Source organism: Thermoanaerobacter sp. YS13 (assembly GCF_000806225.2).
Taxonomy (GTDB): Bacteria; Bacillota; Thermoanaerobacteria; order Thermoanaerobacterales; family Thermoanaerobacteraceae; genus Thermoanaerobacter; species Thermoanaerobacter uzonensis.
This window is the reverse complement of the sequence record NZ_JOOI01000002.1, coordinates 1-115,343: the sequence shown is the minus strand read 5'-3', so window position 1 is coordinate 115,343 and position 115,343 is coordinate 1. Positions and strand designations below refer to the sequence as shown.

The window sequence follows — 115,343 nt, the reverse complement described above, 5'->3', positions numbered from 1 at the left end:
AAAATTTTTTTACTACTTCCTCAGGTGTTAATGTTTCTGTACCCAGTTCAATTTTCATAAGCTGCATTACATTTCCTCTTCTATCCTCATTTAGGTTTTTCAAGACGAAGATGCTTTTTGAATCACTACTCCACACAGGCCAGTAATAAGTGTATAGAGTACTCGTTACGTAGTTTTGAATTTCTTCTTTAGGCATTCCTGGGGGTATACTCTTTGGCACGTTTAGTGTAATTTGCTTTTTGGTTGTTAAAGAGGAAGCATCTGCTATCCAAATGTTGCTAATACTTACCGTTACGTTTATATCTTCTATTTTTTCTTCTTTGAGCTCATTTTTTTCATAAGCGATATAGTACCCATTTGGCGATACGGAAGGCCTTTTGCCTTCGTCAATTATTTTTTCGCTGTTGTCTTTTAAATTTTTATAGATTATCTTACTATCCCTTTCGAAAACTATAGCATCAGCATTTTTTACAAAAGATCCACAGCATCCCTCGGCTAGTTTAGTAACTTTTGAATTTTTTAAATCTACAGCGTTTATGTTGCTTTCTTTTACTTCAAAGCCGTGGGTTTCTCTAGGTATAATTACTTGTTCAGTGTAAATTATTTTATTTCCATCTGGTGAAAAGGTCGCGTCGCTATAGTAGGTATCTGAATTCTTGCTTTCAATTATTTTATTTTCTTTTCCATCCTTCAAATCTTTTACATAAATTGCACTTTTACCGACAGATGTTCTCGTTACAAACACCAATTTTGTCCCATCTGGTGAGACAGCCACTTCGCTGGCGGGTTTGTCAATTACTTTTTTAAAGCCTTTGCTGTCGTATTTATAAATTCCCTCTTCATGCAAAGGTACATATATGGTCCCGTTATATTCTGCTATTTTGCCAGCATTCATTTTTCCTAAAGTTATGAAAGAAATTTGATTTATTATCTTTAATTCTTCTGCATTTACTTTTGTTATTAGGTTGTCTTGCAGGTGTTTGATGCCGAAAGAAAAAACCATTAAAAGTATTGCTGCAGCTGCTACGATTACTACACCTCTCTTTTTCCATCTGTTTCTTTTAAATCTTTTTTTAAGAGATTCTTTAAGCTGATAATTTACAGGAATTAAGTCTTTTAATTTATTGAGGTTTTCTTCTATTCTTTTTTCGTCCATTTTCATCCCTCCAAACATTTTGCTACAAGATTTTTTAATTTTTGAATAATCCTATAAGCCTTCATTTTGACTGCTTCCTCAGTTTTTTCAATTGTTTGAGATATTTCCTTATGAGTCATGCCGGCAAAATATTTCAGGTTTATAATTTCTATTTCTTCTTTTGGCAAGGCGTAAATTGACTTTTTAAGACAATTTAATTCTACTTCCTTTTCAAATTTGTCCTCAAATACATCGGTATAAGAATATTCCATGATGAGTTCTTCTGATACCAGGTTTTTCCTTGTTCTGTAATAGTCTGTTACAGTATTTCGAGCTATAGAAAAAATCCATGCCTTTGGGTTTGATTTTACTGTATTATACTTTTCGAAGGCTTTTTGAAAAATTTCACTTACAATGTCATCTGCATCCCATTTGTTGCCGACTTTAAAGTATACGTACTGGTACACATCGTCAAAGTTTTTCTCATAAAATTCAATAAAACTTTCTGGCACAAATTTGGCCTCCCTTCTCGCCCCTTATTAGTACCTTTCACTTTTATAGACGAAAATCTTAACAAAAGGTAACAATACCCTTGCATTTATTTTAGTTTTATAATAAAATAATGTACAAATCAATGAAAAATGCGATGAAGCGGAGCAGTAGGCATTGTAAGCTTTAAGAGAGCCGTTGGTGGGTGTAAAACGGTAGCCTAAGATGCCGAAACTCGCCAGGGAGCAGGCATACTAAATTGTAGTAGGTATGCACGGTTACCGCCGTTACAGGTTTGAGAGGGCGCTTTTGCGCCAAAAAGAGTGGTACCACGGAAGAGTAGCTCTTTCGTCTCTTATGAGATGAAGGGCTTTTTTTAATAAAATTAAAATTAAGTTAGAGGTGAAATATATGGCGTATTCTGTTGAAGTCGATAGAAAGTGGCAAAGAAAATGGGAAGAAACAAAGTTATACAAGTTTAATCCTGAAAATGTGGACAAAAAACTTTACTGTTTAGAGATGTTTTCTTATCCATCAGGTGCTAAACTTCACGTAGGGCACTGGTACAATTATGGTCCTACAGATTCATGGGCAAGACTTAAAAGGATGCAGGGATATGAAGTTTTTCATCCAATGGGGTTTGATGCTTTTGGTCTTCCTGCAGAAAATTATGCAATAAAGACAGGAATACATCCTTATGATTCAACTATGGAAAATATAAGAACGATGGAAAAGCAGTTAAGAGAAATGGGGGCAACTTTTGATTGGGACTATGAAGTAATAACTTGCTTGCCGGACTATTATAAATGGACACAGTGGATTTTCCTTAAGCTTTTTGAGGCAGGCCTTGCCTATAGAAAGAAAGCTCCAGTGAATTGGTGCCCAAGCTGTCAAACTGTTCTTGCAAACGAGCAAGTTATAGATGGAAAATGTGAAAGGTGCGGTACTGAAGTTACAAAGAAAGATTTGACTCAGTGGTTTTTCAAGATAACTGCTTATGCAGAAGAACTCCTTGAAAAACTGGATGAACTTGATTGGCCTGAAAAGACAAAAATAATGCAGAGAAATTGGATTGGAAAGTCGGATGGAGCAGAGATAGAATTTAAAGTTGACGGCAAAGACCTGACATTTAAGGTGTTTACAACAAGGGCTGATACGTTATATGGAGCAACGTATGTAGTTATCGCTCCAGAACATGAGATTGTGGATTTAATTACTACAGATGAATATAAACAAGCTGTTGAGGAGTATAAAGAATACGCGAGAAAACAAAGTGAAATTGAAAGGTTGTCTACTGAAAAAGAAAAGACAGGAGTATTTACAGGAGCATACGCGATTCATCCTCTAACGGGAGAGAAACTCCCTATTTGGATAGCAGACTATGTCCTTGCAACATATGGAACAGGTTGTGTCATGGCTGTTCCTGCCCATGATGAAAGAGATTATGAATTTGCAACAAAATACAACCTTCCTATAAAAAGAGTGATAAAAGGAATTGGAGATGTGGACGACAGTCTACCCTTTGTTGAGTATGGAGTGCTTATAGACAGTGGAGAATTTACAGGTATAAAATCAGAAGAGGCAAGGATAAAGATTGTAGAGAAATTGCAACAAGAAGGTAGAGCTTCTTTTAAGGTTAATTACAGATTGAGAGACTGGCTTGTTTCAAGGCAGAGATACTGGGGGGCTCCAATACCTGTAATTCACTGTGAACGCTGTGGCATAGTCCCTGTCCCAGAAGAAGATTTACCAGTATTACTCCCTTATGATGTGGAATTTGCTCCAACAGGTGAGTCTCCACTTAAAAAGCATGAAGGCTTTATGAACGTTACTTGTCCAAAATGTGGAGGCAAAGCGTTAAGAGACCCCGATACCCTTGACACTTTTGTAGATTCTTCCTGGTACTTTTTGAGATATCCCGACAACAAAAACGACAAAGAGCCTTTCAATAAAGAATGGATAAATAAAATGTTGCCTGTTGACAAGTATGTAGGTGGAGCAGAGCATGCGACAATGCATCTTTTGTACGCAAGGTTTGTCACAAAAGCTTTAAGAGACTTGGGATATCTTGACTTTGATGAACCTTTTAAATCATTAGTGCATCAAGGCACAATATTGGGCCCTGATGGAAGCAGAATGAGTAAATCTAAAGGAAATGTCATTTCGCCTGACGAATACATTAAAGAATATGGTTCTGATGTATTCAGGCTTTACCTTATGTTTGGATTTGCTTATTCTGAAGGTGGGCCGTGGAATGATGATGGTATTAAGGCTATTGCTCGATTTGTCAACAGAGTGGAAAGATTCATAGAGAAGTTCGTTGAAATAAGAAATAATTCCAGTAAAACTAAAGATGAAATGGGAGAAGAAGAAAAAGAATTAAACTATATAAGACATTATACTATAAAAAGTGTCACAGAAGATGCGGACAAATTTCAGTTTAATACTGCAATAGCGAGGATAATGGAACTGGTAAATGCCCTTTATAAATATGAGGTAGATGTGGAAGTTAAAAATATCAAGTTTTATGAAGAAGTGGTGGCAGATTTAATAAAACTTTTGGCGCCATTTGCTCCTCACTTTTCTGAAGAAATGTGGGGAAAACTTGGGTATGAATATTCTGTTTTCAATCAGAAATGGCCTGAGTGGGATGAAAAAGCTCTACAAAGAGATGTTGTAGAGATAGCTGTCCAGGTAAACGGCAAGCTAAGAGGAAGGCTTGAAGTTCCTTCAAATGCTACTGACGAAGAAGTAGAAAAGCTTGCTCTTTCAGATAAAAATGTAAAAGCATATGTGGATGGAAAAGAGATAAAGAAGGTTATAGTTGTCAAAAACAGGCTTGTAAATATTGTTGTGAAATAAACTAAAGCAGGAGGTATGCTCCTGCTTCAGTTTGTTGACAAAGTCAAAAAATTTTAAAATAGGATATTTTGCATCGTCACTCCGATGTTCCAAAGCGACAAAACTAAACTCGACCTTCGGGTTCCGGCAGGGTACCGGGCACATTCGACATCCCTGTCTTAGTGCCCGCCTCCGCCATCCGTGGCTACGGCCCTGCCTCCACCCTCGGTCTTGTTAAGTTTTGTTGACGCTTTGTCACAAGTCGCACCGATTGCAAAATATCCTATTTTCGAAAGTTTGTCTACAGTCTGAAGCAGGAGGTATGCTCCTGCTTTTAAATAAATATTTTTAGTGATGGTGAGGGAGTAAATTATGATAGTAGATAGTGATGTTAAAAAGAGTATAAATGGAGTTAAAAGTGCACTACCTATTGTGTTAGGATATTTGCCAATAGGTTTTGCTTATGGACTAGTTGGCGTGAAAAGCGGTTTTACTATTTCACAAGTGATGGCATTGTCTCTTTTTGTATATGCGGGTTCAGCACAATTTATTGGTATAAGTTTGCTTAGTGCAGGAACAAGTATCGTTACATTGGTATCTACAATATTTATAGTGAATTTGAGGCACTTTTTATATAGTACATCACTATCGCAGTATATGAAACACATATCGAGGAAACATATACCAATATTATCTTTTTTTATTACTGATGAGACATATGCTGTTGCGATTACAGATTTGCAAAGTAACTCTGAATACACTGAAGGTTATTTCTACCAACTATTTTTAACCTCCTATACAGCCTGGGTATTTTCTTCATTTTTAGGTGCTGTATCAGGAAGTTTAATAGGAGGCTCTATAAACGTAGGGCTTGATTTTGCGCTTCCCGCAATGTATATTGCATTGCTACTTATGCAAATATCAGGGTATAAAAAAGTTTTTATAAGTATATTTTCGGGTTTGCTGTCTATAACTTTGATGTTTATATTACCAGGAAATACAAATGTCATTGTAGCTGCATTAATAGGTGCAGGAATGGGGGTATTGCTTGACAAATGGGTACGAAATTTATAATAAGTGTTATTGGGATGTTTTTGGTTACATATATTCCACGATTTATGCCTGTTTATGGCTTAACTAAAATAGAACTTCCTCAGGCTGTAAAGTCATTTCTTGAGTATGTGCCTGTGGCAGTTCTTTCAGCTCTTTTATTTCCAGTAATTTTTATTAAAGATGAAAAATTATATTTAGATTTATCAAATGTATATTTACTTTCAGCAATACCGACATTTATAGCTGCATATTTTACGAGGAAGCTATTTACACCTGTTGTTGTTGGTATTGTTAGCTATGTGATTTTATCATATATTATTAAGTAGATTGGTATGATTTCTGGATAATACATATTATTGTTAAAAAATTTGGTTGTATGATATAATATTTACGAAAGATGAGCTAGAGGTGTTTTTTATGAATGAGACTGAGAACATTATTAATGAGATAAAAGAGAAGTTAATTGATACTATCAACCCAAAGGCTATCATTCTTTTCGGTTCCACAGCAAAGAATGATAATGATGAAAATTCTGACATTGATTTGCTGATTATATGGGATGGAGTAGAAGATTTAAATAATGTTCAACGACGTATTAAACTAAGAGAGATAATTGGATTTGTTAATAAACCATTGGATATTTTGACATATACTAGTGATGAATTAAAGCAGGTAATAAAAGATGATAGGTCTTTTACTGCAACTATAATAAAGGAAGGAAAGATTATATATGGCGGATTCAACTGATTATAAAAAATGGCTGAAAAGAGCAGAACAAGATTATAAAATTGCTGAAACAATAAAAGAAGAAGGAATAGAAGGACTGGAAGATTCTTTTTGTTATATTTGTCATCAGTCTGCTGAAAAATTACTAAAAGCCTTTTTGTTATATAATTCTGATTTTGTACCCAAAACGCACGATTTGGTTTTTTTGTTAGGTAAATGTAAAACATATGATGCTACATTGGAAAAATTTTTTGATAAAATTAACATATTAAATGAATATGCTGTTTCTGCACGATATCCTATTGATTTTGACACTTTAAGAACTGTTGAAGAAGCTAAAGAAGCTTTTCAAATAGTGAGTAGTTTGAGGGAAGAAATATTAAGAAAATTGAAATGAAACTGCTTTTTAAAATAAGCAGTTTTTTTATTTGCATTTTTATGATATAATATACTTGCAAATGTTTGATAAACAAATAATTGTTTAGGAGTGTATTGATGTGGCATTGACACAGAGGGAAAAAGAGATATTGAGATTTATAAAGAAAAATCCAATGATTTCTCAAGAAGAATTAGCACAGCTTATGGGTATTAGCAGGTCAGCTGTTGCAGGGCACATAGCAAACCTCATGAAAAAGGGCTTTATATTAGGAAGAGGCTATGTGGTGAGGGACTTTAAAGGTATTACTGTAATTGGAGGAGCAAATATAGATATAAAAGGTAAACCCTATTCAGAGCTTAAGCAGCATACTTCAAATCCGGGACACATAAACATAGCACCTGGCGGTGTAGGAAGAAATATTGCTCACAACCTTGCACAGCTTAGCTTACCTGTTACACTTTTGAGCGTTGTGGGTAATGATGATGAAGGAAGAAGGCTTCTTGAGGAGACAAGGCAAGCAGGGGTAAATGTTGAACAGATTGTAATTTCAAATACAAGGCGTACAGGTATATATCTTGCCATTCTTAATGCAATTGGTGATATGGATGTGGCTCTTTCGGGAATGGACATTTTAGAAGAGTTAAATATACAATATCTTGAGTCCAAGATGGAAGTTATAAAAAATAGTGAGATTGTAGTTTTTGATACAAATATTCCCAGAGACAGCATTAAATATATTGTGGAGCTTTGCTACAATCACAATATTCCTGTAGTGGCAGAGCCCGTTTCCATCGACAAAGCAAAAAAATTAATAGGTGTACTTGACAAAATAGATTATGTAACTCCAAATAAAGAAGAACTTGAATCGATAACTTCAGCTAAAATAGCAAATGATGAGGATATGAAAAAAGCAGTTAAATATTTAAGACAAAAAGGTGTCAAAAATGTCATAGTAACTTTAGGAGAAAGAGGGGTATATATTTCTTCAGAAGAAGTTGAAAAATTTATAGAACCATATCAAGCCGAAATTGTTGATGCTACAGGTGCAGGAGATGCTTTGACGGCTGGCTTGGTCTATGGTATTTTTAATGGCTATCCTCTGGATGTATCGGCAAAACTTGGTCTTGCTGCGGCATCTCTTACAATATCCTCACCTTATACAGTAAATCCATTTTTAAATGAAAATCAATTAAAAAATATAGTAAAGGAGATTGTAAAATGAATAAGTTTATTGATTTGTCAAAAGAAGTTAAAGAAGCAATGGAAGAAAGGAAGCCTGTTGTTGCCCTTGAGTCCACTATAATATCTCACGGAATGCCTTATCCTGAAAATATTGAGACGGCTAAAACTTTGGAGAATATTGTAAGAGAACATGGAGCTATACCTGCTACAATTGCCATTATAAATGGAAGAATAAAAATTGGATTAAGCGAAGAAGAACTCGAATTTATGGGAACTTCAAAAGAAATATTAAAAGCTAGCAGAAGAGATTTACCCGTAGTTTTAGCAAAAGGACTTAGTGCAGCCACTACAGTTTCCGCAACAATGATTTGTGCAATTCTTGCAGGCATAAAAGTGTTTGTTACAGGAGGTATAGGAGGTGTCCACAGAGGAGCAGAACAAACATTTGATATATCAGCTGATTTACAAGAACTTGCAAATACAGACGTAGCAGTTGTATGCGCAGGTGCAAAGGCAATACTTGACCTCCCACGTACTCTTGAATACCTTGAAACCTTTGGGGTTCCTGTGGTAGGGTTTAAAACTTCAGAGTTTCCAGCTTTTTATACAAGAGAAAGCGGACTTAAAGTTGATTATAAAGTTGATGACGAAATAGAGGCTGCAAAAATTATAAAGACAAAATGGGATTTAGGCCTCAAAGGTGGGGCTTTAATTGCAAATCCTATTCCAGAAGAATATGCCTTGGATAAAGCTTATATAGATAAAGCAATAGAAGATGCTCTTTATGAGGCAGAAAAACGCAATATAAAAGGTAAAGAAATAACACCTTTTTTGTTGGATAAAATAAAAGATTTGACACAAGGTGAAAGCTTAAAAGCTAATATTGAACTTGTCAAAAATAATGCCCATGTAGGTGCGAAAATTGCCATTGAATTAAATAAATTGTATAAAGAGGCGTAATCCGCCTCTTATACCTACTTTTTGTCGTTGTCGTGTACTTCATCTATTATTTCTTCTCTCATGTTTTGTATACTTGTGAGCCTATTTTTGTTTTTCTGTTTAATCCTTTCTATTTCTTCAGGAGGAAGTTCTTCTGCGTGTAATTTTAGGTAATCTTCTGCTTCTCTATAATTTTCTATAGTATCGTGTATCATCTGTTGCAATTTCTCTACATTATCTGAGCGGTCATCCGGCTTTGGAGGTTTTGTGTATTTATCATTTTCCTTTGCCATAACATCACCCCAATTTTAAAATTTCTCATATTTATTTTGTTCATAAAGAATATTTATATGTATTGTAGAAAAGCATGTTTTTAAGTGCAGAAAATTTTAAAACATGCTTTTTGTGTTTTTTGAAATTTGAAGTACATGTAAATAACTTGTATAATTGTGTTAAGTATTTGTGCGTAAAATAAAAGTTAAATATATACTTTTTTACTTGAGGTGATGTCATGGATTTTTATTCTATCACAATCATAGTAATATTTTTTTATATATTTGTAACTGGTTTTCACGACGAAGGAAATCTTGTTGCTACTATTATATTTTCAAGGTCTATAGATGCAAAAAAAGCTTTTATTCTTGCAGCTGTTGCACAATTTTTGGGTACAGCAATAATAAGTACTAATGTCAGTCAAACAATGGCAAAGGATATTATAAAATATGAGTATTTATTTAAAAGCGGTTCCACTATTAGTTTATTGATATTATCCGGTTTAATAGGTGCCATGACATGGAACTTTATCACTTGGTATTTTGGAATACCTTCTAGTTCTTCTCACGCGTTAATTGGCGGAATGTTGGGACCTTTTGTCTTAGAATATGGTTATAACTCAATAAATGTACAAGGTATACTATTTAGAGCTATTCTTCCGTTGTTTCTGTCTCCTATAATAGGATTTGTTACGGGATATTTAGTAACGTTTTTTTTATCAGAAATATTGAAAAATCAAACACCGGAAGCGAATAACGTGCTTAAAAAACTGCAATATTTTACTCTCTTTTTTCTTAATGCAGGACAGGGGTCAAATGATGCCCAAAAAGGAATGGGTTTAATCGTTATTTTAATGATGATAAAGGGACAAACTCATAATTTTGAAGTACCTTTTAACATAAAATACATGGCAGCTTTAATGATTTCTTTAGGACTTATATTAGGAGGATTTAGGATGATCAAAAGTGTAGGAACAAGAATATACAGAATAAAGCCTTTTCATTCCTTTAATGCACAGCTTTCTTCCCTTTTAGTTGTAAGTATAGCATCAATCATTGGTGCACCAATCAGTGGGACACAGTTAATTAACTCTTCGATTTTAGGTATTGGGGCGAAAGAAAGGCCTACTGCTGTCAGATGGCAGTTTGCCAGGGGAATGATTATGGCGTGGTTCATAACAATTCCCGTTTCTTTTATAATCTCTTATTTAATTTACGGTTTGACTAAACTTTTATGAGGGAGGTGAAAAGAGTGAATGTATTTAAATGGTTATTTTCTAAAGAAATAGATTTCTATAAATTACTAGAAGAACAGTCAAAATTAACTCTTGAAGGAGTTTGCGCTCTTGAGAAATACATGACAACAGGTAATATCGAAGATGGACATGAAGTAAATAAAATAGAGAAAGAAGCTGACAGAAAAAGACAGGAGCTAATAGATGAACTTGATAAGACCTTTATTACTCCCTTTGACAGAGAAGATATTTTTCAGCTGTCAAAAGCTATTGATGACATATTAGATTATGCTGATACAACAGTTAAAGAGATGGAAATATATAATTTACAACCTACATCAGAATTGCAGGAAATTGTTACTGTTATAAAATTTAGTACTGACCTTATCCACAAATCAGTGTGCAATCTTAATAAAAATAAAAAAGAAGGTATGAAACAGGCATTAAAAGCTAAAAAATATGAAAATGAAGTGGAGAATTTATATAGAAAAAATTTAGCGAAACTGTTTGAAGAAGAAGATGTAAAATATATTTTAAAAATGAGGGAAATTTTCAGACATTTAAGCAACTGTGCAGACAAAATAGACCTTGCAGGGGATATATTAGGGCATATTTATGTAAAGATGATGTAGAAGCTGTAATTGCTTTTATAAAGGAGTCCTGCGGGTTCTTTTTATTATTTATATAGAAAAATTCCTTAAAATCTTAATAATGATTATGTGTTTTAAAGTGTATTATTTTTTGTCTTTTATGATAAAATGTATCATAAAGGGGGCGAAGAATGTGAAAAGAATTGATAAAGTTTATAACTGTTTGAAGGAATTGTGCAATAAGCAATTGGCTGAAAAAGGAGAAGTGGTTGGAGTTTCAGCTATTGAGATTGCACATGCTCTTAATATACAAAGAACAAATGCTTCCAGCGATTTAAATACCCTTTTTAGAGAAGGAAAAGTTATAAAAGTTGAAGGTAAACCAGTTTTGTATAAGGTTAAAGAACTTGATATGGTTTCTGATGAAAGCGATATGGTAGTGAAAGACGTATTTGACAGCATAATAGGAGCTAATTTAAGCCTTAAAAATGCTGTACAGCAAGCAAAAGCTGCTATAATTTACCCACCTAATGGCCTTCATACGCTTTTGCTTGGGGAAACGGGTACTGGCAAATCCATGTTTGCAGAAGTCATGTATAGTTTTGCAAAAGAAATTGGGAGAATAAAAAGAAACGCTCCTTTTGTGACTTTTAACTGTGCTGACTATGCTAATAATCCACAACTTTTAATGTCACAACTGTTTGGAGTGAAAAAAGGAGCGTATACAGGTGCCGATAAGGATAGAATGGGCTTTGTTGAGAAAGCAGATGGTGGCATACTTTTTCTTGATGAAGTCCATAGACTTCCACCAGAAGGACAAGAGATGCTTTTTTATCTGATTGATAAAGGGCTTTATAGACGACTTGGAGAATCTGAAACACAACATAAAGCGAATGTTTTAATAATATGCGCTACAACAGAGAACATTGAGTCTACTCTTCTTAGGACTTTTATAAGGCGGATACCAATGGTGATTAAATTGCCGGCTTTAGCAGATAGAACATATGAGGAAAGATTTGAACTTATTAAAAGTTTTTTTAGAGAAGAAGCAGCAATTTTTATTAACACTGATATTATGATAACTTCAAATGCTCTAAAAGCTCTTTTGCTTTATGAGTGTCCTAATAATATAGGTCAACTGAAAAGTGATATAAAACTTTCAATTGCAAAGGCTTATCTTGGATACATGATGAAAAGAGATAAAGGAGTATGCGTGCATACTGAAGATTTACCTGAGTATGTTAGAAGAGGATTGTTTAGGTATAAAGAGTCAAAAGATGAGATTGATAAATTTATGACAGGAGATATAATAAAGTTTTCATCCGATAATGCTACTCCTGTTATCCAACAGAATAATCAGATATTCAACTTTTATGAGGCGCTAGAAGAAAAAAGGAAAGCTTTGGAGCAAAAAGGACTTAACGAAAGTGATATAAAACTCATCATGAGTATTGATATAGAGACATATTTGAAAAGGTATCTCTTAAATCTGGATAAAAATAATTTGGAGGAATTGTATAAAGTAGTGGATAAAAAGATTGTCGATATGGTAAACGATTTTTTGAATTACGCTAGTAAAAGACTCAATAGACAGTTCAGTGATAAAACCTTATACGGCCTTTCTATGCATGTAGCCAGTTCTGTTGAAAGAATATTAAGTGGCAAAGACATTGTAAATCATCAGCTGGAAAATATAAAGAAGGTGTATGAAAAAGAATTTGAAGTGGCAAAGGTTTTGAGAGAAAGAGTCCAAAAAGAGTTTAACATAAAAGTACCTGATGATGAAGTGGGTTTTGTTACAATGTTTTTATGTCTTGAGGAGGAAACAAAAGAAAAAGACGAAAGGGTAGGTATTATTGTTGCAATGCATGGAGAAGCCGCTGCTACTTCCATTGCGGAGGTTTCCAATAGACTTTTAGGTGAAAATTATGTAATTGGATACAATATGCCGCTTGATCAAAAACCAGAAGTTGCGTTAAATAATTTAACTAATATTGTAAAGAGAGCTGACAAAGGAAGAGGCGTTTTACTCCTTGTCGACATGGGGTCATTAGTGTTATTTGGTGACATGATATACGAAAAGACAGGAATACCCGTCAAAACAATTGAAATGGTTTCTACTCCTATGGTTTTAGAGGCAGCAAGAAAGGCAATCCTTAACGCATCTTTAGAGGAAGTGTATGATGCAGTTGTCAATTTTAGTCCTTATGTGGGAAAAATCTATAAAGACAGCGTTAAATTTGAAGATTCTCTTAAAAAGAATGTTATCATAACTGCTTGTATAACTGGTGAAGGGACAGCAGTTAAACTTAAATCAATACTTGAAAAAAACCTTGACTTAAAAGAGAAAGATATTCATGTTATTCCAATTGAAATTGAAAATAAAAGAGAATTTAGAAGAAAACTACTCAACATCAAAGAAGAAAAAAATATTTTAGCTGTTGTAAGTGCTATAAATCCAGAGGATGATTCTATATTGTATATTTCTACCTCAGATGTGTTTGATAATGATAAATTATCTGTATTGAAAAATAAAATTGAAGCTCTTTCGCAAATTGAGGTAATTGATAACATGAAGGAGGTCATAAGAGAAAATATAAAGATAGATTCAGAAAAGTATATATCTTCTTTTAAAAGATTTTACGCAGCTTTAATAAGAGAAGGAGTAAATTTAAATGAAGATATTACAATAGGATTAATACTTCATCTTGCTTGTGTAATTGAGCGTATATTACAAGGGAAACAATTAATACACATTAAGGATACACAAGAATACATTAAGAATTATCCAAAAGAGTTTGATATTATAAAAAAAGTTATAAGGATTATCGAACAAGGATGTAGTGTAAAAATTTCAGACGAAGAATGTGTAAATATGATGAAAATAATCTATTCACTTTAATACACATATGTGTATTGAATACGTTTTTAAACGATACACATTGAAACGGGTTTGATATGATATCATCATTCAAGGCGGAAAAGCAAGAGTCCGCGGGGCAAGTGCTATTTGGCATGACTTCTGCATAAAATATAGTGCAAAAATTTAAAAAAGGAGTTGGTCTAATGGATGCATTTATTAATTTTCTTGACAGATATTTTATGCCTGTAGCAGGTAGACTTGCTGAACAAAGACACTTAAAATCGATTCGTGACGGAATAGTTGCAACAATGCCATTACTTCTCATTGGGTCATTCTTCTTAATTATAGCTTTTCCGCCTATACCTGCTCTTGAAGCCCTTGTTAAACCTTATGTCAATGATTTGTTAAAAATAGTCAATGCAACATTTGGGATAATTGCTATGGTTGCATCTTTTACAATAGCTTATTCACTGGCAGGAACATATAAAATAGATCCTGTAGCTTCTGGAGTATTGAGTTTGTCGACTTTTATGTTGTCAGTACCTTTAACACAAGATGGTAACATTCCTCTGAGTTGGATGGGAAGCCAAGGGTTGTTTGTTGCAATGATCATAGCAATTTTTACAGTAGAAGTCCAAAGGAAATTTGTAGAGAAAAATTTGATTATTCGTATGCCTGAAGGAGTTCCACCCTCTGTCGGTAGAGCTTTTGCGGCATTGATTCCTGGTGCTGTAATTATTACCTCTATTTGGATAATACACATGATACTAATTAAAACAATCCATTTAACAATACCGGAAGCTATTAATAAATTAATTGCTATACCTCTTATGAAGCTGGGTTCTACACTTCCTGCGGTAATACTTGCCATATTAGCAATTCAATTCTTGTGGAGCGTAGGTATTCATGGAGCTGCATTAGTAGGAGGAATTTTGGGACCGATATGGCTTACTTTTACTCAACAAAATTCAGCTGCTAAAATTGCTGGAGAAAAAATCTTGCCTAATATTGTATGTCAACAATTTTTTGATATATTCATTTATATAGGTGGTTCTGGAACAACTCTTGCGTTGGCTTTGCTCTTACTATTTGCAACAAAATCAGAACAATTAAAAGCAGTAGGTAAGGCTGCTATTGGACCTGGTATATTCAATATAAATGAACCTATAACATTTGGTATGCCAATAGTTATGAATCCAGTCATGATTGTGCCGTTTATATTAGCTCCTATTTCTGCAGGACTTATCACATACATAGCGATGGCGTTGAATTTAGTGGCAAGACCTTATGCTTTAATTCCTTGGACGACTCCTGTATTAATTAGTGGTTTCTTAACAACGGGAGATTGGAAAGCTATTATTTTACAGATTATAAATTTTGCTGTAGCTGGAGCAATTTATTATCCTTTCTTGAAACTATGGGACAATAAGAAATATGAAGAAGAGCAGCAATTGAAAAAAGAAGAAGAAAAATTAGCTGAGACGAAGGCATAATGATATATCCTGAGAGGCGTTGCCTCTCAGGATATATATTCCATAAAAAGGAGTGGTACAGATGAAATATCTAATTGTAAATGCTGATGATTTTGGGCTGACAAAAGGAGTTAATAAAGGAGTTGTTGAATGCTATAAAAACGGTATTTTAAGAAGTACTTCTATAATGTGTAATATGCCTTATGCTAATGAAGCTTTACAAATAAAAGAATTATGTCCAGATTTGGGTTTTGGAATACACATAACTCTAGATGCTGGTAAACCGTTGAGTAGTGCTGGAAAAGTAAATACCTTGATAGATGAAAGAGGGTATTTTAAAAGAGGCTTTCCACATTCTTTAGATGATGCTGATGTGGATCAAATCAGAACAGAAATAGAAGAGCAGATTAAAAAAGCTTTTTCTTTAGGGGTTTCTATCACTCATATGGATAGCCATCATCATGTGCAAAGTCATCCCAAGGTAATAGATGTATTTATAGAAATGGCTCACAAATATAACTTACCTGTACGATCTACTCCATTGGATAGGGAAATAATTATTAAAGCTGGTTTAAAAACAGTTGATAATTTTATTTATAATTTCTATGATGAAGGTGTTAAAAAAGAAAATTTATTGTCTATATTAGGTAGTATAGAGGAAGGTATAACAGAAATAATGAGCCATCCAGCGTATGTAGACAACGAATTAATGAATATTTCGTCTTATAATACAAAAAGAGAAATTGAAAGAACAATATTGACTGATAAAGATGTTTTACAATTTATTCTGAATAATAACATTTTATTAGTTAACTATTCGATATTAAAATAAGTTTAAACTAAAAGGAGGGTATATACAATGAGGATTCTATTAATCTGTGGTGCGGGTATGTCAACAAGTTTGTTAGTTGAAAAGATGAAAAAAGAGGGAGAAAAAAGAGGGATGAAAGACTTATACATTTTTGCAGAAGCAGCAGATAATTTAGAAAAAGTAATAGATGATTACGATGTTATATTATTAGGTCCTCAAATTAGGTATAAAGAAAAGTATGTTTCAGAACTTGCAAAAGAGAAAAACAAAGTATATAGAGTAATTCCACCAAACATATATGGGATGATAGATGGAGCCAAAACATTGGATTTAGCAATTGAGGCGCTGAAAAACAAATAAAGTTTAGGAGGCAGAAAAATGGATCTTGAACAAATTGTTTTTACTATCATATCTCATGCAGGGAATGCACGAAGCAATTCTTTTGAAGCATTAAAGCATGCGCGTGAGGGTAATTTTGAGGAGGCCGAAAAGTGGTTAAATAAAGCAAGTGAAGAGCTTTTAGAAGCTCATCACGTTCAAACGGATATGATACACAAAGAAGCGGCGGGAGAAAAACAGGAAGTTACACTTCTTTTAGTACATGCAGAAGACCATCTTATGAATGCAATTCTTGCAAAGGAATTGATAACGGAAATGATTGACTTGTATAAAGTTATTTATCAAACAAAGGGGGCAACTTTTAATGTTTAAAAAGGATTTGAAAATTGCTGTAATTGGAGGGGGTTCTAGTTATACCCCCGAACTTATCGAGGGCTTTATCAAGAGGTATAATGAACTACCAGTTAAAGACTTATATTTAGTAGATATAGAAGAAGGGAAAGAAAAACTTGAAATTGTTGGTGGCCTTGCAAAAAGGATGGTAGAAAAAGCCGGCATAGGGATAAACATTCATCTGACTCTGGACAGGCGTGAAGCCATAAAAGGTGCAGATTTTGTCGTTACTCAGTTTAGAGTAGGAGGAATAGATGCCAGAATCCGAGATGAAAAAATTCCTCTAAAGTATGATGTTATAGGTCAGGAAACAACTGGACCCGGTGGTTTTGCAAAAGCCCAGAGGACAATACCCGTTATACTGGATATATGCAGAGATATAGAAGAACTTGCGCCGAACGCATGGCTTATTAACTTTACGAATCCTTCAGGAGTTATAACAGAAACGGTTTTAAAACATACAAATGTAAAAGCTATTGGCTTATGCAATGTACCGATAGGCATGGTATATGGTGTTGCGCAACTTTTGAATGTTGATCCAACGAGAATTTATATAAATTTTGCTGGTTTGAATCATTTAGTATGGGGTACTCATGTATATTTAGATGGTATAGAAAAAACTGATAAACTAATTGATACTTATGCTACTGCAAAATCTTTAACAATGAAGAATATTCCTGAATTACCTTGGGATCCTGAATTTATAAAATCACTTGGTATGTATCCTTGTCCATATCACAGATATTATTATTTGACTGACCAAATGCTTGAGGAACAAAAAAGAGAAGTTGCCACAGTAGGTACAAGAGGAGAAGTTGTTAAAAAATTAGAGCAAGAATTATTTGAATTATATAAAGATCCAAATTTAAATATAAAACCGCCGCAATTAGAAAAAAGGGGAGGAGCTCATTATTCTGATGCTGCTTGCTCCCTGATAAGTTCAATATATAATGACAAAAAAGACATACATGTGGTCAATGTGAGAAACAATGGTACAATCGCAGATTTGCCAGATAATGTGGTGATAGAAACAAATGCAATAATAGATAGAAATGGGGCTCATCCGATAAATATTGGACATGTGCCAGCGAAAATAAGGGGTTTAATGCAAGCAGTAAAAGCCTATGAAGAACTTACTATAGAAGCAGGGGTAAAAGGGGACTATTATACAGCTTTACAGGCGTTGACAATTCATCCATTAGTACCTTCTGCGACTGTTGCTAAAAAAATTCTTGATGATATACTTGAGCAAAATAAAGAATATCTGCCACAGTATAAATAGAAATATTGCTGATTTTACAAAATAATTTTTTCCGTTAAATTACTTTTTCCTTTTTAAATAATATTTTGGATTATCTTGCGCAAGGAGGAAAATAATTATGGCTAAAGAATATAAATTTCCTGAAGGATTCTGGTGGGGGTCTGCAACGTCAGCAGTACAAATAGAGGGAGCTGCATATGAAGATGGAAAGGGAATGAATGTATGGGATTATTGGTATAAAAAAGAGCCAAATCGCTTTTTCGATAGAGTAGGTCCAGATTTGACATCTGATTTTTACCACAGATACAAAGACGATATAAAACTGATGAAAGAACTTGGACATAACTCTTTTAGATTTTCTATTTCATGGTCGCGATTGATACCTGGTGGTGTTGGTGAAGTCAATAAAAAAGCCGTAGAGTTTTATAACAATGTCATTGATGAGCTTATAAAAAATGATATAGCACCGTTTGTTACGCTATTTCACTTTGACATGCCTATAGAAATGCAAAATATAGGAGGTTTTGAAAATAGACAAGTAGTAGAATATTTTGCTGAATATGCTAAAACATGTTTTGAGTTGTTTGGAGATAGAGTCAAAAGGTGGATTACATTTAATGAACCAATAGTTCCTGTATTAGGTGGGTATTTGTATAATTTCCATTATCCAGATATAGTAGACTTCAAAAGAGCGTTACAATTTGCATATGGCACAGTATTGGCAAGTGCGAGGGCAATAGAGGAATTTAAAAAGTTACAAATAGAAGGAGCTAAAATAGGTATTGTTTTAAACTTAAGCCCTGTATATCCTAGGAGCAGCCATCCAGCGGATTTAAAAGCCGCAGAGATTGCAGATTTATTCCATAATAGAAGTTTTTTAGATCCATCTGTCAAAGGAGAATATCCTAAAGAACTTATTGAACTTTTAAAATCATACAATCATCTGCCAGAGTATTTGGATAACGACTTAGAATTAATTAAAAATAACACTGTGGAATATTTAGGAGTAAATTATTATCAACCAATTAGAGTTAAAGCTAAGGAAAATATGCCAAATCCATATGGAGTATTTACACCTAATTGGTTTTATGATGAGTATATTATGCCAGGAAGAAGAATGAATCCTTATAGAGGATGGGAGATATATGAAAGAGGAATATATGACATAATGATAAATTTAAGAGATAATTATGGCAATATAGAGTCTTTTATTTCGGAAAATGGAATGGGAGTTGAAGGAGAAGAGCGTTTTACAAAAGATGGAATTATCCAAGATGATTACAGGATAGAGTTTATAAAAGAACATTTGAAGTGGCTCCATAAAGCAATTGAAGAGGGATGCAATGTCAAAGGATATCATTTATGGACTTTTATGGACAACTGGTCTTTCTTAAATGCTTATAAAAACCGTTACGGTCTTGTATCTGTCGATCTAAAAACACAAAAAAGAACTATAAAGAAAAGTGGATATTGGTATAAAGAATTGTCCGAAAACAATGGATTTGTTGATTAATCATAACCGGCTTTTCGCCGGTTATTTTATTTTCAATTTTGTCAAAGAAAACGAATGACAAAACTGATTTTCTTTAAATTGCATAAATGCATATAGGGGTTTACAATAATTATAGAAGAATAAATGCAAGAAGGAGGTAAAATTTATGCAAAACACTAATGCTTTCATAACTGGCGGCGGAAGTGTAAAAGCGAAGTTGCAAAGGCTTGGTGGCTTCTTGGCTGGCATGGTAATACCTAACATTGGTGCTTTCATAGCATGGGGACTTATTACTGCTTTCTTTATTCCAACAGGGTGGATTCCAAATGAACATTTGGCTAAACTTGTTGGACCTATGATAACGTATCTTTTACCAATTTTAATTGGCTATACTGGTGGTAGGCTTGTATACGATATAAGAGGTGGAGTAGTTGGTGCTATTGCAACAGCAGGTATTATAATCGGTTCATCTATACCGATGTTTCTTGGTGCTATGCTGATGGGTCCTTTGGGAGGCTATGTCATTAAAAAATTTGACGAGATTGTAGAGGGGAAAATCCCAGCAGGTTTTGAAATGCTTGTCAACAATTTCTCAGCAGGCATTTTAGGTGGTTTATTAGCAATTTTAGCATTTCTTTTCATTGAACCAGTGGTAAATGGAATTTCAGTAGGATTAGGTGCAGCAGCTCAATGGGTTACAAACAAAGGCTTATTACCTTTAATAGCAATTTTTATAGAACCAGGGAAGATATTGTTTTTAAATAACGCTATTAACCATGGTATATTAGCTCCTCTTGGAGTAGCACAAGTTAAAGAACTTGGAAAGTCAATATTCTTCTTGCTAGAGACAGATCCAGGTCCAGGTTTGGGGGTTTTACTGGCATATTGGTTCTTTGGAAAAGGCGATGCAAAACAATCAGCTCCAGGTGCTATCATAATACACTTCTTTGGCGGAATACATGAAATATATTTCCCCTATGTTTTAATGAATCCATCACTACTCTTGGCAGTTATAGGCGGTGGAATGGCTGCAGATGCGACATTTGTTTTGACAAAAGCGGGCTTGGTAGCTACACCTTCACCTGGTAGTATATTTGCAGAAATAGCTATGGCACCAAAAGGCGGATTACTTCCTGTACTTGCAGGTATTACAGTTGGAGCAGTTGTATCTTTCCTTATAGCATCAGTGATTGTTAAGAGAGCTAGTGAAGAGAGTATGTCTGCCGAAAGTATGACATTTGCACGTTCAGTAGTCAGTGGACTTAAAGCGCAAAGCAAAGGACAAAAAGTTGAAGAAATAAAGCCAAATGTACAAAAAATAGAAGGTATGCCTAAAATGATTGTTTTTGCTTGCGATGCTGGTATGGGTTCGTCAGCGATGGGAGAAACTATTTTAAAGAAAAAATTAAAAGAAGCAGGATTGGATATTGTAGTTAAGCATTCTGCTGTAAATCAAATACCAAAAGAGGCCGATGTTGTATTTACACAGGAAAACCTTGCAGAAAGAGCTTCTCAAGTTGTGCCAAATGCTAAAATTGTAACGGTCAAAAACTTTTTAGACAATACAGTCTATGATGAATTTGTAAAGAACCTTAAAAAATAAAATAAAAATTTATGGTGAAGGGTATGGAAGATCTAACTGTAAGACAAAAATTTATATTAAAAACTTTGATAGAGAAAGGTCCTTCTAATATAGAGGACCTTTCCAAGCTTATGGATGTAAGTGGAAGAACTATTATGAGAGAAATAGCCTCTATAAACAATAATTTAAAAAAATATAAAGCTGTTATTATAGAGGACAATGGACAAATCATATTAAAAGGAGAGGAAGAAGCGTTAGATAAAATCCATGCTTCTTTAGGCGCCATTCCTCTCCAATGGCTTTTAACTCCAGAGCAAAGGCAAATATTGATGACAATACAATTGTTACTTTCAGAGGAACCCATAAAAGCTGCTTATTTTAGTTATCAATTTAATGTTGTAGAAGGAACTATAAGTCTCTATCTAGACAAAATAGAGGAATGGCTGAAAATGAGAAACTTATCTCTTATCAGAAGAAGAGGTTATGGGATTAAAGTAGAAGGAAGTGAATTAGATAAAAGAAATGCAATTGTGGAGCTGTTTTATAACTATAAACCCATAGAAGAACTTTTAGCTTTTGTCTATAATGATGAAAAAGACAAATATGTATACACATTTTTTAGTACAGTTTTTGACAATGAGTTAGTTCAATTAGTGAAAAGAATTGCACAACAAATTAAGAATGTTATACATGGTAACTTATCTGACTTAAATTACTTTGGGATGTTTGTACATTTACTTGTTTCTATTTACAGAACAAAAATAGACAAGCCAATACAGCTTAACGATGAATTTGTAAAAGACATTTTACTTTCTAATGAATTTATTTTCATGAAAGATGTAGAGAAAATATTGAAAGAAAATGAAGTATATTTGCCAGATACTGAATTGGCATATTTGGCTCTTCATTTAAGTCCCAAAAAATACGTCTATAAACAAAATAGATTTGAAGAACTTGGTATTTCCTTACAAGATTTATCAAAAGAGGTTGTGGAAGAAGTTTCTCGGCTTTTAAATATAAAGATAAATTATGACGAACAACTTATTGTAGGGCTGTCACAGCACTTTGAACCTGCTCTTTATAGATTGACAATGGGACTTCAGACTACCAATCCATTAGTAGAAGAAATTAAAAATTATTATGGTGATTTGTTTAAAGCAGTAAATAAAGCTTGCAAGTTAATTTTTTCTAAATATAATCTCATGATACCGGCAGAAGAGATTGGATATATCACAATGCATATTGGAGCTGCAATTGAAAGACAGCAAGCTTTATCAAAAAAATTAAGAGTTTTTATTATATGTCCAAATGGGATTGGCACGGCGAGAATATTATCAGCTAAATTAAAAACTCTTTTTAGAGAAGTTGATGCTATTGACATTGGGGCAATATGGGAGTATAAGAAAAAAGGTAATAACTATGACCTAATAATTTCTACAGTAAAGCTTGAAGATTTAAAAGATAATGTAATTGTGGTATCGCCTTTTTTGCCAGAAGAAGATATTAAAAAGGTAGAAGAGTTTATAGAGAAATATGTAGTCAAGAAAGAAAGAGAATTGACAGGGAATTTGACGACGGTGGAGAGAAGACGAAATTTTGAAATAGCAGATGAAATACTTCGAAATTTGCAATTAAAATACGTGGAAACAAAAACTATTGCAGATTTAATAAAATTCATAGCAAAGGATTTATATGATTTAATGCTTACTGAAGATGCAAAAGAAATAGAAGAGCTAATCTTTAAAAGGGAAGCCATGGGCAATGTTGTCATACCAACCACCCACATTGCTTTAATTCATACAAGAAGTGACAAAATGGTAATGCCTTTTGTCGGTGTGTATAAACTAAAAACTCCATTAAAGATGAAAAGTGCTGGTTTTTCTTATGAAGAAGTAGATACTTTTCTTGTGATGTTAGCAAGGAAAACAGAAAGCAGTGAAATATTAGAGATGTTAGGTAAAATAAGTATTTCGCTTATAGAGGATAAAGCCTTTAATGAAATATTGAGGCTTGGTGATATCAAAGATATTAGAAATAGCTTAGTTACAATACTAAATGATACACAGGAGGCTTTGGAGGATGAATAAAGAAATACTAAACGAAAATAATATTGTATTAGATGTGCCATCAGAGTCTAAAATACAAGCTATTGAAAGAGTAGGGAATTTGCTTTTTAAAAATGGCTATGTTGAAAAAGAATATATAGAAGGTATGAAGAAAAGAGAAGAAGATGTAACGACTTATATAGGTAATGGTATTGCTATTCCTCACGGTGTTTCTGAGTATGTAAAATATATAAAAAAATCTGGAATAGTTATAGCGCAATATCCTAAAGGAGTAGATTTTGGAGATGGAAATATTGCCTATATTGTCATAGGAATTGCAGGCAAGGGAGATGAACATTTAGAGATATTATCAAAAATAGCGCTTACCTGCCAGTATGAAGAAAATGTCGAGAAATTGAAGAAGGCAAGGACAAAACAGGAAATAATAGAAATACTTCAAAAAGGTGATGAATAACATGTTAAAAGCGGTTCATTTTGGAGCAGGGAATATAGGTAGAGGATTTATTGGATATTTGTTATATAAGTCTGGATATGAAATAACTTTTGTTGATATATCAAAAGAATTAGTAGAAAGCATAAATAATTATAAAAGATATAATGTGATTATTTTAAAAGATAATGTGGAAAAGGAAGAAGTAAAAGATATCAAAGCTATTCATATCGAAGATGAAGAAAATCTATCTAAAGCTATTGTAGATGCAGATATAATTACGACTTCAGTAGGAGCTAATAATCTTAAGGGCATAGGGGAAAAATTAAGAAATTATTTAAATGTAAGAAAAGCTAACATTGATAAACCTTTGAATATAATGGCATGCGAAAATGTACTGTTTGCAACAAATATACTAAAAAATAGTATATTAGAAAAGGGTGATAAAGATTTTATTGAGTACGTAAATCAAAAAATTGGTTTTCCTAATACGGCTGTGGACAGGATAGTACCGAATGTAGATATAAAGAAAGAACTGCCAATAGATGTAGCAGTGGAAGATTTTTATGAATGGGATATTGAGAAAAAAGCAATTATTGGGGATTTAAATATCAAAGGGGCGGAACTGGTTGATGACCTTGAACCTTATATAGAGAGAAAATTATTTTTATTAAATGGAGCCCATGCTACCACTGCATATTTAGGATATTTAAAAGGGTATAAATATATACATGAAGCGATTGAGGATGATTTTATAAGAAATGTGGTGTCTGGAATGCAAGAAGAAGCTTCTCTTGCGCTTTCTAAAAAGCACAATATAAAAATTGATAATTTAAGAGAATATTCAATTAAGGTAATAAAAAGGTTTAAAAACCCCTATTTAGAAGACGAAGTTGTAAGAGTAGGAAGAGAACCTACAAGGAAATTGTCTGTAAATGACCGGTTAATGATGCCTGCCAAACTTTGTTATGAAAATGGAGTTATGCCCAAATTTATACTATACGGTATAGCTGCAGGGTTTTTGTTTGATTATAAAGAGGACCCTCAAGCTTGTAAAATTCAAGATGACATTAAAAATTTCGGCTTAGAAAAAACAATAAGCAAAATTACAGGTTTAGAAGAAAATAGTGATTTATTACATGAAATTGTAAAGAAGTATAAAGAATTAAAAGAAACTTTTAAAAAAAGATGATATAGATTGGATTCTATATCGTCTTTTTTACTTTTTTCTTTTGTAATGAAAGCTATCGTTATAAATTTAAAAATGTTTACAATACTAAGTAAACGTATAAAATAAAGAGCAAATGGAAGTAAAGTTGAAAATAAACATGTAATATTGTCCTAAATCGTTATTGAAGGTCAAAAAAGTGTTTTATATAATTATATTAAGACTTGTCTGACATCTGATGTATGATGTAATTTACACAAAATTAATAATAGTTTAACTTCTATTTAACACTCCTCTGGTATACTTAAAATGTCTAGAATTTTTCCTGCAATTCTTATGGAGGTGATCATTGAAAATCTATTTGTTTTCTAAGAAAAATATGAGTAAAAGGAGGATGTAAATGTTTAGGTCAAGGTCAAGGATATTTGCAATATTTATTGCAGCAATAATGGTATTTAGTATGTTTTTCTCTGCAATACCGCAGATAGCCTTTGCTGCAACGTCAAAAACATTTGACTTTATTGAAGTCACCGATTTTCACGGTTATTTACAAAATGACGGTAAATTAAGTGATGGGACAATTTATAAGCAGCAAATAGCAGGTGTTTTGGCAAAACAAATTAAAGATATAAAAGCTCAAAATCCTGACAGAACAGTAATTTTATCGGGCGGAGATATGTTTCAAGGAACACCGCTTTCCAACGTCTTAAAAGGACGACCAGTCATTGACATGATGAAAAACCTTGGTTTTGAAGCGATGACTTTGGGAAATCATGAATATGACTGGGGCATTAATTCAGTGATTGACACGCAAAATGCTACATTGAAAGATTCAACAATTCCCGTTCTTGGAGCAAATGTGTATGATAAAACAACTGGGAAGCTTGCGAGTTATGTAAAGCCCTATGTAATGATTGAGAAAGATGGGGTTAAAATTGGTATAATTGGAATTGTAGATAACAAAGAATTTCCAAATATAATAATGCCTGCATATATACAAAATGTAGATTTTAGAGATCCTGTACCTATTGTGAATGACCTAGCTAAGCAGCTGAGGAGCCAAGGCGCGCAAATAGTTGTTGTACTGGCACATATGGGTGCATCTCAGGATAAATCAGGCAATGTAACAGGCAATCTTATAGATTTCGCAAAACAAGTTAAGGGCGTAGATGCCATATTTGGCGGACATACCCATACAATTGTTACTACCAGAATAAATGGGATACCAGTAGGTGTTGCTGGAAATTATGGGAAAGGGTTTATTGATCTAAAGATAACAGTAAATGATGACGGTACTATTACAACAGGTGACATGCAATATATTGATATTACAAGTTTGTATTCTACACAAAATCCTGTAGTAGATCCTGATGTACAAGCCATTGTTGATAAAGCTTCTAAAGATGTGGGACCTATATTTAACGAAGTTATAGGTCAAGCTGCAATAGATTTGACAAGGACTCAAAGTGCACAACCTTATGGAGATTCTCTCTTAGGTAACTGGGCAGCACAAGTGACAAAGGATGCAGTAGGAGCAGATTTTGGTTTTGCTAATAATGGTGGGCTTAGGAGAGATATTCCAAAGGGCGATATAACTGTTGGAATGATGTATCAGTTGATGCCTTTTGACAACACAATAGTTACAATGAAAATGACAGGTGCGCAAGTAAAAACTATCCTTGAACAGGCTGTTCAAGATGGAGGAAAAGGCATACAAGTTGCGGGACTTTCTTTTAAATATGACCCAACGAGACCTTCAATGCACAGAGTATTTGACATGAAAAAATCCGACGGAACACCAATAGCAATGGATAAGACTTATCTTGTTGCTACAAATAATTTCATGGGCACTGGCGGAGATGGTTTTAAAGGTTTTACAGACCCAGATGTTGTAAAAACCTATGTTGACACATATAAACTTGTAAGAGATGCATTCATAGATGCAGTTAAAGCGCAAAAAGTTGTTACTTCAAAAATAGATAATAGAATTGCACCTGGTACAAATAACAGTATATTAGTAACAGTACTTGCTACATCAGATATACATGGCAATATATTCCCATGGGACTACAACACTGCAAAACCTGCGAATAGAGGTCTTGCCAAAGTATCTACTTATGTAAAACAAATAAGAGAACAATATCCATATGTAGCATTAGTTGATAATGGAGATACAATTCAAGGAACGCCACTTTCTTACTACTATGACAAAATAGATACTAAAGCAGAGTATCCACTGGCAAAAGTAATGGGAGCAATGAAATATGATACTTGGACATTGGGCAACCATGAATACAATTATGGACTTGACGTCTTAAATAGGGTCATAAAAGACATGAGAAGTGAAGGTATCCATGTACTTTCAGCAAATACTTACAAAGATGACGGAACAAACTTTGTTGACCCTTACTATATTAAGACATTTGATACGCCACAAGGACCTGTAAAAGTGGGTATATTAGGCCTTACAACCAAAACTATACCATCATGGGAAGATAAAGACCACTATGCAGGATTACACTTTAATGACCTTGTAGAGGAAGCAAATAAGTGGGTGCCTAAGTTAAGAGCAGCAGGAGCAGAGATTGTAGTTGTTACTATGCATTCAGGCGAAGAAAAGCCGACAGATGTGATACCAGAAAACCAAGTTATTGCTGTAGCAACGAAGGTAAATGGCATTGATGCAATAGTTGCAGGACATACTCATATTAATATACCAGAACACGATTATAAAAACCCTGCAGGAAATACTGTTATAGTAACACAACCTGGCAAATGGGGTGAATATGTATCACAGATATACTTTGACATTACCAAGAATGCAGAAGGTAAATGGGTAATTGATGATAAATGGAGTACAACCATAAAAATGGACGATTCTATACAGGCAGATCCTGACATCATTAAACTGGCACAACCATATCAAGATGCAACGCTTAAATATATAGGAACAAAAATCGGTGTTGCAACAGGTGATTTCTTAGGTACTGATCAAACAATAAAAGAGACCGCTATAATGGACCTTATCAATAAAGTTCAAAAATATTATGCCAAAACTGATCTATCAATTGCTGCACCACTTAGCAGTTCAGCAAAGATATTGAAAGGTGATGTAACAATTCAGGACATCATGGGTGTATATGTATATGAAAACTACTTGTATGGAATAAAGATGACAGGAAAACAATTAAAAGACTGGATGGAATGGTCAGCAAGGTATTACAAACAAGTTTCCTCGCCAAATGATCCTATAACAAAAGATCCTACTTTAAATATACCTGATTACAATCTTGATCAACTATACGGCGCAAGTTATGTAATAGATTTAACACAACCAGCAGGGCATAGAATTAAGAATCTCAAAGTCAATGGCAAACTTGTAAAAGATGACGATGTATTCACAGTAGCAATAAACAACTATAGGTTTAACGGCGGCGGTGGATTTATGCAAGCTGCTGGAATAACAAATCCAGAAATCGTATTTGATTCCGCAAAAGCTTATGGCGACGACGGACAGGTAAGGAATTTGATGATCAGATATATTCAGGAGCATGGTACAATTACACCAACCGTTGAAAATTACTGGTATGTATCAACTACTCCTGTGGCAGAAGAAACACAATCACCAGTAACACAACCAACGCCTGCTCCAACTCCGCAACCACAACCTGCACCACAACCTGTATACAACTATGGCATTGTAACTGCATCAGCGCTTAACGTGAGGGCCGGCGCAAGCACTTCAGACAAAATTTTAGGAGTACTTCCTGCCGGAAAAGTTGTGACATTGCTCGAAGAAGTCAACGGATGGTACAAGATTGACTACAATGGCAAGACAGGATACATCTATGGCAAATACGTTGCTGCAACGCCAAATCCGTCAAATGTAACTGTTTTGAAAGCTGTAAAAGTCACTGCTAAGAGCGGATTAAATGTAAGAGTAGGGAATTCTATAAATGCAAAGAAAATAGGAGCAGTACCATATGGTACAGAACTAAAAGTAGTTGGAGAATATAATGGATGGTATCAGATACAGTATAATGGCGGATTTGGATATGTATACGCAAAATATACAAAATAGGAGCTAAAGAAGAGAAAAGCTGTGGGAAACCGCAGCTTTTCTCTTTTGCAAAAACTGTTGGAGAAAAGAAAATATGTGATAAAATATTTAGGTAAGTGGATTATATACAGGAGATTTACAGCGAAAGGATGAAATAAGTTTGAAAATAGGCGATGTAGTTTTAAAAAATAATGTATTTTTATCTCCTATGGCGGGGGTTACAGATAAGCCTTTTAGATTGATTTGCCAAGAAATGGGTTGTGGCCTTGCGTACACAGAAATGGTTAGTGCCAAAGGCCTTTATTATGGCAGTGAAAATACAAAAGTGTTGACAGATATTGATGAGGAAAAGAAGGTGGCTCTTCAAATATTTGGCTCTGACCCAGATATTATGGGAGAAATAGCAAGGAGGCTAAACGACAGTAAAGCTTTAATTCTCGATATAAACATGGGATGTCCTACCCCTAAAATAGTTAAAAATGGTGATGGAGCGGCACTTATGCTGAAACCAGAATTAGCAGAAAAAGTAATGGAATCTGTTGTAAAAGCATCAAATAAACCTGTGACAGTTAAAATAAGAAAAGGGTGGGATGATAATCACGTAAATGCAGTAGAGATAGCACAAATTGCTGAAAAGGTTGGTGTTAAAGCAGTAGCAGTACATGGAAGGACGAGAGAACAATTTTATTCTGGAAAAGCTGACTGGAGTATAATAAAAAAAGTTAAAGAAAGTGTAAAAATACCTGTTATGGGCAATGGTGATATATTTACACCAGAAGATGCAAAAAGAATGTTTGAGGAAACGGGATGCGATGCAATTTTAATAGGACGAGGGGCGCAGGGGAATCCCTGGATATTTAAAAGAACGGTACATTTTTTAAATACCGGAGAATTACTTCCTGAGCCGACAATACAAGAAAAAATAGAAGTGATTATCAGGCATTTGGAAATGATGATAGAATACAAAGGTGAACGTACAGGTATTCTTGAAATGAGAAAACATATCGCTTGGTATTTAAAGGGATTATATGGGAGTGCCAAACTCAGGGAAGCAGTATTTAAAATGGAAAAGTATAAAGAAATAAAAGAATTTTTGTTAAATATAGCGAGGATGAGTCCTGCTGAATTGCAGGACTCTTAAGAGTTATTTTAAATTGTCGGGCAGTGTTTGCCTCATAGGAATATTTTGACGGTTTAAGAGGTTTTCGACTAATTCAGGAAATTCCTCTGCTGGTATGCCAGCTCCCATTTCTGCAGGGTCATGAAAAGCATGAGCTCTTGCTCCACCACAAAGGAGTGAAAAGTTCATTTTCCTATTTAATAAAGGAGAGACTGTCATTTCAGAGCATACCCCACATGTGCCAAGCAAATCTATATTTAATCTTCCGCCTTTTTTCATCAGATATGGTCCTTCAAGAGAAAGAATTTGTGCAGGTAATCCAAAAACAAGGACTACTTGAGGCTCTGCTGGAGCTTTTGAAAGTTTAAATATAATAACTTCAGAAATACTTCCAGGTTCGAGATGGGGGATCATTTGCCTTGTTATTTTTGACGTTTCAAGGGAGTAAAATCTTCTTAAAAGAAAATCTCTTTCTCCATTTTTAATTGATTGCGGCAATTCACATAGTCCAAGGTTAGCAGCTCCTGCAGCGCACAAAAAATCTTCAGCATTCAATCTTAAGATGTCTGGTGGTTGTGGAAGTCCGGAGTAATTAGTAGAGCCTCTCACTGTTTCTACTGCTTGACAGTAAGTTAATTTTCCAATAGGTCTTGGAATAGTCTCAAAAAATTTTTCATACCTTTCACTGTGATGGGCAGGAACTAGATATATTCCAACTGGTTCATATTTCAATTTTAACTTCTTTACTATTTTTGAAGTTAAGTCTTGCCAATCATGTTTTGGTTTTATCAATTGTTCTTCTAACAGTGGACCTGCCATAATTTTCACCTCCTATTGTTTCCCATAGATGTATATTGCATTTGTAGGGCATATTTCGATGCAAGAAAGACACAATATGCATCTTTCTGGATAAATTACTGAAGATTTGTATTCTCTATTGGGGTTAGTTTCGTTTTCTCTTTTTGTCAAATTATATACGTCTTCTGGACATACTTCTACACACCGTCTACAACCAATACATTTTTTGTCATCAATCGTTATTTCAGCGCCAGGTCTAAAGAGAGAGAAGTTTGACATTTTATCACCTCAAATTTTATAAAGCTTACAGCTAAATTTTAAGCTTTTTTAACAGATAATTCAAGCGTGTAATATATCAATTTTTCTTATATTTCATATAGGTGTTTTTAGATACAACAAAATGTTGAAAAATCTTTACCTCTAAATTCCACTAAAGTTATAAGTGACAAAAGATAAAAGTGATGATATTATGAAAAAGAGGGGTATTTTTAATGTTGAGGTGGTAACGTTGTCAATTGAATATATTATAGCACTTTGCGGTATAGGATTTGCAGCTGCTTTTATTGATTCTATAGCGGGTGGGGGCGGTATAATAAGTCTTCCAGGGCTTTTAGTACTTGGAGTACCTCCGGCTTTTGCTCTTGGAACGAATAAATTTGCCGCTTCTTGTGCTTCTTTTACCAGTTCTTTGACTTTTATAAAGTATAGAGTGTATGATGGGGATTTGTTGAAATATTTGATATTTGGAACTTTGCTGGGGGCAATTCTTGGTGTTAAAACTGTGCTTCTTTTGGATAGTTCACAATTGAGGATAATTATAATTGCTTTAATGGTTTTTGTAGCAGTATATACATTGTTTATGAAAAATATAGGCAGTGAAAATAAATTTGAAGGTGTTACTAAGAAAAACTTAGCAATAGGGCTTATAATTTCCTTACTTTTAGGCTTTTATGATGGTTTTTTTGGGCCAGGAGTAGGTTCCTTTTACATATTTTTGTTCATAACTCTTTTAAAGTATGATTTTAAAATAAGTGCTGGCAATGCAAAAATACTAAATTTTGTAAGTAATATAACTTCCTTAGTTATGTTCGCATTAAATGGCAAAATTTTATATTCAATTGCGATCCCCATGGCGTTGGCAATGATACTTGGTGCGAGATTGGGAACTAAACTGGCTATAAAAAATGGAGCACGGCTTATAAAGCCTATATTGGTGTCAGTAACTTTCTTATATGCAATGAAAATGATTTTTGATGTAATAAAACATTAAACTAAGACATGCACAAATGATTTAAAGAAACCACATATATGTATCATAGGGAGATGATGCATATATGATGGGGGACAAAATAGAGAAAAAATATGGAGGAATTGATGTTATAGAATTTTATCATAAAGAGAAAATTAAAAAGAAAAAGACAATACCTAAAGAGGCTTTTTATGACAGATTTCTAAAAATTGGAGACCTTATAATGATATCAAAACCTTATGAAGAGAAATTGAAGGCAAAAAAATATAAAATCAGCCTATATGAACTTTTAAAAGACGTAGATTATGAAGAAGTATTTGGAATAAACATCCCTACCAAAAGAAAAAAAGAGAGCTATCATAACAATCTCTCTTTTGAGAATTTTACTATAGGCGATATTGTTTTGGCTACAAGTCCTGGCTTTCACATACAAGGTGCTATTAGACATGCTGCTATATTCGATAGCAGAAGATATCATGGGAGCGTTGATGATGAATGTTTACTCACTGCAGAACCAAACAAAGGAGTAATATACGAGTCTATTCGATTTTATCATGAAAACTTTGGAGAAGCATGGGGACTTTATGTGCCTAATACGACTTTACAACAAAGAATTGCAGTTGTCGATGAACTTGCAAAACATATAGGAGAGAGATATTATTGGAGTGCCCATAAAAACAATTCTAAAGTTTGGTATTGTTCATTGGTTCCATGGCGGGGGTATTATAAGATTATGGGAATCGATATTGATTATAACGATGGTTACTGGGTTTTGCCTATAGATATTTTTATGAGTGAATATACTGAAGTTTTTGAGTATTCGAGGGGATAGTTGTACTATCCCCTTAGACTGTAGACAAACTTTCGTAAAGGAGATATTTTGCAATCGGTGCGACTTGTTACAAAGCGGTAACAAAACTTAGCAAGACCGAGGGTGGAGGCAAGGCCGAAGCCATGGATGGCGGAGGCGGGCACCTTAAGGCATGGAGGCCGATTGTGCCCGGTACCCTGCCGGAGCCCGAAGGTCGAGATTTAGTTTTGTCGTTTTGGAACATCGGAGCAACGATGCAAAATATCTCCTTTGAATATTTTTTAATTTTGTCAACAAACTGAGGGGATAGTTGTACTATCCCCTATTAAATGAAGGACTCCGCTATATTGTAGTATGTCTGACGTTTTGAAAATATATGAAAATGACGAAAGCATATTGACTTTTGAAAATGTTGCATTGTATAATTGTTTTATAAACACGTGTTTATAATTGATTTTATTTGCATGTGTGATTTGAAGACAAAAGTATAAGTATGATCAGCAACATAGCTTGAGATATTGAGATTTGAGTAAAATAAATTATGTAACAATTGAAGTTTTATTTTGTTGAAATATAAGGAAATCTGTATTATAATTATAGAAACACGAATTTATAATTATCTCTTAATAAGGAGTAATGCTTATGAATAGCAAGGACATTGCAAAGATTGCGGGTGTTTCACGTAGTACAGTTTCAAGAGTAGTAAATAATTATCCTAATGTTCCGCCTGAGACCAAAGAAAAGGTCTTAAAAGTTATCAAGGAATATAATTATGTTCCTCATGCTTCAGCAAGGATGCTCAGAGGGAAAAGTTCAAAAACTATTGGTCTGGTGATAGTTGATATAAAGAAAAATAGTGATATTCATAAGGTATATGATAATGTTTACTTTGGGCCTTTTACGACGGCGGTTATAGATTTTGCGAATCAATTAGGCTATAACGTGCTTGTGATAACTGTTTACAAAGCAAGAGATTACAAAAAAGTAAGAGAAGTCTTTTATAACAAGACTATAAATGGTGCGATTTTTATTGGAGTAAAAAATGATGATCCAGATATAAAAAATCTAATTGAGGCTGGATTAAAGACTGCTGTAATTGATCAGGAAATTAGGGAAGATGAAGATGACGCTTTTAACAAAAGCATTATAGTGAACATGGATAATGTAAATGGTGCGTATGAAGCGACAAAATATCTAATCAATCTAGGTCATGCGGAAATTGCTCATATAACAGGCGATATGGAAAAACTTTCTGGATTTGCAAGATTAGAAGGATATAAAAAAGCATTGAAAGAAGCGGGAATTCCATTTAAAAGTAGTCTAGTAGTAAAAGGGGATTTTGTTGAAGAAAGCGGTTATAAAGCTGCATACAAATTATTTAAAAAAGCAAAGCCCACAGCGATTTTTGCTTCAAACGACCAGATGGCTATAGGAGCTATGCAGGCTTTAGAAGAGATGGGATATAAAGTACCTGAAGATGTTTCTATAATCGGATTTGATGATATTACAATATCTCGGTATTTAAAACCTGCTTTGACGACCATGAGTGCATCTTTATTGCAAATGGCAGAATTGGCTGTAGTCAATCTTATAAAATCCATTGAAGAAGAATTGGGTATTACAGCTAAATTTGTAGTGCCTGTAAAACTTGTAGAAAGAGAATCTTGCAAAAGACTTAATATATCTAAAGAAAAAGAGGATACAGAATATGCAATTTCAATGAGGCGTTAAAAAGCATTGATTTTTCAGCATTTTTCTTTTGGCTTTTATAAACACGTGTTAATTTAATATATAAATTTAATGATTGATACTAAAGGCTAAAAGCCTTTTAGTTTATAAATGTATGAAAGGGGTGAGAAAAAAGTAAAAAATTCATGAAAACATTTTTTATTAAAAAAATAATTTAAAAAGGAGGATTTTAAAGTGAAGAGGCTTTTAAGTCTATTATTAGTTTTAATGCTAGTAATGGGTGCACTGGCAGGCTGTGGTCAAAGCAGTAAGCAAGAGGCAAATAATAATACACCTCAACAAAATAATACACCACAACCATCGGAGGAAAAAGTATATCAAAGAAATGAGACATTATATTATGGAGGTGCTATGTGGGGACCACCTAGTAACTGGAATCCATTAGTACCTGGTAATGTAGTAGCAGGAGTAGTAGGATTGATTTATGAAACACTTTTTAATTACGACCCTGTGAAAAATGATTTAATACCTTGGTTAGCAGAAAAAGGTGAATGGACATCTGATAAATCATATAAAGTTACTTTGAGAGATGGTCTTACATGGCAGGATGGAAAACCTTTAACATCTGATGATGTAAGATTTACTTTTGAAATAGCTAAAGAAAACAGCGACATTAATTATAGCCCGATATGGAGATGGTTAGAGTCTATAGAAACTCCGGATGCTAAAACAATAGTATTTAATTTTTCTACTCCTCACTATCATGAATGGACTTTTGATTTATATCAAATACCCATTATTCCAAAACATATATGGGAAGGAAAGTCAAAAGATAAATTGTTAAAAGATCCTAATGAGAAAGCAATAGGTTCAGGTCCCTATTTGTTTGATACCTATAGTAATGATCGTATGGTATATAAGAGAAATGACAATTGGTGGGGTATAAAAGCATTAGGATTGACGCCTGCACCTAAGAGAGTAGTTTCTTTAGCAGTACCAAGTAACAATGTTGCATTAGGTATGTTAATGAAAGGAGAACTAGATTTTAGTAATTTCTTCTTACCTGGTATACCGTCTTTAAAATCTAATTATGGAATTACGACTTTCTACGATAATCCACCATATATGATTCCAGATTCAACTGTATTCTTGTTTATCAATACTACTAAAGCACCGCTAAATAATGTAGAATTAAGACGTGCTATGGCATATGCGATTAATCCTAAAGTAATAGTAGATAAAGCATACGAGAATCAGGTAATGGCTGCAAACCCATTGGGATTTTTGCCTATTAAAGCATGGGAAGAATATTATGATAACAATGTGGTTTCACATTATGGATTTAGTTATGACCCTCAGAAAGCGAAATCAATTTTGGATGCAGCAGGATTTAAATTGGGTAGTGATGGTATAAGAACAGCACCTGACGGGAAAAAGTTTAAGTTAGAAATTAGTGTTCCATATGGCTGGACAGATTGGATGGAATCAGCTAAGATTATTGCAGATCAATTAAAAGCTGTAGGACTTGATGTAGAAGCCAAATTCCCTGATTTCAATAAATATTATGAAGATTTGACAAAAGGTAATTTTGATTTAATGATTAATAGTTTTGGTAGCCAGACATCAATAAGTCCATGGACACTATATAACTGGTTGTTCGCAGAAATAAAAGATACACAGTATAATGGCAATTTTGGACGTTTTGATGCTCCTGGATTACGAGATTTAGTAGACAAATTTAATGAAACTAAGATGGGAAGCCCAGAGGCCAAACAAGTTGCTTCACAGTTAGAAGAAATTTTCTTAAAAAATATGCCTGCTATACCTATTTGGTATAATGGTTTGTGGTTCCAGGCATCTAATGCAGTATGGGAGAATTGGCCTACAGAACATGACCCATATGCTTACCCATGTGGTTGGGGTGGCAGATGGCAAACTGGTGGAACAATGACATTAATGAAAATAAAACCGAAAGCTTCGCAGTAATAAATGGGGGTATATAAATGTTAAAATATTTGATAAAGAAATTATACATTTACATTTTAACTTTCTTTTTTGCAGTTACAATTGATTGGTTAATCCCCAGGTTTATGCCTGGGGACCCTATTGGAGTATTAGTTTCACGTTTTACAGGATTGCCAGAATCCGCAAAGGTAATGTACAGTTATTTAACTAAAGCATTTGGACTTCAATTACCTTTGTGGAAACAATATATTAACTTTTGGATAGCTATATTTAAAGGAGATTTGGGAATAAGTATCTACTTATATCCAAAACCTGTTTTGTCAATTATTGCGCAATCTGTACCATATACTTTAATTGTATTATTACCGGCAATTTTATTAAGTTGGACAGTAGGAAACTATATAGGAGCAATTTCGGCGAGACATAAAAGTTTAGATTCTAGCATGTTACCTATTTTTTATATTATAACTTCCATTCCCTATATGTGGTTAGGAATTCTTTTAGCATGGGCATTAGGTATTGTATTTGGAATTTTTCCTATAGCTGGGGCCTACAGTTTTAGTATGAGACCTAATTGGTCATGGCAGTTTGTAGTAGATTTTTTAAGACACTGGATATTACCTTTCCTGTCTCTCTTTATAGTGCAAATTGGTGGTTGGGCGATAGGTATGAGAAATTTAATAATATATGAACTTGAGGCTAATTATTCAAGATATTTAGAAGCTTTAGGAGCATCAGAAGGGCTTATTAGGCGATATGCCTTTAAAAATGCTATACTTCCACAGATTACAGGTTTAGCCTTACAATTAGGTACAATCGTAGCAGGGTCTATAGCAACAGAAGTGGTATTTGCCTATCCGGGAATGGGATATATCCTATTACAAGGTATTTTAAATCAAGATTATTTTTTAGTACAAGGAGTCTTTTTGTTTATAATCATAGGGGTATTACTTGCGAATTTCTTAGTTGATATACTCTACATGATTGTTGATCCAAGAATTAGACTAGGACTTGGAGGAGAAAATGTATGAAAGAGTTTATATATTTTGCATTTAAAAATACGAAATTTAAGATAGGCTTAACAATATTACTATTTTTTCTGATATTGTCTATAATTGGACCTTATATTTCTCACTATAAAGATCCATTAGAGTATGTCAGTATGAGCAATCTTCCTCCAAGCAGAGAAAACTGGTTAGGGACAACAACCTTTGGGCAAGATGTCTTTACCCAGTTTGTATACGGACTCAGGTCGACATTTTTTATTGGGTTATTTGGAGGAGGACTTGCCACAATAATAGGGCTTTTAATTGGTTTTATAGCAGGATACAAAGGCGGATTATTAGACGACCTTTTAATGATGTTGACGAACATATTAATAGTAATACCCACATTAGCTTTACTCATAATCATAGCAGCCTATTTACCCTATAGAGGAATAGGGATACAAAGCGTGATAATAGGTTTGACAGCATGGCCATGGACAGCAAGAGCTGTACGCGCCCAAACACTTTCTTTAAGGTCGAGAGAGTTTGTGAATTTAGCTAAAATAACAGCATTGAGACCATTAAAAATAGTTTTAGAAGAAATAGCGCCAAACATGATGTCTTATGTAGTAATGGTATTCATATTGCAGTTTGCGGGAGCAATATTAGCAGCAGTAGGATTGGATTTTATAGGATTGGGACCAACAAAGGGAATTTCATTAGGTTTGATGTTGCAGTACTCAACATTATGGAATGCTATTCAATTGGGAATATGGTGGTGGTTTATTCCTCCGGGGTTGGCAATAACGATGATAGTAAGTTCGCTGTACTTTCTCAATATAGGCCTTGATGAGATATTCAATCCAAGGCTTAGGGAGGAGTGACCAATTTGGTAGAGATAAAGGGTTTAAAAATATATTATAAAACTTTGCGCGGAGACGCTAAAGCATTAGACGACGTGACTTTTACGATAAATGACAGAGAAATACTGGGGATAGCTGGTGAATCAGGATGTGGCAAGTCGACCCTGGGGAATTCCTTGATTCTTTTAAAGCCACCAATGAAATATGTCTCTGGTGAGGTTAGACTAAATGGCGAGAGATTACCGATTGACAATACTGTTGAGATGAGGAAATATCGCTATAAAAAAATTTCTCTTATACCCCAGTATGCTATGGATGCTTTAAATCCAACTCGTAAAATAGGGGGAATAATAAAGGATTTGGTTGGTCAGCATAGGGTAAAATACGAGGAGATAGAAGGAAGGCTACATGAAAGGCTTAGAATGGTTAAATTATCTAAAGATATCCTTAATATGTACCCTTTTGAGCTATCAGGTGGGATGAAACAAAGGTTAGTATTGGTAATATCAACTTTATTAAATCCAGACCTTTTAATAGCAGATGAAGTCACATCAGCCCTTGATGTATCTTCTCAGAAAGCAGTCTCACTGATGTTTAAAGAGTTTAGAGATAGGGAGATAGTAAATTCAATTATATTTATTACTCATGATATAGCAGTTTTATACCAAATAGCGGATAGGATAGTTATAATGTATGCAGGGAAAGTGGTGGAAATTGGTCCGACAGAAGAAATAATGGCGAATCCTTTGCATCCCTATACAAAAGCTCTGATTAAATCATTGCCTAATGCAGGAATACGTCATACAAAAGAAAAATTAGAGGGTATTCCTGGTCATCCTCCCAATCTTATAAATCCTCCAGCAGGATGTAGATTTAGAGATAGGTGTCCTCTTGCAGATGAAAACTGTTTAGAAGAGCCACCACTTGCAGAAATTAATAAAGGCCGATATGTGGCTTGTTGGAAGGTGAAGGATTTATGATCAAAGCAAAGGATCTTACAAAGGTTTTTAATTCAGGGTTTTTGCTTAGTAAAAACATAATAACAGCAGTAGATGAAGTAAATTTTGAAATAGGCAGGGGAGAAATTTTAGCTTTAGTAGGTGAAAGTGGCAGTGGAAAGTCTACAATAGGTAAAATGATGTTAAAATTGCTAAAACCAAGTGGTGGCCAAATTTTACTTGAGGATAAGGATATCTTTAGCATATCAAATAACAAGGAGTTTTACTCAAGAGTTCAAGGAATTTTTCAAGACCCATATTCCTCTTTTAATCCTATATTTAAAGTAAATAGAATATTTAGATTGGTGAGGCAATCTTTTAAAAAAGAAATTTCTATATCTGAATGGAATGATAGAGTAGAAGAAGTATTAAAAAAGGTTGGATTGAATGCTAGAGATGTATTAAACAAGTATATACATCAATTGAGTGGAGGACAGCTTCAAAGATTATTAATAGCAAGAGCGTTACTGATGGATGTAGAGGTATTAGTAGCAGATGAAATTACCAGTATGTTAGATGCTTCAACCCGAGTAGATGTATTAGAGGCTTTGCTGAGCTTGAAGGAGATAGGCGCTTCTATACTCTTTATTACTCACGACCTTTCACAGGCTTATTATATAAGTGATAAGATAGTAGTTTTGTACAAGGGCTCTGTTGTAGAGTCGGGGTCTATAGAAAAAGTGTTTTCCAATCCAATGCATCCTTATACTAGAATGCTTTTAGATTCTATACCGCAATTAGATAGAAAATGGGAAGAGGACAGGATAAGCGTTGAGGATTTTGATAAGTCCCGCGCAGCCTGGAAAGAAGGGCTGTGTAAGTATATAGATAGATGCTCATTGGCAGATGTAAATTGTATGAGGCCTAAACTTAAGTTAGTGGAAGAAGACCATTATGTAGCTTGTGTAAAAATATAAAAAGGTGATTTTTATGGAGAAGAGAATTTCACTGAATGGAACTTGGCATTTTAGAGAGGCAAATGCTAGCGAGTGGTATGAAGGAGAAGTTCCAGGATGTGTTCAGCTGGATTTAATGAAATTAGGGGAACTAAATGACCCTTATTACAGAATGAATGAAATAGAATTTCACAAGCTTGAAGACAAGGAATGGGTTTACAAAAAAGAATTTACATTAAGCACAGAGTATTTAAATGAATATGACGCAGTGAAGTTGGTATTTGAAGGAGTGGATACTTTTGCAGATGTATACTTAAACGACGTGTATCTCGGTAAAACGCAAAACATGTTCATACCTTATGAATTTGACATAAACGGCGTAATAAGAGAAGGGATAAATATTTTAGAGGTTTATTTCAAATCTATAACAAAAACTGTAAAGTTGATGGAAAAGGTGAGTCCTGTCAAACTGGAATGGTCGGGGGACAGTGGAAGGCCTTATGTGAGGAAAGCCCAGTATTTATTTGGATGGGACTGGGGACCAAGAATTGTACAGGTTGGTCTTTGGAGAGGTGTATATATAAGATTAGTAAAAAACGCAGAAATTAAGAATCCATACTTTTATACGGAAAAAATTGAAAATGATAAGGCTTATGTTGTAGTAAGCGCAGATATTGAAAGATATGTACGTGGTGATTTTGAGGCGGAAGTAGAGCTTATTGAAAAAGATATATCTGTTATCAAAACAAGAACTAAAGTTGAAAAGGACAGAATAGACCTGAGGATAAAAGTAGACAATCCTAAATTATGGTATCCCAATGGTTTAGGGGACCAGCATCTTTATGAAATAAAAATAAGGCTTTTCTCAGATGAAGAAATAATAGATGAAAAAAGTTTTAGAAGCGGAATAAGAACGATTAGATTGATAAGGGAAAAAGATGAAGAAGGGGAAAGCTTCATTTTTGAAATAAACGGTGTAAGAGTCTTTGCAAAAGGAGCCAACTGGATACCAGCTGATAATTTATTGCCAAGGCTTAGCAAAGAAGGTTATTACGAATATATAAGACTTGCAAAAGAGGCAAATATGAACATGCTGAGAATATGGGGAGGAGGGATATACGAAGATAAGGCATTTTACGAAGCATGCGATGAGATGGGCATAATGGTATGGCAGGACTTCATGTATGCCTGTGCGGAGTACCCTGACCAATTTGAATGGTTTCAAAAATTAGCAGAAGAAGAAGCAGAGAAAGTCATATTAAGTCTTAGAAATCATCCTTCCATTGTATTGTGGTGTGGGAATAATGAAAATAATTGGGGATTTCATTCATGGTGGAATAAGGGAGACCCAAAATATCTGGGCAATTACATTTATAAAGAAATATTACCTAAAGTGTGTGTAAAATTGGATCTGTCAAGGCCTTATTGGGTATCGAGTCCTTATGGAGGAGAAGACCCAAATAGTGAAACTGAAGGAGATAGGCATCAGTGGAGTGTATGGAGTGGCTGGGTAGACTATGAAGAGTATAGGAAAGACAATGGAAGGTTTATAAGTGAATTTGGTTTTCAGGCAATGCCTGACTGGAAGACGGTTTTATCTTATACGGCGCCAGAAGATAGAAAGATATTAAGCCCAGTCATGATTTCTCACAATAAAATGGTTGAGGGAATGGAAAGACTGATAAGATTTATGGTAGGGCGATTGGGATTTCCGAAGGACCTTAAGAGCTTTGTCTATTTGAGTCAATTCAATCAAGCAGAGGCTATAAAGACAGGAGTTGAGCATTGGAGGTCCAGGAAGTTTAAAACAGCAGGTACTCTTTACTGGCAGCTTAATGACTGTTGGCCTGTAGCAAGTTGGTCTGCAGTAGATTATTACAAGAGAAAAAAGGCTTTGTACTATTATTCAAAAAGATTTTATGCAGAAATTCTACCTTATGTAGAAGAGGAAGTTAATGGTGTAACAGTTTATGGAATAAGTGATTTGCCATACGATAAAGAAGTAGAAGTTGTCGTAAAAGTTTTCAAATTAAATGGCGAAGAACTTGCAGAAAAAAAGCTAAAAGCTAGATTAATAGCAAATGATGTTACAAAAATAGCCCATTACAGTTTTGAAGATTTGAATATTGGATATAGAGTAAAAGAAATGCCTATAGCGATCCCAGGGTGTACGCTGCCGGTGGAGAAGAACGGGGAGTTATTGAATAGCGTTGTGTATGTAGAAATAATCACTGATGATACGGTTTATGAGAATTATAAAGTATTTGGCAAATTCAGAGATCTGGATTTAGCAAAGCCAAAAATCGATTATGAAGTAAGGGAGAATAAAATAATTTTAAGAACAGATGTTCCTGCTTTTGGAGTATTTATAGAAACGGAGGATGATATGGAGTTGTCAGATAATTGTTTAAATATGATGCCAGATAAAAAATATGAGGTAAGTTATTCAGGTAAGTTAAAAGAGATTAAAATTTTTGACATTACTCAGTTAATAGCAAATATATAAAAATTGTACCAAAAATCATTAAAGAATAGGAGTGATAGAATTGGTAAAATTTCCAAAAGATTTTACTTGGGGAGTAGCTACGTCATCATACCAAATAGAAGGAGCAGTAAATGAAGATGGAAGAACTCCTTCTATATGGGATACATTTTCCAAGACAGAAGGGAAAACATATCAAGGCCATACAGGAGATGTAGCTTGTGATCACTACCACAGATATAAAGAAGACGTAGAGATAATGAAAGAAATAGGAGTTAAAGCCTATAGATTTTCCATAGCATGGCCAAGAATTTTCCCTGAAGAAGGAAAGTATAATCCAAAAGGGATGGATTTTTACAAGCGACTGGTAGATGAGCTTTTAAAAAGAGATATAATGCCGGTAGCGACAATTTATCATTGGGATTTGCCTCAATGGGCGTATGAAAAGAACGGAGGATGGCTAAATAGAGAGAGTGTGAAATGGTATGTAGAATATGCATCAAAGCTTTTTGAGAAATTAGGGGATGTGATACCTTTATGGATAACCCATAACGAGCCTTGGTGTTCATCAATATTAAGCTATGGGATAGGGGAGCATGCGCCAGGCCATAAGGATTGGAGAGAGGCCTTGATAGCAGCTCATCATATATCGCTTTCTCACGGAGAGGCCGTAAAAGTATTTAGGGACATGAATCTGAAAGGGGCGCAAATAGGTATAACGTTAAATCTGACACCTGCATATCCTGCAAGTGAAAAAGAAGAAGACAAATTAGCAGCCCAATATGCTGACGGATTTGCTAACAGATGGTTTTTAGATCCAATATTCAAAGGAAATTATCCAGAGGATATGATGGAATTATATAGTAAAATAATTGGAGAATTTGACTTTATAAAAGAAGGAGATTTAGAGACTATAAGTGTTCCGATAGATTTTCTTGGAGTCAATTATTATACAAGAAGTATTGTAAAATACAACGAAGATTCCATGCTAAAGGCAGAGAATGTACCGGGTCTAGGTAAGAGGACGGAGATGGGATGGGAGATAAGCCCAGAGCCTTTGTATGACCTTTTAAAAAGGATAGATAGAGAATATACAAAACTGCCTATGTATATCACAGAGAATGGAGCAGCATTTAAAGATGAAGTAACAGAGGATGGACGAGTGCATGATTATGAAAGAATAGAATACATAAAAGAACATCTGAAGGCAATAGCAAGATTTATAGAAGAGGGCGGCAATTTGAAAGGATACTTTGTATGGTCTTTGTTAGATAATTTTGAATGGGCACATGGATATTCAAAGAGATTTGGAATAGTTTATGTGGATTATGAGACGCAAAAGAGAATACTAAAAGATAGTGCATGGTGGTATAAAGAGGTAATAAAAAGAGAGAGGATTGAGTAGCAATACTTTAATCTAAGTTATAGTAACTAGTTACTATAACTTAGATATAGACTGTAGACAAACTATTTTAAGGTCTCTGTTTTTTATGCGCAAGGTGCATTGCGGAAGTATCTTAGTGTGTCTTTGCGAAGTTTTGGAAAAGCAGCTTCCCATGAGCAGTCTTAAAAGATATACTAAATTGAAAGATTTATCTTAAACTCAAAAAAAGAATCGCTTGTAATGAAAGGAAGAAAGCGATTTTGGAAGTTGTTCAAAACGTGCAAATAGATACGACTTAGCTACGTGAACCTGCACCAAAGCATAAAAGCAGTAGGCCTGTTTGTAATATAATGGTTGGTCAACAAACTGAATCTAAGTTGTAGTATTTTTTAAATAAAAATATTGCGATAATTTCAAAGAAATTATTTTAATAAATACAAAATTAATAATTTTTAAACTGATAAAATTTAATTACCTTTGCTTTTCATGGGTTTTCCTCCATTTCGCTATTGGATTTAGCTTTCTATATAAAATTCGACAAAAGTGGAGGAATTCCTTTAAAAATATATAGCAGAATCCCTTAATTTGTCAGGATTTTGGGATTCTGCAAAAACCTAAAAAATCCAAAAATAAAAAGGGGTGATTATTTAATGAGAACCAGTAAAAAAATTATGGGGGTTTTATTAGTTATAGTAATGGTGTTGAGTGTGTTTAGTGTTAGTCCTCAAAATGGGTATGCAAGCACAATAGCTGTAGGAGTTGGAAGCTATACTGATGTTCTTCCAGCTGGACAAGTTGGTCCACAATCGACAGTTTATAAAACACCTAATTTAACAGGTGGTATACCAACAAATAGCTGGGAAAGTTCGATTCTTTGGACACAATATTCAGAGCCTATGTATTCACATCCTTTATCAGTTAAATTTTCAGCAAATGGATTAGAATTAGGTACCCCGATGAAAAGTGGAGAGGGAGCAGGCGGATATACTAGGAGATTTGTTTTGTGGCAGCATAGAGTTGACATGACAATAAAAAATTCCAATTATAGTAGTTACACAGATGCACGCGCGGATAAGATTACTGATTGGTCATTTGACGGTGTTTTGACAAGCGGGTCAGCAAATGCTTTAAAAGCAACCATAACAAAAGGTAGCCCCTATATCTATTTTGATTTTCCAACAGGAAACCCTCAAATAGTATTTCCTACTGTTCCTACGGTCTTCTATGGTAACAGTAGTAGTCAGTATTTAGGTATAACAATAAATGGAGTAAGCTATGGATTATTTGCACCGGCAGGAGCAACGTGGAGTGGTATTGGTACAACAACTCTGACGTGCAATTTGCCAAGTGGTAAGACATATTTTTCAATTGCGGTTCTACCCGACAATACAACTTCTACATTAAGTTATTTTAAGGACAGAGCTTATGCATTTATTACAAACACTCAAGTATCCTGGTCATATGTTCCAAATACAAGCGAAGTTACAACAACATTCACAATTACAACAACAGCAAAAGAAGGTTCGAATTTAGATACAATAATTTGCCTCTATCCTCATCAGTGGCGAAATAATTCATTATCATATTTGCCATATACCTATAATACCGTTAGAGGGCTAATGAAGACAATATCAGGAACAAGCTTCACAACCAAATACAAATATTACGGTATATTACCTACTATGCCGCTAAATGGTTCTGATTCAACTACCCTGAATTACTTACTAAATAGTGAGTCAATTACTATTTCGTCATCAGACACTTATTGGAATGGAAAAGAACAGAATAGAGTTTCCTCTATTGTCCAGCTTGCCAAGATGAATAACAGTACAACAGTTTTGAATAATGCTATCTCTACATTGAAAAACAATCTACAAGATTGGTTTACTTATAGTGGCACATCAGATTCCAGATATTTCTATTATAATTACACGTGGGGAACATTGATTGGTTATCCACCAAGCTATGGCACAAATGATCAAATAAATGATCATCACTTCCATTATGGATATTTCATAAATGCAGCAGCACAAATAGCTTTAGTGGATAAAAATTGGGCAGCTCAGAGTCAATGGGGTGGTATGGTAAACCTGCTTATAAAAGATATTGCAAATTGGGAAAGAACAGATACCAGATTTCCATTCTTAAGATATTTTGATCCATATGAGGGACATTCATGGGCAAGTGGTCATGCGAACTTTGTAGATGGAAATAATCAAGAATCGTTTTCTGAAGCAATGAATTCATGGCAGGCAATAATTTTATGGGGAACAGTAACTGGTCAAACAGCAATCCGCGATTTGGGAATATACCTGTATACAACTGAAGCAGAAGCTATGTATAATTATGTGTTTGATCTATATAATGATGTGATAGATCATAGTGGAGTATATAATTGGCACTATGCATCACTCATCTGGGGTGGAAAATATTGCGCAGAAATTTGGTGGGATGCAGGCTCAACAGCTAACTTTGCAGCGCAAAGCAGGGGTATTGAGCTTTTGCCGATGACTGGTGGATCTTTTTACCTTGCAAAGGACAAAAATTATGTTCAAAGCTACTACAATGAAATGTTAACACAAGCTGGAACAACAGAACCACCATGTTGGCAGGATATATGGTATATGTATTTGGCACTTTCTAATCCTTCTTTAGCGTTGAGCAAATGGAATAGTTCAATAGCGAATGAAACAGGCCAATCAAAAGCATTTACCTATGTATGGTTGAATGCATTAAATACCTTAGGAGTTCCTGACATGACAGTAACAGCAAATACTCCATTATATCAGGTATTTAATAGAAATGGGACAAAGACATATGTCGTATATAATTCATCTGATAGCTCAATCACAGTTAATTTTTCAGATGGAGCTGCTGTGACTGTTGCGCCAAATACTTTGGCAGTAAGCAACGGCGGCAACAATTTAACTAATCTTGCTTTAAATAAACCAGCAACTGCCTCCTCTATTGAGAATTCAAATTATTTAGCATCATATGCATTTGATGGTAATCAGTCTACGCGATGGTCCTCTGCATTTTCAGATCCCCAATGGATTGCAGTCGACTTAGGTACAGTATATACAGTATCACGTGTAAAACTTTACTGGGAAGCAGCATATGCAAAATCATTCCAGATTCAAGTATCAACAGACAATACTAATTGGACGACAGTATATTCAACTACAAGTGGTACTGGTGGCGTCAATGATATAACGTTTACGCCGGTAAACACACGATATGTAAGAATGTATGGTACTGAGCGTGGTACTCCATATGGCTATTCATTATGGGAATTTGAAGTATATGGAACAACAGGTGGTAGTACCGTTTATTTGCCTCAAACAACATGGTTTTTATTTAATCAAACAACAAGTGGCGTAACACCTGGTGGCGAGAACTTGCAAACAACTAATAGTTATGTTACAGGATGGCAACCTACGGCAACTATCACTACAACGCCAAAGCATTGGTATTCATCAGTTATAAATGGGACATATAAAGCAGGAACATGGCAGTTTATGTTGTGGACAAATAGTCCTGGTTCTTCATCGCAGGTTAAAGTGGAAATGTATCGTGTTAATGATGATGGAAGCAATTCAACACTTATTGGTTCACAAACAATTGATATTAATACAACAGGCACAGGCAATCACCAGACTGTTTTTAACATTACATCAAATGTAGACATTATATTTAATAATCAAAGAATTCGAATTTCAATTGTAAAAGTGGATGGAGTTGATACTACGATGGCTTATAATACAAATGATTTTCCAACAAGATTAATAACTCCATGAAGATTTTTAAAAAGTACATTTTATTTAAGTTGTAAAAAAGATTTTATAGCATTAGTCATAATATTTAGAATAGTTTAACATATAATATTTACCTAAATTAAAAAAGAATTTTAGATTTAAGCATAAAAAAATAATAGGAGAAGAAGAGATGATTATAATTTAATTCTTCTCCTTATTTATCTCTTCTTTAATGAAACTAGTCCCATTATTATAAGTGAGATGATAACTATGCTTCCACCAGGTGATAAATTTAAATAGAAAGAGATAAATATCCCCGAAAATACAGAGATAAATGAAAAGAGTATTGCATAAAACACTGTCTGTTTAAAGCTTTTGGCGATTCTTAAACTTGCGGCAGCCGGTATTACCATTAGGGCTGAGACTAAAAGCGCACCTACAATTCTCATGGCGAGAGCAACCGTTAAAGCTACTAGTATTGTAAAGAAGAAATTGATATAGCTTACGGGTATCCCTGAAATTTTTGCGGCTTCTTCATCGAAGGTGATGTACAATAACTCTTTGTACAGCAGCATAATTGATGCCACTACAACGATACCGAGAGTTGAAATCAAAAGGACGTCAGTGTTTGTTACAGACACAATACTTCCAAACAGATAATTCATTATGTTGGCTGCACCACCACGGGATAAACTCAAAAGAATTATGGCAATTGCCATTCCTGCAGACATTACTATGGCTATTGATATTTCTGAATACCTGAAATATGTTTTCCTCAGTCTTTCTATTCCAAAAGATGCTAAAAGTACTACAATTATGGAACCTAATGTAGGATTTATTCCAAGTAAAATACCTGCTGCCACTCCTGCTAAAGCAACGTGAGAAAGAGTGTCTCCTATTTGTGAAAGCCGTCTGAGGACAAGAAAGCTACCTGTTAAAGGTGCAATTATTGAAATAATGCTTCCGGCTATAAATGCTCTTCTCATAAATTCATAGGAAAAAATATCAATCATTTTTAACACTCCCATTGTGATGATGTTTTGCTATTTTTACTGGATATCCATATACTTCAGCTAATTCTCCTGCTGTAAGGTCGACGGCTTCACATTTTTCGTTGATTTTACCTTCACTCATGCATATTATCCTTGACACCCTGTTGGTAATTGCCCAAACGTCATGGGTTACCATTACTATAGTTATACCTTTTTCTTTGTTCAGCTTTTCTAGGATAGCGTACAAAGCCTTTTCAGACTTTGTATCAATTCCTGTTGTAGGCTCATCCAAAAAAAGTATTTCTGGTTTTGCAACTAAAGAGCGAGCTATGAAGACCCTTTGTAGTTGTCCTCCCGATAGTCTTCCTATTAAACTGTGCTTATAATCGAGCATGTCTACAATTCTTAAAGCTTCATATACTTCTTCCCAATCTTTTTTAGAAAGTCTTTTAAATATTCCTTTCTTTGCGTATAATCCCATTGATACTACTTCTTCTACACTGGCAGGAAAAGAGGCATTGAAGGAATAAGACTTTTGGGGTACATAACTTATAAAAGACCTATTTTTTATTTTTTCCAAATTTACTCCATCGTATAAAACTTCACCTGTAGTAGGTGTAAGGTTTCCCACCATTATATTGATTAAAGTGCTCTTCCCAGAACCATTTGGTCCAATGATTGCGACAAATTCACTTTTGTTTATTTTTAGTGAAACATTTGTAAGTACTTGTTTAGTATCATAAGCAAAATTTACGTTTTTAACTTCAATTTGTTTCATTTTTATCTACTCCAATGCTTTTTTTAGTTTTCCTAAATTATCTTTCATTAAAGAAAGAAAATCAGCTTTTCTATCAATGTCTTCTTGGGATAATGTACCTATTGTATTAAGTTTTAAAAGTGTAGCACCACTTTCCTGAGCAATTGCTTCCATTGGTTTTGCTGCTGAGAGACTTTCTGCAAATACATATTTTATGCTTTCTTTTTTGATTAAATCTACCAGTTCACTCATTCTAGCAGGGCTTGGTTCTGCTTCATCACTCATACCTACTAAAGATTCTTGATTTAGCTCATAATCGCGAGCAACATAAGCAAAAGCACTGTGGAAAACTACAAAAGTTTTAAGCCTTGCTTTTGATAATTCATCTGAATATTGCTTATCAAGGTTTTCTAATTGTGCTTTTAAATTTTGATAATTTTTTTCAAAGTAATCTTTGTTTGAGGGGTCAATCTTTTGTAGAGCCTCATTTATGTTTTTGATTATGATTAAGGCTTCTTTTGGAGAAAGCCATGGATGGGGATTTATTGTATTACCTTTTTTAATAGGTTCTATTCCTTTTGATACTTCATAAAATTGTGTATTTGGGGCAGAGGCTTTTACTTTATTGATCCATGGTTCCTCCATTGTCATTCCTAAGTACAAAATGGCATTTGCTTTTGTTATTTTAGCCATTTCTTTTGCACTAGGTTCCCAGCCATGAGGGCTTACATTAAAAGGAATTATATTTTTTACTACCACTTTGTCTCCAGCGATTTTAGAAGTTAAATCATAAATCGGATAAAAAGAAGCGTATACTAATGGTTTTGATGCTTCTGAAGTTTTTGAGCTACAAGCTGTTAAATTTAATACTAATACAATAATTAAAAAAGTGGTGATTGCTACTTTTTTCATGTATTCCTTAACCTCCCGATATTGATTATTCATTTAATGCTCTTTTTAAATTTTCAAGATTTTGTTTCACTAGTGAAATATAATCTTCTTTTTTCTTTACATCTTCTTTTGTAAGGCCTTCAATTGTATTAAGATTTAAGATTTGTATTCCTGTTTCTTTTGCTATAGTCTGTATAGGCTTTGGAGAAGTCAAGGGTTCTGTGAAAATGTATTTTATCTTTTCACTTTTTATAAGATTTATAATTTCTGTCATTCGAGCAGGGCTTACCTCTGCTTCTTCATCTGAACCTACTAATGCTTCTTGCTTTAAGCCATAGTCTCTTGCTAAATAATCAAAAGCACTGTGGTATACAATAAAGGTTTTGTGCTTTGTCTGTGAAAGAGTCTCAGTGTACTCTTTATCAAGAGTCTCTAATATAGTTTTTAAAGTTTGATAATTTTTTTCAAAATAATCTTTATCATTAGGGAAACTTTTTTGCAAAGCCTCATTTATGTTTTTAGCCATTGTCAAGGCTTCTTTTGGCGAAAGCCATATGTGAGGATTTGTTTGATTACCTTCAACAATTGGGGTTACGCCTTTTGATACTTCATAAAATGTTACATTTGGAGCATTGGTTTTTATTTTGTCAATCCAGGAGTCCATTCCCAAACCTAAGTAAAGGATAGTTTTTGCCTTTGTCATCTCAGCCACGTCTTTTGTGGTAGGCTCCCAATCGTGGGGTTCGACTCCTGGCGGTATTATAGTTCTTACTGTTATTTTTTCACCACCAATTTTTGATGCAAGGTCATAAATTGGATAAAAAGATGCGTACACTACTGGTTTTGAAGATTCTACTGTTTTTGTGCCACAAGAGGTTATACCTAAAATTAAAGCCATGATAAGCAGTATAGCGATTAAAGTTTTTTTCATAAATATTACCTCCTATAGTTAGTTTTTATTGTTTCTGCAATTTCTGCAATAACCAACGATTTCTATTTTGTGGTCTACAACTTCAAAATCTTTTATCTGGTTTATCCAAAGTTCGAGAGGGCATATGTCTAGTTCAAAGATTTTGCCGCATTTCAAACATCTCATGGTATGATTGTGTATTTCTTTTCGCATTACATACATAATATTATTGCCAATTGTCGTTTCATTTAAAATATTTATATCTTTCAAAAGGCTTAAAGTGCGATAAACTGTGTCAATGCTTACTTGAGGGAATACTTCTTTTACTCTTTCATAGACTTCTCTCACAGAGAGATATCCCTGTTGATTTAACATGATATCTAGTATTAACTCCCTTTGAGGAGTTAATTTGTAATTGTGTTCTTTTAATTTTTTCATTGCCTCTTGCTTATGCATTTTAATCACAACCCTTTATTAAATAAGAAATCTTTCTTAATTAAGATGATATTACAATTTAGCAAAAAAGTCAATAGGAACTTTGCATAAATTTTAATTAAATGTTAACTTTTACATATACTATTGAAATTCTAGAAAATGTTTTCTATAATAAAAAATAGGGTAAGAATTTTATTTGAAAAAGGTGATAAGATGGAATATGCAAAAATATTAGAAGACATAAGGAATAACATTGAAAAAGTGATAGTAGGGAAAAGAGAAGTTATCGATTTAATGCTTACAGCCTTAATCTCTTCAGGGCATATTCTTTTAGAGGATGTGCCAGGTGTTGGTAAAACTACAATTGCCAAAGCATTAGCTAAATCTATTAGTTGTGAGTTTAAGAGGGTTCAATTTACTCCCGATTTACTTCCTAGCGATTTGACAGGAATAAATGTGTACAATCAAAAACTCAATGAATTTGAGTTTAAAAAAGGTCCTTTATTTACCAATATTTTATTAGCTGATGAGATAAATAGGGCCACACCCAGGACTCAATCCAGCCTTCTTGAATGTATGGAAGAAAGACAGGTAACTGTAGATGGTGTGACTTATCCTTTAGACAAACCCTTTTTTGTTATTGCTACGCAAAATCCTATAGAAAGTTACGGCACTTTTCCTCTTCCCGAGGCTCAAATAGATAGGTTTTTGATGAAAATAAAAATGGGATATCCTAAAAGAGAAGAAGAGCAGAGAATAATAGACCTTTTTGATAAAGGTAGTCCTTTAGAGAATATTCAACCAGTCTGCAGCAAAGAGGATATAATAAAAATGCAAAAAGAGTATACCAATGTGTATGTGGAAAAAGATGTTGCCAATTATATTTTAGATATAATTGAAAGGACAAGAGAAGATGGGGAGATAGAATTGGGAGCAAGCCCAAGAGCTACATTAGCTCTTTATAAATCTTCTCAAGCTTATGCTTATATAAAAGGAAGAGATTTTGTAACACCAGACGATGTAAGGTACATTGCACCATTTGTGCTTTCTCACAGAATTATTTTGAAAGGGGTAGGTAAACTTAAGAATTTAAATGCGGAAGATGTAGTGAAAAGAATCTTAGAAGAAGTTCCAATCCCTCTTGAAAAATAAAAATTAGGTGGTTTTGAAAATGAATGCTTTGTGGTTTATTTTTGTTGTAGCTTTTGTATTAGTCATGCAAGCTAATCTTTATAAAAAATACATTTTTAAGGATTTGAAAATAGAAAGGAAGTTTGAAAATCCAGCTATTTTCCCTGGGGAAAAAACAACGCTTAGGATTACACTTGTAAATAAAAAAATTTTCCCTATTACTTATTTGAAGTTACAGCAAAAGATTCCTGTGGAGCTTCAAATGGTAAAATCATCCATGGTGGAAAATAATGATAAAGTTAAGTATTTTCATACTACAGTGCTTTCTATGATGCCTTTTCAGAGAATTACAAGGAAATTTGAAATTGTAGGTATAAAAAGAGGAGTGTACAATCTTTTTGACCCTATTAAAGTTTTTTCTACCGATTTATTTGGCAGTGAGGAATATGAAAGTGAAATATTGGCTCATGCGAGACTGGTGGTTTATCCTGATCTCATAGATTTGAATAGTTCTTTTGTTGTGGCTGATTCTCTTCAAGGAGACGTATTTGTAAGAAGATGGATAATAGAAGACCCTATTATTATAAGTGGAATCAGAGATTATACTCCTTCTGACAATTATAAAGACATAAATTGGAAAGCTACTGCCAAAAATCAGACATTAAAAGTGAATAAATATGATTATACAGCAGATAAAAAAATAATAATATTGTTTAACATTGATTTTCACAGGTATCTGTTTAAGACTATTGACATACAAGAGTTTGAAAAGGCAGTGGAAGTAGCAGCTTCTTTATCAGTGGATTTATTAAAAAAAGGCATTCCTGTTGGATTTTCTACAAATGCTATCTGCCTTTTTGAGGGGGATTACAGCATTATAGAACCTTCTGCAGGAGAATCTCAGATTTCAAAACTTCTTGAGGTTTTTGCGGGTTTGTCTTTTTTTAAGAGATATGACCTGGAAGAAATTTTAAGGCTTATGACAAATCATTTGTCATGGGGCACAGATTTAGTGGTTGTAACGCCTTTTGTAGATGATAAAGTTGTAAATGCTCTTTCTGACATAGGAAATACAAAAATTTCAATTGTTTCAATAAAGCCTAATAAAATTGGTCCTTTACCGTCAAATATTAAGTTATTCTTTTATAATGAAGAGGGGAAGCAACTTGAAACTGTGGGATAGAGAAAAGTTTGTGAGGACGTTTTTGACAGTTTTAGACGGCATGATGGTATTTTTAATTTACACCCTATTAAATGGGCTTTTTATTAGAGAAAAAGGTATTTCCTTTGGAATAATCCTTTTGGCTTCTTTAATAAGCGGGGTTTTTAACAATGCAGAAATTGAGATGAACGAAAAATCTTATAAACAATTGAATTTAACTATAGGTGTTGTAATTAGCGTTTTATTGAGTACAATAATTAGTGAAAATTATTATCAACTTGTGGCCCTATTCATTGTGTTTTTGTATATTTGGTCAAGAGGAGTAAAAAACAGAGGGGTCTTCGTTAATTATATGTTAAATGTAGAACAATTTTATAAGCAGTTAATAGGACTATTTGTCATAAATATTGCGAACTATTTTATGCCTCCTGAAGATATATTGATAATTCCCAAATATAGCATTATTTATATTCTTTTGAGCATTTTTGTGCTTTTGGAAGTTAAAAATCTCAGATTCTCCGATAATAGGTCAAATAAAAGAGTTTCGACTTTTGAGTGGGTAGCAGTAAGCCTTATAATTTTAACTGTGATTTTACTTTCTTCTCCTGCTGTGAGAGAATTTATCTATCATTATTTGTATGAAGGCATTGTGAAAATTTTTGTTTATGGCGCTTCTTATTTAGCTTATGGTTTGTTTTTAATGTTGTCAAAGCTTTTTAGCTTATTGCCAATAGATAAAGAATTTTTTAAAAAGGCGATGGATAAGGCCTTAAGACAATATAACAATAAGGAAAATATTTTTGAGGAGCAGATTCCTCAGGATTATGCTTGGCTTGCCCACTTGATAAATGGAATAGCTACTTTATTAGCTGTTGTTATAATAATTGCTTTGATAGTGTATATAATAAAAGCAATAACAAGACTACAAAAAGAAAAGCATGAAAGAGATTTTACAGAAGAAAAAGAGATTGATATAAAAATTGGGGATTTGCAAATATATAAAAGATTAAAAGGGATAAGGCAGAAAATAGCTGAAAATGTTCGAGAGCGAGTAAAAATTTATAGGGATTCGAGGGAAAGGGTAAGGTATTATTATAAAAGATTTTTAAAACGCTTATACGAAAACAAAATTCTTGTAAAAGGTAACAATTCTAGTGAAGATGTTTATAAAAAAGTGGTGAAAGTTTTTCCTTTTGTGCATTCTGCAATGAGGGAAATTACAGCTCTTTACGAAAAAGTAAGATATGGAAATTATTATCCTCAATATGAGGAAGTAAAGGAATTTGAAATAAAATTAAGAGAAATTACAAAAAATTTGAAACAACTTTAGATTTACTTTAGACTGCAGACAAACTTTCGAAAATAGGATATTTTGCAATCGGTGCGACTTGTGACAAAGCAGCAACAAAATTTAGCAAGATCGAGGGTGGAAGCAGGGCCGAAGCCTAAAAATTTTTGACTTTATCAACAAGCTGAGATTTACTTTGCTCAAATAAATCGTATATAATAGTACTATGGAAGGTGTTTAGAAAAATAGTGAGAGGGGAATGACAGTGAAAAATCCGCTAATTATTACATTGATTGTTTTGGCTGTAATAGCTGTATTAGTATTTGGAACAATTTATGGAACTTACAACCAGTTAGTGGCTTTAGATGAAAATGTGAACAGCAAATGGAGTCAGATTGATAATCAGCTTCAAAGAAGGGCTGATTTAATTCCTAATTTAGTAGAAACTGTTAAAGGATACGCAACCCATGAAAAAGAGATTTTTGATAGTGTAAATAAAGCGAGAGAAAAACTTTTAAGTGCTAACACTGTTGCCGATAAAGCAGCTTTTAATGAAGAGTTAAATACAGCTTTGGGAAGGCTTCTTGCTATTGCAGAAAATTATCCTAATTTAAAAGCTGATGCAAATTTCAGGCAGTTAAGCGACGAACTAGCAGGAACTGAAAACAGAATAGCTGTAGCGAGAATGGATTATAACAATGCTGTTCAAGCTTATAACACTAAGATAAGGTCTTTTCCAACCTCTATCATTGCTAATATGTTTGGCTTTAAAGAGAGAGAATATTTTAAAGCAGATGAAGCAGCAAAAACTGTGCCTAAAGTAGATTTTTCTAAATAAGCATTCTTGCAATAAATTAGAATAACCTTATGCTGTAATTATAAAGGTTTCTTATAAACTCTTCGAACAGATTCGACTTGAACTTATCTTTGTGATAAATAATGCTAAACTTCCTTTCAAATCTTATATTTTCAATGTCAACTTTTACGAGTCTACCGCCTCTTATCTCCTTTTTTACGGCCAGCCTGGATATGACCGAAACGCCTATATTGGCTTCGACAGCCTTTTTTATGGCCTCCGTATTGTTAAGAACGTATTTTATTTTGTACCTCACATTATTTCTCGCCATGGTCTCCTCAAAGACCTCCCTTGTTCCACTTCCCTTTTCTCGCATGATTATATCCTCATTTTCAATCTCTGCGGGGCTGATGCTTTTTTTCTCTGCCCATCTGTGGTTTTTTGAACATACAAGATATAGCTCATCATCTATATAGGGTGTTACAACAATGTCCCTTGAATGGACCGGACCTTCGACAATGCCAAGGTCTATAGAATTGTCAAATATCATCTTTTCTATCTCTGCCGTGTTGCCAATCGTAAAGTAGACGTCGATACTGAACTTTTGCCTGAACTCGCCGATTATCTCCGGTAGCAGGTAAATTCCCACCGTTGTACTGGTTCCCACTCTCAGCCTTCCCATCCTCATGTTCCTCACATCATCAAGAGTACTCTCTGCTTCCTTGACAAGATTGAGTATACGCTTTCCGTAGCTATACAGGATTTCCCCAGGATAGGTAAGACTGAGATTCCTACCTATCCTGTCAAAGAGTCTGACTTGTAGCTCTCCTTCCATCTGCGATATGGCCTGGCTGATAGCAGGTTGGGACATATAAAGTTTTTTTGCGGCAGCAGACATGCTCTTTAACTCGCAAACGGTTACGAAAATCTCTATATCCCTGAGGGTCACAACGACCACCTCATATAACCATAAAATTATCATTTTCATAATATCATAATACTTTACTAATGAAAAGATAAAAAACTTGGCATTCTTAAACTTTCTCAAGTCTTGTGGATTGTTCACCTTGTATAAATTATTATTATCATTGATATAACTATTTATTATTAGACTAAAATTTTTATGGGTGTTATACTTATATCAAAGTTAATTATTTAACGTTAATTATTTAACATAAAAATTTAAAAAGAAAATTCTGAACATTCTGTTTGGACTTGAGGGTACTGTTCCAGTTATTCAATCTGCCTTTTATATTTGTTGAGTTCTAAGATTGATGTTTTTTGTCAATCTTTTTGTATCTGAATTATAAAGAATATCAAATGAATGGTATTGAGGAGGAAGAAGATGAGTTATTGTGTAAACATTAAAAGGATGAATGAAATCTTAAAAGAATTGCAAAAAGAGTATAAGGTATATGCTCCTGTGCGCTTTGAAAAGCGTGGTCGTTATTCAGACACTGATTTGATTCGATATGCAGAAATTAACTCAATTGAGGATGTAGTCTACGATGAGAAATCAGATTTTTCACCAAAAGAAGTGATTTATCCGATTACCCAGGCGCTATTCTACTTTACCGAATATGAATATATGGAAAGCAAGGCAGATGACAAAAAGATTCTGATATTTGCACGCCCCTGTGATATAAATGGCTTTAGACGACTTGATACTATCTTTCTCAAAAACGGAGGAACAGAAGATATTTACTACAAGCGTTTACGGGAAAAAGTAAAGTTTATTTTAATGGAATGCAAAGAAGGAGGTTGGGATAGTTGTTTCTGCGTCTCAATGGGCTCCAATAAAACCGACGACTACAGTTTAGCAGTTAGGTTTGGCGATGATAAGATATTGGTAGAAATAAAAGATGATGAATTTACCAATTTATTTGCCGATGAAAGAGAAGTAGAATTTACCCCTGAATTCGTTACCTCTAACCCGACAAAAGTTAACATCCCTGAAATTGATAGCCATGAATTATTAGAAAAAATTTACGATCTCGATATGTGGAAAAGTTATAATTCAAGATGTATAAGCTGTGGAGCCTGTACCGCTGTGTGCATAACCTGCAGCTGTTTTAACACATTAGACGTAATATACACAGAAAACGGAAAAGTTGGTGAGAGGAGAAGGGTTCAGGCCAGCTGTATGCACGAAGATTTCACGACAATGGCAGGTGGACTGAGTTTCAGGAAAACCGCGGGAGAGCGGATGAGATTCAGAACTCTGCATAAAATTTATGACTATAAACTTCGTTTCAAAGACGAGCACATGTGTGTAGGATGCGGGCGGTGTGATGAAAGATGTCCTGAACTAATATCTTTTCCGGCTACCATTAATCGCCTGTATGATGAAGTGGAAAAACTCAAAAAAGCGGAGACAACAAATAAAGATATAAGGTAAACAGCATCAATTGAGGAGGTAAAGTAAATGAGTAAAAATATAATGCTTCCAGTTCCCCATAAAATAATCGATATTATACACGAAACAGAAAATGAATATACTTTCAGAATAGAAACCAATGCAAAGGTAAAACATGGACAATTCTTTCAGGTGTCTTTACCTAAAATCGGAGAAGGCCCTATATCGGTAAGTTCGATGGGAGATAATTGGGTAGAACTCACCATACGGAAGGTAGGAAAACTTACCAATGAAATATTTAATTTAAAACCCGGTGATAAGATATTTATGCGAGGCCCTTATGGTAATTCATTCCCTGTAGATGATTTTAAGGGTAAGGATCTAGTTGTCATCGCCGGTGGAACTGGGGTTTCTCCTGTTAGAAGCCTTTTAAAGTATTTTTATGAACATCCAGATGAAATACACTCTCTGTATTTCATTGCGGGATTTAAGGACGAAAAGAGTATACTGTTCAAAGAGGATTTAAATAATTTTAGAAGCAGGTTTAACACAATTTATACTCTTGATAAAGATAAGATAGAAGGCTTTGAGGTCGGCCTTGTTACAGAACACATTAAGAAAATACCATTTGACAGCTTTGAAAATTACAATGTAGTAATTGTAGGTCCTCCTGTTATGATGCACTTTGCCGCTTTAGAATGTTTAAAGAACGGTGTAGCCGAAGATAAAATCTGGTTATCTTTTGAAAGAAAAATGTCTTGTGGCGTCGGCAAGTGTGGCCATTGCAAGATAAATGAGACATATGTTTGTCTGGAAGGGCCTGTCTTTAATTATACTAAAGCAAAAAATCTGTTGGATTAATCGGAGGGATAATTATATGAGTTACGATATAGATGTAAAAAAGGTTCGAAGAAATTGTTATCGTCAGTCAAAAGTGCGTGGGGAGTTTATGCTCCAGATACGCGTTCCCGGCGGTGTTATAGATGCCAAATATCTGTCATTTTTTCAGCATATTGCGGAAACTTGGGGAAACGGAGAATTTCACCTGGGAGTCAGACAGACAATTTCAATACCAGGAATCAAATATGAATATATAGATGAGGTTAACAAATATATAAGACCATATATCGAAGAAATTGAAGTAAATTTATGCGGAGTTGATATGGCAGTTGATGACAACGGGTATCCGACCATAGGGGCTCGTAATATAATGGCTTGCATAGGTAATCGTCATTGCATATATGCTAACATTGATACAACCGACCTGGCCAGAAAAATAGAAAAGATTATATTCCCCAGCGATTATCATATAAAATTAAATATATCAGGATGTCCTAACGACTGTGCTAAAGCTCACGTTAGTGATATCGGTATAATTGGTATTACAAAGCCGGAATACGATTATGAGCGCTGTATAGGGTGTAAAAAGTGTGTAGAAGCGTGTGCTCATCATGCAACGCGTGTTTTATCTGTAGAAAAAGGAAAAATCGTGAAAGATACCTGCTGCTGCGTCGGCTGTGGTGAATGCGTCCTAGTGTGTCCAACCGGTGCTTGGACCAGGAACCCTAAAAAATTCTACAGAGTATTGATCGGCGGCAGAACAGGAAAGCAAACACCTCGTATGGGAAAAATCTTTTTAAATTGGGTTACAGAAGATGTGGTTTTAGGTGTACTTAAAAACTGGGAGACATTTTCTGCTTATGTTATGAACAACAAACCTGAATACATCCATGGTGGACACCTTATTGACAGAGTGGGATATAACAAATTTAAAGAAATGATATTAAAAGATGTCAAACTTAACCCAGAAGCTATGGTGGCTGAAAGGGTATTATGGACAGAAACCGAATACAGGTCTAATTTTAATGTAAAACCTGTAACCTAACGTTAAATTGGCATGGAATAGTGAAGGAATCGAGACGTATATAAGGTGCAGGTTATTGCAAAAATGGTGTTGGAGATGTCCATGTTATGGCCGAGCAGCCAAGCGTATAGTGCCCTTAGGCAATTTACAAGGAAATATAAAGGCAGGTGAATAAGATTGATAAAAGAAATTGTAGATTCTCATGTACATGTTTCATTACTTCCTTTCGAAGGATGGGAGAGCATGGCACTAGCCGGAGTAAAGAAAATTATTGGCTGCTCCCTATTTTTTGGTGCAAAACATGCAGAAACACTCTTTGATCATTTCCATCAAATGTTAACTCTTTCTGTAAGCAATGCTACTAAAAAAGATATTAAGCTTTACATAGCCATTGGCTTCACCCTATGGGAATACCGGATGACTGAAGAAGTTTTTGGTATTTAAACGCTCAGCAATATGATTTATTACTAAGTCATAGTATTTAAAAACCAACCTACTTAGTGGTAAATCCATAATAAAGGAGAGAAGAGCATGCTAGTCAACAATGGCCAAGATGAATTTCTTGATTTAACAATCCTCACCTACCTCAAAAAACTTGGACCGGAATATGCGAAGCTTCTGGCGATGCGCTTAGGTTTATCTTTGGAAGAAAGCAGAAAGCGACTTCAAAGTTTGGAGGAGAGAGGACTAATCCAGCGAGTGGAAAGAAGAATAGTTAAATATTACCATAGACGACGAAAAAGTGTTAAGCATCGCAATCACACATATTATGAGCTCACCAGGGAAGGGGAACTTTTTTTAAGGCAGGCGAGGAAGAAAATTGATATTAATTTTGACATCGAATACCCTAACAGGTAGAAGGGTCATATAGGGAGGAGGATTTTAAAGTGAAATATGTTGATGTAGAAAAGATTAAAAAAGACTTTCCAATATTAAATGTTAAACCTCATGGTAAAAAGCTTATTTACCTTGACAATGCTGCTACAACTCAAAAGCCAATTAGCGTTATAAAAGCCATGGATAAATATTATGAAGAATTAAACGCAAATGTATACAGAAGCCCCCACTATTTAAGTGTTCTTTCTACACAGGCTTATGAAGAGGCAAGAGAAAGAGTAAAAAAATTTATTAATGCTAAAAGTGTGGAATCTATAGTTTTTACAAGAAATACTACAGAATCCATAAACTTTATAGCATACACGTGGGGAATGAAATATATAAACGAAGGGGACGAAATAATACTGACAATAGCTGAGCATCACAGCAATATGCTTCCTTGGCAAATGGTAGCAGAGGCCAAAAAGGCGAAACTTAAATATGTCTATCTTGATGATGATTTTAGGCTTTCTATGAAAGACTTTAAAGAAAAAATGTCTGACAAAGTAAAATTAGTTGCTGTGCAGCATATGTCAAATGTTTTGGGCATAATAAATCCTGTAGAGGAGATTACGCATATTGCCCACAAATACGGGGCAAAAGTATTGGTAGATGGATCGCAAAGCGTACCTCATATGCCGGTTGACGTACAGAAAATAGATTGTGACTTTTTTGCTTTTTCAGGGCATAAAATGTTAGGACCTATGGGAATTGGCGTACTTTATATAAAAGAAGACTTGCTTTCTGATACGCCTCCTTTTTTAAGAGGAGGAGAAATGATAGACGAAGTTTTCGAGGACTGTGCAACTTTTGCTCCTCCACCTCTTAAATTTGAAGCAGGAACACCTAACGTAAAAGGAGCTTGTGTGCTTGTTTCTGCTATAGATTATATAGAAAAGATTGGCCTTGAAAATATATATAAACACGAAAGGGAGCTTTTGGAGTATGGTCTTCAGAAAATGAAAGAGTTAGACTTTGTAAAATTGTATGGCCCCAACGATGCGAAGGAAAGAGGAGGAATAATTTCCTTCAATGTAGAAGGTGTCCATCCTCATGATGTTGCTACAATACTAGACGAAGAAGGAATTGCTGTAAGAAGTGGGCATCACTGCTGTCTGCCCTTAATGAGATACTTAGGCGTTCCTGCAACTGTAAGAGCAAGCTTTTATCTCTACAACGATTTTGAGGATATTGATGCCCTTGTTGAAGGACTTAAAAAAGTTAGGAAGTGGTTTAAATGAGCGATTTAAATCAGCTTTATTCTGAGGTTATAATGGAACATTACGAAAATTCTCCCCATCAAAAAGAACTGAAAGATGCTACTCACAAAGAAAGAGGTTACAATCCTCTTTGCGGCGACAATATTACTCTTTATTTAAAAATGAATGGTGACATTATAGAAGATGCTTCTTTCACGGGCCATGGGTGTGCCATAAGCCAAGCCTCAACCTCTATGATGATAGACCTTATAAAAGGGAAAGACAAAAAAGAAGCTTTAAGGCTTGTGCAACAATTTATAGACATGATGCACAAAAAAGATGTAAATCTTGATGAATTAGGTGATGCTCAAGTACTGCAGGGAGTATCTGACTTTCCTGCCCGCGTAAAATGTGCTTTACTTGCGTGGAAAACGCTTCAGGAAATTTTGTAAAAAAGAGATAAAAGTTTGATAATGTTCTTTTGACATGAATGCGAATATTTTTAAAATATGCCTCTTCCTATTTGAAGTCTAACGATTCTCAGGATAATAGTATAACTTTTTTTAAAAAGCCAGCATATTTTAAAAATTTGTGTTGATACTTATTATTATCTATGCTAATATACTAGACATGAACAGTAATACATTAAAATAGTTTAAATTTAGCGAAAGAATGATATTTTTAAAGCATTAAGTTAATTACAAAATATTAAGATAGGGAGAGGCAAAATGAAAAAGGGAATTTTTTTAATTGCAATTGCCTTTTTATTATTATTTAATTCCATAGCTTTTTCTGCACCTGATGTTCCATCTAAACCTATTCAGTTTAAATATGTATATGATTATGCGGGGCTTATGTCTCAAAATGATATAGAAGAGATCGAAAAAGTAGGGAAAGCTTTAGATGATGCCACAAAGGCACAAATAATAGTTGTTACAGTTGACAGCATTGGAGATTACCCAATTGAGGAATATTCTCTTAGCCTTTTTAGAAAATGGGGAATAGGAGACAAGGAGAAAAACAACGGTGTTCTCCTTTTAGTGGTAAAAGACAGACTTTTAAAAGGTCAGGCTGGAAAAGTGAGAATTGATGTAGGTTATGGCTTGGAAGGGGCAATACCGGATTCTGTTGCAGGAAGGATTTTAGACGATTTTGTTTTAACTTCTTGGGCAAAAGGCGAGTACTCTAAAGGCATATACGCCGGTTATATGGCTATAGCCTCAAGGGTTGCAAAAGAGTACAATATAGACCTTCAGGGATTGGATGCTTCCAAATACAGTGTCAATACAAGTAGCAATGATAGTGGTATATCATGGGAAGATATTGCTGTAGTGATTATACTCATCTTAATATTTATTATCTTTGGAAGAGGAGGAAGAAATATAAGAAGAAACTGGTGGGGTCCAGGAAGCTTTGGCTCAGGAGGATTTGGAGGCTTTAGAGGTGGTGGCTTCGGCGGTGGAGGCTTCGGTGGAGGCTCTGCCGGCGGTGGAGGAGCTAGCCGCTAAAAATGATATATATATTTATAGATGCAAGTGATATAATAAGGTTGAATTAGTTAAACTTAGAGGTAAAGGGAGATAAAATATGTCAAAAATAGAATTTATAGCATCTACTCTTTTTGGTGTTGAAGCAATAACTGCAAGAGAGCTAAAAGAGCTAGGGTATAAAGATATCACTGCAGAGAATGGAAAAGTCACTTTTGCAGGCGATGAGATGGCTTTATGCAGGTCAAACCTTTGGATTAGAACGGCAGAGAGAATATACGTAAAAATAGGGGAATTTACTGCCACAACTTTTGAAGAACTTTTTGAAGGTACAAAGGCTCTTCCCTGGGAAGATTGGATACCTGAAGATGGCAGGTTTCCTGTGGAGGGTTATTCAATAAAATCCAAGCTTTTTAGCGTGTCTGACTGTCAGGCAATAGTTAAAAAAGCTGTTGTGGAAAGGCTTAAGAAGAAATACAAAAAAGAATGGTTTGAAGAAAACGGCGCAACTTATAAAATAAAATTTTCATTAATGAAAGACAAGGTAACACTTATGATTGACACGAGTGGTGACGGTTTACACAAAAGAGGCTATAGAGTCATATCCAATGAAGCACCTTTGAGAGAAACTTTGGCTGCTGCTATGATAATGCTGAGCTTTTGGAAACCGGATAGACCTTTGATAGACCCTTTTTGTGGCTCTGGGACGATTCCGATCGAGGCAGCTATGATTGGAATAAATCTCGCACCAGGTTTAAAACGACAATTTGTTTCCGAAAAATGGTGGAGAATATCAAATAAATTATGGAAAGAAGCGAGAGAAGAAGCAGTTGGTGCTATTAAAAAAGATATAACTTTAAACATAAAAGGATATGACATTGACGAAAACGCCATCAAATTGTCAAAAGACAATGCGCGTAAAGCTGGTGTAGAGAAATACATAACTTTTGAAAATATCTCATTAAAAGATTTAAAAACAGATGATAAATATGGTGTTATAATATGCAATCCTCCTTATGGTGAAAGGATGGGGGAATTAAAGGAAGTAGAAAAACTTTATAAAGAAATGGGAAAAGTTTTCAAAAAACTTGATACGTGGTCTTTTTATATACTGACTTCCCATGAAAGATTTGAGAAACTCTTTGGAAGAGAGGCTTCTAAAAAAAGAAAGCTTTACAATGGCATGTTAAAAGCTTACTATTATCAGTATTACGGACCAAAACCAGAAAACTAATTTTTATTGAGTTTTTCTATGTGAGGGTTATAATAAAATATAAGATTATCGATAAAAATTGGTGGTGGAGTTATGGATAATGCAGTGAGGAAGAAAGCAAAAGAATATACATGCTAATTATGCTGTAGATGTTGAGCGCATTGAATCGCTCATTGGTTCTCTTAGAGGAGATATCCTTGACTCTATTATATAAGAAACTTGATACATATTTTTCAAGGTAAATAGATAGTCATGAACAAGGGAATTGACTTAAATGATAAGTAGATGTAAAATATAGGTGTACAAGTGAATACAAAAAATCTTATGGTCTTGAGAAGTTAAAAGGGAAAGCGGTGAAAATCCGCTGCAGCCCCCGCTACTGTGAGCGAGGATGAAGCCCTAATAAGCCACTGCTTGGCACTCAAGAAATGTGCCGGGTGGGAAGGCAGGGTGGAAGATGAATCGCGAGCCAGGAGACCTGCCATAAGATTTCGGAAGTTCGCCTTCGGAGGGAAGGTGGAATGGAATTTTTATGCTTAATTTTGGCAAAAAGGTCTACCTCCATGGGGTAGGCTTTTTTTGATACTTGAAAAATTTAAATTAGGAGGGTACTTATGAGAAAATTTAAAGGTTTACTTGCTTTATTGGTAATATTTGCTTTGATGTTTTCACTGGCGGCTTGTTCAACAAACATTGCTACTAAACCAGAAAACACTTCTCAAACAGCAACTGAAACCGTAAAAACTCAGTTTCCTTTAAAGGTTACTGATTTTTTGGGAAGAGAAGTAACTATAGACAAAAAACCTCAAAGAATAGTTTCTCTTGCACCTTCTACAACAGAGCTTATATATGCTTTAGGAGCAGGAAATAAGGTTGTGGGTGTTACAGACTTTGATAATTATCCACCTGAGGTCAAGGATGTACCCAAAGTGGGGGGATTTAAAGGGCCAAATGTAGAAGCGATTACTGCTCAAAAACCTGATATAATTTTTGCTTCCACTCTTTCAGGCAAAGAGCAGATGGAATCTTTAGAAAAGATGGGTATCCCTGTTGTAATGTTGGAGGCAAAAAATATTGACCAGATATACCAGTCTATAAGAATAATAGGTCAAATAACAGGAACTGAGAAAAAAGGCGAAGAGTTAATTAAACAAATGCAAGATAAAATAAAAGAAATAAATGACAAAGTCAAGGACCTTCCGAAAGTCAGCGTATTTTATCTGGTCTCTCTTGACGGAAACTGGACAGCAGGTAAAGGCACATTTATTGATGAGCTTATAAACCTTGCAGGTGGCAAAAACGTTGCAGAGGATGTAAATGGCTGGGCGCAGTACAGCGTAGAAGAATTAGTCAAGAAAAATCCTGATGTGATAATAACATCTCCTCATGCAGGAAATGTAAAAGACATCAAAAATATGGCAGGATACAAAGACACAAATGCTGTTAAAAATGACAAGATATTTGTGATAAGCAATGATGACATAATATCAAGAGCTTCTAATAGAATTGTTTTAGGACTTGAAGAAATTGCAAAATTCTTACATCCGGAGGCATTTAAGTAAAGTGAAATTCAAAAGAGGCATATATTTTGGTACAGCCTTTTTACTGCTTATCTTTACCATGATTTTATCAATTTCTGCAGGGGCGGTAAAAATACCCCTGCAGGAAATTTTAAATGTTTTTTTAGGAGGGGGAAGTGAAACCTCTAGGACGATAATCCTTAATTTAAGACTTCCAAGAGTTGTTGAATCTACAGTTGTAGGAATGGGGCTTTCGGTTGTAGGAGCGTTTTTTCAAGGACTTTTGAGAAATTCAATGGCAGACCCTTATGTTTTGGGTATATCATCAGGAGCGGCTTTTGGTGCTACTATTGCGATAATATTAGGACTTGGAATATTTGGACTTAGTTTTATGGCATTTATTACTTCTTTAATGACTGTATTTTTCGTATACACTATTTCTAAAACTGGGACAAGAGTATCTATGACTACAATGTTATTGGCGGGTATAGCCATAAGTGCTTTTATGTCTGCAATTATTTCTCTCATGATGCTTTTAAATCATGATGAGTTTTCTCGAATTGTTTTTTGGACTATGGGAGGATTTAGCCTCATAAACTGGAATGGTGTGGTCTTTTCTACTCCTGTTATATTGATTGGTTCTTTTGTTATGTATGTATTTTCAAGGGATGTAAATGCGATATTGACAGGAGAAGAGGTTGCCGAACATTTAGGTGTCAACACAGAATTGGTCAAAAAAATAATTCTTGTGACAGGGTCATTGGTTACTGCAACAGCTGTATCAGTTGGAGGAATTATAGGTTTTGTAGGACTTATTGTGCCTCATATATCAAGGCTTATTGTAGGACCTGACAATAGAATTCTTGTACCTTTTAGTGCTATATCGGGAGCGATATTTTTAACTTTTGCAGACTTATTAGCACGAGTTATTTTAAAACCAATGGAAATTCCAATTGGGATAATTACTGCGGCATTTGGAGGGCCATTCTTTTTGTATCTGTTAATAAAGAGCAAACAAAAAAGTGAAGGAATGTGATGATATGGCAATTTTACAGGTAGATAAATTACATTTTTCTTATGGGGAAAGGGAAGTTTTAAGAGGGATAGATTTCACCATAAATAAAAGCATAGTGATAGGGATAATTGGTGCAAATGGAAGTGGCAAGACTACACTTTTAAAGAATATATCAGGGTATTTGACGCCAACTTATGGTAATGTTTTTGTGTTGGGAAAAAATATCAAAGACTTTACTATAAAAGAAAAGGCAAAATATATAGGTTATGTGCCTCAAGATATAGTTTACGACTTTGAATTTAGCTGTTATGACGTAGTAATGATGGGAAGAATTCCTTATCTTAAAAGGTTTCAGTCGGAGAGAAAAGAAGACAGAGATATTGTAAGAGAGTGCATGGAAATTACAAATACATGGCAGTTTAAAGACAAAAGCATAAAAGAGTTAAGCGGCGGTGAGAGGCAAAGAGTGTATATAGCAAGGGCATTAGCACAAAAAGCTCGAATTTTACTCATGGATGAGCCAGTTTCTCACCTTGATATAAAGTACCAAGTTGAAATACTGTCCCTTGTAAAAGATTTATCCTTAAAAGGGATACTTGTAATTGTTGTGCTCCACGATATTAATCTTGCTTCCCAGTTTTGTGATGAGATTTTCATAATGAAAGAAGGAAAAATAATAGCATCTGGGTCTCCCAGAAATGTTTTAACATTGAACAATATAAATTCAGCTTTTTCAATAGATGTGGAAGTATTTGAAAATCCAGTCACCCATACTCCTTACGTTATTCCATCGCTAAATGGAAAGGAGCAACTCAAAGTTGTGTAAGGCTGTAATGATTGCAGGCACCCATTCAGGGGCCGGTAAAACTACTGTAAGCCTTGGGCTTATGGGAGTGTTGTCAAAAAGGTATAAAGTTCAGCCTTTTAAAGTAGGTCCAGATTATATAGATGCTGCTTATCACAGATATGTCACAGGGAATTTTTCCTGCAATCTCGACTTGTACCTGTTGGGGGAACAAAACCTTAAATCGCTTTTTTACAAAAATGCCTGCAATGCTGACATTTCTATAATTGAAGGTGTTATGGGAATGTACGATGGGATTGATACTACAAAAAAGGGGAGCAGTGCTGACATTGCGAAAATTTTAGATATTCCTGTGATTTTAGTTGTAGATGCTTCTTCTATGGCGACAAGTGTATCAGCTTTAATAATGGGTTATATGCACTATGACAGGGAAGTAAAAATTGCAGGGGTGATATTAAATAAAGTTGGAAGTGAAAAACACTATGCCCTTTTGAAAGAATGCATAACAAGAGATTTAGGTATTGAGGTTTTTGGCTATCTTCCAAAGGATCCAAAATTAGATTTGCCAGAAAGACACTTAGGCCTTGTACCGATATATGAGATGCCAGAAATTAAACACAAGTTTGATACCTTATATGATTATATTGGAAAATACATTGATATAGAAAAAATTCTTAATGTAGGTGTAGTTGACTGTTCAAATAGATTTAGAAACACGATTGGTGAGGGCCATGATTTAAAAAGGGTAAAAATAGGGTATGCGTTTGATGAGGCTTTTAATTTTTATTACAAAGAGAGTTTGGAATTTTTTGAAGAAATGGGAGCAGAGCTTATACCCTTTAGTCCTCTTAAAGATTATAAATTACCAGATGAAATATCGGGTTTGTACATAGGGGGAGGATTTCCAGAGGTTTTCGCGGAGAGGCTTAATAAAAACAAAAAAATGTTGAAATCGGTTAAAGATGCAATAGATTCAGGTATGCCTGCATATGCAGAGTGTGGCGGCTTTATGTATCTTACAAAAAGCATAACAGATTTACAAGGAAATACTTTTGAAATGGCAGGAATTTATGATTTTGAAACTGTCATGACAAAAAGGCTTCAGAGATTTGGCTATGTTGAGGCAGAAGTTATTGAAGATAACATCCTTTTTAGAAAAGGGGATAAAATAAAAGGGCATGAGTTTCACCACTCAATAATAAAAGGTTTTTCACAGAAAGCCTCATACGTTGTGCATAAACCGGGAAAAGAAAACGCTTGGGAATGTGGATTTGTGCATAAAAATTGCTTAGCGACGTATGTTCACATAAATTTATACACATATAAAGAGGCTGTCAAGAGGTTTGTTGACAAATGTGTTCAATACCGAAACTCAAATGCTTTTCAGGAGGATTAATATGGCACTTAAATTGATGATACAAGGGACCGCATCGTCTGTTGGCAAAAGCTTGTTGGTTGCCGCTTTTTGCAGAATTTTCAAGCAAGATGGTTACAGAGTAGCCCCTTTTAAGTCTCAAAATATGGCTTTGAATTCCTATATAACTGATGAAGGACTAGAAATAGGAAGAGCACAAGCTATGCAGGCGGAAGCGGCAGGAGTTAAGCCTTCTTATCACATGAATCCAATACTTCTAAAGCCTAGCTCTGATAAAAAAAGCCAAGTTGTTTTAAGAGGCAAAGTTTATAAAAATATGTCTGCAGCCGAATACCACCAATTTAAGCCACAGCTTTTAAAGTTTATTAAAGAGGACTTTGATTTTCTTGCAAGTCAAAATGACATTGTAGTAATAGAAGGCGCTGGAAGCCCTGCAGAAATAAATTTAAGAGATAGAGATGTCGTAAACATGGGTATGGCAGAGATGGTAAATGCACCAGTACTTCTTGTAGGAGATATTGATAAAGGAGGTGTATTTGCTTCAATAGCTGGCACTTTGCTCCTTTTAAAAGAAAATGAGAGAAATCGCATTGAAGGTGTACTTATAAACAAGTTTAGAGGAGACATTGAAATATTAAAGCCAGGTCTTAAGATGTTAGAAAACATTGTACACAAAAAGGTTTTAGGTGTTGTCCCTTATATGGATGTGCACATTGATGAAGAGGATGGGGCGACGGAGAGATTTTATCGTAGGAATACAGAAGGAGATATAGAGATTGCAGTTATAAATCTTCCCCACATATCGAATTTTACGGATTTTGAACCTCTTGCTAAAGTTCCCGGAATAAAGCTTCGATATGTGAATAAAGGGGAAAGGATTGGAGATTGTGATGTTGTTATAATTCCGGGAACAAAAAACACAATTGGAGATTTGCAAGCATTAAAAGGATATAGGCTTGATAAGGAAATTTTTGAAATGAGAAAAAAAGGGAAATTTATAGTCGGCATTTGTGGAGGATACCAAATGCTGGGGAAAGTCATTAAAGACCCTAATCAAATTGAAAGCTCTCTTAAAGAAATTGAGGGACTGGGACTTTTGGATATAGAGACTGTAATTGAAAAAGAAAAGACAACAACCCAAGTTAAGGCGGTTATTCGCAATAATTTACCATCAATATTATCACCTCTTAGAAATATTGCTGTAGAGGGATATGAAATACACATGGGGCAAAGTCGAATTTTGGGAGATTGTCAGCCTTTTTCAGTAATAACTCATAGAAATGGAGAAAAAATCGAAGTCTATGACGGTTGTATAAGCGATGATGGAAAAGTGTTTGGAACTTACATACACGGAATTTTTGAAAATAGAGAGTTTGTCAGGGAATTTATAAATATTGTGAGAAAATCAGAAGGACTTTCTCCTATAGAGGAAATTATTGATTACAAAGAATTTAAAGAAAGAGAATATGATAAGCTTGCAGATATTGTGAGAAAAAGTATCGAGATGAAAGAAGTCTATGAAATTATGGAGAGGTATAAAGATTAATGGAAGTGGTATTAGCCTACTTATTAGATTTGTTGATAGGAGACCCTGAAGGATATCCTCATCCTGTAAGAATTATAGGGAGAGTGGTATCACATTTAGAGAGTATACTTAGAAAATATGCTAAAAGTGACAGAGCTTTAAAAATAACAGGTTTTATACTGTGTGGACTTACAGTAACTTTGGCATTTGCAGCAACATATGTACTACTTTATATTGCAGGACTTATACATCCATATTTAAAGTATGCTTTAGATGTTTTAATTATATATACCTGCCTTGCTACAAAAGACCTTGGTAAAGCTGCTGGAAGAGTATACGAAGCGTTGACAAAGGATGATATAGTTGAAGCAAGGAAAAGATTATCTTATATAGTCAGTAGGGATACAGATAGGCTTGATGTTGAGAATATATCCAGAGGAGCGATAGAAACAGTTGCAGAGAATATATCAGACGGTATAATAGCCCCTATGTTTTACGCGTTTATAGGAGGTGCGCCGCTGGCTATCTTTTATAAGGCAGCAAGCACTCTTGATTCTATGGTAGGCTATAGAAATGAAAAATACCTCGACTTAGGATTTGCTTCTGCAAAACTTGACGACATATTAAATTTTATTCCTGCTCGCATAACAGGTTTTTTGATTGTTATAGCTGCTTTTCTCTTAGGCTATGATTATAAAAATAGTTGGAGGATTTTTTTAAGAGATAGGTTGAAACATCAAAGTCCAAACAGTGCCCATGGAGAAGCAGCAGTTGCCGGTGCTTTAAATATACAACTTGGAGGTCTCAATTATTATTTTGGAAAGCCTGAAATTAAACCAACTCTTGGGGATGGAAAAGAAAAAATTACTCCACAGCACATAAAAGACAGCATAAGAATAATGTATATGACTTCATTTTTAGGTCTTGTAGTGCTTTATGGGACGAAGATTTTGATACCATAAAGGAATAACTTATAATTGTTTCAAAATTATTACATAAAAACACTTGAAAATTGTAAATAGGAGGAGATTGATGTGAAAGAAAAAGCAAATGCATTAAAAAATGTTAAAACTCTTACTCTTGTTGCTATGCTTATAGCCTTAAGTGCTGTAGGTGCTCTTATAAAAATCTTTAACACTGTTGCCTTTGACTCAATGCCAGGGTATTTTGCTGCATTATACCTTGGAAGTTGGTATGGAGCCCTTGTAATAAGTTTAGGGCACATGCTTACAGCAATTACTTCTGGATTTCCTTTAGGGCTTACAAATCACATATACATAGCAGTGCAAATGGCATTATATGCCTATTTGTTTAGATTTTTTTATCGAAAATTTAACATCTATATTGCAGTGATTGTTGCTACCATCTTAAATGGACCTGTTGCAACCCTTTTGTTTGTACCCATATTCGGATGGGGATTTTTTGCGGCATGGGTACTTCCCCTAACAATTGCGTCATTTGCAAATGTATTTCTTGCAGCGTTAATTTACAAAGCGATACCGAAAAGGAGTAGGGAATAAAAAGTGATTGAGAGATACAGAGATTTAGTTGTAATTTATGAAAATGATGTAGCATATGTGATATCTTGTGACAGTCTTGGAGCAATAGGGAATAAAGAAAATGATGTGTTAAAAGTTGATGAAGAGATTGTAGGGAGAACTACTGTAAAAGTGGCTCTTTCGGAAGTACTATGTGTAGGAGCAAAACCTTTAGTCATATCAGATACTTTATCTGTTGAAATGAATCCAACAGGGCAAAAAATTTTAAAAGGTATAAAAAATGAACTTGAGGAGAACGGGCTTTTAGATGTAGTTTTTACAGGAAGTACTGAAGAAAATTTCCCTACATCTATGACAGGTATAGGGATTACAGTAATAGCAAAAGCAAATATTGGGGACTTAAAGATAAAAAAAGTCAAAGCAGGTATGCATGTTTCTCTTTTAGGTTATCCACGTGTAGGAAGTGAAGTTTTAGGAGCAAAAGATGTTCTTAATTTAAGTGATTATATAAAGATTTCTAATTCCAATAAAATAGTGGAAGCAATACCTGTTGGTTCAAAAGGTGTAAAATATGAAATTGGCATATTAGAGAAAATATCAGGATTAAAGGTGGAAGCGAATTTTCCACAATATCTTGATGTATTAAAATCAGGGGGGCCTTCTACCTGTTGCCTTGTAGTCCACAGTGAGGAAGATACAGCCTCTATTAAAGGACTGACAGATAAACCCTTAACATATGTCGGAGTGCTGGTTTAGCGTAAATGAAAGAAGGTGTTTCAATGAAACCTTATGAGCATGGCGGAAATGTTTATGATTATGAAGGAGAAATAATCGATTTTAGTTCAAATATAAATCCTCTTGGGGTGCCGGAATGGATTTTTGATATTATCAAAAAAGTTGATTTAACGAAATATCCGGATATAAAATATCGAAAACTAAAAGAGGCTATTTCACAGTATGTGGGGTATTCACAAGAAAATATAATTGTTGGGAATGGCGCGACAGAGCTCATACATCTTTTTGTGAGAGCATTTAAGGTGAAAAGCCCCCTCATTCCGTCTCCTGCTTTTTTGGAATATGAAAGGGCAGTCCACATAAACGGTGGTGAACCGATATATTTCAGGCTGGAAGAAGACTATGGATTTAAAATGAATCTCGCAAAGCTTCTTTCACAAATGGAAGAGGCGGATTCTTTAATCATTGGGAATCCTAACAATCCTACCGGACAAGCCATAATTAGAGAGGAAATAGGGATTTTATTAAAAAAAGCGGAGATTTTGAACATACCTGTCATGATAGATGAAGCTTTTATTGAATTTATGAAAGACTATAAAAATTATGAAGCTTTATCTCTTGCAAAAAAGCATGATAAATTGTTTGTTGTAAGAGCTGTCACAAAATTTTTTGGCATGCCGGGGTTGAGGTTGGGGTACGGGATTGGAAGTCCTTCTTTGATACAAAAATTGGAAGAATATAAAGAACCTTGGACAGTAAATGCTTTTGCAGATGCTGTGGGGAGAGAAATATTTAAAGATGAAGCTTATATAGAAAAAACAAGGGAATATGTAAATAAAGAAATAGAGTATATGCTTTATACTTTAAGAAAAATTGATTATTTAGTTGCTTTTGATACAAAAGTAAATTTTATATTGTTAAAGTTAAGAACAGGTGGGGTAAATGACCTTAAACAAATACTTCTAAAAAAAGGAATTCTCATAAGAGATGCTTCTAATTTTAGGTATCTGGACAAAAGCTTTTTTAGAGTTGCTATAAAAAGACATGAAGACAATGAAAAATTGATACAGGCTTTGAAAGAAATAGATATAAAAGATTTAGTAGAAGATAAAGAAAGGGTTGTAACATAATGAGTCTTGTTATGATCACAGGTGGTGCAAGGTCTGGCAAAAGTGAATTTGCTGAAAAATTGGCTTTAGAAAAAGGAGGAAACAGTGTCCTTTATATAGCTACTTCTATTCCTTTTGACGAAGAAATGAAGGGAAGAGTCAAAAGGCATAAAGAGAGAAGGCCACCTTTTTGGCAGACAAAAGAAGTCTACAAAAATTTATATGACGTAATATCAAAAAGCAATGCCAAAGTCATATTGATTGACTGCCTTACAGTTATGATTACAAACCTATTAATGGAAGTTGACTTAACATGGGAAAAAGTAGAGTTGAAGGAGATTGATAACATAGAAAAGCAAATTGCTGACGAAGTAGATAAGATATTAAGTGCTAAGAAGGATTTTAAAGGGGATATAATTCTTGTGACAAATGAAGTGGGAATGGGATTAGTGCCCGAATACAAACTGGGCAGGATATTTAGAGATATAGCAGGCAGAATGAATAAAAAAGTGGCAGATGTTGCAGATGAAGTTTATTTAATGGTTTCAGGAATACCTCTTAAAATAAAGTGATGACTGAAAGGGATGCAACATTTTTATGGAAGAAATTAAAAGATTGGTACTTGCGATGCAATTTATGACACGCCTTCCTATACCAATAGAAGTTGATGTTGAAAAAAGAGAGTTTTATAGAATAGCATCTTATTTTCCAATAGTCGGAATTGTTATAGGAGGTATCCTTTCACTTTTGTATATTGCGTTAAAAGATTTCTTTTCCCGGGAAATTGTAATGACTTTTATTGTAGCTTTTTCTTATGTTTTAACAGGAGCAATGCATATTGACGGGCTTGCAGATACTTTTGATGGCCTTTTTAGCAATAAGGATAAAAGTAAAATACTGGAGATAATGAGAGACTCGAGACTTGGCACGAATGGAGTCCTAGCTTTAGTTTTTATGGTTGTTTTAAAAATATTATTCCTCATCAATATACACGAAAATATTACTTTAACAACACTTTTAATTACTCCAATTATTGGAAGATTGTCAATTGTGTTTTCTATGATGATAAGTAAATCTGCAAGAGGTGGAGAAGGGCTTGGAGGACTCATGCTGGGTAAAGTAGGGATAAGGGAATTTGCCATAGCTTTTGTTATTTCAATTGCTACAAGCTATTTTATACTGCCTTTAGCGGTTTTTGTAAAAATACTTACTATATCGCTTTTTGTTACTTATATTGTATCAAAGTATATTTCGCTGAAAATAGGTGGTATGACTGGGGATACTCTCGGTGCAGTAAATGAATTGGCAGAGCTTACTGCACTCATTTGCTTTGTAAGTGTGTCATTATAAAAAAGGAGAGATTTTTATGGGAAAAGGATTATTAATAATAGCACATGGAAGTCGTGTTGAAGAAACTAGGGAAGCAGTATACCAAGTTATAAATAAAATAAAGAGCTTCAAAATATACAAAGACGTAAAAGCAGGTTTTATGGAATTTAACCAGCCTGATATATCTACTTCCATAAGAGAATTTGTCAAAGAAGGAATTTACGATATCATAGCAGTTCCTATGTTTTTATTTGAAGGAAACCATGTGTTGCATGATATACCTGAGGTTTTTGGAAAAGAAAAAGAAAAATATCCGGCTTTAAAGATTAAGTTTGCAAAGTCTATAGGGTATGATGACAGGATCGTAGATATAATGCTTGAAAGAGCGAAAGAGGTAGAATAAAAATTTACTTATGGGAAAGGGTTGTTTTTTATGAATTATATAACTGACCCTAAAGAGATTGAGAAGAGAAGTTTTGAAATAATAAGTAAAAATATTGACGAGATGAAGTTTGAAAAAAGAGAACTTATGATTGTAAAAAGAGTAATTCATGCGACGGCAGACTTTGATTTTGCTCACATAATAAAAATCTCTGATGGAGCAATAGATGCAGGTTTAAAAGCCTTAAAAGAGGGATGTACAATTGTTACAGATACAAAAATGGCTGAAGCGGGAATAAACAAAAAGGCTTTAAAATCTATAGGAACAAGTGTCAAATGTTACATTGACATGCCACAAGTCGAGGAGCTTTCAAAAACGTACGCCATTACAAGATCAATGGCATCAATGGTTATAGCCTCAAAAGATGGAAGAAACAAGATATTTGCCATTGGCAACGCTCCAACAGCCCTTTTTAAACTTTGTGAACTCATAAATTCCGGTGAAATAAAGCCTTATTTGATAATTGGCGTTCCTGTCGGTTTTGTTGGAGCAGAAGAAGCAAAAGAAGAAGTGAAAAAACTTGGAGTGCCCTACATAATAACGGAAGGAAGAAAAGGTGGAAGTACAATAGCGGCAGCTATAGTCAATGCTCTTTTGTATATGATGGGTGATTGATACAAAAGACAGGCGCAAAAGTGGGTGGAATTATGGAAGTGTATACAATTAAAGAAGGTAAAAAGCTGAGATACGGCTATACTACTGGCTCGTGTGCGGCTGCTGCCTCAAAAGCCGCTACCTACATGCTTTTTACAGGGGAGAAAATAGACACTGTAGAGATAGATACACCAAAGGGGTGGCACCTTATACTTGATGTTTTAGATGTGACGTCAGGAGAAGGGTGGGTAAAATGTGGCATAAGAAAAGACGGCGGTGATGACCCTGATGCAACTCACGGGCTTATAATATATTCAAAAGTGGAATTAAAAGAGAGAGAAGGAATTGACGTTTACGGAGGAGAGGGAGTAGGAGTTGTCACAAAACCGGGGCTACCCGTAAGCCCTGGGAAACCCGCTATTAATCCTGTTCCAATGTCCATGATTTTAAATGAAGTCAAAAAAGTATTACCAGAAGGGAAAGGTGTAAAAATTACCATAAGCGTGCCAGGTGGTGAAAAGGTGGCTTTAAAAACTTTTAATCCGCGGCTTGGAATAGTTGGAGGAATATCAATACTTGGTACTTCAGGAATTGTAGAGCCTATGTCGGAGGAAGCTTTAAAAGCTTCTCTTGAGTTAGAACTTTCTATTCTTTCTGCGGAGGGACATAAAAAGGTAGTTTTTGCTCCAGGAAATTACGGCAAAGATTATGCTATGAAAGAAGGCCTTGAAGAAAGGCTTATCATATCTTATGGGAATTTCTTAGGATTTATGCTGGAGAAAGCAGTAGAGTACGGCTTTACACATGTGGTGTTGGCAGGGCATATAGGTAAACTCGTAAAAGTAGCAGCAGGGATATTTAATACCCACAGCCATGTTGCAGATGCAAGAGCAGAAATAATGGCGGCTTATGTAGCCCATTTTGGTGCAGATAAAAAGACTGTTGACAAAGTTCTGGATTCAAATACAACTGAAGAAGCCCTCGATATAATAGAAAAGGCGGGAGTCAATATAAAAGACTTTAGTCAGTTTATCGCTGACAGGGTTTACATGAAATGTAAGCAGTATGTTTATGATAAATTAAATATCGAAGTTCACCTCATTTCATTGAAAAGAGGCATTATTGCAAAAGCAGGAGAGAAAGTAGAATGGTGACGATTGTGGGAATAGGGCCGGGAAACAAGAAATTCATTACCCCCTATGCACTTGAAAAAATAAAAAAAGCGGATGTGCTAGTGGGAGGCAGGCGCCATCTCAAGGAATTTGAAGATATTGATTGCGAAAAGATTGTGATAAACGCTTCAACAGATTACCAAAGTATAATGAGCAGAGAAGGCAATATTGTCATTTTGGCATCGGGAGAACCTTCTTTGTACGGCATAACCGAAGTGATTTTAAAATATGTGGACAAAAGCCAATTAGAAATAATTCCAGGCATAAGCTCAATACAATACATGTGTGCAAAACTTAAAATAACAATGAATGATTTGACAGTGGTAAGCTTGCACGGCCGCAGTGAGGATTTAGTGAAAAAAGTAAAAGAAAATAAAAAAGTCGCTATTTTTACTGATAATACACATACGCCACAATTTATTGCAGCCTTATTGAAAGAGGGAAATTTGCATGACAGAAAAATACACGTTGGTGAAAATCTGTCTTATGACATCGAGAGGATTTACTCTTTTACAGTAGAGGAACTTTTAAACTGTAATAAAAAATTTGATTTAAATGTAGTGGTGATAACATGTGGCAATACATGACACCGGGAATTTCCGATGAATATTTTATAAGAGGCAGTGTACCTATGACAAAACAAGAGATACGAGCTTTGTCAATATCTAAGTTGAGGCTTAAAGAAGACAGCATAATATGGGATATTGGCGCAGGTACAGGTTCTGTTTCTATTGAGGCTGCTTTAATATCAAAAAAAGGTGTTGTTTATTCTATAGAAAAAGAAGAAGATGGGATAAGACTTATAAATGAAAACATCAAAAGATTTAATGTGGAAAATATTGTTGTGGTGGCTGGTGAAGCGCCTGATGCCCTTTTAGATTTGCCATCTCCTGATAGGATATTTATTGGAGGTACAGGGGATAAAATGTATCAAATATTCCAGACTGCTATAACTAAATTAAAAAGAGATGGAATAATCGTAGTTAATGGGATTACGCTTGATACAGCATATTCAGCTAATCATTATTTTAAACAAAAAGGATATAGGGTTGAAACGATATGTGTAAATATTTCAGTTTCAAAAGAAGCAGGAAATAAAACTATGATGATAGCAAGAAATCCTGTTTACATAATAATGGCAAAAAGAGAGGGATAGAATGGTAAAATTATACGGCATAGGAGTAGGACCGGGGGAGGAAAGCCTTATTACTTTAAAAGCTGTAAAAATACTTAAAAAGGTAGATGTGGTGATAGCCCCTTCAAGTAAAGGAGAAGGAAGTATTGCTTATGAGATTGCAAAGCCTTATATAAAAGGCGATGTAATATTTATGGAATTTCCCATGACCTACTCAAAAGAAGACCTCAAAACGAAGTGGAAAGAAAATGTTAAAAAAATCAAAGAGTTGCTTGATGAGGGGAAAGACGTAGCTTTTATAACAATAGGGGACCCCATGATTTACAGTACCTACATATACATTTTAAAAGGAATTGAGGATTACGAAGTAGAGACGATTCCTGGAATTACCTCCTATAGTGCAGCCGCCTCAAGGTTAAATATCCCAATTGCGGAGGGAAACGAGACTTTTGCAGTGATTTCATCAGGAGATGTAACGGAAATTTCAAAAGCTCTTGATATGTTTGATAACGTGGTATTAATGAAAATTTCGAGAAGATACGAGGAAATAGTAAATCTTCTAAAAGAAAAAAGCTTCAAAGGATACCTTGTGATAAAGTGCGGTCATAAAGAGGAAAAAATATCCTACGACCTTGATAGATATATAGGGAAAAAGATAGATTATTTGTCACTCATTATTGCAAAGAAGGTGAAGTAGCTGTGGTTTATTTTATTGGTGCAGGACCAGGAGACCCTGAACTTATAACATTAAAGGGGATGAAAATAATACAGGCTTGTGATGTCATCATATACGCAGGGTCACTTGTCAATAAAGAGATATTGAAATACGCAAAACCAGAGGCTGAAATTTACGATAGCGCTTTAATGAATCTTGATGAAATAATTGAGCTTATGGTAAAATCTTATAATGAGGGGAAAGATGTAGCGAGAATACACACAGGAGACCCTGCTATTTACGGTGCCATACATGAACAGATTAGAAGGCTGGAAGAAGAAAATATAGATTATGAAGTAATTCCCGGTGTTAGTTCTTTTTTGGCAGCAGCGGCAGTTTTGAAAAAAGAGCTGACGATTCCTGAAATAACCCAGACGGTTATTATAACACGAATAGGCGGAAGGACAAAAGTACCTCCAAAAGAAGACTTAAAAGATTTATCCCGCCACAAAGCTACAATGGCGATATTTTTAAGCGTGCAGGACATTGACAAAGTTGTTTTAGAGTTGAAAGAGGGTTATGAAGAGACTACACCTGTAGCAGTTGTGTACAAAGCTACTTGGGAAGACCAAGTGATTGTTACAGGTACTCTCAATGACATTTCACAAAAGGTCAAATCAAAGGGAATAAATAAAACAGCCATGATACTTGTAGGAGATTTTTTAAAAGATGTAAAGTCTTATTCAAAGCTTTATGATAGGGAATTTTCTCATAGCTTCAGGAAGAAGGAAGATTTATGAGAATAGCGATAATCGCTCTTACAAAAAACGCATCAAAGTTGGCGAATGAGATTGGCACAAAATTAAAAGGGGATGTGTATGTAAAAGAAAAATACACAACCCCTGAAGGCTATGCAATAGAAGGAGATTTTATAGAATTTGTCCATAAAATATTTAGAAAATATCAAGGGTTGGTCTTTGTAATGGCTACAGGGATTGTGGTAAGGGCAATTGCAGGGGTTGTGAAGGATAAATTTACTGACCCTGCTGTTGTGGTAGTAGACGAAAAAGGAAAGTTTGCCATAAGCCTTTTGTCCGGGCATGTAGGAGGTGCAAACAGGCTTGCACTCAAAGTGGCTTCTATAATTGGAGCACAGCCTGTCATAACAACTGCAACAGATGTAGAGGGAGTCATATCTCTTGACGTTATTGCTAAGGACTACGGGTACCAAATTGAAAATAAAGAAGATTTGAAAAAGGTTAGCGCTGCCTTTGTAAATGGAGAAAATGTAGGTTTTATTCTTGATGAAGATGTAGAGAAAATACCTTTGCTAAAAGATTATGTAAAAAATGAAGATGACCGTCAAATTGACGCTTTTGTTTACATAACTGACAAAGAAATAAAAAAACCGTTAGAAAAACCTTATGTCATATTAAGGCCTAAAAATATAGTTATTGGCTTAGGATGCAAAAAAGGAATAGCTTTTGAGGATTTGTTTCTCTTTGTCAGTGAAATCTTTAAAAAGTTAAATTTAAGCTTAAAAAGCATCGAGTCAATTGCTACTATAAATATAAAAAAAGAAGAAAAAGGGATACAGCAGTTGGCAAAATTTTTGAAAGTTCCTCTTGTGTTTTACACAAAAGAGGATTTAAAAAAAGTAGAAGATAAATTTCCTATCTCGGATTTTGTTTTTCATACCGTGGGAGTTGGAAGTGTTGCAAGGCCTTCTGCTTATTTAGCTAGCAGCGGTGGCAAAGAGATAGCATATCTTAAGAAGAATGGGATGACACTTGCCATATATAAGAAAGAAGGATTGACATGGGATGGATTAAAGTCGTGGGAATAGGTCCCGGTGATATAAAGGACATGACTCTTAAAGCATACAATGTCTTAAAAGAATGTGATGTAGTCGTAGGATATACTACTTATATAAACCTTATTAAACCTTTAATTGAGGACAAAAAGGTAATTTCATTAGGGATGAGAAAAGAAATTGACAGGGCTAAAAAAGCCGTGGAGTTAGCTTTACAAAGTAAAAATGTGTGCATTGTGTCAAGCGGTGATGCAGGCATATATGGAATGGCAGGGCTTATGTATGAGGTTGTCCATAAAGAAAACATAGATTTAAAAATAGAAGTAATACCAGGAGTAACTGCTCTAAATGCTGCGGCAGCTATACTGGGAGCACCTGTAATGCAGGATTTTGCAGTTATAAGTCTTTCAGACCACTTGGTATCTTGGCAGGTGATAGAAAAAAGATTGGCTCTTTCAGCACAAGCTGATTTTGTAATTGTCCTTTACAACCCTAAGAGCAAAGAAAGGCCGGAAAATCTTATGAAAGCCCAGAAAATTATTATGAAATACAAAAAAGAGGATATCCCTGTAGGAATAGTAAAAAATGCTTCAAGAGAGGGACAACAAGTGATAATCACCACTTTAAAAGAAATGGCAAATTATGAAATAGACATGAGGACGATTGTAATAATAGGGAATGAAAGTACTTATGTAGAAAATGGCAAAATGGTAACGCCGAGGGGATATGTACTGTGATACTGGTTTTGGCAGGTACAAAAGACGGAAGGGAGATTGCAGAAAGATTAAAGCTTAAAGGTTTTGAGATTATAGCAAGTACAGTGACAGATTATGGTGCAAGTCTTTTTAGTGAGGGAATTAAAGTTCACAAAGAGGCAATGGATGAACTAAGCCTCGTTAATTTTATTTATAAAAACAATATAGACATTGTAGTTGACGCAACTCATCCTTTTGCAAAAGATGTAAGCATAAATGCTATAAATGCCTGTAACAAAACTGGTATCAAGTATATAAGGTATGAAAGAGAAAGTCTATATTACTACAATGCCATTGTAGTTAAAAGTTCTGAAGAGGCAGCAGAAGAATGTAAAAAATACGACAGCATTTTTTTGACTGTAGGTAGTAAAAACCTCGAAAAATTTAGGGTTCTCTGGGAAATAGGAAAAAAGGTGACGGCAAGAGTGCTTCCTTTAAGTAACGTCATAAAAAAGTGTGAAGATTTAGGATTAAAACCCAAAGATATAATAGCGATGGAGGGCCCTTTTACCAAAGAACTTAATTATCAAATGTTTAAAGAAAGAAATGCGGAAGTGGTTGTGACAAAAGATAGTGGTATTGTGGGAGGAGTATTAGAAAAGTTTGAAGCTGCTAAAATGCTAGGTATTCCTGTAATTTTAATAAAAAGGCCTGATATAAATTATCCTGTTGTAGTAACAGATGTTGATAGTCTCATAAATGAGGTGACAAAAAGTGGACATAAATAATATTAAGATGGTGGGAGTAGATAAGGATACTCCTTTAGAATTGAGAGAAAAAGTTTCTTTTAAAGATATTGGAGAGGCATTAATAAAATTAAAAGAGTTGGGACTGGAGGAGGTTGTAATACTTTCCACCTGTCACAGAAGTGAAATTTACTTCTATTCACAAAAAATATCCACGGATGAAGTAAAAGATTTTTTCATAAATTACTTTGGCTTAAAAGAAGATTTCATAAAATATTTAAGGCAAATTTACGGACTTGATGCAGTGAAACACATTTTTAGAGTTGCCTGTGGGCTTGAATCTATGGTAGTAGGTGAAGACCAAATATTGTCACAGGTGAAGGAGGCTATAGATACCGCACAGACTTTCAACTCTTCCGGAAAGATACTTTTTAAACTTTTTAGAGATGCAGTAACTCTTGGGAAAAAAGCTCGTACAGATACGGGTATAAAAGATCTGGCTTTGTCTATAAGCTATATTGCAGTTAAATTTGTTCAAGAAGTATTTGAGGATATAAAAGGCAAAAAGGCTTTTGTGATAGGTCTTGGCGAGATGGGGCAAAATGCTATGAAAAATCTCATAGATAAGGGTGCTGATGTATTTGTTACAAACAGGACTTTTTCAAAAGCTATCCAATTAAAGGAGCAAATTCCAGAGATACATGTTGTGCCTTATGAACAAAAATATCTTTACATTGCCAGTAGTGATATTGTAATAAGTGCCACAAATGCTCCTCATTATACGATAAGTTATGAAAAGTTTAAAGAAGTTTACAATGGAAGAAAAATTTGCATGGTAGATATAGCTCTTCCTAGGGATATAGACCCAAGAATAGGACAAATAGAAGGGGTAAGTCTTTATACTATTGACGATTTAAAAAAGACAGCGGAGGAAAACAAAAAAGAGAGGCTTTTACTCATTCCCGTTATTGAAAAAATGGTGAAAGAGGAAGTGGATAAATTTGAAAAATGGTACAAAACACTTGAAATAGAGCCTTATATAAAAGAAGTAAGTAAATATGCCAATGAAGTTTATAACACAGAATTTCAAAGAATTATAAATAAATTGGCTGACGTGTCTGAAAAAGACAAGGAAAATATAAAAATCGCTTTAAAAAGAGTTGCAAATAAAATGGCTAATAAAATGATAACGTACCTTAAAGAAAACGCCTATTAGAATCTGGAGGTAAAGATGAAAAAAGTTATAAAAGTCGGCACGAGGTCAAGTGAATTGGCTTTAAAGCAAACTGCAATGGTTATAAATGAAATAAAAAAGTTTAGGCAGGATTTTGAATTTGAAATAGTAAAGATAACCACACAAGGGGATGCATTAATTGACAAACCTGTTAGTGAAATAGGGGGAAAAGGGGTTTTTGTAAAAGAAATAGAAAGTGCATTGCTCAAAGGCGAAATTGACATGGCAGTCCACAGCATGAAGGACATGCCTTATGAAATACCTAAAGGGCTCAAGCTCATGGCAGTTTTAAAAAGAGAAGACCCAAAGGATGTGTTTGTTTCAAGAGATGGTACGCAATTTATGGATTTAAAAGAAGGGGCTAAAATTGGGACCAGCAGTTTAAGAAGGCAAGTGCAGTTTAAAGCTTTAAAGCCAGACATACAGATTGTTCCAATAAGAGGTAATGTGAGGACGAGGCTCAAAAAAATGGAAGAACTAAACCTTGACGGCATTGTTTTGTCAGCGGCGGGTTTGCACAGGTTAGGATTTGAGAATGTTATTACTGAGTATTTTCCACCTGATGTAGTTGTACCAGCACCTTGTCAGGGAATTCTTGCAGTAGAAATTGCAGAAAGTTTTGATAATATATTTCAAGAGTTTTATTCCTACATTGTTGATAGAAAGACATTTTTTGAGGCTTCTGTTGAAAGGGAACTTCTAAAAGCTTTTGGAGTTAATTGTAGACAGCCTTTTGGTGCCTATGCCCAATACAGAAAAGAGAAAGACGAAGAGAAAATAAACATAAAAGTTGTTTATCAAAAAGAGGATAAACTTTTAAAAAGTGAAGTGACTGGCTTAATTGAAGAAACCGATAAAATGATAGAAAAGCTTATTGAAGAATTTGGAGGTATATGATGTCAGGGATTGTATATTTGATCGGAGCGGGACCTGGAGATATTGGGCTTTTAACATTGAGAGCAGTCGAACTAATAAAAAATGCAGATGTGCTGGTGTATGATAGGCTCATTAATGAAGATATTTTAAAAATGGCAAAAAAGGATGCAGAGCTTATTGATGTTGGAAAGTTTCCGGATAATCACAAAGTACCTCAAAATAAAATAAACGAAATAATTGCGAAAAAGGCCCTTTCTGGCAAAAAAGTAGCGAGAATTAAAGGAGGAGACCCATTTGTATTCGGAAGAGGTGGCGAAGAGGCTGAATACCTTTCACAAAAAAGGATACCTTATGAGGTAGTGCCAGGCATAACATCTGCAGTGGCTGTCCTATCCTATGCAGGAATTCCTGTAACTCATAGAGATTTAAGCTCTTCATTTCACGTAATAACGGGTCATGAATGGGAAGGGAAAGATAAAAACCTCGATTGGGGGGGCATATCAAAACTTGAGGGGACACTTGTATTTCTCATGGGGATAAAAAATATAGAAAAAATTGTGCAAAAACTTCTTAATTACGGCAAAGATCCTCATACACCAGCAGCAGTAGTAATGGAAGGCACTACTCCAAAGCAAAAAGTTGTAACTGGGAAACTCATTGATATTCCAAGTCTCGTCCGAAAAGAAGGAATAAAAAATCCGGGAGTTTTTGCTGTAGGAGATGTTGTGGCATTAAGGGATAGATTAAAATGGTACGAAAACAAAAAGCTTTTTGGAAAAAGGATTTTGCTTACAAGGACCTATGAACAGTCACAGCAGATGAAAAAAATTTTGAGCGAAGAGGGAGCAGATGTTGTTGTTTGTCCTACTATTAAAATCACGCCGTTTTTAGATAATATAGTAAAGTTTTTTGAAGAAATACATAAATTCGATTATGCTGTATTTACAAGTGTAAATGGCGTTTGGAGTTTTATTGAAGCTTCCCGAGAAAAAAGGTTTGATTTAAGAAATTTAAGTATTAAAGTAGTAGCGATAGGAAGTAAGACTGCGGAAGCTTTAGAAAATATTTTTATATATCCAGATATAATTCCTGAGGAATACACTTCATACTCTTTGGCAAATGCACTTAAAAAACATGTTGAAGGGAAAAACATAGCGCTTTTGACTTCTCAGATAGGTGGGGATATATTGATGGAAAGCCTAGGAAATTGCGCTAACGTACAAAAAATTGTTGCATATAAAAATGAACCAAATTATGAAATAAAGGGAAAGCTTATAAGTGAACTCCGCAAAGGAATAGATATTGCTGTATTTACAAGTTCCTCTACTTTTAATTATATGCATCAATTAATAGGAGACGAAATAAATCTTCTAAAAAACTCTAAAATAGCTGCAATAGGACCTGTAACAAAGAAAGCTATACAGGAGAAAGGATTTAATGTAGACATAATGTCAAGTGAATACACAACGGAAAAACTTATTGAAGAAATATTAAAAAACTATCAAAACCAATAGAAAGAGGAGATAAAATGGATTTGGTAAAAAGGCCAAGAAGGCTTAGAGTGAACAGCATTTTAAGGAATATGATAAGAGAAACTTCTTTAAATGTAGGTGACCTTATATATCCTCTTTTTGTTGTGCCAGGAGATAATATAAAAGAAGAGATAGATTCAATGCCGGGTGTTTACCATTTTTCTATAGATTTGCTTGTAGAAGAAGTTAAAGAAGTGAGTGACCTTGGAATTCCTGCTATTTTACTTTTTGGTGTGCCTTCATATAAAGATGAATTGGGGTCAGAGGCTTACAGCGAGGAAGGTATCGTTCAAAAAGCCGTAAGAGAAATAAAAGAAAAAGTGCCAGAAATTGTGGTAATAACAGATGTATGTATGTGTGGGTATACAATTCATGGACACTGTGGCATTGTTGAAAATGGCCAAGTTCTAAATGACAAAACAGTGGACTACATTGCTAAAATAGCCTTGTCCCATGTTGAGGCAGGGGCGGATATTGTAGCGCCTTCTGACATGATGGATGGAAGAGTAGCTGCCATAAGAAAGCTTTTAGATAGTAAAGGATTTGTAAACACACCTATTATGGCTTACAGTGCTAAATACGCTTCCTCTTTTTATGGACCTTTTAGAGAAGCAGCAAATTCTTTCCCACAATTTGGCGACAGAAAGTCTTATCAGATGGACTATGGAAACTCCAATGAAGCCTTAAGAGAAATAGCTCTTGACATTGAAGAAGGAGCAGATATTGTCATGATAAAGCCGGCACTTTCTTATCTTGATATTATAAGGCGGGTAAAGGATAATTTCAACATTCCTATTGCTGCTTATAATGTAAGTGGAGAATATTCAATGGTAAAGGCGGCAGCTAAGATGGGTTGGATTGATGAAAAATCGGTAGTCTTAGAAATACTCACTTCAATTAAAAGGGCAGGGGCAGATATAGTTATAACCTACTTTGCAAAGGATGTTGCGAAATGGCTTATTACCCTGTAATGCTTAATGTAAAAAACAAAAAATGCCTTGTTGTAGGGGGTGGCAAAGTTGCTCTTAGAAAAATTTTATCTCTTGTTGAAGGAGAAGCTTTAGTTACTGCCATTTCTCCTTCTTTTGATGAAGGAATAATTGAGCTTGCAGCAAAAGAAAAAGTGGAACTTATAAGACGTGAGTATCAACAAGGGGATGTAAGGGGATTTTTTGTTGCGATTGCTGCTACAGATGATGAGAAGGTAAATAAACTTGTGGCGTCAGATGGAGAAAAATACAATGTGCTTGTAAATGTGGTTGATGATAAAGACCTTTCTTCTTTTATTGTACCTGCCATTGTAAAAAGGGGAGACCTAATTATTTCTATATCTACAAGTGGCAAAAGTCCACTTCTTTCGAGAATGATAAAAGAAAAATTGGAGTCAATTTTCAATGATGACTATGAAAAACTATTACAAAAACTATATCAGAAGAGGATGGAATTAAAGGAAAAAGATTTTGCTAAAGAAGAAAAAATGGCTATTTACAGAAAAATTATTGAAAAAAGCGGGCTGTTAAAATAATTCTACGTTAAGCCTTGAGAAATGTTTTTTATCAAAAGTAAATACTTTTTTGTTTCCTGAATTTATTGCATGGGCAGCTATATACGCATCAATAAAATCAACATTATTTTCTCTATAGCTGTTTAGAGATAGAATTAATGTGTCCCGTTCTTCTGCTTCCACAGCTTCAGAACATATAAAGGTATTAAGCGTATCAGATATTTGATCCTTTGATATCTTGTAGAAAGACTCAAGTGTCCATACTACTTCTGCAATAGTGAGAGGAGATACGAGAAGTTTTAATTCTCCGCTGTCCGCTTTTTTCATAATTTCATACGCTTTTGCATAAAATTCTTCATTGTCCTTTAAAAGGTATCTCAAAATGACATTGGCGTCAATCCATATTTTCTCCATTGTTATTTCTCCTTACTCTTTTATTTACCCAAATTTCTTTTGTATTTTCTGTTTCTTCATCAATGCTTTTGAATTTTACTTGAGATTTTAATGCTCCACCTAATTGTGAAAGCTTTTTCTTTTTTATTAATTTCAACACTATTTCTTTGTTGTCTTGTACTATAAAGAGGACGTTATCTCCTATATCAGCGCCAATTGCTTTTCTGATTTCTGCAGGCAATTGAATTTGCCCTTTGCCTGTAATTGTAGACGTAGCATGTATCATTTTTTCACCTCCACATATCTTTTACTTAGATTATAATACATGATTTATTATTTTTCAATTACTTATGATTTATTCATGAAATTTAAACAGAGAATGATAAAAATTTAGGAAGAGGTGGTTCTGTGAAAACTGATAAATCGCAAAAGCTTTTTGAAAAAGCTAAAAAACTTATGCCAGGTGGTGTCAATAGCCCTGTAAGAGCTTTTAAATCAGTAGGAGCTACTCCTGTTTTTATAAAAAAGGGGCAAGGAAGTCATATTTGGGATGAAGATGGCAATGAATACATAGACTACGTTCTTTCATGGGGACCGCTAATACTTGGGCATTCACATCCACAGGTGATAGAAGCTATTAAAAAACAAACACAACTGGGTACCAGTTTTGGAGCCTGTACAGAGTTGGAAGTCAAGATGGCAGAAAAAATAATTGAGGCTGTTCCATCTGTAGAAGTTGTCAGAATGGTGAATTCAGGCACAGAAGCCACTATGAGTGCGATAAGATTGGCAAGGGGATATACGGGCAGAGACATCATTGTAAAATTTGAAGGATGTTATCACGGACATTCTGACAGCCTGCTTATAAAAGCAGGGTCAGGTGCACTTACTTTCGGAATGCCTGATTCAAAGGGCGTAACAAACGAGATAGCAAAGAACACAATTATAGCTAGATATAATGATATCAAAATGGTAGAAGATATTTTTGAAATGTACGGTGAGAACATCGCTGCTGTCATTGTAGAGCCTATTGCAGGTAATATGGGTACAGTTTTACCTGAAGAGGGATTTTTAAAGGTATTGAGAGAGATTACTGCAAAGTATAAATCACTTTTAATTTTTGATGAAGTGATGACAGGTTTTAGAGTGTCTTATTCAGGGGCACAAGGACTTTACAACATTATGCCTGATATTACTACGCTTGGTAAAATTATTGGTGGAGGTCTTCCTGTTGGTGCCTATGGAGGAAAGGAAGAGATTATGAGAATGATTTCTCCTGATGGACCGGTGTATCAAGCAGGGACTTTGTCTGGTAATCCTCTAGCAATGACAGCAGGCTTTGAGACTTTAAAAATATTATCTGAAACTTCCAATATTTATGAAGAGTTAGACAAGAAAGCAGAAAAATTGTGTAAGGGGCTAAAAGAAAGCATGGTTCAAAATGGAATTGATGTTACAATAAATAGAATAGGCAGCATGATGTGTATGTTTTTTACGAATGATGAAGTAAAAGACTATAATTCTGCTTTAAAATCAAACACTGGTGTGTATGCTGCATATTTTAAAGAAATGCTGAAAAGGGGTGTGTACCTGCCTCCTTCTCAATTTGAGACCTTCTTTTTATCAATGGCTCATACAGAGGAGGATATTGAAAAAACAATTGAGGCTAGTTTTGAAGTTGCAAAAATTATAAGTAAGCAATACAAGGACATTTCTATTCATTGACAACCTATTTATAAAATGATATCCTTTATTTAAAGGGAGAATTGAATAACATGCAAATACAGGTGCCCAATTTTGGAATCCAAATTGGGTTAAAAGGGAAGCAGGTGAGAATCCTGCACGGTCCCGCCACTGTGATGGTGAGCTCTTTACATTATGCCACTGTCTGTCACTCAGCGGAGCACGAATTTAACAAATTATATTTCGTATAAAAACATGCTCCGCTGAGTGACGGATGGGAAGGCGTAAAGAGCGATGAACCTAAGTCAGGAGACCTGCCTGTATTTGTGACACACTTACTCTACGGTCGATAGAGGGGGTGTTATAAAGGGATAAGTATGTATTTTTTACCTCTTAACGCCGTTGGTAAGTTAAGAGGTTTTATTTTTACCTAAATTTTATAAAAAAAGAGGTGTTTGGTGTGAAAAAATGGATGTTGTTAACAGCATTTGCATTGCTTTTAATAGCTCCACAAATTGCCTATTCAATGCATATAATGGAAGGTTTTCTACCTCTTAAATGGTGTATAATATGGGATATAGCTTCTTTGCCTTTTGTGGTTATAGGACTTATAGCGATAAACAAAAAAGTAAAAGAGAATCCAAAACTTAAGATGCTTTTGGGTTTTGCAGGTGCTTTTGCATTTGTCCTTTCAGCACTTAAAATCCCTTCAGTTACTGGAAGTTGTTCACACCCAACCGGTGTAGGACTTGGAGCTATACTCTTTGGACCTTTTGCTATGAGCGTTTTAGGCCTTATAGTCCTTTTGTTTCAGGCATTACTTTTGGCCCATGGCGGCATAACGACTTTGGGCGCTAATACATTTTCCATGGCCATAGTAGGGCCAATTGCTTCCTATTATATATTTAAAGGGGTAAAAAAAGCAGGTGGTCCAAATTGGCTTGCAGTATTTTTAGCTGCCTCAATTGGGGATTTGCTTACATATGTGACTACCTCCTTCCAACTTGCTATTGCTTTCCCTGCTGAAGTAGGCGGCTTTACAACCTCATTTTTAAAATTCATGGGGATATTTGCAGTGACACAGGTACCTTTGGCGATAAGTGAGGGGCTTTTAACTGTGCTCGTAATCAATATGCTAACTGCCTACAGTAAAGAAGAACTCATTGAACTTAAGGTTTTAGAGAAAGAAGGTAAGGCAATATGAAGGATAAAAAGTTTTTAATGAAGAATTTGATATTGGGCTTGTTGGTTATTTTACTGGTGGTGTTTCCCCTTGTTACTATTAAAAATGCTGAATTTGCTGGTGCAGATGACAGGGCGACAGAAGCTATTGCTCAGGTAGACAAAAATTACAAGCCATGGTTTAAACCAATTTGGGAGCCACCAAGTGGAGAAATTGAAAGCCTTTTGTTTGCCTTACAGGCTGCAATTGGTGCAGGCTTTTTGGGATATTATATAGGTGTTGCGAAGGGGAGAAAAAATGCTAATAGATAGTTATGCTTATACCAACAGGATGTACAATGTACATCCTGTTGAAAAACTTTTATTTGCTTTTTTGACTATGATTTTATGCTTTGAATTTGATGCCTATACAAATATTGCAGTAATTATTTTGATATTTGTGATAACTGTATTTAAAGCGAAAATTCCAGCAAAAGTGTACATTAAGCTTATGTTAATTCCCTTTTCTTTTTTGATAATAAGCATAATAACACTTATCATAAATGTGATAGGGAATAAAAGTGCTGCATTAATAAGCTTTAATATTTTTGGGGTAACTTTAGGAATTACTGCACAAGGCATTAATACTGCTGTTATTTTATTCTTTAGAGCTTTAGCAATAGTGTCTTGCTTATATTTTCTTGTACTCACTACTCCTGTGGTTGACATTATAAATATCTTAAAGAAATTGAAAATTCCATCGCTGTTTTTAGAGTTGCTTCAATTAATTTATAGGTTTATATTTGTTTTAACGCAAGCTGCTAATGAGATCTATATATCTCAAAATTCAAGGTTGGGATATGCCACATTAAAAAATGGCTACAGGTCTTTAGGACTTTTGATATTCTCTCTTTTTATTAAGTCCTACAAAAATTCAGAGGATTTATATGTGACTTTAGAGGCAAGAGGTTATAATGGAGAGATAAAAGTCCTCAGCAAAGATTACAAATTTTGTTATAAAAATATAATATTTATTGCTTTGATAGAACTAATTTTAATAAGCGCATCAATGCTTTTAGGAAGGTGAACTATGAAAGAGCAGTTTATATTAGAAGCTATAAATATTACTTTTGAGTACAGCGACGGTACAAAAGCTTTGAATGAAGTAAATATGTCGATAGAGGAAGGTAAAAAGATTGCAGTTTTAGGTCCAAACGGTGCAGGCAAGACAACACTGTTTTTGCACTTCAATGGGATTTTGAAACCCAAATCAGGGAAAATATTATACAAAGGTGAAGAGATAAATTACAGTCATAGCGAACTTGTAAAACTTAGAAAGAACGTTGGTATTGTTTTTCAAAATCCTGACATACAGCTTTTCTCTGCCAGTGTATACCAAGAAATTTCTTTTGGCCCTATGAACTTAGGTTATCCAGAAAATATAGTAAAAGAGAAAGTTAAAAACGCCATGAAAGAAACGAGAATTATTGATTTAAAAGACAAGCCTACCCATTTTTTAAGCTATGGGCAGAAAAAAAGCGTCTCAATAGCTGATATTATAGTTATGGAGCCTGAAGTTATTATATTGGATGAGCCAACAGTTTATTTAGATCCTAAGCATGTTCAAGAGGTTATGGGTTTATTTGACAAATTGGTTGAAGAGGGAAAGACAATTATTTTATCAACTCATGATGTGGACTTTGCTTATTCATGGGCTGACTATATATATGTCATGAAGAATGGAAAAGTTGTTGCAAAAGGCGAACCCACAGTTGTCTTTGCTAATGCAAAAGAACTTGATTGCAGTGATTTGAGAAAGCCTATGCTTTTAGAGATATATGAAATTTTAAAAGAAAAAGGGATTATAAACGGAAGTAATATACCAAAAAATATAGAGGAATTAAAGAAGTGTATAAAATAATAAAGCTGCTGAAAACTCAGCAGCTTAAAACTATTCATTTTTACTTTCTTTTTGTCCTTGAGGGAAAAATTGATGTAGAATATCCAAAGATAGAGGGAAAACTACTATGTTTGACCTGTCATTAGCTATTTCTCTTAAAGTTTGAAGATACCTAAGTTGCAGAGAAACGGGTTGTGAGGCTATGATGCGAGCAGCTTCAGCAAGTTTTGCAGCTGCTTGATATTCTCCATCAGCGTTTATAATTTTAGCGCGGCGTTCTCTTTCTGCTTCTGCTTGTGCTGCCATGGCCCTTTGCATGCTTTGTGGTAGTTCTACATCCCTTATTTCTACAAGATTTACTTTTACTCCCCATGGCTCTGTTCCCTCATCTATAATCTCGCGGAGCCTTTTGTTTATTTCTTCTCTGTGAGATAATAATTCGTCTAAGTCAGACTGACCTAAAACGCTTCTTAGTGTAGTTTGTGCCAGCTGAGATGTTGCTCTTATGTGGTCTAAAACTTTTATAACAGCGTTGGCAGGGTCTATTACTCTGAAATATACTACTGCATTTACTTTAACAGTAACGTTGTCTCTTGTAATTGCCTCTTGTGTTGGTACTTCCATTGTTATGACTCTCAAATCTACTTTTTGCATTCTCTCTATTATAGGAATCAAGAAAAATATTCCTGGTCCCCTTACACCTACGTAGCGCCCAAGACGAAAAATCACGCCCCTTTCGTATTCTTGTACTATTCTAATGGATGCGGAAATTAAACTTATAAGGATTATTAATAAAGTGAATAGAAATGCAAAACTCTCAATCATTTTTTATACTGCCTCCCTCTTTTATTTTTTCAACTTTAACTGTCAAACCCTCTACTGCTGTAATGACCACCTTTTCGCCTTTTACAATATACTCTTTAGATTCTGCTTGCCACCTTTCTCCTTCTACTAAGACTATGCCATTTGGATTAATATCACTTACTGCAATACCTATTTCACCAATTAGACCTTCTACTCCTGTGACTACTTTTCTCTTTTGAGCTTTTATAACAGCAGCTAACAGGAAAGAAACAAAAGCTGCCATGAAAAAGGCTGTTGCGAAAACTACTCCTTTGTTAATAGTGAGTCCCATTTGGTTTCCACTAAATAACATTAAAGAGCCAAGTACGAAGGAAGTTATACCGCCCACTGCTAAAATGCCATGGCTTACAACAAACGCCTCAGATGCCAAAAGCACAAGCCCTAATATGACAAGAAGCATTCCACTTAATTGAGCATTTAATGTTCCAAGTGTGTAAAGGCCTAAAAGTAAGCTTATTCCTCCTGCCACACCGGGAAAGATAGCACCAGGATGATAAAGCTCCAATACAATGCCCAAGATACCAGCGCTCATGAGAAGATAAGCAATATTTGGATCGCTTATTGCAAAGAGAAATTTTTGAGCTGAAGACATTGGAAAGTATTTGATTGGACCATCAGTTTGCAAAGTTGTAGTTGTGCCGTCAAAATTTTTGACTGTAAGGCCGTTTATTTTTTTTAGAAGGTCGTTTAAATTAGTAGCTTTAAAATCGATTAAATGGGCATTTAATGCTTCTGTGTCAGTAAAAGATTTGCTTTCAATAACTGCCATTTCAGCATTTTTGGGGTCTCTCCCCCTGTTTTCTGCGATGCTTCTTATCCAAGCAGCAGCGTCATGAGTGATTTTTTGCTTTTGTACATCTGATAAAGCAGTGTCGTCTTCCATTGATACAGGATGGGCAGCGCCTATTCTACTTCCAGGAGCCATTGCAGCGACATTTGCTGAAAGTGTTATGAAAGTACCAGCAGAACCCGCCCAAGCTCCTGCGGGGGAGACATATACTACAACAGGAATAGGAGAATTTAGTATTTTTGTGACGATTTTTTGAGTAGTAGAATACAAACCGCCAGGAGTAGAAAGTTCTATGACTATACAATTTGCACCATTTTTTTCTGCTTCATGAAGACCATTTTCAATGTAATCTGCGACAACTGGTACAATAGGGCCATCAATGGATAGCACATAAACGGGACTTTGGGGCGAGGCTGCTTTTAAAGAATAAAGTGGAAGTATTACAAAGATTAACAAGATTGTAAATAGTAAAATTTTCCTTAAATTAAACACTTTTTGTTCCCCCTTTAATAACATTTTAACATAACTGAAAAATTTTATATAGTATTTTATGTGATTGGCAGAATTTTTCTTGAAGGATTTTTTATAAAAATGTAGAATTTAATTTATATGTTTATTGATTTATATATTCGACAAAAAAGTCAAAAACCTTTTTTATTTTTAACCTAAAAGGGGGATATTTAATGGCGTTTTTTAGAGTTGAAACAGAAGAAGACATAAAAAATTTAAATTTTCTCGAAAGAATTTACGGAATTCTATTTAAACCTTCTATTACAATAAAAAACTTAATGTATCAACCTAAATTAGTTTATCCAGCTATAGTTAAAATTGTTGGGATAGTATTTCTTTATATCTTACGTTATCCTGTATATGAAAGACATATACGTGAACTTTTAAAAATGAGGTTATCGCAACCAGATGCAGGATTTACGCCACAGGAAATAAATTTAGCTATTAAATTAGCGCCAAAATCTGTAATAACTTCTACGCTTATAAATAATACACTTTCGTGGATTTTTATCGTGTTAGCTCTTTATGCTGCAATCAAATGGGTATTTAGAGGAAAAGTGGATGTAACACAATTATTTTCAATTACTGGTTATGCCTATACTCCTGTTTTAATATATTTTCTAATATGCTTTATTGCATCCTTTTTTACAGGACAGCTTTTAGTGGATATGTCACCTGCATTGTTGTTTCCTTCGTTAAAAGGAACTACAATATATGGCTTTTTGAGAAGTATTGATCCCTTCATTGTGTGGCAGTTTGTTATAATAGCTATAGGAATAAAAATGTCAAGTGGAATGAAGAAGAGCGATGTTTATTGGGTTACAGTTTTTGCGTTTCTTGTGACGGTGTTTGTGAATATTGATTATTATAAACTGCTGGATTGATATGCAAGAATGACAGTAAGAAAGTTCGAAATTACTGGTAAAAGCCATATTTTTATGCTAACAAATTTATTCTTAGAGGTGAAGAAACTTAAATGAAAAATAAGAGAAAAGTAGAAGTTATTGATTATCAATCAGATTGGAAGAAAAAATTTGAAGATGAAGCAGAAATATTAAGGGAAATATTGAAAGATATAATCGTTGATATTCACCATATTGGTAGTACAGCTATTCCGAATATAAAAGCTAAACCGATAATTGATATTTTAATTGAGGTTAAAGAAATAGATAAAGTAGACCAATTTAATGACAAGCTAATTCAACAAGGCTATATTCCTGTAGGGGAAAACGGAATCCCAAATCGGAGATTTTTCATAAAAGGGGATGAGATTAATCGTACACATCATGTTCATATTTTTCAAACTGGAAATCCCGAAATTGCACGTCATATTCGATTTAGGGATTATCTAATAAATCATCCAGATGAGGTAAAAGCCTATTCTGACTTGAAAGACGAATTAGCCAAAAAGTATCCCTATAATATTGAAGAATATATTAAAGGGAAGGATCATTTTATCAAAGAGATTGATCAAAAGGCAATGAAAGAACAATAGACAAGGGAATGGTCCCTTGTCTCTCCTTTTTATAATATTTCTTCTAAAGTTTTTTTAATCTCAATGAGGAAAATTTCTGTATTTACAACAGTTTTATTTGGCAAGTCAGATAGCATAGCTAAGTCTTTTGTCATTATCCCTTTTTCAATTGTCTTGAGAGATGCTTTTTCAAGCTTATCTCCAAAATCAACAAGAGAATCTATTCCGTCAATTTCTCCTCTCTTTTTCAAAGCACCTGTCCATGCGAAAATTGTAGCAATAGAATTTGTAGAAGTTTCTTCTCCTTTAAGGTATTTATAATAATGTCTTGTAACTGTTCCATGAGCCGCTTCAAATTCGTATTTACCATCAGGAGATACCAGTACAGAAGTCATCATGGCGAGGCTTCCAAATGCTGTTGCTACCATATCTGACATTACATCGCCGTCATAATTTTTGCATGCCCAAATCATTCCGCCTTCAGACCTTACAATTCGAGCTACGGCATCGTCAATAAGGGTATAGAAATATTCAATTTCTGCTTCCTCAAATTTTTCTTTATATTCATTTTCATATATTTCCTGGAATATGTCTTTAAATCTGTGGTCATAAGTTTTTGATATGGTATCTTTGGTTGCGAACCACAAGTCCTGCTTTGTATCAAGGGCGTAATTAAAACATGCTTTTGCAAAACTTTTTATTGATTCATCAGTATTGTGCATACCGAGTATAACTCCAGGGCCTTCAAATTCATGTATTGTCTGCTTTGACACTTCTCCTTTTTCAGAAGTAAACACAAGTTCTGCTTTGCCTTTTTCTCCAACTCTGTATTCTACGTCTTTGTAAATATCCCCATAGGCATGTCTCGCAATTGTAATGGGTTTTTTCCATGTTTTTACGAGAGGTTTGATACTTTCTACAATAATAGGTGTGCGAAAAACTGTTCCGTCAAGTATTGCTCTGATTGTACCATTAGGGCTTTTCCACATTTTTTTAAGGTTGTATTCTTTGACCCTTTCTGCATTTGGAGTGATTGTAGCGCATTTTACCCCGACTCCGTACTTTTTTATTGCGTATGCTGCATCAACTGTGACCTGGTCATTAGTTTCGTCTCTGTTTTTAATTCCAAGGTCATAATATTCCGTTTTAAGGTCTATATAGGGCTCTAAAAGTATTTCTTTTATCAATTTCCATATGATTCTTGTCATTTCGTCCCCGTCCATTTCAACAATAGGAACCTTCATCTCAATTTTTTGTGCCATTTTCTTCTCCCCTTTGTTTGAAATGTAGCAATAAAATTTTTAAAATGCTTTATTGCGATTTTTTATCACAGCTTGATTCTATTATATAGAATATAAGGGATTTTTGCAATATCTATTAATTGAACTTTCACAACTTGACCTAAATACAGGACAGACAAGAGGAACCGTCCCCTTTGTCTTTTTAGCTAAAAAGAACCATCCCAGAAAGTGGAGGTACTGTAAGCATATTGCCTGAAAATGTCCAATCGCCTTTTTCTATGGGGAAAATTCCGGCTTTTTTATTATCAACAACTACCTTCCAATTCCCTTGAGGAAGTTTTACATCAACCTTAGATTTTGTTGGATTGTAGATTACAATAATTTTTCCCCAGGGATCATTGTTTGCATTATCTGAGATTAAGAAAGCAATTGTATTTTTTGGAGATTTTATAAAACGAAGTTTTGATTTTATCTCTTCTGCTGTTCGCATCCTAAAGGCAGGATGCTCTTTTCTTAACTTTATTAAGCCTTGATAATATTCAAATACTTCTTTGTATAATAACTTTCTTGGCCAATCGAGCTGGTTTATTTCATCTCCTGCATTGTAACTATTATTGTTTCCCCTTTTTGTCCTTAAAAATTCTTCCCCAGCATGTATAAAGGGGATGCCTTGACTGGTAAATATTATCATAGTGGCAAGTTTATCCATTAGAATTTTTTCTTCCTCAGTAGCCTCCGAATTACTTTTTGAAATTTTGTCCCACAAAGTTAAATTATCATGACAAGAGACATAGTTTATAGTCTCCTGCGGATTTAGCGCAAAGTCTTTAATTTCACTGGAATATTCGATAGAACCTACTACTCCTTTCATAATATCTTTTTCAACATTTTTCTTTCCTGTAGCAAAGCCCTTAGATTCGTCGTCCGGCAATCCCTTTATTGCATTTCTGAAATTGTCGTTGAATACCGCTATTCGCGTGCCTTTTTGAGCTCCTTTTAAAAATTGCTTTTCTAAAGGCAAAACAGAAGGACCTGCTGTCCACGGTTCGCCATATAATAGCAAAGAAGGATCTATAGAATGTAAAATTTTTTCTATCTCTTTCATTGCGTCTATATCATGGAGTCCCATTAAGTCAAATCTAAAACCATCTACATGGTATTCTTTTACCCAGTATTTCAATGAATCTATTATTAATTTTTTTACCATAGGTCTTTCAGATGCAGTTTCATTTCCACAGCCTGAGCCGTTAGAATAACTGCCATCGGGATTGTGCCTATAAAAATACCCCGGTTCTACTTTGTCGAAAATAGAATCAAAAATAGAATATGTGTGGTTGTAAACCACATCCATCACAACTCGTATACCTGCTCTGTGGAGAGAAAGTATCATCTCTTTTACTTCTTTTATTCGAGATAAAGGGTCATTTGGATCTACAGCATAACTTCCTTCGGGTACGAAGTAGTGATAAGGGTCATATCCCCAATTGTACCCACCCTTTAGTTCATCTACACTTGCAAAGTCCTGAAAGGGGAGAAGGTGAACATGGGTTATGCCAAGTTCCACCAGATGGTCAAGGCCGGTTTTTACACCTTTATAATTGCTGCCTTTTTCTGTAAAGGCGAGATATTTCCCTTTGTTTTTGATGCCGGAGTCCTTATTAAAAGAAAAATCTCTTACATGAAGTTCATATATTACAGCGTCAACAGGGTCATCAAAAGGAGGTTTTACATCTTCTGACCATCCAGGAGGATCTGTATCTTTAAGGTCAATCACTACACCGTGGGTTCCGTTTGCCGTTAAAGCCCTTGCATAAGGGTCTACAGTTTCCACAAACTTGCCTTTTCTTAGGATGTTGTATGTGTAGAAAGCATTTTTTAGGTTTTCTTTTATCTCAACAAACCATGTACCGTTTTCACTTTTCTCCATTTCTATTTCTCTCTTTTTGTTGTCTTTAAAGAGGCATAAATATACTTTTTCTGCAGTTGGAGACCACAGCCTGAATTTCGAGTACAATGGATTAAATATGCATCCCAAGTCATCTCCGCTGTATACCGCATATTCTTCAAAATTTTTGTACATTGAAACTCTCCTTTCTTTTTTCATCATATGTTTTTTTAGTTTGTGTTTATTCTTTTAATGGTTTAGTAACAACAAAAATTCTTATAATATTATAATACAAAACTTTACAAATTTCAGTTAAAATTTTCTTGAACAAAATCATGGAAAATGCTATACTAAAAATAAAGAGATATTTAATATTAAGCCTTATTTTAAAACATGTCTTTATTTTTTCATCTCTTTTTCAGTTCTCTGATTTTTCCCCTGAAGAATATATATAAAAGGGGTGTTTTCAAAATGGCAGTTCACTATAAAAAATCAACCATCTATCTTTCAGATATCAGAAAATTCTTAAGAGGGGAACATTTCAAATCTTACACTTTCCTGGGAAGTAAATTCATAAATTACAGAGGTAAAGAAGGCACAGTGTTCTGCGTCTGGGCTCCCAATGCAGTTAGAGTGGGAGTGGCAGGGGATTTCAATGATTGGGATGCAAGAGGTCACATGATGTTAAAAGTAAAAGATTCGGGATTGTGGTGGATTTTTATAGAAGGGTTAAAAGAAGGAGAACTCTATAAATACGAAATACATACAAAAGATGGGAGAAAACTTCTTAAAGCAGATCCGTACGCCATTTTTTCAGAAGTAAGGCCTAATACAGCTTCAATTGTAAAAAATCTGCCTGAATACAAATGGCAGGATGGAGAATGGATGGAAAAAAGGAAAAGGAAAAACATTTTTGAGGAGCCTTTGAACATATATGAACTTCATCTAGGCTCATGGAAAAGGAAAGAAAATGGAGAGCTACTAAACTACAGAGAAATTGCAGAATTACTCGTGCCGTATGTTAAAGAGTTGGGATATACACATGTGGAACTACTGCCGCTGATGGAACATCCTTTGGACATGTCCTGGGGATATCAAATAACAGGGTACTTTTCTGTGACGAGCCGCTTTGGCGCTCCTGAGGATTTTATGTATTTTGTAGATACTCTTCATCGGCACGGCATTGGAGTGATTATGGATTGGGTTCCTGGGCATTTTTGCAAGGATGAGCACGGACTTTATAATTTTGACGGGACGCACCTTTACGAGTATGAAGACCCTTTCATAAGAGAAAATAGTTATTGGGGGACGGCAAACTTTGATGTATCAAAGCCAGGGGTAAGAAACTTTCTCCTTTCTAATGCCTACTTCTGGTTCAAAGAATACCACATTGACGGTTTAAGATGTGACGCCATTTCTAATATGCTTTATCTTAACAGCCGTTCTGGAAGGCAAGAGGTTCACGACCAAGTAGTCTCCTTTCTTCGCGATTTAAATAGGCTGATTTTCACTAATTTTCCAAATCCCCTTATGATTGCAGAAGAATCAAGTGCTTATCCTTTGGTTACTTATCCCGATTACGAGGGTGGATTAGGATTTAATTACAAATGGGACATGGGGTGGATGAATGACACTTTAAGGTATATGACACTTCCTCCTGAGGAAAGGAAGTGGAATCACAATCTTTTAACTTTTTCTATAATGTACACTTACTCAGAAAATTTTATTTTACCTTTGTCCCATGATGAAGTAGTTCACGGTAAAAAATCTTTACTTGATAAGATGCCTGGTAGTTACGAAGAAAAGTTTGCAAATTTAAGAACCCTATATGCTTACATGATGACTCATCCAGGGAAGAAGCTAATTTTTATGGGGGGAGAGTTTGGACAGTTCATAGAGTGGGACTTCAAAAAGGAGCTGGATTGGTTTCTGCTGGATTACCCAATGCACAAAAGCCTGCAGGAATACGTCAAGGACTTAAATAAAGTATATCTTTCTAATAAAAGCCTTTATGAAATGGACCATTCTCATGAGGGTTTTCTCTGGATTGATGTCCATAACAGCGAACAAAGTATTATTTCTTACATAAGATTTGCAAAGGACAAGAAGGACTTTTTGGTAGTGGTGTGCAATTTTAGTAAGGTATCTTATCCTGTCTACAGAATAGGTGTGCCTGAATATTCTTTGTATAAAGAGATTTTAAATAGTGATGATACAAAATACGGAGGGGAAGGCTTTGTGAACGAAAATCTCATTGAAGCTGAAAAAATAGGAATACACGGCAAGCCTTACAGCATACAAATAAAATTGCCTCGTCTTTCCGCAGTGATATTAAAACCACAATATGAGTGAGGTGATTTTTATGGAAAGGGAGATTATTGCATTAATTCTTGCAGGGGGGCAGGGCAGCAGACTTGAATCTTTGACAAAGACGAATGCAAAACCTGCAGTAGAGTTTGGAGGGAAATACCGTATAATCGATTTTACTTTAAGCAATTGCTCTAATTCTTCTATAGAAGTGGTAGGAGTTTTGACTCAGTATCAACCCCTCATACTTCATTCTCATATAGGTATAGGAAGTGCCTGGGATTTGGACAGGGTCAATGGAGGTGTTGCCATACTCCCTCCTTACACTGAGGAAAAAGGAGGAAGCTGGTACAGTGGAACAGCCGATGCAGTACTTAAAAATATAAATTTTGTTGAAAAATACTATCCCGAAAATTTATTGATTCTTTCTGGAGACCACATATATAAAATGGATTATTTGAAAATGCTAAAATTTCACAAACAAAAAGATGCGGATGTGACAATTGCTGTGACTCGAGTGCCAATAGAAGAGGCTTCCCGCTTTGGAATAATGAACACTCATGATGATTATAGGATATATGAGTTTGAAGAAAAGCCCAAAAAGCCAAAGAGCAATTTAGCCTCAATGGGAATATACATCTTTAAATGGGAAAAGTTAAAAGAAGTTTTATTTGAAGATGCAAAAGATGAAAAGTCTTCCCACGATTTTGGCAAAAACATAATTCCTAAGATGTTGAAAAAAGGTTATAAGTTGTATGCTTACGTTTTTAACGGATATTGGAAGGATGTTGGTACGATAAATAGCTACTGGGAAGCAAGTATGGACCTCATAAATGAAGATCCTTATTCTATCCGCGAAGGGATAGACCTCAACCTATTTGATAATAATTGGAAGATATACAGCTCCTCTTTTGCATATCCTCCTCAGTACATTGGTTCTTCTGCAAAAGTTTCAAATTCTCTTATTGTTGAAGGCTGCATAGTATTTGGTACTGTTTCAAATTCCATCTTATCTTATGGTGTGTTGGTTGGAGAAAAGGCGGAAGTGAGGAATTCTATCATTATGTCTGATACAGTTGTTGAGGAAGGAGTGAGAGTCATAAACAGCATAATTGGACCTAAGGTGGTAATAAAGAAGGAAAGTATTGTAGGCAATGAAAAGAGAATAACTGTGATAAAAGAGGGAGAGATTGTTAAGGGCTCTATCGAATAAATTAGGAAAGGGGAGAATTTTATGCTTGCTAATTATATAGGTGTATTAAATTTAAATGAAGAAGAGGGCAATTTAAAAAGTCTTACAATAAATCGACCCCTTGCTTCTGTTATAATTTTTGGGAGATACCGTGTGATAGATTTTATACTTTCAAATCTTGTAAATGCTGGTGTAAAAACTGTAGGAATTTTTGGTCAGACTCACTCCCGCTCTTTAGTTGACCATTTAGGCACGGGCAAGCCATGGGATTTAAACAGGAAAAACGGAGGACTTTTCATATTCAATTATTCTTTGGAAAATCCCCTTATAAGCGATGTAAAACTTTTGAAAAATAATATGGAGTTTTTTTACAGAAGCTCTGGCGACCATATAATACTTGCTTCTTCTAGAATGATATACAAAATAGATTTTAACGAAGTCGCCAAATACCATGAAGAAATGGGAAATGATATTACGGTTTTATACAAAAAAATAAATGACACGGAAGGGAGATTTTTAAACTGTGATGTGCTAAATTTAAATGAAAAAAACGAAGTTTTAAGTGTTGGAAGAGTTTTAGGGCTTAATGCAAGTGTGAATATCTCAATGGAGACCTTCATATTAAAGAAAGAACTTCTGATAGACTTTATTTACAAAGCCATAGAAAAGAGCAAGTACAACTCTTTTAAAGAATGTATATACGACAGTTTAGATAAACTCAATATAGGAGGGTATGAATATAAAGGCTATCTAAGTTGTGTAAACTCGGTTAGAAACTATTACTTAACTTCAATGGATATATTGGACTTGAGGGTAAGAAGGGAGCTGTTTTTTGAAAGGGGCAAAGTATATACAAAAACGAATGATTCTCCTCCTACAAAATATTACGAGGGCTGTGAGGTGCAAAATTCTCTTATTTCAAATGGCTGCCTTATAAAAGGGCGGGTTAAAAATAGCATAATTTCAAGAGGAGTTGAGATAAAAGAAGAAGCTGTGGTGGAGGATTCTATAGTGTTTTCAAACTGCATAATCGAAAGGGGCGCATTTTTGAAAAACACCATACTGGATAAAAATGTAATAATAGAAGAGGGTAAGAGGCTTATTGGCGATAAAAAGTTTCCTATTGTGATTGAGAAAGGTGAAATAGTTGAAAATTTACTTAGAAAGGCAGGAGAAAATAGAAGATGAAAGTACTGTTTGTAGCATCAGAAGCTTATCCTTTTGCGCGGGTAGGAGGGCTTTCAGACGTTGCTTATTCTTTACCAAAAGCATTGAGAAAACTTGGTGTAGATGTGAGAGTAATGCTTCCTAAATATGGACAAATACCCTCGGAGTACATGGCTCAAGTAAAACACATTGCAAATTTTATAGTGCCTGTGGGCTGGAGAAATCAATATTGTGGAATTGAATATGTAGAATTTGAAGGAATTCCTTATTACCTTTTGGACAATGAATATTATTTTAAAAGGCACCAATATTACGGATATTATGATGATGGGGAGAGGTTTGCATACTTTAGCAGAGCCATTTTAGAATCTATATACTATTTAGAGGACTTTAAACCAGATATAATCCATTGTAATGACTGGCACACAGGTATTGTTCCCGTTCTTTTAAAGGCTCACTACACCGAGAGCGATGTGCATAGAAAAATAAAAACAGTATTTACTATACATAACTTAAAATTTCAGGGAGTATTTCCTAAGATAGTTTTGGGAGACCTCCTGTCTTTAGGAGATGAGTATTATGCAGAGGATAAACTTAAATACTACGACGGGATTTCCTTTATGAAAGGAGGAATCATATACTCTGACAAAGTAACAACTGTCAGCAAAACTTATGCAGAAGAGATAAAAACCCCCTTCTACGGAGAAGGACTTCATGGACTGCTGGAGGGGATAGGGAACAAATTAGTGGGAATAGTCAATGGAATCGACTATGATTTTTATAACCCTGAGACGGATAAAGACATATATATAAATTACGACATAAATTCTTTTGATAAGAAGAGGCAAAACAAAGTGATGCTTCAGAAAGATTTAAAACTTGAAGTAGGAGAGGATATACCTTTAATAGGGCTTGTATCAAGGCTTACCAGCCAGAAAGGAATTGATTTGACTCTTGCCGTATTAGAGGATATTCTGCGCACAGGAGTACATTTTGTTGTTCTTGGCACAGGAGAAAAGAATTATGAGGATTCTTTTAAATATTTTGCTTTTAAATATCCCTCCCAAATGGCTGCAGTAATCGACTTTAGTGATTCGCTGGCTAAAAAGATATATGCTTCATCAGATATGTTTTTAATGCCTTCTTTATTTGAACCCTGTGGCATAAGCCAGCAGGTAGCCCAGAGGTATGGAAGTCTTCCAATTGTAAGAGAAACGGGAGGACTCAAAGACACAGTGACCCCTTATAATGAGTATACTGGCGAAGGGACGGGTTTTTCATTTACAAACTACAATGCCCACGATATGCTTCATGTAATTGAGTATGCACTGTCCATATACAAGGATAAAGAAAAATGGAATAATATAGTAAGGCAGACTATGGAAGTAGACCACAGCTGGAATGCTTCAGCCAAAGAATATCTTTTGCTTTATGAAAGTCTGTTGAAAGGTTGATGTAGTTTTATCTTAATGGGATGAGATTTGTTACCTCGCCTATAATAATAGAAAAATGTATCAGATTCTGTACAAGTAGATCCAGGACCAGTAATGGGGGTGTTCAATTTATTACTGCCCCGTGGATTGGATGTATGGTGGTGCAGGTAAAGGATGTGATTATTATTGTGCATCGTATTGTTATTATAGAGGGTAAAGTTAAAAAATAAAGATTAAGATAAAATATTATTGCGGTATCTATACTGCATATTTTTTTACAAAAATTAGGTGATTATGATGGAAAATAAATTAGCTAAGTTAATCTTAATGTTTCTTATATTTAACATAATTTTTGTGTTATGGAACACGATTTTTAACTGGAAATATACCTTATCTTAAATGCAGGTGAGATTTTTTATATTATTGTCTCTATATTTTTAATAGAAGCATATAAAAGGGGAAATTTCAGGACTTATAGGACCAAATGGCGCAGGGAAGACACTATACAAAAGTATAGTAGAGCGAGATTATAATAGTAATAGAAGTTATAAAGTGAAAGAAGTAGAAGGTTTAAATCATATAAATTCAAAAAATGCCATTAAAATTGAAAAAAATATGTTATCTATTTGTCACTGTTAATTTTTACATCGATTTAATAACAAAAGTAGAAAGAGGCGCAAATCTGACGATAAGAGAATTTTTATTTAAGTTTACAGTATTAATAATTTTAGAATTTGTAAGCATGTACATAGCTTACTATCTAAACGTAAAAATTTCAAACTACATGCTAATAGATATTGAATCTGATATTATGTATGAGGTCAAAAGGCTACCTTATGAAAAAATATCAAGCATTAACGGACAGTATCTTGCACAAAGGATTAATAATGATTCTGTTACTATCTCAGACTGTGTTGTAGAGAAATTCCCTTATGCAGTAATAGAAATGTTAAAAATAACAGCACTGATTCCAATACTTTTTAGCATAAATACACTACTGGGATTTTTATCTTTACTCATTGTGTCAATGTATATAATGTTTTACAAACTTTCTCAAGCTCGTTATTATTCTTTAAATAAAAATATGTTGGAAAAACAAGCTCAATTTTTTTCAAGGATAGGCAGACAATTGTTTAATATACTGGTAATAAAGATTAACTCATGGTATGAGGAAATTGACAGTGAATTTTTAAAAGCAAGCATACCATTTGTAAAGTCCTCTATTAAATTTTTAAGGTACGATTTTTGGTTATCCAATCTCTCAAATTTAATGACCCACCTGTTTTTTGCTGTTGTAATAATTGTACTGGGTATATCTTTGGGCAAGGGCACAACCTCAATAGGAAATTTAACTACTGCTATTATATATGTACAAATTTTAATACCGGGAGTTGCAAGTATTATTGAAAGTGGGAAATCCTATCAGAAATATAAAGTTGCAAAGGACAGAATAAATGAACTTATCAGCATGGAAAAAGAGCACAATGGGGATAAGGTTATTAATGAGATAAATGTAATAGAATGCGTGAATTTAACGGTTTTGATAGGTGAAAAGGAGATTTTTAATAATGTCTCATGTCGTTTTGAAAAAGGCAATATTTATCTGATAGTGGGTGAAAATGGCGCAGGTAAATCTACATTTGTGCATACACTGCTTGGGATATATAGACCTAAAGAAGGAAATATTTTGTATAACGGAATTCCTATAGAAGAGCTTAATATGTATTCTGTGAGAAAAAAACTTATTTCTTTTACGGAGCAGCATCCTTATCTTTTAGAAGATACCATATATAACAATCTGGTTTATGGCAAAGAAGACACGAATAAAGAAGAGATTATGAATAAAATACGTAAGATTAATTTATTAGATTTTATTGAATATTTTGATAAAAAATATGATACAGAAATCAATGAAAAATCGTCTAATATATCAGGAGGCGAAAGACAGAGGATAGCAATTTCAAGGTCTTTACTAAAAGAAGCAGATGTAGTTATATTTGATGAACCTACAAATGCATTAGATAGAGAAGGTATAGCGACATTTATGAAGATACTTACTGAACTTAAGAGAAATAAAATTGTAATTGTGATTTCCCATGACCCCAGTTTGGCAAGTATTGCGGATAAAATAATTAAGTTTCCTATTAATCAAGGAACTTTTTAGAAGGTTAATAATTTTAAATTTATAAAAGGCATAGGAGAAAGGTGAGCGGGCATGTAATTGTTATTAACGGTGTATAGTTGACCCAGAAATAACAAGAAGAGGAGGTTATTCTCCTCAATTTTTATAATTTCTAATTGTAAAATATTAGGCGAAAAATGCATTTTCGTTCCCCAAAATGATACTTTCGTTCCAAATTTCACAAATTTTGCTCTAAATATTGTATAATATTAAAAACGGTTCAATCTTTTTGGGGGTATAAAAATGGATTTTTTATGTTCACAGGAGGAACTAATTTCTTCATATGAGCGATGTAGGGGAATTGGTATTGACCCTTCAATAACTCTGCCATTGGTGATATTAAATCCAGAAGATTTGCAAAAGAAAATACATAACAATAAAGAACTCATAGAAGCTTTTCATATGAGTGTAGAAGAGGATTGGGTAAAAGGTGAGTATTTATTTTTGCTTAATGACATTGAAGGATATTTGTTGGATGTAAAATGCAGCACAAAAGAGAAAAAGTGTATAAAAGTTCAGGCTTTGAACCAGGGGTATCCTTTAGAGAAGAAAGCTGTGGTACAAATGCGATTTCAATGGCAATGCGATTAAAGAGGGTAGTGCATGTAAGACCTCAGGAGCACTACTGTGACATATTCAAAAAATGGCACTGCATTGCTTCACCTATAATAGTAGAAAATGGGGAAATAGTAGGCTATGTGGATATATCAACTATTGATAAAAAGATTGCGGATGAAGTATCAATGGTAATAAAACTGCTAGCTGAGAAAATAGCAACTGAGTATGAAAAGAGAATAAAAGGAAAAGGGCTAAATGAGATAAAGATAAAATTAAATGACAACCAGATAAAAATACTGACATTGGAAGCAAAAGGATATAGAGAATTAGACATAGCAAAAGCTCTTGGGATAGGGGTTATGACTGTGAAATATCACAAAAGAAAAATAGTAGAAAAACTTGGGGTAAAAAACACTAAAGAGGCAGTAATAAAGGCAATTAAGTTGGGACTGGTAGATGTGGATTAAAATTTGAGACTATACTTTAGTATAGTTTTTTGCTTATTTATGTAAACCTTAACTGGAAATGTAATAAAGACTATACTAAAGTATAGTAGACATTGGAAAATTTGTATGATAAGATAAAAATGAATTTAATAATAAGAATTTGGTACAGCCTTCTTCAATTGTGGACAAGTGTGGATAAATAACATAAGAAAGGAGGGAAGAAAATGGCTCCAGATTATACAACTCAAGGAAAGATTTGTTCTACCTGTGCTATCTGTGCTATTTGCCTTGCAGATGGTCCTGTTCCAGATTTTGAAGGTACTGGACTTCTAGGTTTGTTTGGGCTTTGGACATATTAAACGGATAGTGTCCAGGGGAAAAAGTTATATTTTCTCCTGGACACTATAAATCTTTTATGAAAGGAGGATTGGTATACATATGGATGTTAATGAATTATACGTTAGTTTAAATAGTGAGGATTATGAGTTATTAGAATTTCCTACTTATGGGATTTTAAAAAGAAAAAGAACAATTAATACAATTAAAGAAAAAGGTGAAATACCTTTTTATAATAGTTTTAAAGAGCAAACATTAGAGTTTGTCAATAAAGATGCTGAAACTGTTTTAAAATTATGCGATGGCAAAAGAACAGTTGGAGAAGTTTTATATTTATTTCCTGATAATGATAAAGTAAAACAATTTTTATTACAAGCTGTTCACAAAAAACATGTAATATTGAAAGAAAAGCCGCTAACTGGAGAGTTAACTATAAAAGGAACAAAAGATTTTTTTATGCCATCTCATCTTGTTATTGAACTTACTGATAATTGTAATTTGAACTGCATTCATTGTTATAGGATTAGAGACGGTAAAGAAGGTACTTTCATTGATGCTGAGAAATTGCAGATTCTTTTGGAAAATCTTGCAAATGAAACTGTTTGTGGTGTAGAATTAACTGGAGGAGAACCTACCATTCACCCGGATTTTGAACTAATAGTAAAAACTGCAGTACAGCATTTTTCCATAGTTGGAGTTCTTACAAATGGAATATATCTGCCAGATGAACTATTAGAAAAGATATGTAATTACAATAATCAAATTTTTTGGAGTATCAGTCTAGATAGCCATCAACCCGAATATCATGATAAATTTAGGGGAAAAAGAAATGCTTGGTTAACTACCGTCGAAAATATTGAAAAACTAGTTAAATACAACTTTCTAGTAAGAGTAGCAATGACTATAACTCCTGAAAATATTAAACACATTGAAAAAGTAGCAGAACTTTGTGTTAATATAGGAGTTAAAGTTTTTAGTTACAGTCCGGTTTTACCTTTTGGAAAAGCAAGGAATTTTTCTTGGAGTGCAGAGGATTTGTGGGAATTGGCTAATGAAGAAGAAAAAATAAGAGAGAAATACAAAAATATTATTCCAATAGTACAATTTGAAGGTTTTGCTAAAAATTCAGTTTGTAAAAATTGTGGGGCTAGATGGAAATAAATGGTAATTGATCCAAACTTTAATGTCAGACCTTGTGTGATGGCAGATTTAAGTTCAGATGTAATTGGTAAAATAGATCCATACAATCCAAAAACATTTTTTGAAAATTATAAAGATGTTGTTTTCTTTTATGCAAATGCAGATGTTCCTGAACGAGAGATATGTGGAGATTGCAAGTTTTTAAACTTTTGTACACCATGTATTTTAAGAGTTAGAAAAGTTATTGAAGAAAGACTAATAGAGATAGAAAAGTGTAAATGGGTTAATAAAATAAAACCGGAATTTTTTCGATTTTTCCTCAAAAACACTAGAGGTGATTTAAATGCCTAATGAAATATTATTTTATATTCTTTTTGGTATGTATGGATATGTTAGATTTACCTCTATAATTTGGAAAGGGAAAAGAGCAGTTAAAAATAACATAATTAATACTAATAGCCAAAAAATAGAAATATCAGATTTTTTGGATTTTGTGATAGGTTTGATTTCTATAGTAGTTGCTCTTGTATACTTAATCAATTCGCATAATAATTTTCTTATTATTCTATTTTATGGAATATCTTTGATTTTAAAAAGTCTAAGAAGACCTCTAAAGATTGCGCAAAAAAGTATAGCGTATAGAAAAATTTTCAACTATGCTGCTAATCTGTATATTATTATTTCAATATGGATACTTGGTTTTATTCTTGAATCATTTAAAGTTTCAATGGCCTATGGTTGGGTGATAATTTTGTATTTTGGAACATATTTTTTAATTTGGAGATAGAATTATTTAAAAGTGATAATAATTTATTGAGGAGGTACGCGATGAAAATAATTGAAGTAAAAAAACTTAAAAAATCAATAAATGGGAATCCTGTTTTAAAAGATGTAAACCTGACGGTTTTTAAAGAAGAGATTTACGGTTTTTTAGGGAAGAATGGTGCAGGAAAAACAACGACGTTACGTATAATAATCGGTTTACTTAAAAGAGATGGTGGAGAAATAAAAATATTTGAAGAAAATTTGTCCAGAGGACATTTCAAAAAAATAGGAGTTATGTTTGAGTATGAGACTTTAAACCCGGAGTGGACAGTATTGGATAACCTGAAACAAACATGTTATATATATGGAATTGAGGATAGGAAAATATATAAATATCTTGATATAATTGAATTTTCCAGAAATGATGTATATAAAAAAGTGAAACAACTTTCTAAAGGGATGAAAAGGAAAGTTTCTTTAATTAATGCTATCTTGCCAGAACCGGAATTATTAATTCTTGATGAACCTACATCCGGTTTAGATCCAGAAATGCAGCTTACCATAAGAGAGATTCTATTAAAGTTTAAATTGCAAGGCAAAACTATACTTTTTAGTTCTCACAATTTAAATGAAGTACAAAAAATAAGCGACAGAATAGGATTAATAAAAGAAGGAGAAACATTGCTAGAAACTCAAATTAAAAAAGAGCTGTATTTAGTAGAGGGTAATTATCCTGAACTTTTGGATAATAAAGTAAAAGACAAGAATCTTTATGTAGTTGATGAAAAAGTAATTAAAGAGTTTAATATCCAAAAGTATCAAGTTATCAAAGATATTGAAGAATTATATATAAAGATTATGGGGATGGAGGTGTAAAAATGCTAAAACTTATAAGATTAGAAGTTGTTAATTTTTTGAAAGTGTCAATATTCCCTTTTATCCTTTTAAATTTGGTTGTAGCAATTGTTGTAAAAAATATGAAAAATGTTTTTGATTTATTGAGTTCTTCTTCTGATATTCGCACTTTTTATACTTTATTTCTTATGATTATAATTTCGTATGCAGCTGCTTTTATGACGACTATAAATTTTGAAAAAGAAAAATTAAGTAATCTCTATCATAGATATTTTGTTTTGCCTCTACCACCAGGGATAATTTTTGCAATTAAACTCTTTCCTTCTATCATCTGTAGTATGTGTGTAGTATTAATTTGGGGAATAGTTATGTTTTTAATGTTTCACCCTGTTACATTAATTACTTTTATTATGGCGTTATGTAATGCCTTGATTTTTGTGATTGGAAGTATTTTATTAATCTTCTATTTTGATCTTACTTTAAAGAATGTTTCAATTGTATATGGAATTAAATTCATTTTAATATTTGTGCTTTCATACCTCCCCAATTTTATAGTTTCCCAGAATGTTTCTATAAAAGTTGTAAATTATAGTATTATTATTTTCACCTTTTTACTCTTTATTACGGGTATTATTCTTATTAATAATGTTGATTCTGAAAAAGTAATACTATCATGATTATATGGATAATATTGATGCGAGGCAAAATGAAGATTATTTTACTCTTTTTGGAATTTATGCATGCAAAATATATAGTGATGAGAAAGGGAAAGATAGTAATACCGGAGGGGAGAATATATGGAAGACTTTATAGGTAGATTACTCCTTACTTTTGGTGTTCCGTTATACTTTTTGTTAGTAGGGGTGGTATTAAAGTATTTTCCTCCCAAAAAAATAAATTACTTTTATGGCTATAAAACTGAATTTGCAACAAAAAATGAAGATGTTTTCAAAGAAGCAAATAGATACTCTGCCAATTTATTTATTTTGCTTTCGATATTGTTATTTGTAATTAATGTAATAATGTTCATTTTTAATGTATCTTCAGCTATAATGGGAATATCCTTTAGTATTTATATAATTCCTTTATTTATATCTATAATTTATTTTACAGAAAAACATTTGCACAAAATATTTGATGAAAATGGAGTAAGGCGAAATGATAAATAGAAGTTATAAAGCAGAAGGAGTGGAAGATTTAAGTCATATAAGTTCAGAAAATGTCATTAAGACTGAAAGAAAATATATTATCTATTTATCACTGTTGATTTTTGCTATATTTACAATAATTAATTTAATTTTATATGTCAAATTACCGCCACAAGTGTATATTCATTTTGGGTTGACAGGAAACCCAGAGGTCGCAAATAATACTTCTGAAACATTTCTTTTGTTAAAACAATTACAATTGTAATAAGGAGTGAGTATAAAAGCTCTTTTTATACCAACTGTGAGCGGAGAAACAGAAGGTTACTGTGAAACTTTTGACCTTGTTTATGGTAAAATGCTCAAATATATCCCATTTAAATTGTTAGTTGATAATGATTAAATTAAGTTTAAAATAAAATTAATAAACCAAGGAGACGGTTTTTCTTATTTTAAGGTCTTGAATAGGGAACCATCTCCTTTTGTTTGATTATTTATTTTATTTTTATCTTTATTTCTTTATCTCCAACTAAAAGAGGATAATCTACAATTTTAAATTTGATTGGGTTATTATAAGATTCATTTGGAATTTTTATTATGACTTTCTCTACTTTTTCATTTTCTACAGCATGAATGCTCAAATTTGAGTAATTATATTTTTTCATAAAGGAGTCCTCAAATTCGCTGTAAAAAGGACTATAATAATTATTTAAATTATCTATCTTTTCAATAGTAAACGTAAGTTCTATATAATTACCATTATTTACTATGTTATTTAAATTAAGCTTTTCATCAGGTTTATTTAAAATTGTGTTATTTTTTAAGTCTATTAAAACATATTCTTTATTTTTATCAATTGCCTTAATTTTTGAAAAGACAATATATAAGTTTTTTGGCTTTTTGAAGAAATTGCTCTGAAAATAAAGTATTATGTTATTATCATCTTTTATTGTTGAAGTTACTCCATTACTTATTTGTCCGAATATATCATTGTCTTCATCTGTAATCTTCATGTCATAAAAGCCAAGTATTTTTTTAGTGTTTTTTGTGTCGTAGCTAATATATACAGCAATACGTGTGGGATAAATTATCACTTTTTCAAAAGTAATTTTTTGTCTGTTTATTTCTACTGTTTTATTTAAAATAAAAACTTCCTTTAATCCTATAAACTTCTCTTTATTTATAGGAATAGAAAAGTTAAATAGAGGACTTTTTATACCGTTAAATTCAAAATCCACATTTAATTTATCTGGTATTCTATCTTTTTCTTCTGAAAAAGCAATGTCTATAAAACTTACTTTTTCCTTGTTTAAATTGTCAAAACCGCTCCGGCTTACAGACACATCTTCTAATGGTTGGTTATTATCATCATATAATTTTATATCTTTAAGTTTTATTGGTTTATCAGATTTACTTTCAATAGGAGTAAAATACTATTATGCGGCTTTCATCAACAATTAATCCATCTATTGAAA

109 protein-coding genes, 2 pseudogenes, 2 riboswitches and 1 other annotated feature (1 of these 114 running past the window's edge) are annotated in these 115,343 nt (G+C 34.2%); of the genes and pseudogenes, 93 read left to right on the top strand and 18 right to left on the bottom strand.

From position 1 onward, the window contains the following. Both THYS13_RS08415 and THYS13_RS08410 read right to left on the bottom strand, forming a co-directional pair. Positions 1–1,156 carry the 5' portion of a PD40 domain-containing protein gene (locus THYS13_RS08415; RefSeq protein WP_042834121.1) on the bottom strand. It extends 776 nt beyond the left edge of the window, so the window shows 1,156 of its 1,932 coding nt (coding positions 1–1,156); the start codon lies at positions 1,154–1,156; its stop codon lies beyond the left edge, outside the window. Positions 1,157–1,158: 2 nt separating this feature from the next. Continuing rightward, the gene (locus THYS13_RS08410; RefSeq protein ID WP_042834120.1) at positions 1,159–1,647 is read right to left on the bottom strand and encodes an RNA polymerase sigma factor; all 489 of its coding nucleotides are present in this window, start codon (positions 1,645–1,647) and stop codon (positions 1,159–1,161) included. A 125-nt stretch (positions 1,648–1,772) separates the two neighbouring features. Next, positions 1,773–1,983: a binding site (T-box leader), on the top strand. Between the two features lie 52 nt (positions 1,984–2,035). Here THYS13_RS08410 and leuS point away from each other — a divergent pair. The 7 genes from leuS to THYS13_RS08375 all read left to right on the top strand — a co-directional run bounded on the left by leuS (position 2,036) and on the right by THYS13_RS08375 (position 8,765). Continuing rightward, positions 2,036–4,486, top strand: coding sequence for a leucine--tRNA ligase (leuS, locus tag THYS13_RS08405; RefSeq protein WP_042834119.1), 2,451 nt, complete (start codon positions 2,036–2,038; stop codon positions 4,484–4,486). A gap of 351 nt (positions 4,487–4,837) precedes the next feature. Next, entirely contained in the window at positions 4,838–5,539 is a 702-nt protein-coding gene (locus THYS13_RS08400; protein ID WP_042834118.1) for an AzlC family ABC transporter permease, read from the top strand. Beyond that, entirely contained in the window at positions 5,521–5,844 is a 324-nt protein-coding gene (locus THYS13_RS08395) for an AzlD domain-containing protein (RefSeq protein WP_042834117.1), read from the top strand. Before THYS13_RS08400 ends, THYS13_RS08395 begins: the two co-directional genes overlap by 19 nt. A gap of 91 nt (positions 5,845–5,935) precedes the next feature. Continuing rightward, the gene (locus THYS13_RS08390) at positions 5,936–6,265 is read left to right on the top strand and encodes a nucleotidyltransferase domain-containing protein (protein WP_042834116.1); all 330 of its coding nucleotides are present in this window, start codon (positions 5,936–5,938) and stop codon (positions 6,263–6,265) included. Then, entirely contained in the window at positions 6,249–6,641 is a 393-nt protein-coding gene (locus THYS13_RS08385) for a HEPN domain-containing protein (RefSeq protein WP_042834115.1), read from the top strand. Before THYS13_RS08390 ends, THYS13_RS08385 begins: the two co-directional genes overlap by 17 nt. Before the next feature lie 100 nt (positions 6,642–6,741). Further along, the gene (locus THYS13_RS08380) at positions 6,742–7,845 is read left to right on the top strand and encodes a PfkB family carbohydrate kinase (protein ID WP_042834114.1); all 1,104 of its coding nucleotides are present in this window, start codon (positions 6,742–6,744) and stop codon (positions 7,843–7,845) included. Continuing rightward, complete coding sequence (locus THYS13_RS08375; protein WP_042834113.1) at positions 7,842–8,765, top strand: pseudouridine-5'-phosphate glycosidase; 924 nt, start codon at positions 7,842–7,844, stop codon at positions 8,763–8,765. Before THYS13_RS08380 ends, THYS13_RS08375 begins: the two co-directional genes overlap by 4 nt. 14 nt (positions 8,766–8,779) lie before the next feature. On the opposite strand, the gene tlp is transcribed toward THYS13_RS08375, so the two are convergent. Next, complete coding sequence (gene tlp / locus THYS13_RS08370) at positions 8,780–9,037, bottom strand: small acid-soluble spore protein Tlp (protein ID WP_042834112.1); 258 nt, start codon at positions 9,035–9,037, stop codon at positions 8,780–8,782. A gap of 218 nt (positions 9,038–9,255) precedes the next feature. Here tlp and THYS13_RS08365 point away from each other — a divergent pair, with 218 nt between their 5' ends. From THYS13_RS08365 to dusB, 15 genes are all read left to right on the top strand, one after another. Then, positions 9,256–10,254 carry an inorganic phosphate transporter gene (locus tag THYS13_RS08365; RefSeq protein WP_042834111.1) on the top strand — a complete coding sequence of 333 codons (999 nt, stop codon included), beginning with the start codon at positions 9,256–9,258 and terminating at the stop codon, positions 10,252–10,254. Between the two features lie 14 nt (positions 10,255–10,268). After that, complete coding sequence (locus THYS13_RS08360) at positions 10,269–10,883, top strand: DUF47 domain-containing protein (protein ID WP_052210510.1); 615 nt, start codon at positions 10,269–10,271, stop codon at positions 10,881–10,883. A 151-nt stretch (positions 10,884–11,034) separates the two neighbouring features. Then, entirely contained in the window at positions 11,035–13,743 is a 2,709-nt protein-coding gene (locus tag THYS13_RS08355) for a sigma 54-interacting transcriptional regulator (protein ID WP_042834110.1), read from the top strand. A gap of 164 nt (positions 13,744–13,907) precedes the next feature. Beyond that, positions 13,908–15,197 carry a PTS sugar transporter subunit IIC gene (locus THYS13_RS08350; protein WP_042834109.1) on the top strand — a complete coding sequence of 430 codons (1,290 nt, stop codon included), beginning with the start codon at positions 13,908–13,910 and terminating at the stop codon, positions 15,195–15,197. Between the two features lie 61 nt (positions 15,198–15,258). Next, on the top strand, positions 15,259–16,008 hold the full coding sequence (gene chbG, locus THYS13_RS08345; protein ID WP_003869892.1) for a chitin disaccharide deacetylase: 750 nt from the start codon (positions 15,259–15,261) through the stop codon (positions 16,006–16,008). Between the two features lie 27 nt (positions 16,009–16,035). Continuing rightward, positions 16,036–16,347: a PTS sugar transporter subunit IIB gene (locus THYS13_RS08340; protein ID WP_003869891.1), complete on the top strand. Its 312-nt coding sequence runs from the start codon at positions 16,036–16,038 to the stop codon at positions 16,345–16,347. A gap of 18 nt (positions 16,348–16,365) precedes the next feature. Beyond that, positions 16,366–16,698 carry a PTS lactose/cellobiose transporter subunit IIA gene (locus tag THYS13_RS08335; protein WP_003869890.1) on the top strand — a complete coding sequence of 111 codons (333 nt, stop codon included), beginning with the start codon at positions 16,366–16,368 and terminating at the stop codon, positions 16,696–16,698. Beyond that, positions 16,691–18,001, top strand: coding sequence for a 6-phospho-beta-glucosidase (locus tag THYS13_RS08330; protein WP_042834108.1), 1,311 nt, complete (start codon positions 16,691–16,693; stop codon positions 17,999–18,001). The genes THYS13_RS08335 and THYS13_RS08330 overlap by 8 nt, the downstream gene beginning before the upstream one ends. Positions 18,002–18,098: 97 nt before the next feature. After that, positions 18,099–19,493 (top strand): glycoside hydrolase family 1 protein, encoded by a 1,395-nt coding sequence (locus tag THYS13_RS08325; RefSeq protein WP_042834107.1) that lies wholly within the window; start codon positions 18,099–18,101, stop codon positions 19,491–19,493. Between the two features lie 145 nt (positions 19,494–19,638). Next, positions 19,639–21,075: a PTS mannitol transporter subunit IICB gene (locus THYS13_RS08320; protein ID WP_042834106.1), complete on the top strand. Its 1,437-nt coding sequence runs from the start codon at positions 19,639–19,641 to the stop codon at positions 21,073–21,075. Between the two features lie 11 nt (positions 21,076–21,086). After that, positions 21,087–23,141 carry a BglG family transcription antiterminator gene (locus THYS13_RS08315; RefSeq protein ID WP_052210509.1) on the top strand — a complete coding sequence of 685 codons (2,055 nt, stop codon included), beginning with the start codon at positions 21,087–21,089 and terminating at the stop codon, positions 23,139–23,141. Further along, positions 23,134–23,574, top strand: coding sequence for a PTS sugar transporter subunit IIA (locus THYS13_RS08310; RefSeq protein WP_042834104.1), 441 nt, complete (start codon positions 23,134–23,136; stop codon positions 23,572–23,574). The genes THYS13_RS08315 and THYS13_RS08310 overlap by 8 nt, the downstream gene beginning before the upstream one ends. A 1-nt stretch (position 23,575) precedes the next feature. Beyond that, positions 23,576–24,742, top strand: a complete 1,167-nt coding sequence (locus THYS13_RS08305; RefSeq protein ID WP_042834103.1) for a mannitol-1-phosphate 5-dehydrogenase — start codon at positions 23,576–23,578, stop codon at positions 24,740–24,742. 376 nt (positions 24,743–25,118) lie between these two features. After that, on the top strand, positions 25,119–28,799 hold the full coding sequence (locus tag THYS13_RS08300) for a 5'-nucleotidase C-terminal domain-containing protein (protein ID WP_042834102.1): 3,681 nt from the start codon (positions 25,119–25,121) through the stop codon (positions 28,797–28,799). 139 nt (positions 28,800–28,938) lie between these two features. After that, positions 28,939–29,919: a tRNA dihydrouridine synthase DusB gene (gene dusB, locus THYS13_RS08295; protein WP_042834101.1), complete on the top strand. Its 981-nt coding sequence runs from the start codon at positions 28,939–28,941 to the stop codon at positions 29,917–29,919. A gap of 3 nt (positions 29,920–29,922) precedes the next feature. Here dusB and THYS13_RS08290 read toward each other — a convergent pair whose 3' ends face one another. Both THYS13_RS08290 and THYS13_RS13900 read right to left on the bottom strand, forming a co-directional pair. After that, positions 29,923–30,717, bottom strand: a complete 795-nt coding sequence (locus tag THYS13_RS08290) for a DUF169 domain-containing protein (RefSeq protein WP_042834099.1) — start codon at positions 30,715–30,717, stop codon at positions 29,923–29,925. 12 nt (positions 30,718–30,729) lie between these two features. After that, positions 30,730–30,975 (bottom strand): ferredoxin family protein, encoded by a 246-nt coding sequence (locus THYS13_RS13900; protein WP_072966758.1) that lies wholly within the window; start codon positions 30,973–30,975, stop codon positions 30,730–30,732. A gap of 229 nt (positions 30,976–31,204) precedes the next feature. Between THYS13_RS13900 and THYS13_RS08285 the strand changes: the two genes are divergently transcribed. The 11 genes from THYS13_RS08285 (at position 31,205) to THYS13_RS08235 (ending at position 47,816) form a co-directional block, all read left to right on the top strand. Further along, entirely contained in the window at positions 31,205–31,966 is a 762-nt protein-coding gene (locus THYS13_RS08285; RefSeq protein ID WP_042834098.1) for a TSUP family transporter, read from the top strand. A gap of 64 nt (positions 31,967–32,030) precedes the next feature. Further along, positions 32,031–32,777: a hypothetical protein gene (locus tag THYS13_RS08280; RefSeq protein ID WP_042834097.1), complete on the top strand. Its 747-nt coding sequence runs from the start codon at positions 32,031–32,033 to the stop codon at positions 32,775–32,777. 621 nt (positions 32,778–33,398) lie between these two features. Then, on the top strand, positions 33,399–34,487 hold the full coding sequence (locus THYS13_RS08275; RefSeq protein WP_042834096.1) for a LacI family DNA-binding transcriptional regulator: 1,089 nt from the start codon (positions 33,399–33,401) through the stop codon (positions 34,485–34,487). 192 nt (positions 34,488–34,679) lie between these two features. Beyond that, complete coding sequence (locus tag THYS13_RS08270) at positions 34,680–36,431, top strand: ABC transporter substrate-binding protein (RefSeq protein WP_042834095.1); 1,752 nt, start codon at positions 34,680–34,682, stop codon at positions 36,429–36,431. Between the two features lie 17 nt (positions 36,432–36,448). Then, on the top strand, positions 36,449–37,441 hold the full coding sequence (locus tag THYS13_RS08265; RefSeq protein ID WP_042834094.1) for an ABC transporter permease: 993 nt from the start codon (positions 36,449–36,451) through the stop codon (positions 37,439–37,441). Next, entirely contained in the window at positions 37,438–38,280 is an 843-nt protein-coding gene (locus THYS13_RS08260) for an ABC transporter permease (RefSeq protein WP_042834093.1), read from the top strand. Before THYS13_RS08265 ends, THYS13_RS08260 begins: the two co-directional genes overlap by 4 nt. Next, on the top strand, positions 38,277–39,239 hold the full coding sequence (locus tag THYS13_RS08255; RefSeq protein WP_235603320.1) for an ABC transporter ATP-binding protein: 963 nt from the start codon (positions 38,277–38,279) through the stop codon (positions 39,237–39,239). Before THYS13_RS08260 ends, THYS13_RS08255 begins: the two co-directional genes overlap by 4 nt. Beyond that, positions 39,236–40,174, top strand: a complete 939-nt coding sequence (locus THYS13_RS08250; RefSeq protein ID WP_042834091.1) for an ABC transporter ATP-binding protein — start codon at positions 39,236–39,238, stop codon at positions 40,172–40,174. The genes THYS13_RS08255 and THYS13_RS08250 overlap by 4 nt, the downstream gene beginning before the upstream one ends. A 13-nt stretch (positions 40,175–40,187) precedes the next feature. After that, on the top strand, positions 40,188–42,659 hold the full coding sequence (locus THYS13_RS08245) for a sugar-binding domain-containing protein (protein WP_042834090.1): 2,472 nt from the start codon (positions 40,188–40,190) through the stop codon (positions 42,657–42,659). A gap of 40 nt (positions 42,660–42,699) precedes the next feature. Next, complete coding sequence (locus THYS13_RS08240; RefSeq protein ID WP_042834089.1) at positions 42,700–44,040, top strand: GH1 family beta-glucosidase; 1,341 nt, start codon at positions 42,700–42,702, stop codon at positions 44,038–44,040. Positions 44,041–44,669: 629 nt separating this feature from the next. Further along, entirely contained in the window at positions 44,670–47,816 is a 3,147-nt protein-coding gene (locus THYS13_RS08235; RefSeq protein WP_042834088.1) for a glycosyl hydrolase, read from the top strand. Between the two features lie 176 nt (positions 47,817–47,992). Here the strand turns inward: THYS13_RS08235 and THYS13_RS08230 are convergent, their stop codons facing one another. The 5 genes from THYS13_RS08230 to THYS13_RS08210 are packed head-to-tail and all read right to left on the bottom strand — an operon-like array spanning position 47,993 to position 51,780. Continuing rightward, on the bottom strand, positions 47,993–48,787 hold the full coding sequence (locus THYS13_RS08230; RefSeq protein ID WP_042834087.1) for a metal ABC transporter permease: 795 nt from the start codon (positions 48,785–48,787) through the stop codon (positions 47,993–47,995). After that, positions 48,780–49,544 (bottom strand): metal ABC transporter ATP-binding protein, encoded by a 765-nt coding sequence (locus THYS13_RS08225; protein ID WP_042834086.1) that lies wholly within the window; start codon positions 49,542–49,544, stop codon positions 48,780–48,782. Before THYS13_RS08225 ends, THYS13_RS08230 begins: the two co-directional genes overlap by 8 nt. A 6-nt stretch (positions 49,545–49,550) precedes the next feature. Then, complete coding sequence (locus THYS13_RS08220) at positions 49,551–50,435, bottom strand: metal ABC transporter solute-binding protein, Zn/Mn family (RefSeq protein WP_042834085.1); 885 nt, start codon at positions 50,433–50,435, stop codon at positions 49,551–49,553. 25 nt (positions 50,436–50,460) lie between these two features. Then, positions 50,461–51,345: a metal ABC transporter substrate-binding protein gene (locus THYS13_RS08215; protein ID WP_042834084.1), complete on the bottom strand. Its 885-nt coding sequence runs from the start codon at positions 51,343–51,345 to the stop codon at positions 50,461–50,463. 18 nt (positions 51,346–51,363) lie between these two features. Beyond that, positions 51,364–51,780 carry a Fur family transcriptional regulator gene (locus THYS13_RS08210; RefSeq protein WP_042834083.1) on the bottom strand — a complete coding sequence of 139 codons (417 nt, stop codon included), beginning with the start codon at positions 51,778–51,780 and terminating at the stop codon, positions 51,364–51,366. Positions 51,781–51,972: 192 nt separating this feature from the next. Between THYS13_RS08210 and THYS13_RS08205 the strand changes: the two genes are divergently transcribed. The 4 genes from THYS13_RS08205 to THYS13_RS08190 all read left to right on the top strand — a co-directional run bounded on the left by THYS13_RS08205 (position 51,973) and on the right by THYS13_RS08190 (position 56,178). Beyond that, positions 51,973–52,911, top strand: coding sequence for a MoxR family ATPase (locus THYS13_RS08205; protein WP_042834082.1), 939 nt, complete (start codon positions 51,973–51,975; stop codon positions 52,909–52,911). A 19-nt stretch (positions 52,912–52,930) separates the two neighbouring features. Further along, a complete protein-coding gene (locus THYS13_RS08200) occupies positions 52,931–54,073 on the top strand; it encodes a DUF58 domain-containing protein (RefSeq protein WP_042834081.1) in 1,143 nt (380 codons plus the stop codon). Further along, positions 54,057–55,382, top strand: a complete 1,326-nt coding sequence (locus tag THYS13_RS08195) for a hypothetical protein (protein WP_042834080.1) — start codon at positions 54,057–54,059, stop codon at positions 55,380–55,382. The genes THYS13_RS08200 and THYS13_RS08195 overlap by 17 nt, the downstream gene beginning before the upstream one ends. Before the next feature lie 223 nt (positions 55,383–55,605). Then, on the top strand, positions 55,606–56,178 hold the full coding sequence (locus THYS13_RS08190; protein WP_042834079.1) for a LemA family protein: 573 nt from the start codon (positions 55,606–55,608) through the stop codon (positions 56,176–56,178). Between the two features lie 16 nt (positions 56,179–56,194). On the opposite strand, the gene THYS13_RS08185 is transcribed toward THYS13_RS08190, so the two are convergent. Then, positions 56,195–57,085, bottom strand: a complete 891-nt coding sequence (locus THYS13_RS08185) for a selenium metabolism-associated LysR family transcriptional regulator (RefSeq protein ID WP_042834078.1) — start codon at positions 57,083–57,085, stop codon at positions 56,195–56,197. 396 nt (positions 57,086–57,481) lie between these two features. Between THYS13_RS08185 and asrA the strand changes: the two genes are divergently transcribed. The 35 genes and pseudogenes from asrA to THYS13_RS08010 all read left to right on the top strand — a co-directional run bounded on the left by asrA (position 57,482) and on the right by THYS13_RS08010 (position 88,462). Next, entirely contained in the window at positions 57,482–58,534 is a 1,053-nt protein-coding gene (gene asrA / locus THYS13_RS08180; protein ID WP_042834077.1) for an anaerobic sulfite reductase subunit AsrA, read from the top strand. 27 nt (positions 58,535–58,561) lie between these two features. Next, positions 58,562–59,353, top strand: coding sequence for an anaerobic sulfite reductase subunit AsrB (gene asrB, locus THYS13_RS08175; RefSeq protein ID WP_042834076.1), 792 nt, complete (start codon positions 58,562–58,564; stop codon positions 59,351–59,353). 16 nt (positions 59,354–59,369) lie between these two features. Further along, the gene (gene asrC / locus THYS13_RS08170) at positions 59,370–60,377 is read left to right on the top strand and encodes a sulfite reductase subunit C (RefSeq protein ID WP_003869857.1); all 1,008 of its coding nucleotides are present in this window, start codon (positions 59,370–59,372) and stop codon (positions 60,375–60,377) included. 159 nt (positions 60,378–60,536) lie between these two features. After that, positions 60,537–60,778: pseudogene (locus THYS13_RS08165) on the top strand (hydrolase TatD); the annotation flags it as partial. Between the two features lie 109 nt (positions 60,779–60,887). Further along, positions 60,888–61,214 (top strand): DUF2250 domain-containing protein, encoded by a 327-nt coding sequence (locus tag THYS13_RS08160; protein ID WP_042834074.1) that lies wholly within the window; start codon positions 60,888–60,890, stop codon positions 61,212–61,214. Between the two features lie 29 nt (positions 61,215–61,243). Beyond that, a complete protein-coding gene (locus THYS13_RS08155) occupies positions 61,244–62,473 on the top strand; it encodes a cysteine desulfurase (RefSeq protein ID WP_042834073.1) in 1,230 nt (409 codons plus the stop codon). After that, positions 62,470–62,883, top strand: coding sequence for a Fe-S cluster assembly sulfur transfer protein SufU (sufU, locus tag THYS13_RS08150; protein WP_042834072.1), 414 nt, complete (start codon positions 62,470–62,472; stop codon positions 62,881–62,883). Before THYS13_RS08155 ends, sufU begins: the two co-directional genes overlap by 4 nt. A gap of 276 nt (positions 62,884–63,159) precedes the next feature. Next, positions 63,160–63,939, top strand: coding sequence for a YgcG family protein (locus tag THYS13_RS08145; protein ID WP_042834071.1), 780 nt, complete (start codon positions 63,160–63,162; stop codon positions 63,937–63,939). 79 nt (positions 63,940–64,018) lie between these two features. Further along, positions 64,019–65,152 carry a class I SAM-dependent RNA methyltransferase gene (locus THYS13_RS08140; RefSeq protein WP_042834070.1) on the top strand — a complete coding sequence of 378 codons (1,134 nt, stop codon included), beginning with the start codon at positions 64,019–64,021 and terminating at the stop codon, positions 65,150–65,152. A 287-nt stretch (positions 65,153–65,439) separates the two neighbouring features. After that, positions 65,440–65,632: riboswitch (cobalamin riboswitch) on the top strand. A 113-nt stretch (positions 65,633–65,745) separates the two neighbouring features. Further along, positions 65,746–66,693, top strand: coding sequence for an ABC transporter substrate-binding protein (locus THYS13_RS08135; RefSeq protein WP_042834069.1), 948 nt, complete (start codon positions 65,746–65,748; stop codon positions 66,691–66,693). Position 66,694: 1 nt separating this feature from the next. Then, positions 66,695–67,687, top strand: a complete 993-nt coding sequence (locus THYS13_RS08130) for an iron ABC transporter permease (protein WP_042834068.1) — start codon at positions 66,695–66,697, stop codon at positions 67,685–67,687. 4 nt (positions 67,688–67,691) lie between these two features. Next, positions 67,692–68,492 (top strand): ABC transporter ATP-binding protein, encoded by an 801-nt coding sequence (locus tag THYS13_RS08125; RefSeq protein WP_042834067.1) that lies wholly within the window; start codon positions 67,692–67,694, stop codon positions 68,490–68,492. After that, a complete protein-coding gene (locus THYS13_RS08120) occupies positions 68,485–69,867 on the top strand; it encodes a cobyrinate a,c-diamide synthase (protein WP_042834066.1) in 1,383 nt (460 codons plus the stop codon). The genes THYS13_RS08125 and THYS13_RS08120 overlap by 8 nt, the downstream gene beginning before the upstream one ends. A 1-nt stretch (position 69,868) precedes the next feature. Next, positions 69,869–71,392 carry a cobyric acid synthase gene (locus THYS13_RS08115; RefSeq protein WP_042834065.1) on the top strand — a complete coding sequence of 508 codons (1,524 nt, stop codon included), beginning with the start codon at positions 69,869–69,871 and terminating at the stop codon, positions 71,390–71,392. Next, positions 71,392–72,333: an adenosylcobinamide-phosphate synthase CbiB gene (cbiB, locus tag THYS13_RS08110; protein WP_042834064.1), complete on the top strand. Its 942-nt coding sequence runs from the start codon at positions 71,392–71,394 to the stop codon at positions 72,331–72,333. Before THYS13_RS08115 ends, cbiB begins: the two co-directional genes overlap by 1 nt. 72 nt (positions 72,334–72,405) lie before the next feature. After that, a complete protein-coding gene (locus tag THYS13_RS08105) occupies positions 72,406–72,891 on the top strand; it encodes an ECF transporter S component (RefSeq protein WP_012994488.1) in 486 nt (161 codons plus the stop codon). 3 nt (positions 72,892–72,894) lie between these two features. Continuing rightward, a complete protein-coding gene (locus THYS13_RS08100) occupies positions 72,895–73,626 on the top strand; it encodes an AIR synthase related protein (protein ID WP_042834063.1) in 732 nt (243 codons plus the stop codon). Between the two features lie 23 nt (positions 73,627–73,649). Beyond that, complete coding sequence (gene cobD, locus THYS13_RS08095; RefSeq protein ID WP_042834062.1) at positions 73,650–74,735, top strand: threonine-phosphate decarboxylase CobD; 1,086 nt, start codon at positions 73,650–73,652, stop codon at positions 74,733–74,735. After that, the gene (cobU, locus tag THYS13_RS08090; RefSeq protein WP_042834061.1) at positions 74,735–75,286 is read left to right on the top strand and encodes a bifunctional adenosylcobinamide kinase/adenosylcobinamide-phosphate guanylyltransferase; all 552 of its coding nucleotides are present in this window, start codon (positions 74,735–74,737) and stop codon (positions 75,284–75,286) included. Before cobD ends, cobU begins: the two co-directional genes overlap by 1 nt. 25 nt (positions 75,287–75,311) lie before the next feature. Continuing rightward, complete coding sequence (gene cobS / locus THYS13_RS08085) at positions 75,312–76,064, top strand: adenosylcobinamide-GDP ribazoletransferase (RefSeq protein ID WP_042834060.1); 753 nt, start codon at positions 75,312–75,314, stop codon at positions 76,062–76,064. Between the two features lie 16 nt (positions 76,065–76,080). Continuing rightward, positions 76,081–76,446: a sirohydrochlorin chelatase gene (locus tag THYS13_RS08080; protein ID WP_042834059.1), complete on the top strand. Its 366-nt coding sequence runs from the start codon at positions 76,081–76,083 to the stop codon at positions 76,444–76,446. A 30-nt stretch (positions 76,447–76,476) separates the two neighbouring features. Next, entirely contained in the window at positions 76,477–77,100 is a 624-nt protein-coding gene (locus THYS13_RS08075) for a precorrin-8X methylmutase (protein WP_029688788.1), read from the top strand. 32 nt (positions 77,101–77,132) lie between these two features. Continuing rightward, positions 77,133–78,233, top strand: coding sequence for a cobalt-precorrin-5B (C(1))-methyltransferase CbiD (gene cbiD, locus THYS13_RS08070; protein ID WP_042834754.1), 1,101 nt, complete (start codon positions 77,133–77,135; stop codon positions 78,231–78,233). Then, positions 78,227–78,838 (top strand): precorrin-6y C5,15-methyltransferase (decarboxylating) subunit CbiE, encoded by a 612-nt coding sequence (gene cbiE, locus THYS13_RS08065; RefSeq protein ID WP_042834058.1) that lies wholly within the window; start codon positions 78,227–78,229, stop codon positions 78,836–78,838. Before cbiD ends, cbiE begins: the two co-directional genes overlap by 7 nt. After that, positions 78,835–79,407: a precorrin-6Y C5,15-methyltransferase (decarboxylating) subunit CbiT gene (cbiT, locus tag THYS13_RS08060; protein ID WP_042834057.1), complete on the top strand. Its 573-nt coding sequence runs from the start codon at positions 78,835–78,837 to the stop codon at positions 79,405–79,407. Before cbiE ends, cbiT begins: the two co-directional genes overlap by 4 nt. A 1-nt stretch (position 79,408) precedes the next feature. Continuing rightward, positions 79,409–80,083, top strand: a complete 675-nt coding sequence (gene cobI, locus THYS13_RS08055) for a precorrin-2 C(20)-methyltransferase (protein ID WP_042834056.1) — start codon at positions 79,409–79,411, stop codon at positions 80,081–80,083. 2 nt (positions 80,084–80,085) lie between these two features. Then, positions 80,086–80,841 carry a precorrin-4 C(11)-methyltransferase gene (cobM, locus tag THYS13_RS08050; RefSeq protein ID WP_042834055.1) on the top strand — a complete coding sequence of 252 codons (756 nt, stop codon included), beginning with the start codon at positions 80,086–80,088 and terminating at the stop codon, positions 80,839–80,841. After that, positions 80,838–81,887, top strand: coding sequence for a cobalt-precorrin 5A hydrolase (gene cbiG / locus THYS13_RS08045; protein ID WP_042834053.1), 1,050 nt, complete (start codon positions 80,838–80,840; stop codon positions 81,885–81,887). Before cobM ends, cbiG begins: the two co-directional genes overlap by 4 nt. Beyond that, positions 81,860–82,591: a precorrin-3B C(17)-methyltransferase gene (gene cobJ / locus THYS13_RS08040; protein WP_042834052.1), complete on the top strand. Its 732-nt coding sequence runs from the start codon at positions 81,860–81,862 to the stop codon at positions 82,589–82,591. Before cbiG ends, cobJ begins: the two co-directional genes overlap by 28 nt. Then, complete coding sequence (cobK, locus tag THYS13_RS08035) at positions 82,588–83,337, top strand: precorrin-6A reductase (RefSeq protein ID WP_042834051.1); 750 nt, start codon at positions 82,588–82,590, stop codon at positions 83,335–83,337. Before cobJ ends, cobK begins: the two co-directional genes overlap by 4 nt. Next, positions 83,324–84,511, top strand: a complete 1,188-nt coding sequence (gene hemA / locus THYS13_RS08030) for a glutamyl-tRNA reductase (protein WP_042834050.1) — start codon at positions 83,324–83,326, stop codon at positions 84,509–84,511. The genes cobK and hemA overlap by 14 nt, the downstream gene beginning before the upstream one ends. 15 nt (positions 84,512–84,526) lie before the next feature. Continuing rightward, complete coding sequence (gene hemC, locus THYS13_RS08025) at positions 84,527–85,426, top strand: hydroxymethylbilane synthase (protein ID WP_042834049.1); 900 nt, start codon at positions 84,527–84,529, stop codon at positions 85,424–85,426. Beyond that, complete coding sequence (cobA, locus tag THYS13_RS08020) at positions 85,426–86,919, top strand: uroporphyrinogen-III C-methyltransferase (RefSeq protein ID WP_042834048.1); 1,494 nt, start codon at positions 85,426–85,428, stop codon at positions 86,917–86,919. The genes hemC and cobA overlap by 1 nt, the downstream gene beginning before the upstream one ends. A 14-nt stretch (positions 86,920–86,933) precedes the next feature. Beyond that, complete coding sequence (gene hemB / locus THYS13_RS08015; RefSeq protein WP_042834047.1) at positions 86,934–87,908, top strand: porphobilinogen synthase; 975 nt, start codon at positions 86,934–86,936, stop codon at positions 87,906–87,908. Next, entirely contained in the window at positions 87,890–88,462 is a 573-nt protein-coding gene (locus THYS13_RS08010; protein WP_042834046.1) for a bifunctional precorrin-2 dehydrogenase/sirohydrochlorin ferrochelatase, read from the top strand. The genes hemB and THYS13_RS08010 overlap by 19 nt, the downstream gene beginning before the upstream one ends. Here THYS13_RS08010 and THYS13_RS08005 read toward each other — a convergent pair. Both THYS13_RS08005 and THYS13_RS08000 read right to left on the bottom strand, forming a co-directional pair. Continuing rightward, positions 88,454–88,855 carry a PIN domain-containing protein gene (locus THYS13_RS08005; protein ID WP_042834045.1) on the bottom strand — a complete coding sequence of 134 codons (402 nt, stop codon included), beginning with the start codon at positions 88,853–88,855 and terminating at the stop codon, positions 88,454–88,456. The two genes, THYS13_RS08010 and THYS13_RS08005, sit on opposite strands and share 9 nt — an antisense overlap. After that, on the bottom strand, positions 88,836–89,120 hold the full coding sequence (locus THYS13_RS08000; RefSeq protein ID WP_042834044.1) for an AbrB/MazE/SpoVT family DNA-binding domain-containing protein: 285 nt from the start codon (positions 89,118–89,120) through the stop codon (positions 88,836–88,838). The genes THYS13_RS08005 and THYS13_RS08000 overlap by 20 nt, the downstream gene beginning before the upstream one ends. Before the next feature lie 122 nt (positions 89,121–89,242). On the opposite strand from THYS13_RS08000, the gene hemL reads away from it, so the two are divergent. The 5 genes from hemL to THYS13_RS07975 all read left to right on the top strand — a co-directional run bounded on the left by hemL (position 89,243) and on the right by THYS13_RS07975 (position 93,599). Then, positions 89,243–90,559 (top strand): glutamate-1-semialdehyde 2,1-aminomutase, encoded by a 1,317-nt coding sequence (gene hemL, locus THYS13_RS07995; RefSeq protein ID WP_042834043.1) that lies wholly within the window; start codon positions 89,243–89,245, stop codon positions 90,557–90,559. 43 nt (positions 90,560–90,602) lie between these two features. Continuing rightward, positions 90,603–90,854: riboswitch (cobalamin riboswitch) on the top strand. A 135-nt stretch (positions 90,855–90,989) separates the two neighbouring features. Continuing rightward, positions 90,990–91,721, top strand: coding sequence for an energy-coupling factor ABC transporter permease (locus THYS13_RS07990; RefSeq protein ID WP_369819224.1), 732 nt, complete (start codon positions 90,990–90,992; stop codon positions 91,719–91,721). Next, on the top strand, positions 91,718–92,011 hold the full coding sequence (locus THYS13_RS07985; RefSeq protein WP_042834041.1) for an energy-coupling factor ABC transporter substrate-binding protein: 294 nt from the start codon (positions 91,718–91,720) through the stop codon (positions 92,009–92,011). Before THYS13_RS07990 ends, THYS13_RS07985 begins: the two co-directional genes overlap by 4 nt. Continuing rightward, positions 91,998–92,765, top strand: coding sequence for a cobalt ECF transporter T component CbiQ (gene cbiQ / locus THYS13_RS07980; protein WP_042834040.1), 768 nt, complete (start codon positions 91,998–92,000; stop codon positions 92,763–92,765). The genes THYS13_RS07985 and cbiQ overlap by 14 nt, the downstream gene beginning before the upstream one ends. Positions 92,766–92,768: 3 nt before the next feature. Then, entirely contained in the window at positions 92,769–93,599 is an 831-nt protein-coding gene (locus THYS13_RS07975; RefSeq protein ID WP_042834039.1) for an energy-coupling factor ABC transporter ATP-binding protein, read from the top strand. A 30-nt stretch (positions 93,600–93,629) separates the two neighbouring features. Here THYS13_RS07975 and THYS13_RS07970 read toward each other — a convergent pair whose 3' ends face one another. Both THYS13_RS07970 and THYS13_RS07965 read right to left on the bottom strand, forming a co-directional pair. Beyond that, the gene (locus THYS13_RS07970; RefSeq protein WP_006569198.1) at positions 93,630–94,403 is read right to left on the bottom strand and encodes a slipin family protein; all 774 of its coding nucleotides are present in this window, start codon (positions 94,401–94,403) and stop codon (positions 93,630–93,632) included. Next, on the bottom strand, positions 94,396–95,724 hold the full coding sequence (locus THYS13_RS07965) for a nodulation protein NfeD (RefSeq protein WP_042834038.1): 1,329 nt from the start codon (positions 95,722–95,724) through the stop codon (positions 94,396–94,398). The genes THYS13_RS07970 and THYS13_RS07965 overlap by 8 nt, the downstream gene beginning before the upstream one ends. 191 nt (positions 95,725–95,915) lie before the next feature. On the opposite strand from THYS13_RS07965, the gene THYS13_RS07960 reads away from it, so the two are divergent. Beyond that, a complete protein-coding gene (locus THYS13_RS07960; RefSeq protein WP_082990400.1) occupies positions 95,916–96,626 on the top strand; it encodes a YIP1 family protein in 711 nt (236 codons plus the stop codon). 92 nt (positions 96,627–96,718) lie between these two features. Beyond that, positions 96,719–97,237 carry a GrpB family protein gene (locus tag THYS13_RS07955; RefSeq protein ID WP_042834037.1) on the top strand — a complete coding sequence of 173 codons (519 nt, stop codon included), beginning with the start codon at positions 96,719–96,721 and terminating at the stop codon, positions 97,235–97,237. A 29-nt stretch (positions 97,238–97,266) separates the two neighbouring features. Here the strand turns inward: THYS13_RS07955 and THYS13_RS07950 are convergent, their stop codons facing one another. Together THYS13_RS07950 and pulA are read right to left on the bottom strand one after the other, a co-directional pair. After that, a complete protein-coding gene (locus THYS13_RS07950; RefSeq protein ID WP_042834036.1) occupies positions 97,267–98,478 on the bottom strand; it encodes an NADP-dependent isocitrate dehydrogenase in 1,212 nt (403 codons plus the stop codon). A gap of 181 nt (positions 98,479–98,659) precedes the next feature. Continuing rightward, a complete protein-coding gene (pulA, locus tag THYS13_RS07945) occupies positions 98,660–100,537 on the bottom strand; it encodes a type I pullulanase (RefSeq protein ID WP_153039609.1) in 1,878 nt (625 codons plus the stop codon). A gap of 276 nt (positions 100,538–100,813) precedes the next feature. Between pulA and glgB the strand changes: the two genes are divergently transcribed. From glgB to THYS13_RS14660, 14 genes and pseudogenes are all read left to right on the top strand, one after another. Next, entirely contained in the window at positions 100,814–102,694 is a 1,881-nt protein-coding gene (gene glgB / locus THYS13_RS07940; RefSeq protein ID WP_042834034.1) for a 1,4-alpha-glucan branching protein GlgB, read from the top strand. Positions 102,695–102,704: 10 nt separating this feature from the next. Then, positions 102,705–103,862, top strand: coding sequence for a glucose-1-phosphate adenylyltransferase (locus tag THYS13_RS07935; RefSeq protein ID WP_042834032.1), 1,158 nt, complete (start codon positions 102,705–102,707; stop codon positions 103,860–103,862). A 21-nt stretch (positions 103,863–103,883) separates the two neighbouring features. Further along, complete coding sequence (glgD, locus tag THYS13_RS07930) at positions 103,884–105,029, top strand: glucose-1-phosphate adenylyltransferase subunit GlgD (protein ID WP_042834031.1); 1,146 nt, start codon at positions 103,884–103,886, stop codon at positions 105,027–105,029. Further along, positions 105,026–106,462 carry a glycogen synthase GlgA gene (gene glgA, locus THYS13_RS07925; RefSeq protein ID WP_042834030.1) on the top strand — a complete coding sequence of 479 codons (1,437 nt, stop codon included), beginning with the start codon at positions 105,026–105,028 and terminating at the stop codon, positions 106,460–106,462. The genes glgD and glgA overlap by 4 nt, the downstream gene beginning before the upstream one ends. 583 nt (positions 106,463–107,045) lie before the next feature. After that, complete coding sequence (locus THYS13_RS07920) at positions 107,046–108,605, top strand: ABC transporter ATP-binding protein (protein WP_161485935.1); 1,560 nt, start codon at positions 107,046–107,048, stop codon at positions 108,603–108,605. 261 nt (positions 108,606–108,866) lie between these two features. Then, positions 108,867–109,648: pseudogene (locus THYS13_RS13890) on the top strand (LuxR C-terminal-related transcriptional regulator). Between the two features lie 203 nt (positions 109,649–109,851). Further along, positions 109,852–109,986 (top strand): subtilosin A family bacteriocin, encoded by a 135-nt coding sequence (locus THYS13_RS07905; RefSeq protein ID WP_042834027.1) that lies wholly within the window; start codon positions 109,852–109,854, stop codon positions 109,984–109,986. Between the two features lie 79 nt (positions 109,987–110,065). After that, positions 110,066–111,124, top strand: coding sequence for a radical SAM protein (locus tag THYS13_RS07900; RefSeq protein WP_042834026.1), 1,059 nt, complete (start codon positions 110,066–110,068; stop codon positions 111,122–111,124). After that, positions 111,125–111,454 (top strand): hypothetical protein, encoded by a 330-nt coding sequence (locus THYS13_RS07895; protein WP_042834024.1) that lies wholly within the window; start codon positions 111,125–111,127, stop codon positions 111,452–111,454. It begins immediately after the preceding gene. After that, positions 111,447–111,890, top strand: coding sequence for a hypothetical protein (locus THYS13_RS07890; protein ID WP_042834023.1), 444 nt, complete (start codon positions 111,447–111,449; stop codon positions 111,888–111,890). The genes THYS13_RS07895 and THYS13_RS07890 overlap by 8 nt, the downstream gene beginning before the upstream one ends. A gap of 41 nt (positions 111,891–111,931) precedes the next feature. Continuing rightward, positions 111,932–112,744, top strand: coding sequence for an ABC transporter ATP-binding protein (locus THYS13_RS07885; RefSeq protein ID WP_042834022.1), 813 nt, complete (start codon positions 111,932–111,934; stop codon positions 112,742–112,744). A 2-nt stretch (positions 112,745–112,746) separates the two neighbouring features. Then, the gene (locus THYS13_RS07880) at positions 112,747–113,400 is read left to right on the top strand and encodes a hypothetical protein (protein WP_042834021.1); all 654 of its coding nucleotides are present in this window, start codon (positions 112,747–112,749) and stop codon (positions 113,398–113,400) included. A gap of 120 nt (positions 113,401–113,520) precedes the next feature. After that, positions 113,521–113,892, top strand: coding sequence for an SdpI family protein (locus THYS13_RS07875; protein ID WP_065214140.1), 372 nt, complete (start codon positions 113,521–113,523; stop codon positions 113,890–113,892). Next, the gene (locus tag THYS13_RS14660) at positions 113,882–114,136 is read left to right on the top strand and encodes a DUF1648 domain-containing protein (protein WP_042834020.1); all 255 of its coding nucleotides are present in this window, start codon (positions 113,882–113,884) and stop codon (positions 114,134–114,136) included. Before THYS13_RS07875 ends, THYS13_RS14660 begins: the two co-directional genes overlap by 11 nt. A 226-nt stretch (positions 114,137–114,362) precedes the next feature. Here the strand turns inward: THYS13_RS14660 and THYS13_RS07865 are convergent, their stop codons facing one another. Beyond that, positions 114,363–115,211, bottom strand: coding sequence for a DUF5643 domain-containing protein (locus THYS13_RS07865; protein WP_235603314.1), 849 nt, complete (start codon positions 115,209–115,211; stop codon positions 114,363–114,365). Between the last annotated feature and the right edge of the window lie 132 nt (positions 115,212–115,343).

What these genes read in the sequence shown, in the direction of transcription:
- asrC (WP_003869857.1), top strand. Translation starts at nt 59,370, where the DNA reads ATGAGTTACGATATAGATGTAAAAAAGGTTCGAAGAAATTGTTATCGT.
- THYS13_RS08220 (WP_042834085.1), bottom strand. Translation starts at nt 50,435, where the DNA reads ATGAAAAAAGTAGCAATCACCACTTTTTTAATTATTGTATTAGTATTA.
- THYS13_RS08245 (WP_042834090.1), top strand. Translation starts at nt 40,188, where the DNA reads ATGGAGAAGAGAATTTCACTGAATGGAACTTGGCATTTTAGAGAGGCA.
- THYS13_RS08305 (WP_042834103.1), top strand. Translation starts at nt 23,576, where the DNA reads ATGTTAAAAGCGGTTCATTTTGGAGCAGGGAATATAGGTAGAGGATTT.
- cbiE (WP_042834058.1), top strand. Translation starts at nt 78,227, where the DNA reads ATGGTGACGATTGTGGGAATAGGGCCGGGAAACAAGAAATTCATTACC.
- THYS13_RS08160 (WP_042834074.1), top strand. Translation starts at nt 60,888, where the DNA reads ATGCTAGTCAACAATGGCCAAGATGAATTTCTTGATTTAACAATCCTC.
- THYS13_RS07880 (WP_042834021.1), top strand. Translation starts at nt 112,747, where the DNA reads ATGCTAAAACTTATAAGATTAGAAGTTGTTAATTTTTTGAAAGTGTCA.
- THYS13_RS08140 (WP_042834070.1), top strand. Translation starts at nt 64,019, where the DNA reads ATGTCAAAAATAGAATTTATAGCATCTACTCTTTTTGGTGTTGAAGCA.
- THYS13_RS07985 (WP_042834041.1), top strand. Translation starts at nt 91,718, where the DNA reads ATGAAGGATAAAAAGTTTTTAATGAAGAATTTGATATTGGGCTTGTTG.
- hemC (WP_042834049.1), top strand. Translation starts at nt 84,527, where the DNA reads ATGAAAAAAGTTATAAAAGTCGGCACGAGGTCAAGTGAATTGGCTTTA.
- THYS13_RS07905 (WP_042834027.1), top strand. Translation starts at nt 109,852, where the DNA reads ATGGCTCCAGATTATACAACTCAAGGAAAGATTTGTTCTACCTGTGCT.
- cbiT (WP_042834057.1), top strand. Translation starts at nt 78,835, where the DNA reads ATGACACCGGGAATTTCCGATGAATATTTTATAAGAGGCAGTGTACCT.
- THYS13_RS08375 (WP_042834113.1), top strand. Translation starts at nt 7,842, where the DNA reads ATGAATAAGTTTATTGATTTGTCAAAAGAAGTTAAAGAAGCAATGGAA.
- glgD (WP_042834031.1), top strand. Translation starts at nt 103,884, where the DNA reads ATGCTTGCTAATTATATAGGTGTATTAAATTTAAATGAAGAAGAGGGC.
- THYS13_RS08365 (WP_042834111.1), top strand. Translation starts at nt 9,256, where the DNA reads ATGGATTTTTATTCTATCACAATCATAGTAATATTTTTTTATATATTT.
- THYS13_RS07935 (WP_042834032.1), top strand. Translation starts at nt 102,705, where the DNA reads ATGGAAAGGGAGATTATTGCATTAATTCTTGCAGGGGGGCAGGGCAGC.
- THYS13_RS08115 (WP_042834065.1), top strand. Translation starts at nt 69,869, where the DNA reads ATGGCACTTAAATTGATGATACAAGGGACCGCATCGTCTGTTGGCAAA.
- hemB (WP_042834047.1), top strand. Translation starts at nt 86,934, where the DNA reads ATGGATTTGGTAAAAAGGCCAAGAAGGCTTAGAGTGAACAGCATTTTA.
- THYS13_RS07895 (WP_042834024.1), top strand. Translation starts at nt 111,125, where the DNA reads ATGGTAATTGATCCAAACTTTAATGTCAGACCTTGTGTGATGGCAGAT.
- THYS13_RS08265 (WP_042834094.1), top strand. Translation starts at nt 36,449, where the DNA reads ATGTTAAAATATTTGATAAAGAAATTATACATTTACATTTTAACTTTC.
- cbiB (WP_042834064.1), top strand. Translation starts at nt 71,392, where the DNA reads ATGGAAGTGGTATTAGCCTACTTATTAGATTTGTTGATAGGAGACCCT.
- tlp (WP_042834112.1), bottom strand. Translation starts at nt 9,037, where the DNA reads ATGGCAAAGGAAAATGATAAATACACAAAACCTCCAAAGCCGGATGAC.
- THYS13_RS07900 (WP_042834026.1), top strand. Translation starts at nt 110,066, where the DNA reads ATGGATGTTAATGAATTATACGTTAGTTTAAATAGTGAGGATTATGAG.
- sufU (WP_042834072.1), top strand. Translation starts at nt 62,470, where the DNA reads ATGAGCGATTTAAATCAGCTTTATTCTGAGGTTATAATGGAACATTAC.
- THYS13_RS08330 (WP_042834108.1), top strand. Translation starts at nt 16,691, where the DNA reads ATGTTTAAAAAGGATTTGAAAATTGCTGTAATTGGAGGGGGTTCTAGT.
- THYS13_RS07875 (WP_065214140.1), top strand. Translation starts at nt 113,521, where the DNA reads ATGGAAGACTTTATAGGTAGATTACTCCTTACTTTTGGTGTTCCGTTA.
- glgA (WP_042834030.1), top strand. Translation starts at nt 105,026, where the DNA reads ATGAAAGTACTGTTTGTAGCATCAGAAGCTTATCCTTTTGCGCGGGTA.
- THYS13_RS07970 (WP_006569198.1), bottom strand. Translation starts at nt 94,403, where the DNA reads ATGATTGAGAGTTTTGCATTTCTATTCACTTTATTAATAATCCTTATA.
- THYS13_RS08300 (WP_042834102.1), top strand. Translation starts at nt 25,119, where the DNA reads ATGTTTAGGTCAAGGTCAAGGATATTTGCAATATTTATTGCAGCAATA.
- THYS13_RS07950 (WP_042834036.1), bottom strand. Translation starts at nt 98,478, where the DNA reads ATGGCACAAAAAATTGAGATGAAGGTTCCTATTGTTGAAATGGACGGG.
- THYS13_RS07890 (WP_042834023.1), top strand. Translation starts at nt 111,447, where the DNA reads ATGCCTAATGAAATATTATTTTATATTCTTTTTGGTATGTATGGATAT.
- THYS13_RS08310 (WP_042834104.1), top strand. Translation starts at nt 23,134, where the DNA reads ATGAATAAAGAAATACTAAACGAAAATAATATTGTATTAGATGTGCCA.
- THYS13_RS07955 (WP_042834037.1), top strand. Translation starts at nt 96,719, where the DNA reads ATGAAAAATAAGAGAAAAGTAGAAGTTATTGATTATCAATCAGATTGG.
- THYS13_RS08350 (WP_042834109.1), top strand. Translation starts at nt 13,908, where the DNA reads ATGGATGCATTTATTAATTTTCTTGACAGATATTTTATGCCTGTAGCA.
- cobD (WP_042834062.1), top strand. Translation starts at nt 73,650, where the DNA reads ATGAAACCTTATGAGCATGGCGGAAATGTTTATGATTATGAAGGAGAA.
- THYS13_RS08395 (WP_042834117.1), top strand. Translation starts at nt 5,521, where the DNA reads ATGGGTACGAAATTTATAATAAGTGTTATTGGGATGTTTTTGGTTACA.
- THYS13_RS08315 (WP_052210509.1), top strand. Translation starts at nt 21,087, where the DNA reads ATGGTGAAGGGTATGGAAGATCTAACTGTAAGACAAAAATTTATATTA.
- glgB (WP_042834034.1), top strand. Translation starts at nt 100,814, where the DNA reads ATGGCAGTTCACTATAAAAAATCAACCATCTATCTTTCAGATATCAGA.
- THYS13_RS08335 (WP_003869890.1), top strand. Translation starts at nt 16,366, where the DNA reads ATGGATCTTGAACAAATTGTTTTTACTATCATATCTCATGCAGGGAAT.
- chbG (WP_003869892.1), top strand. Translation starts at nt 15,259, where the DNA reads ATGAAATATCTAATTGTAAATGCTGATGATTTTGGGCTGACAAAAGGA.
- pulA (WP_153039609.1), bottom strand. Translation starts at nt 100,537, where the DNA reads ATGTACAAAAATTTTGAAGAATATGCGGTATACAGCGGAGATGACTTG.
- cbiQ (WP_042834040.1), top strand. Translation starts at nt 91,998, where the DNA reads ATGCTAATAGATAGTTATGCTTATACCAACAGGATGTACAATGTACAT.
- THYS13_RS08200 (WP_042834081.1), top strand. Translation starts at nt 52,931, where the DNA reads ATGAATGCTTTGTGGTTTATTTTTGTTGTAGCTTTTGTATTAGTCATG.
- THYS13_RS07990 (WP_369819224.1), top strand. Translation starts at nt 90,990, where the DNA reads ATGTTGTTAACAGCATTTGCATTGCTTTTAATAGCTCCACAAATTGCC.
- THYS13_RS08210 (WP_042834083.1), bottom strand. Translation starts at nt 51,780, where the DNA reads ATGCATAAGCAAGAGGCAATGAAAAAATTAAAAGAACACAATTACAAA.
- THYS13_RS08215 (WP_042834084.1), bottom strand. Translation starts at nt 51,345, where the DNA reads ATGAAAAAAACTTTAATCGCTATACTGCTTATCATGGCTTTAATTTTA.
- cbiG (WP_042834053.1), top strand. Translation starts at nt 80,838, where the DNA reads ATGAGAATAGCGATAATCGCTCTTACAAAAAACGCATCAAAGTTGGCG.
- THYS13_RS08145 (WP_042834071.1), top strand. Translation starts at nt 63,160, where the DNA reads ATGAAAAAGGGAATTTTTTTAATTGCAATTGCCTTTTTATTATTATTT.
- THYS13_RS08080 (WP_042834059.1), top strand. Translation starts at nt 76,081, where the DNA reads ATGGGAAAAGGATTATTAATAATAGCACATGGAAGTCGTGTTGAAGAA.
- leuS (WP_042834119.1), top strand. Translation starts at nt 2,036, where the DNA reads ATGGCGTATTCTGTTGAAGTCGATAGAAAGTGGCAAAGAAAATGGGAA.
- THYS13_RS08340 (WP_003869891.1), top strand. Translation starts at nt 16,036, where the DNA reads ATGAGGATTCTATTAATCTGTGGTGCGGGTATGTCAACAAGTTTGTTA.
- cbiD (WP_042834754.1), top strand. Translation starts at nt 77,133, where the DNA reads ATGGAAGTGTATACAATTAAAGAAGGTAAAAAGCTGAGATACGGCTAT.
- THYS13_RS08000 (WP_042834044.1), bottom strand. Translation starts at nt 89,120, where the DNA reads ATGATACATGCTACGTCTACAATTACAGGCAAAGGGCAAATTCAATTG.
- cobS (WP_042834060.1), top strand. Translation starts at nt 75,312, where the DNA reads ATGGAAGAAATTAAAAGATTGGTACTTGCGATGCAATTTATGACACGC.
- THYS13_RS08260 (WP_042834093.1), top strand. Translation starts at nt 37,438, where the DNA reads ATGAAAGAGTTTATATATTTTGCATTTAAAAATACGAAATTTAAGATA.
- THYS13_RS08005 (WP_042834045.1), bottom strand. Translation starts at nt 88,855, where the DNA reads ATGGAGAAAATATGGATTGACGCCAATGTCATTTTGAGATACCTTTTA.
- THYS13_RS08225 (WP_042834086.1), bottom strand. Translation starts at nt 49,544, where the DNA reads ATGAAACAAATTGAAGTTAAAAACGTAAATTTTGCTTATGATACTAAA.
- THYS13_RS08230 (WP_042834087.1), bottom strand. Translation starts at nt 48,787, where the DNA reads ATGATTGATATTTTTTCCTATGAATTTATGAGAAGAGCATTTATAGCC.
- THYS13_RS07885 (WP_042834022.1), top strand. Translation starts at nt 111,932, where the DNA reads ATGAAAATAATTGAAGTAAAAAAACTTAAAAAATCAATAAATGGGAAT.
- THYS13_RS08280 (WP_042834097.1), top strand. Translation starts at nt 32,031, where the DNA reads ATGATGGGGGACAAAATAGAGAAAAAATATGGAGGAATTGATGTTATA.
- THYS13_RS08250 (WP_042834091.1), top strand. Translation starts at nt 39,236, where the DNA reads ATGATCAAAGCAAAGGATCTTACAAAGGTTTTTAATTCAGGGTTTTTG.
- THYS13_RS08010 (WP_042834046.1), top strand. Translation starts at nt 87,890, where the DNA reads ATGGCTTATTACCCTGTAATGCTTAATGTAAAAAACAAAAAATGCCTT.
- THYS13_RS08135 (WP_042834069.1), top strand. Translation starts at nt 65,746, where the DNA reads ATGAGAAAATTTAAAGGTTTACTTGCTTTATTGGTAATATTTGCTTTG.
- THYS13_RS08235 (WP_042834088.1), top strand. Translation starts at nt 44,670, where the DNA reads ATGAGAACCAGTAAAAAAATTATGGGGGTTTTATTAGTTATAGTAATG.
- asrA (WP_042834077.1), top strand. Translation starts at nt 57,482, where the DNA reads ATGAGTTATTGTGTAAACATTAAAAGGATGAATGAAATCTTAAAAGAA.
- THYS13_RS08075 (WP_029688788.1), top strand. Translation starts at nt 76,477, where the DNA reads ATGAATTATATAACTGACCCTAAAGAGATTGAGAAGAGAAGTTTTGAA.
- THYS13_RS08275 (WP_042834096.1), top strand. Translation starts at nt 33,399, where the DNA reads ATGAATAGCAAGGACATTGCAAAGATTGCGGGTGTTTCACGTAGTACA.
- THYS13_RS13900 (WP_072966758.1), bottom strand. Translation starts at nt 30,975, where the DNA reads ATGTCAAACTTCTCTCTCTTTAGACCTGGCGCTGAAATAACGATTGAT.
- THYS13_RS08390 (WP_042834116.1), top strand. Translation starts at nt 5,936, where the DNA reads ATGAATGAGACTGAGAACATTATTAATGAGATAAAAGAGAAGTTAATT.
- THYS13_RS08290 (WP_042834099.1), bottom strand. Translation starts at nt 30,717, where the DNA reads ATGGCAGGTCCACTGTTAGAAGAACAATTGATAAAACCAAAACATGAT.
- THYS13_RS08125 (WP_042834067.1), top strand. Translation starts at nt 67,692, where the DNA reads ATGGCAATTTTACAGGTAGATAAATTACATTTTTCTTATGGGGAAAGG.
- cobJ (WP_042834052.1), top strand. Translation starts at nt 81,860, where the DNA reads ATGGGATGGATTAAAGTCGTGGGAATAGGTCCCGGTGATATAAAGGAC.
- cobA (WP_042834048.1), top strand. Translation starts at nt 85,426, where the DNA reads ATGTCAGGGATTGTATATTTGATCGGAGCGGGACCTGGAGATATTGGG.
- THYS13_RS07975 (WP_042834039.1), top strand. Translation starts at nt 92,769, where the DNA reads ATGAAAGAGCAGTTTATATTAGAAGCTATAAATATTACTTTTGAGTAC.
- THYS13_RS08400 (WP_042834118.1), top strand. Translation starts at nt 4,838, where the DNA reads ATGATAGTAGATAGTGATGTTAAAAAGAGTATAAATGGAGTTAAAAGT.
- THYS13_RS14660 (WP_042834020.1), top strand. Translation starts at nt 113,882, where the DNA reads ATGATAAATAGAAGTTATAAAGCAGAAGGAGTGGAAGATTTAAGTCAT.
- cobU (WP_042834061.1), top strand. Translation starts at nt 74,735, where the DNA reads ATGAGTCTTGTTATGATCACAGGTGGTGCAAGGTCTGGCAAAAGTGAA.
- THYS13_RS08320 (WP_042834106.1), top strand. Translation starts at nt 19,639, where the DNA reads ATGCAAAACACTAATGCTTTCATAACTGGCGGCGGAAGTGTAAAAGCG.
- THYS13_RS07960 (WP_082990400.1), top strand. Translation starts at nt 95,916, where the DNA reads ATGGCGTTTTTTAGAGTTGAAACAGAAGAAGACATAAAAAATTTAAAT.
- cobI (WP_042834056.1), top strand. Translation starts at nt 79,409, where the DNA reads ATGGTAAAATTATACGGCATAGGAGTAGGACCGGGGGAGGAAAGCCTT.
- asrB (WP_042834076.1), top strand. Translation starts at nt 58,562, where the DNA reads ATGAGTAAAAATATAATGCTTCCAGTTCCCCATAAAATAATCGATATT.
- THYS13_RS08205 (WP_042834082.1), top strand. Translation starts at nt 51,973, where the DNA reads ATGGAATATGCAAAAATATTAGAAGACATAAGGAATAACATTGAAAAA.
- THYS13_RS08325 (WP_042834107.1), top strand. Translation starts at nt 18,099, where the DNA reads ATGGCTAAAGAATATAAATTTCCTGAAGGATTCTGGTGGGGGTCTGCA.
- THYS13_RS08385 (WP_042834115.1), top strand. Translation starts at nt 6,249, where the DNA reads ATGGCGGATTCAACTGATTATAAAAAATGGCTGAAAAGAGCAGAACAA.